Consider the following 115,343-nt stretch of genomic DNA (forward strand, 5'->3'; position numbering starts at 1 on the left):
CGAGGCTGAGCGCGTCCGGGGTGCGGGCGCTCCAGGTCGTCCCGTCGGCACCGTGCGCGTCGACGAAGGAGCCGGCCACCATGCTGACGAGGACGCCGCCGGCGACGGCGGCGTCCAGGGCGAGGGGGTGGTCCCTCAGCCAGTCCCTCGTACGCTCCAGGGTGCTCATCCGGTCCACGGTACGGGGCGCTGCGGGACGGGGGACCTGTCGGTACGGCACCACTGTGGGCGCGGCCCGGCTCCCGGCCCGGGCACGGACCGCCCCCGGCGTCCCACGGGACGCCGGAGACACGCGGGCAGGGGTCAGCCGGGGATCAGGCCGTCGTCGCGGAGCATCTCGCGGACCTCTTCGAGGGTGGCGTCCGGAGACGGGAGGATGAGCTCCGACGGCTCCAGCGAGTCGTCGGGGAGCGGGGTTCCCGCGGCGCGCACCGCGTCCAGGAGGGCGGCCAGAGTGCGGCGGAAGCCGGACTCGTCACCCCTCTCCATCTCGGTGAGCAGTTCGTCGTCCAGCTTGTTCAGGGTGGTGAGGCGGCCGTCGTCCAGCCTCACCTGCCCCTCCCCCATGATCCGTACGATCATGTCGCCTCCTCAGGCATGGGCCCGCCAGGTCACTGCTTGTCGAAGCGCGGAGTGTCCTGCTGCTGCGAGGGCTGGGACTGGCCCTTGCCGCCCTCGATCGCCTGCTGCTGCGACGAGGAACCGCCGGCCAGCTCGGCCTTCATGCGCTGCAGCTCGAGCTCCACGTCCGAGCCGCCGGAGATCCGGTCCAGCTCGCTCTGGATGTCGTCCTTCGCCAGCCCGGACTGGTCGTCCAAGGCACCGGAGGCGAGCAGCTCGTCGATCGCGCCGGCCCGCGCCTGGAGCTGCGCGGTCTTGTCCTCGGCGCGCTGGATGGCGAGCCCCACGTCGCCCATCTCCTCGGAGATGCCGGAGAAGGCCTCGCCGATCCGGGTCTGTGCCTGGGCCGCCGTGTACGTCGCCTTGATCGTCTCCTTCTTCGTACGGAAGGCGTCGACCTTGGCCTGAAGGCGCTGTGCCGCGAGGGTGAGCTTCTCCTCCTCGCCCTGCAGGGTCTGGTGCTGCGTCTCCAGGTCGGTGACCTGCTGCTGGAGCGCGGCGCGGCGCGAGAGCGCCTCACGGGCGAGGTCCTCGCGGCCGAGGGCGAGGGCCTTGCGGCCCTGGTCCTCCAGCTTGGTGGACTGGTTCTGGAGCTGGTTGAGCTGCAGTTCCAGCCGCTTGCGGCTGGTCGCCACGTCGGCGACACCGCGCCGGACCTTCTGGAGCAGCTCGAGCTGCTTCTGGTAGGAGTAATCGAGGGTCTCGCGCGGGTCCTCGGCCCGGTCAAGGGCCTTGTTCGCCTTCGCGCGGAAGATCATCCCCATACGCTTCATGACACCGCTCATGGGCTTCGCGCGCCCCCTTCTGACGGACTCCAGCTCCAGGTACTGCAACAGGACCCACAGTACGGGCCCTGCATCCATTACCGCACTGTTCGGGGACGGATGCGCTCATCCCCAAGGACGACTGCGCCCGCCCCCGCTCCGGCGTGAGGAGTAGGTGGCACCCGGGGGGAACCCCGGAACGACGTCCCCTCTGTCCAGCACAGACGCACGGTGTTGCCGGATCGTTCCCCACTCGATCGACGTCCATGCTCGCGGACCCCGTACCCTTGGGTTTTGTGTTCCGTAGCCGTGCGAAGGAAGAGAAGGCCCCCGCCGACAAGGCGCCGGTGACCGACTCCAAAGTGACCCGTGACCCTCAGGCCCCCAAGGGCCGCCCCACGCCCAAGCGCAGTGAGGCCCAGACCCAGCGCCGCAGCGTCGCCCAGACGCCGACGACGCGCAAGGAGGCCGCGAAGCGCCAGCGCGACGACCGCCGTACGGCGATGGAGCGGCAGCGCCAGGCCCTCGCCAACGGGGACGAGCGGTATCTGCCCGTGCGCGACAAGGGCAAGGTGCGCCGGTTCGCGCGCGACTACGTGGACTCGCGGCTGTGCGTCGCCGAGCTCTTCCTGCCGCTGGCCGTGATCATCCTCATGCTGAGCGTGGTGCCGGTCGCCATCCTGAAGAACGTGGCGCTGCTGCTCTGGCTGGTCGTCATCGTGATGATCGTGGTCGACTCGTTCGTCCTCGCGTTCCGCCTGAGGAAGCAGCTCAACGAGCGCTTCCCGGACGAGAACACGAAGGGCGCCGTCCGCTACGCGCTGATGCGCACGCTCCAGATGCGTCGACTCCGGCTGCCGAAGCCGCAGGTCAAGCGCGGAGAGCGGCCCTGAGCACTACGTCGTTCTCCGGGGGCGCGGCGGATGCCTGGCTGAGCAGGCTGGGCGGGCTGCGGGATGTCGTACGACAGGAACTGGTGGCCCGGCAGCTCGATGAGCAGATAACCGGGCGGTATCCGGTGGGACAGCGCCTGCGGGTGCTGGACGTCGGGGCGGGCCAGGGCACACAGGCCCTGCGCCTCGCGCGGGCCGGCCACCAGGTGACGGGTCTCGAACGGGACGCCACGATGATGTCCGTGGCCCGTGAGGCGCTGGCCGCCGAGCCCGAGGGCATCCGCGGCCGGGTGCGCCTCATCGAGGGCGACGGGCACGAGACCGGTGTGCACTTCCTGCCGGGCAGCTTCGACGTCGTGCTGTGCCACGGCGTCCTGATGTACGTCGAGGAGCCGGACGCCCTGCTGGCCGGGCTGGCGCGGATGCTGGCCCCGGGCGGACTGCTCTCGCTGCTGGTGCGCAACGCGGACGCGCTGGCCATGCGGCCGGGGATCGGCGGGGACTGGCCGACGGCCCTGGCCTCGTTCGACACGACCGCGTACACGAACCGGCTCGGTCTCGACGTCCGCGCGGACCGTCTCGCCACGCTGACCGGCACGCTCGCCGGGATCGGGGCCCCGCTGCACGCCTGGTACGGGGTGCGCGTCTTCACGGACACGGCGGCCGACGGCGCCCCGGTGCCGCCGGACGCGGAGGCGATGCTGGCCGCGGAGGAGCGGGCCGGCCGGACGGACCCCTACCGCCAGGTGGCGGCCCTCCTGCATCTGTGCGGAGTACGGGGCTGAGCGTGCCCCCGCCGCCGGTGTCGCCCGCACGGGTGCCGCGGTGGGCGGCGGCGGGTTGCCGGGGTGTGGCCCCGGCAACCCCTACCGGCCTACTCCGGTTCGGCGTGCAGGCTCATCGGGCCGTAGATCTGCGTGCTGTCCTCGAAGAGGAACACCTGGTCGGCGCCGCCCGCCAGGAGGTCCTTCCAGACCTCACCGATCCAGGACTCGGCGTCGCCCTGGGTGGTGAACTCCTCCGGCTGCACCGCGGGTTGGACCTCTGTCCCGTCGGACTTCTCGAACCGCCACGTCCATGCCGCCATGTACGCCTCCAAGGTGTGAGCACACTGCACAGCGGAAGCCGGACAAGATCCGCCTCCCGTCCGAAGCCTAGCCGGACGCGCAAGACGTCCGGGGACACGGAAAAATCGGCGGCGTGGAACTGACTCTGCTCGGCACCGGTGCCCCCGCGGGCCTGCCCCGCCCCGACTGTCCCTGCGCCGCCTGCGCGAGCGCGCTCGGCGAGGAGGCGCGGGCGGCGACGGCGCTGCTCGTGGACGGCACGCTGCTGCTCGACCTCACGCCCGGCGCCGCGTTCGCGGCGGCCCGCGCCGGGCACTCGCTGGGCGGCGTACGGCAGGTGCTGCTCTCCCATCCGCACGACGGGCCCGCCGTGGAGGTGCCGGCCGGGCTGCCGCAGCCCGGCCGGGTGCCCGACGGACGGGAGTTGGCGCTGCTGACGGGTCACCGGGTGCGGGCGGTGCCGATGGACGCGCCCGGTACGGGCTACGCGGTGACCGGCCCGGCCGGACAGCGGCTGCTGTACCTGCCGCCGGGCGCGGCACCGGCGGGTCTGGACGAGAACGGCGAGGCGTACCACATGGTGCTCCTGGACGTCGTGGGGCGGCCCGACGCGCTGGCGAAGCTGCGCGCGGCCGGCGCGGTCGACCCGACGACGGACGTCGTCGCGGTGCACCTCGACCACGACGTGCCCCCGGGGGCGGAGCTGCGCAGGCGGCTCGCCGCGGCGGGCGCGCGGGCCGTGCCCGACGGGACGACGCTGGACGTCGGCGTCTACGAGGACGTGCCCGACGTGCCGCGCAGGACCCTGGTGCTCGGCGGGGCGCGGTCGGGCAAGTCGGTGGAGGCGGAACGGCGGATGGAGGCCTTCGCCGACGTCCTGTACGTCGCCACGGGAGGGACGCGCGGCGGGGACTCCGAGTGGGCGCATCGGGTGCGGCTCCACCGGGAGCGGCGGCCCGGCTCCTGGCAGACCGTCGAGACCTGCGATCTGGTGCCTCTCCTCGCCGAGGACGGCCCGCCGCTGCTGGTCGACTGTCTCTCGCTGTGGCTGACGGACGCCATGGACGCGGTGGACGCCTGGGACGACGCCGAGTGGTCGGGGGGCGGTGAGCGCGCCCTGCGCGCCCGCGTGGAGGAGCTCGTCGCGGCGGTCCGCCGCACCCGCCGCACGCTCGTCGCCGTCTCCAACGAGGTCGGCTCGGGCATCGTGCCAGCCACCGCCTCCGGCCGCCGCTACCGCGACGAACTCGGCCGTCTGAACGCGGCCTTCGCCGGGGAGTGCGAGCACGTGCTGCTGGTGGTGGCGGGGCAGGCCCTGACCCTGCGGGGCTGACGGAGGACGAGGGCGGTCCGGGCCTCGGGGCTGGTCGTCGGGGGGATTCGGGCCGGGGCACGGGGGCGGAACGGGTCGGGGCGGAACGGGTCGGGGCGCGGGCAGCGGTCCAGGTCAGGTCTCGGGCGACGGTCCGGGCCGGGGCACCGGCGGCGGATCGGGCCGGGGCACGGGCGGCGGTCCGGGCCTCGGGGCTCCTCGTCGGTGGCGGATCCGGCCGGATCACCGGCGGGGAGTCGGGCCGGGGCGCCGGCGGCGGTTCAGTCCTCCTTGCGGGCGATGACGCGGTACGCGTTCGAGAAGCGGGTGCGGCGCAGCAGGGGGGCCAGCAGCCGGTCCAGCGCGCCGGCCGAGGCGAGGAGCGGGGCGGACGCCCGGCCCAGGGCCCGGCGCGTGGTCCGCTGGAGGGGCGTCGGCGGTGCCGGGCGCCAGGGGGCGTCGGGGCCGGGGAGGGCACGCCCGAGCGCCAGGGCGAGGGCGCCCGAGAGGTCGTGGGGGACGTGCGGCTCGCGCCGGTCCGTGGCGACGACCACGCAGCCGAGGGCCTCCAGTTCGCCGAGCAGGTTGGGCAGCGGCACGAGGTGCAGATGGCGCGGCTGGCCGTACTCGGGCCACCACTTGCCGAGCAGCGCGCCGAACGCGCAGTCGGGGTCGGGCACTTCGATCAGGAGGTGGCCGCCGGGTCTCAACACCTCGAGCGCGGCCCGCAGTTCCTCACGCGGTTCGGGGGTGTGCTCCAGGTGGTGGAGCATGCTCACGACGTCGTAGCGGGCCCGCAGCCGCTCGGCGATCCGCGGGTCGGTGAGCCGTCCGACGTGCGCCTCCTCCACCCGTCCCGCCGCCCGCGCCCGCTCCACGCGCCGGGTCGGGTCGAGGCCGTCGAAGGAGGTGTACGGGTGGATCTCCCTGGCGGCCGCCGGGAAATGGCCGTGCCCGGTGCCGATGTCGAGCCAGCTCTCCGGTTCCGTGAAGGGCAGGAGGGCGCGGGCGGCCGCGAGGTGACGGCGGGCTGCGCCGCGGGCGCCGGACGGCCGTCCGGCCAGGCCGTCGTGTGCGTCCTCGCGCGCCTCGCGCCGGTAGAAGGCCAGGCCCTCCGCGGTCAGGCGGGGGTTCTGGAAGGCGTGGGCGCAGTCCCCGCACACGTCGACGACGAACGTTCCCGGCTTGCGCTGGCGCAGATCCGGTGTGCGCACTCGGGTGTGCAGGCGGTTCGAGCCGCACCACGGGCAGTCGGCGCGGCGTGGTTCGTGGAACCGGGCCGTGCCCTGGGCGAGTTCGGCCGCGTAGGCGGCACGGCGTTCGGAGACCGGCTGCGGGGTGGGGGGCATGGACGCTCCTGTCGGGGACGAGCCGTACGACAATCCGATACAAACGGTACGTATGCGATGGTGATCCGGAGCGCAACGACGTGGCGCGGACACGTTCGATCAGTGCCGGTACTGTTCGGCGAATGAGCTCGCTTAATCTCGACGACTTCACCGATCTGATCGAGCGTCCCGACGGAGGCGTGCGCCGTGACGCCGAGGCGTACCGGGAGCGCAGGACCGTGCCGCCCGGGGCGCTGGGCCGTCTCGACGACCTGGGTGAATGGCTGGCGGCGGCGCAGTCCGCGGTGCCGGTGCGGCCGATCGAGCACCCGCGCGCCGTGCTGTTCGCCGGCGACCACGGGGTCGCCGCCCTCGGTGTGTCGGCGCGCCCCGCGGGCGAGGCCGGCCGGCTGGTGCGGGCGGTCCTGGAGGGCGGGAGCCCCGCGTCGGTGCTGGCCCGGGGGCTGGGCGTGCCCGTGCGCGTGATCGACATGTCGCTGGACTCGGACCCCGAGGGGCTGCCCGACGAGGTCGTACGGCACCGGGTCCGGCGCGGTTCGGGGCGGATCGACGTCGAGGACGCGATGACGCCGGAGGAGGCCGAGGCCGCGTTCCGGGCCGGCATGGCCGTCGCCGACGAGGAGGCGGACTCCGGTACGGATCTGGTGGTGCTCGGCGACCTCAGCGTGGGCGGGACCACGGCGGCGGCCGTCCTGGTCGCGGCGCTGTGCGGGACCGACGCGTCCGTCGTCACCGGGCGGGGCGGGCAGGCCATCGACGACCTCGCGTGGATGCGCAAGTGCGCCGCGGTGCGTGACGCGCTGCGGCGGGCGCGGCCTGTGCTCGGCGACCAGCTTCAGCTTCTCGCCACGGTGGGCGGGCCCGATCTGGCGGCGATGACCGGGTTCCTGCTGCAGAGCGCGGTGCGCAAGATGCCGGTGATCCTGGACGGTGTGGTGTCGGCGGCGTGCGCGCTGGTCGGTCAGCGGGTCGCCTTCCGGGCGCCGGACTGGTGGCTGGCGGGGCAGCGGAGCGGGGAGCCGGCGCAGGCCAAGGCCTTGGACCGGATGGCTCTCGAGCCGTTGCTCGATCATGGGGTGACCGTGGGTGAGGGGGTCGGGGCGCTGCTGGCGTTGCCGTTGGTCCGGGCCGCGGCGAGTCTTGCGGCGGAGTTGCCGGAGGCCGCTGTTCCGGCGGCGGAGGAGACCCCGGACGCGCCTTCCGAGTCCGGGGCGGACGCCGGGCCCGAGTCCGGGCCCGCCCCGAGCCTCGGCTCCGACGCCGACGCGTAGGCCCGGTCCGCCGGGCCGCACGCAGGCTTCTTTTCGCCCCCTCCGCCCCTACCCGTCCCGTACCCGGGGCTCCGCCCCGGACCCCGCTCCTCAAACGCCGGAGGGGCTGAATTCACCGCGGCTCCCCCAGGGACTCAATGACCTCTTAGTGCTCTTCTTGCCCCATATCATCCCGTTTTATGGGAGATGCCGGGATTGCCGTTGCCGTCGCTGTTGAGCAGGAGCGGGCTGCGGGCCGCCGGAGTGACGGGGAGCGGCGGTCCACGGCCGGGTCCCGGCGGGCCGCCGCCCTCGCCGTCTGGTACCTGCGCGCGGTCACGTTCATCAACTTTCTGAGCGCCGCCTGGGTCTCCCTCGGACAGGACGTGCGGCGGCACAACACCGAGAACTTCTTCACGCCCTATCTGCTGACGGCCGGCTTCGCCTCCGGTGTGTTCACGATGTTCCTCGCCACCACCATGCGGCGGCGCAAGCGGGCCGCGTGGATCCTCAACTCCGTGCTCGGGGGCCTGTTCCTCCTGTTGTTCGGCGTCGCGATGGCGTTCCCGGAGATCCGCCAGTACGCGCAGAACTGGGTCTCGCTCGCGCTGACCGCGGCGTTCGTGGGCTGCCTGGCCGCCGGCCGCCGGGAGTTCTACGCCAAGGGCGACCGGTCCAACCCCAAGCTCGCGGCGGCCGTCGCGATCGGCGGGCTCCTGGTCACCTCGCTGCTCGCCACGCTGCTGGTCACCGTCACCAACGACGCTCACGACGCGCACCGTTCGACCTTCCTGGACCGCTGGCGCTACGGCACCCTGCGGCTCGTCTCGGTCGCCGCCGACGACTCCCACTACCCCGGGATCGCCACCCCGAACTGGGTCAACGTCGGCATCAACGTGCTCAGCACCCTGCTGGTCCTCGCCGTCCTCTACGCCGCGTTCCGCTCCCGCCGCGCCGTCGACCCGCTCACCGAGGACGACGAGAAACGGCTGCGGGCGCTGCTGGAGCGCAACGGCGACCGGGACTCGCTGGGCTACTTCTCGCTGCGCCGGGAGAAGAGCGTGGTCTGGTCGCCCACCGGCAAGGCGGCCGTCGCGTACCGGGTGGTGGGCGGGGTCTCGCTGGCGAGCGGTGACCCCATCGGGGACCCCGAGGCATGGCCCGGCGCCATCGAGCCCTGGCTGGCCGAGGCCCGGGAGCACGGCTGGATCCCGGCGGTGATGGGCGCGAGCGAGGAGGCGGGCACCGTCTACTCCCGGCACGGCCTGGACGCCCTGGAGCTGGGCGACGAAGCCCTCGTCGAGACGGCCGAGTTCACCCTGGAGGGGCGGGCGATGCGAACCGTCCGGCAGGCCTACAACCGGGTCGGGCGGGCCGGGTACCGGGTGCGCATCCGGCGGCACGAGGACATCCCGGCCGCCGAGATGGCGTATCTGCTCCAGCGCGCGGACGACTGGCGCGACGGCGCGACCGAGCGCGGTTTCAGCATGGCGCTGGGACGGCTCGGCGACCCCGCGGACGGGCGCTGCGTGATGCTCGAATGCACGGACGCCGAGGGCGACTTGAGGGCGGTGCTGTCCTTCGTGCCCTGGGGTCCCGGCGGGCTCTCCCTCGATCTGATGCGGCGCGACCGCGACGCGGAGAACGGGCTCATGGAGTTCATGGTGATCGAACTCCTGCGGCGCGCCGGGGAGATCGGGATCACCCAGGTCTCGCTCAACTTCGCGATGTTCCGTTCGGTCTTCGAACGGGGGGCGCGTCTCGGCGCGGGTCCGGTGCTGCGGCTGTGGCGTTCGCTGCTCAGCTTCTTCTCCCGCTGGTGGCAGATCGAGTCGCTGTACCGGGCCAACGCCAAGTACCGGCCCATCTGGGAGCCGCGGTTCCTGCTCTTCGAGAAGAGCGCGGACCTGCTGCGCATCGGGGTCGCGTCCGCGCGCGCCGAGGGGTTCCTGGAGGCGCCGGGTCTGCCGAAGTGGCTGCACCGCAAGCACCTGGAGTCGCACCGATGAGACCGGCGGGAGCCGGCGCGAGGAGAGCCGTGGGGACGACCGGATGAGCGCACTCGCCCGCTGGGCCCGCGCCGAGTGGGGTCTGCTGTACGCGACCGTGCGCCGGGCCCTGCGGGCGAGAGGGTGGCGGGCGGTCCCGATGACCCTCGGCGCGGTGGGCCTGACGGCCGTCCTGCAGTTCGTCCAGAACCAGTCCTGGGGCTACCGGCTGGTGCAGGACACGGGGGCCGTCCGGGCCGAGGACCCGCTGTGGCTCGCGCTGGTCCGCACGCCGCTGTCCCTGTTCGTGCCGGCGCTCGACCTGCCGGTGTGGGGCGCGCTCGCGCAGATCCTGATCGTCTTCGGGATCGCGGAGATCTGTCTGGGCTGGTGGCGCACCCTGGTCCTCGCGTACGTCGCCACGCTGGCCGGGACGCTGTACGCCCGGGTCGGGATCGCGCTCGGACCGCACCGTCCCCTGGGGCTGCCCGGTGCGGACGCGCTGGTCGTGGACACCGGTCCGTCGGCGGCGGTGGTGGGCCTCGCGGTGTTCCTCGGCTGGCGCTACCGGGCGTACGTGACGGCGGGGATCGTGATCGGGGCGATGGTGGCCGAGGTGGTCGTCAAGGACAACCTGGCGGGCAAGGAGCATCTGGCGGCGATCGCCGCGGTGCTGGTGGTGTGCGCTCTGTCCGCCGCGCGTCACCGTCGTTCGGACAGGGATCGGGCGGGAGCGGGGTCGGGTTTGCCGCCGATCCACTCCTGAAGCCTGCGGGCGGGGCCCGCCCAGCGGCGGTCGTGCCGGTACGCGCGCAGCCTGGCCTTCGCACGGGCGCGCGGCCGGTTCCGGTAGAAGCGCTTCGCCCAGGGCGAGGCGGGCTTGGCCAGTCTGATGGCGCCGATGAAGGCGATGAAGGGCACGATCACTCCGAAGATCGCCATGCGGGCCTTGCCCTTGCTCAGGGTGAGCAGCACGAAGAGGAAGTTCAGGACGATGGTCACGATCGCGCTCGCGCGGTCCTGCGCCTCCTGGTCGCTGACGTCGTTGACGCCGAGCGGCGAGAAGCCGCTGAGCATCAGGCCGAGGAGGGCCGCCGTGACCACCACGACCTCCACGCTCTTGCGTCCGTCCTCGGTCCAGTAGACGTCGTCGAGGTGCAGGATCAGCGCGAACTCGTCGAGCACGAGGCCCGTTCCGATGCCGAAGACCACGGCGCTCACGCAGGGCCAGAAGCCGTAGCGGCTTCCGGCGACGGCGCCGAAGCCGCCGATCACGGTGAGCACGACTCCGGGGACCACGTGGTGGATGTGCAGATCACCGGCCTTGACGTTGCCGAAGGGCCCTTTGCCGGCGCGGATCATCCGCACGACGACGCGGGTGACCACGAAGGTCACGACGAACGAGGCCAGCGCCAGGAACAGGGGGAGCTTCCCGGGCTCGACGATGTTCCGATACAACCAATGACCCATATGCGAACTTTATCCAGCACCGCTGTATCCGCCCTCCGGGCGTCCGGGTAGCCTGCGCCGATGCCCAAGACCGCCTCCGGCGCCTCCCTGCCCGACAGCCTCCGCTTCGCCTTCGGCACCCTCACCGCGCTCCCGGTGACGGTGACCCGCTGGGACCGCGACGCGGCGCGCGGCGGCATGCTGTGCGCCCCCCTGGCCGGTCTGGCCGTGGGGGCGGGCGCGGCGCTGGCGGGCGTGGTGCTGCTGGCCATGGGCTCGGGCGCGCTGCTCGCGGCCGTGGCCACCGCCGCCGTACCGGCCGCCCTGACCCGGGGTCTGCACCTCGACGGACTCGCCGACACCGCGGACGGACTGGGCAGCGGAAAGCCGGCCGAGGACGCGCTGCGGATCATGAAGCAGTCGGACATCGGCCCGTTCGGCGTGATCACCCTCGTGTTCGTCCTGCTCGCCCAGGTGGCGGCACTCGCGCAGGCGTACGAGGTCTCGTGGGGCCGGGGTGTCCTCGCGGCCGTCGTCGCGGCGGTCGCCGCCCGCCTCGCCCTCACCCTGGCCGCCCGCACCGGCGTGCCGGCGGCCCGCCCGGGGGGTCTGGGCGCGGCCGTCGCGGGCACCGTGCCGGTGTGGGGCGCGCTGGCGGTGGCGGTGGCCGTGACCGGGGCGGCGGCGGGCGCGGGCGCGCTCGTGGGGACGTACGACATCGTGCGCGCGGCGACGGCGGTGGTGCTGTCCGCCCTGGCCGCCGACCTGCTGCTGCGGCACTGCACCCGGCGCTTCGGCGGTGTCACCGGCGATGTGTTCGGCGCTCTCGCGGAGACGGCGGCGACGGTCGCGCTCGTGGTGCTGTCGCTGGGCTGATCGGCGGGTTCACGGGGTGGGGGCCAGCCCGTGGGGCAGGGTGCCCCAGGGGTGGTCCCCGGTGCCGGGGACGGCGCAGAACAGTCCGGCCCCCCGTTCCCGGGCCAGCGCCTCCGGGTCGGCGCCCTCGGGCGCTCCGTGGACGAGGTGGCACAGGCTCACGCCGGCGCCGGTCCACGGCGGCGGGGGTTTCCTCCGGTAGGTGGCCCAGGTGCCCTCGAAGGTGACCAGGACGTCGGCGACACGGGCGTACGAAGGGTGCGGTGCCGTGCCGTGGTTGAGGACGAGGGTGCCGCCGTGCAGCCCCCGGACCGCGGTCGCCAGCCGCCGGTAGTAGGCGAACTCGCCCTCCGCCGCGGCCGCCTGGTCCAGGAACACGCCGTCGGTGCCGAACCAGTCGCGGTGGCGGGCCAGTTCGTCCTGGACGTCCCCGAGCGGTCTGCGCCCGTACGCCGTGTCGACGTACCCGAGGACCCGGACGTCCGCGGCGCGCAGCCGGGCGGCGACGGCCGCGAACGCCGGGTCGGGGCGGTCGCCGGGGCCGCTGGCCGGGTTGAGCACCACGCCGTACAGCCGGGGTGCGGCGGCGAGGAGGGCGTCCCACTCGGCCGGGCGGACGGCGGGGTGTTCGTAGTACGGGACCAGAAGGGTCTTCACCGGTGGGCCGTCACCTTTCCGAGCCGGGCGCAGACGAGCAGGGTCTGCGCGCCCGCCGCCGCGCCGCAGGTGATCAGGCCCACCCAGTGCGCGTCACCCGGGTGCGTGGCGAGCGCCGCGGTCTGGGCGAGCGCGGCGGCGCACACGACGGCGGCGGTGCCGGTGACGGCGCCGAACGACTGGAGCAGCAGCCCGGTCCACATGACGACCCCCAGCAGGAGCAGTCCGCCGAGCCTGACCGCGTCCGCGGCGGCGGGCGCGTGCGGCCACAGCGCGGAGACGCCGAGGCCGAGCACGAGCAGCGCGGCGAGATAGCCGGCCAGGCACCTCAGGAGCGCGCCGGCGACGGCCCGCCGGAACCTCCTCGCCGAGGTGCTGGAGCGCAGTCCGGCGAGGCTGCCGCTGCGGAAGCGGAAGAGCAGCCACTCGGCGGGGCCCATGCTGAGGGTCAGCGCGACCGCGGCGGGCGCGGCGGCCGCCGCGCGCGCCCCGGTCAGGACGTCGCCGAGCGCGGCGTACAGCACGAGGACGCCGCTGCCGAGCCCGAACAGGGCGTACGCGAGGGTTCCGGCGTGCCGGCCCGGGGCCGACCTGAGGGCGCCCAGCCGTGCGCCGAGGACGGCGAGGCGGCCCGGAGCCGTCGCCCGCTTCCCCGCGGCCGGCCGGCCCGCGGCGGCGGCCCGCGGCGCACCGGCCCGCGCGGACGGCTCGGTGCCGCCCCGCAGGGTGCCGTACGGGACCAGCGCGATCAGTCCCGCGCCCCAGCTCCCCTCCCCCAGTTCCCTCACCGCAGGCGCCACTTCGAGGAGCCCGAGCAGGGCGACCGCCGCGAGGGAGGCGAGGAGGAGGGCCACCCGGGCCGGGTCGGGGACGGGGTGGAACACGGTGAGGGCCGCGCCCGCCGTGATGGGGGCCAGGGCGGCGAGCAGTGTGCGTTCCCGGCCCATGACCAGCAGGACGGTGGCGGCGCCGAGGTAGCCGGACTGCCCGGCGGCGAAGGCGACGGCGCCGCGGCCGGCCGATCCCGCCGCCGCGAAGGCCACCAGGGAGCCGAGCAGGACACCGACCGGGGTGCCGACGAGCAGCGCGCGCCGGGCGGCCGCGCGGTCGCCGAGCCCCATCCAGGTGTACGCGCGGTGGGCGAGCCCCTGGTTCCAGGTCCAGCCGCACAGCGCCCCGGCGAGCATCGGGACGGTTCCGGCCGGGAGTCCGAACGCGCCCCTGGGCCCCGCGAGGAGCGGTGCGGCGAGGACGTAGCCGAGGCCGGGGAGGGCGAAGACGACACCGCGCAGGAGGCAGCCGATCAGACCGGTCACCCAGGGATCGGGGGCCGGCGCGTCCGGTTCGGGATAGCTCCGGTCGACGCGCGCGAACAACTCCTCGGCGAGGGCGAAGGAGTTGGTGACGCCGTACCGTTCGCGGATCTGGTCGTCGGAGAGGCCGTCGGACTCGAGGAGCGCGGCGACTTCGTCGGGATGGACGGCCGCGGTGACGAACTCCTTGAGTTCTGCGGCGAGTTCGTCGATCGGGTCGGGCCGTCCCCAGCTCGCCGGGCGGCGCTGGCTCGGCACCAGGGGACGGGTGGCCTCGTGCGCTCCGGGCTGGGTGCGCAGGGAGCCGCTCACCAGCCGGTCCCGTCCGTGGCGACGGCCTGGTACCAGGGGTCGCGCAGTTCGAGGGTCCAGTCGTCGACGGTCTCCACGGCGGGTTCGTACACCGTGGGCCGTCCGGCCAGTTCCTGGTAGACGGTCCGGAACGCGTCGACGGAGCGGCGCAGCGTGAACCGGTCGATGACCCGCTGGCGGGCCGACTCGCCGAGATCCAGGCGTCGTTCCTCGTCCCGCAGCAGGGCGAGGGCCGCGGCGGCCATCTTCTCCGGCTCGCGCGGCGGGACGACGACGCCGGTGTCGCCGACGGCCTCCCGGACCCCGCCCACGTCGGTGGAGACCGTCGTACGGCCGCAGGACATGGCCTCGATGATCGAGAACGGGAAGCCCTCCGAGATCGAGGACAGCATGACGACGTGGCCGGCCGCGTAGGCGCGCCACACCTCGGTGATGCGGCCCTCGAAGGTCAGCCCGTCGGTGACGCCCAGTTCGGCGGCGAGCTTCTCCAGGCGGGTGCGGTACGCCTCCCCGCCGGGCGGTACGGGTCCGAACAACCGCAGCCGGGTCTCGGGCACTTCGGCGCGCACCATGGCGTACGCGCGCAGGAGGGTCTCCAGGTCCTTGATGGGGTCGATCCGGCCGCACCAGGTGAGGGTGGGCACGGCGGGCTCGGGTCCCGCGTGCGGGAAGGCGTGCGGGTCGACGCCGTTGTAGACCGTACGGATGCGGTCCCCGTCGGCGCCGCCGCGTTCCTCCCAGCGGCGGTTGTACTGGTTGCAGGGGGTGATGAGGTCGGCGGCGCGGTAGCCGAGGGAGTTCAGCTCGCGGTAGAAGCCGAGCATGAACGCCTTGACGGGCCAGCGCTGTCCGGCGCCGCGGTAGCCGAGGTAGCGCTCGCGCAGATAGATGCCGTGCTCGGTGAGCAGGAACGGGACCCCGTCCAGGCGGTGCGCGACGAGGGCGGGCAGCGTGGCGAGGCCGCTGCTGACGGCGTGGGCGACGCAGTCCTCGGGGATCCGGACGCCGAGCGGGCGCAGCGCGTGTTCCAGCAGGTCCGTCGCGGTGAGCGCGTCGTGGACGGTGGGCCCGGCGGCGGCCGTCGGCAGATGCGGCATGGTCCAGATCCACATCAGCGAGCGCAGGGCGGATTCGCCGCGCAGGGCGGCCGAGAGGCGTCCCTCGCGGGCGAGCGCGGCCAGTTCGAACAGCGCGTCGCCGAAGTCCTCGGGCGAGTCGGGGTCGAGGAAGGAGAGCAGGAAGCGTTCGTAGATCTCGGCGAAGCGGCGCTGGGCGCGGCCGATCGGCGGGCGGGCGCGGCCGGGGCGCGGCCCCCAGGTCGGTACGCGGGTGTGGCGGTAGACGTTGGGCGGCAGCTCCCAGGTCACGGGTTCGCGGCCGCTGCCGGTGAGCGAGACGATGTGGAAGTCGACCTCCGGCATGCCCTTGACCAGTTGGTCGCACCAGGTGCTGACCCCGCCGTGGACATGTGGGTAGGTGCCTTCGGTGAGCATGGTGACATGACGGCCGGTGCGCATCATGCGTGGTTCCCCCCTGGGACTGTTTCCTCCGGAGAGCCCCCCGGCTCCCCGTCGCACGGCTCACGAGCGCACCCCGGCCGGTCGGGCCGGGGTGCGCGTCGCGAGCCGCGATGCCGCCGTGCCTAGGCGGGCAGGTTCAGCTTGACCGCGGACTGGAGAAGCTCCGGCTTGGTCCAGTCGTTGCGCGCTCCCGCGTACGCCGTCCCGAACGGGGTGGTGCCGACCAGGAGTTGCTTGGTCGTCCCCTCGGGCACGGTCACCGGGATCTGCGTCCCGGACGGGGCGGTGACGGTGACCTGGTTGCCGATGCGGTAGGCCGTGACCCGCCCGCTCGCCAGGGCGGTCTGCCAGTCGTTACGGCGCTGCAGTTCGGTGCCGATGGCGCTCTGGCGGGGGTTCTGCAGCGGGGCGTTGTCGGCGTAGATCGCCTTGTAGTCGGCGAGCACCTTGTCCAGGACCGGGTAGAGGATGCGCCCCTCGGCCAGGTTGGACTGGTGGACGTAGTGCGGACGCGGGTCGTTGCCGATGGCGTGCCCGAGCGCGGTGCGCGCCTCGGCCGGGACGATGTAGTCGGCGTAGCCGGTGGCCGTGTTCAGCGGGGCCGACAGGCAGGTGGACGTCGCGTTGTTCTCGCACACCCCGCTGCCGCCGGCGGCCTTCGAGGTGTAGATGTAGTTGTACTCGTCGGCCATCTCCTCGGGCGTGCCGGTGTTGTAGTAGATGTTCATCGGGTAGCGGGGGACGGTCATCACGCCGTTGCCGACCGAACGCTGTTCGGGCTCACGGGAGTTGTCGGACCCGGTCCACTTGACGCCGTTGTCGGACATGGCGCGGGCGAGGTTCGGGTTGTCGACGGGCTGCTGGGGCAGCGTCTTGAGGCCCGAGTGCTCGCCGGTCACCAGCTCGGTGCGGTCGGTGGACAGGCCGTGGGAGGCCGCCCACCTGTTGTTGTCCGCGATCTGCGCCGAGATGTCGGAGCGGCTCACGTACTGCGTGGTGCCGTTGGTGTTCTTCGCGCAGGTCCAGGGGACGGTCGTGGTGTCCTGGACGCAGCCGAGGAACAGGTGCGTGTAGGTGTGGTTCATCCAGCGGAACTTGGCCTTGTCGGCGAGCAGTCGGTCCGTGAGGGCGTCGGTGCCGCCGTTCTCGGACTTCCACTCCTCGCCCGCGCCGGCGTTGAAGACCATGTCCAGCGTGAATCCGTGGTCGGCCTCCCACTGGGCGGCGTAGGCGGCGTCGGCCGCCGTCATCCGGATCGGCGTGGTGGTGTCCTCGCCGTCGCCGCCCGCGCAGTCGATGTCGCCGGGCGTGCAGTCGCGCTCGGAGTCCCAGCGGGCGTCGGGCGCGAAGACGTCGTCGACGTGGACGGAGAAGTAGTTCCTGGCCTGCCCGAGGTGCACTCCCTGGGTGAGCCATTCGACGATCCCGCGCGCCAGGACCTTGAACTGCTTCTGGTACTGGTTGTACGCGAAGGTCACCACGAGTTCGCGGCGGCCGTCGTGCTCGTACTGCCCGAGCATCGAACCGCCGCTGGGCGCGTTCAGGTAGCTGGTGAACCCGTCCCTCGGGTGGGCCGCGTAGCCGTAGGTCTCCTGTACGGCCGGGTCGTTGTCCTCGAAGGTCAGGGGTCCGTCGAGGTAGCGGAACGGGCCGGTCGTGCCCGCCGCGGTGATCTGCGTGGTCCGGCCGTCCAGCACTCCGGACCAGCCGCCGTTCTGGTCGGTGTAGTCGAGACCGACCTCGGGGTGGGCCCACGTGTAGGCGTCGACCTGCGGGATGCCGAACGTCTTCTCGTAGGTCTCCAGGGCGGTCTGTTCGGCCGAACCGGCGCCGAAGGGCGCCTCGTTCGGCAGGACGACGCCCTGGTACTTGGCGCGCGGGGCGCCGTTCACGGTGTCGCTCAGGAACGTCGCGTTGATGGTCGGGCGGTTCGCGTCGCCCAGGTTGACCGTGGTGTACGGGACACCCTCGTTCTTCAGTTCCGTGGTGATGGCTCCGACCTGGCCCGCGCCGTTGTCCACGACCAGGACCTTGAGGTCGATCCGCGGCGTGGCCGCCGCGGCCGCGCCGGGTGCCCCCATGCCCAGCGCCAGGAGTCCGGCGGCCCCCAGGACGGCAGCCGTCCCTCTCCACCGTTGCAGACTCTGTGCCATATGTAGCTTTCTCCCCCTCGAGCATCCCCCACGGGTGGAAACCATGGGGAATCTGTGGAAATCGTGCAAAGCAGTGGGCGGCGTGCCCACTGAACACGATGAGTGTGTCTCAGGTCACCGGGAGTGAGGGGCGGGAATCCGGCAGGGCGCCACCTGTGGGTGAACGTCCGCAGGAATGAGCGAAACCCGGCCCCGAGCGTAGGCTCGTCCCGGGTACTGGCCCGGCCCTTCGGGGGCCCCGGCAAGGACCGCCCCCGAGGCCGGATCTAGGGTCAGCCGTCGGGCCCGGTCGACCCACCCCTTCTCGGCCACAACGAACTTTCAATGGAAGCGGAGATCTCACCACCGTGACTGCTCTCACTCTCAGCACCGCCGCAGCGTCCGGTCTGCGGGCCGACGCGATCGTCGTCGGTGTCGCGAAGGGCCCCAAGGGCCCGGTCGTCGCACCGGGCGCCGAGGCCGTGGACAAGGCGTACGACGGCGGGCTCGCCGGAATCCTGGAGACCCTCGGCGCCTCCGGCTCCGAGGGCGAGGTGACCAAGCTGCCCGCGCCGTCCGGATTCAAGGCCCCCGTCGTGGTGGCCGTCGGCCTGGGAGCGGTCCCCGAGGACGAGGCCGGCTACGACGCCGAGGCGCTGCGCCGCGCGGCCGGTGTCGCCGCCCGCGCGCTCGCCGGCGCCAAGAAGGCCGCCTTCGCGCTGCCGGTCTCGGACGCCGCCGACGCCGGTGCCGTCGCCGAGGGCGCCCGCCTGGGCGCCTACGGCTTCGACGCCTACAAGGAGACGGGCCGCACCGAGGCCGCCAAGGGCCGCAAGGGTCCGCTCGGCGAGGCGACCGTCCTCGGCGGCAAGCCCCGCGACGCGGCGTACAAGGCGGCCCTCGCGCGCGCCACCGCCGTGACCGAGGAGCTCAACCGCGCCCGCGACCTCGTCAACACCCCGCCGAACGACCTCAACCCGGAGTCCTTCGCCGCCGTCGCCACCGCGGCCGGCAAGGAGCACGGCATCAAGGTGCAGGTGTTCGACGAGAAGGCCCTGGTCAAGGGCGGCTTCGGCGGCATCCTCGGCGTCGGCTCCGGCTCGGCCGCCGGCCCCCGCCTGGTGAAGCTGTCGTACACCTCCTCGAAGGCCGACAAGCACCTCGCCTTCGTCGGCAAGGGCATCACCTACGACTCGGGCGGCATCTCGCTGAAGCCCGCCGGGCACAACGAGACGATGAAGTGCGACATGGCCGGCGCCGCCGCGGTCTTCGCCGCCGTGGTCACCGCCGCGCGTCTGGGCCTGGAGGTCAACGTCACCGGCTGGCTCGCGCTCGCCGAGAACATGCCGTCCGGCTCCGCCACCCGTCCGGGTGACGTGCTGCGCATGTACAGCGGCAAGACCGTCGAGGTCCTGAACACCGACGCCGAGGGCCGGCTGGTCCTGGCGGACGCGCTGTGGAAGGCCTCCGAGGAGAAGCCGGACGCGATCGTCGACGTGGCGACGCTGACCGGCGCGATGGTGCTGGCGCTCGGCAACCGCACCTTCGGCGTGATGGCCAACGACGACGCGTTCCGTGCCGCGATCGTCGAGGCCGCCGAGGAGGTCGGCGAGGAGTCCTGGCCGATGCCGCTGCCCGAGCACCTGCGCAAGGGCATGGACTCCCCCACCGCCGACATCGCCAACATGGGCGAGCGCATGGGCGGCGGCCTGGTCGCCGGTCTGTTCCTGCGCGAGTTCGTGGGCGAGGGCATCACCTGGGCGCACCTGGACATCGCGGGCCCCGCGTTCAACGAAGCCGGTCCGTTCGGCTACACCCCCAAGGGCGGCACCGGTTCCGCGGTCCGCACCCTGGTCCGTCTCGCCGAGCTGACGGCGGCCGGCGACCTGGGCTGAGCCCCCGTACGCCACACCGGCCCCGGGCGTCACCGCGCCCGGGGCCGCTCGTACGGCCCAACCGGGGTTTCGCCCTCGACGAAATCCGCAGGTTCACCCGGCTCCGCACCCCGTCGACGTGATGGATCAGACGTCCCACACACCGGCCCGGCGTCTCGCTCGCCCTCGACAAGTGCGAAGATGGGTTCTCGGCAGGACAGGGCCCCCACCACAGGGCCGTAGAAAGAGCGGCCGGACACCAGCCGACCGACCGGTCAACCACCCGTAAGGGACAAAGGTGCCCGGCGTAACGGCGCACATGCATGGAGGACGTGACGTGGCGAACGACGCCAGCACCGTTTTCGACCTAGTGATCCTCGGCGGCGGTAGCGGCGGTTACGCCGCGGCGCTGCGCGGAGCGCAGTTGGGCCTGGACGTCGCCCTGATCGAGAAGGACAAGGTCGGCGGTACCTGCCTGCACCGTGGGTGCATCCCCACGAAGGCCCTGCTGCACGCGGGCGAGATCGCCGACCAGGCCCGCGAGAGCGCGCAGTTCGGCGTCAAGGCCACCTTCGAGGGCATCGACGTACCCGCCGTCCACAAGTACAAGGACGGGGTCATCTCGGGCCTGTACAAGGGTCTGCAGGGTCTCATCGCGTCCCGCAAGGTGACGTACATCGAGGGTGAGGGCCGCCTGTCCTCCCCGACCTCCGTCGACGTGAACGGCCGGCGGATCCAGGGCCGTCACGTGCTCCTCGCGACCGGCTCCGTGCCGAAGTCGCTGCCGGGCCTGGAGATCGACGGCAACCGCATCATCTCCTCGGACCACGCGCTCGTCCTGGACCGTGTGCCGCAGTCCGCGATCATCCTGGGCGGCGGCGTCATCGGCGTCGAGTTCGCCTCGGCGTGGAAGTCCTTCGGTGCCGAGGTGACGGTCATCGAGGGCCTCAAGCACCTCGTCCCGGTCGAGGACGAGAACTCCTCCAAGCTTCTTGAGCGCGCGTTCCGCAAGCGCGGCATCAAGTTCAACCTGGGCACCTTCTTCTCGAAGGCCGAGTACACCCAGAACGGTGTCAAGGTCACCCTCGCCGACGGCAAGGAGTTCGAGGCCGAGGTCCTGCTCGTCGCCGTCGGCCGCGGCCCGGTCTCGGCCGGTCTCGGCTACGAGGAGCAGGGCGTCGCGATGGACCGCGGCTACGTCCTGGTCGACGAGTACATGCGGACGAACGTCCCCACCATCTCCGCCGTCGGCGACCTCGTCCCGACGCTCCAGCTCGCGCACGTCGGCTTCGCCGAGGGCATGCTGGTCGCGGAGCGGCTGGCCGGTCTCAAGACCGTCCCGATCGACTACGACGGCGTCCCGCGCGTGACGTACTGCCACCCCGAGGTCGCCTCCGTGGGCATCACCGAGGCCAAGGCCAAGGAGATCTACGGTGCGGACAAGGTCGTCGCCCTGAAGTACAGCCTCGCGGGCAACGGCAAGAGCAAGATCCTCAACACCTCGGGCGAGATCAAGCTCGTCCAGGTGAAGGACGGTGCCGTGGTCGGCGTCCACATGGTCGGCGACCGCATGGGCGAGCAGGTCGGCGAAGCCCAGCTCATCTACAACTGGGAAGCGCTGCCCGCCGAGGTCGCCCAGCTCATCCACGCCCACCCGACGCAGAACGAGGCGCTCGGCGAGGCCCACCTCGCGCTCGCGGGCAAGCCGCTGCACGCGCACGACTGACCGGCCCGGCCGGGGGTTCCCCCCGGCCACCGGCCGTTCCAGTCACCGCGTCGAGCAGGGCTCGACGACGACCACAGACTTCCGCACTTCCCCGAGCCCTCGATCCCGGTCGGGCAGGGGAGACCCCAATAAGGAGCAACAGAAACCATGCCGGTTTCCGTAACCCTTCCGGCACTCGGTGAGAGCGTCACCGAGGGCACTGTCACCCGCTGGCTGAAGGCCGAGGGCGAGCGCGTCGAGGCCGACGAGCCGCTGCTGGAGGTGTCGACGGACAAGGTCGACACCGAGATCCCCTCCCCCGCCGCCGGCATCCTCGCGTCCATCAAGGTCGCCGAGGACGAGACCGTCGAGGTCGGCGCCGAGCTCGCCGTCATCGACGACGGCACGGGCGCGCCCGCCGCCGCCCCGGCTCCCGCCGCCGCCGAGGCCCCGGCCGCTCCGGCCGCCCCCGCCCCGGTCGCCGAGGCTCCCGCGGCCCCGGCCGCTCCCGCCCCCGCCCCGGCCGCCGCTCCCGCCGGTGGCGCCTCCGGCACCGACGTCGTGCTGCCCGCACTGGGCGAGTCGGTCACCGAGGGCACCGTCACCCGCTGGCTGAAGGCCGTCGGCGAGGAGGTCGCGGAGGACGAGCCGCTGCTCGAGGTCTCCACGGACAAGGTCGACACCGAGATCCCCGCGCCGGTCGCCGGCGTGCTGCTGGAGATCGTGGTCGGCGAGGACGAGACCGCTGAGGTCGGCGCGAAGCTGGCCGTCATCGGCGCTCCCGGCGCGGCTCCGGCCGCCGCCGCCCCCGCCGCCCCGGCTCCGGCCCCGGCTGCTCCGGCCGCCCCGGCCGCCGCCGCCCCGGCTCCGGTCCAGCCGGCCGCTCCGGCCGCGCCCGCCGCTCCGGCTCCGGCCCCCGCGCCGGTGGCCGCGCCCGCCCCCGTCACCCCGGCCCCGGCGCCCGCCGCGACCAGCGGTGACGACGGCGCGTACGTGACCCCGCTGGTGCGCAAGCTCGCCGCCGAGAACGGCGTCGACCTGGCCACCGTCAAGGGCACCGGCGTCGGCGGTCGTATCCGCAAGCAGGACGTCGTCGCCGCCGCCGAGGCCGCCAAGGCCACGGCCGCCGCGCAGGCTCCGGCCGCTGCGGCCGCCCCGGCCGCCGCCGCCAAGAAGGCGCCGGTCCTCGAGGTCTCCCCGCTGCGCGGCCAGACCGTCAAGATGACCCGCATCCGCAAGGTCATCGGCGACAACATGGTGAAGGCCCTGCACGAGCAGGCGCAGCTCTCCTCGGTCGTCGAGGTCGACATCACCCGCCTGATGAAGCTCCGCGCGCAGGCCAAGGACTCCTTCGCCGCGCGCGAGGGTGTCAAGCTCTCCCCGATGCCGTTCTTCGTGAAGGCGGCGGCCCAGGCGCTGAAGGCCCACCCGGTCATCAACGCCCGGATCAACGAGGCCGAGGGCACGATCACCTACTTCGACGCCGAGAACATCGGTATCGCGGTGGACTCGGAGAAGGGCCTGATGACCCCGGTCATCAAGGGCGCGGGCGACCTGAACATCGCCGGCATCTCGAAGGCCACCGCCGACCTGGCGGGCAAGGTCCGGGCGAACAAGATCACTCCGGACGAGCTGTCCGGCGCGACCTTCACCATCTCCAACACCGGCTCGCGCGGCGCGCTCTTCGACACGATCATCGTGCCGCCGAACCAGGTCGCGATCCTGGGCATCGGCGCCACGGTCAAGCGTCCGGCCGTCATCGAGACGGAAGAGGGCACCGTCATCGGCGTCCGCGACATGACCTACCTGACGCTCTCCTACGACCACCGTCTGGTGGACGGCGCCGACGCCGCCCGTTACCTGACCGCGGTCAAGGCGATCCTGGAGGCGGGCGAGTTCGAGGTCGAGCTCGGCCTGTAACCCGCACCGCCAGCGCGCGGAAAGCTGACACGGCACCCCCGTCCGGACCTCCGGGCGGGGGTGCCGTGTTTGCGAGACACCCGGGTTCCCGGCCGCCGATCTTCCGCCGCGCCCCGAGTTGCACGATCACATCGACGGTACGAATCCGGACTTCACCCGGTACGGACCCGTACGGACGGGAACACTCTGACAGCGTGTAAGTCTCGTCTCACCTGCGGGAAAGCGCCACCATGCGCCCCTCACCGACCGGGCCCCGGCCTTATTGTCTAAAGGTCAAGCCCCGGGTCCCGCCCGCCACCCGACCACCGCCCCTCATCGGGGCACTCCGTGCCACGGCATCGGGTCTGCCCCTCCCAAAGGAGCCTTCATGACCGCGCCCGTCGTCCACTCGCTGCGCGAACAGATCCGCGAGCACATCGTGGAGGGGATCGTCAGCGGGCGCTGGAAGCCGGGCGAGCGGATCGTGGAGCGGCGGATCGCCACCGAGCTGGAGGTCAGCCAGACCCCGGTCCGCGAGGCGCTGCGCGAGCTGGAGTCGCTGCGGCTGATCGAGTCGGCGCCGAACAAGGGCGTCCGGGTGCGCAATCTGACCGCCGCCGACCTGGAGGAGAGCTACCCCGTACGAGCCGGTCTGGAGGCCATCGCGGCGGAGCTGGCGGCGGAGAGGCTGGCGGAGGACTGCTCGGCCCTCGAACCGCACGTGGCGGCCCTGTACGAGGCCGACCGGCTGGCCGACGGGACCGGCCAGGTCCGGCACACCGTGGGCTTCCACCGCGAGCTGGTCCGGGCGGCGGGCAACTCCGTCCTCCTGCACACCTGGGAGGGCCTGGGCATCGAGGTCTTCACGGCCCTGTCCATCCGCTGGCTCGGGACCGTGCAGCAGTCGTACGCCGAGGAGCACGAGGCCCTCGTGGACGCCTTCCGGCGGCGCGACCCGCTGATCGCCGACCTCGTGAAGGCCCACGTCCTCGGCTGCGCACCGCGTCCCTGAGGGCTGCGCCGACGCCGTCGGCGCAGGGGAGCACACCCCCGCTCAACCGTGCTCCCACCTGCGAAAACCCTCGATTTTCGAGGCACCCGGTGCCTGGCGGCAAGGCACCCCGTGCCGACTTTCCGATCTGAAGAGGATTTCCCCCCGATTCCTTTGATCGATCATCGATCAGGGGGTTACAGTCCTCGACGGGCTCCCACAAGAGCCCGTCGCCCTGTCCTGCCATAGACCAAGGGCACACCCCGAAAACCCCTTGCCGATGAGGGAACCCCCCTCCGCATCCGGAAGGCGGCGCAATGACCGACCCCACCGCAATCCAGCCGAGCGAGCTCGACCAGCTCCCGGACCGCGACCCCGAGGAGACCGCCGAATGGCAGGCCTCCCTGGACGCCGTCACCCAGGCGGCCGGGCCGCACCGTGCCGCGTACCTGATGCGCCGCACGCTGGAGCGCGCCGAGGGCAACGGTCTCGCGCTGCCCAAGCTGCTTGAGACCGACTACGTCAACACCATCCCCACCGCCGCCGAGCCCTCCGTGGACGGCGACGAGGCGATGGAGGCCCGGATCACCGCGTGGAACCGCTGGAACGCGGCCGCGATGGTGACCCGGGGCGCGAAGCACGGCGTCGGCGGCCACATCGCCACCTTCGCCTCCGCGGCCTGGCTCTACGAGACCGGCTTCAACCACTTCTTCAAGGGCAAGGAGGGTGACGGGTCCGGCGACCAGCTCTACATCCAGGGCCACGCCTCCCCCGGCATCTACGCCCGCGCCTTCCTCGACGGCCGGCTGACCGAGCAGCACCTGGACAACTTCCGCCAGGAGTCCGGCGGCAGCGGCCTCCCGTCGTACCCGCACCCGCGCCGGCTGCCCTGGCTGTGGGAGTTCCCGACCGTCTCCATGGGCCTCGGCCCGCTGTCGGCGATCTACCAGGCCCGCTTCAACCGCTACCTCACCAACCGCGGCATCAAGGACGTCTCCGCGTCGCACGTGTGGGCGTTCCTCGGTGACGGCGAGATGGACGAGCCGGAGTCGACGGCGGCACTCGCGCTGGCCTCCCGCGAGGGTCTGGACAACCTGACCTTCGTCATCAACTGCAACCTCCAGCGCCTCGACGGCCCGGTCCGCGCGAACTTCAAGATCGTGCAGGAGCTGGAGGCGCAGTTCCGCGGCGCCGGCTGGAACGTCGTGAAGTCGCTGTGGGGCTCGGCCTGGGACGAGCTGTTCCAGCTCGACACCACGGGCGCGCTGGTCCGCCGGCTGCGCCAGGTGCCCGACGCCCAGGTGCAGACGTACCAGACCCGCGACGCCGCCTACATCCGCCAGGACTTCTTCGGCTCCGACCCGGCGCTCGCCGAGATGGCGAAGCTGCTGAGCGACGACAAGATCCTGGAGTGCTTCCACCTGTCCCGCGGCGGCCACGAGTCCCGCAAGGTGTACGCGGCCTACCGCGCCGCCCTCGCGCACAAGGGCGCGCCGACGGTGATCCTGGCCCAGACGGTCAAGGGCCACACCCTCGGCCCGGGCTTCGCGTCGAAGAACGCCAACCACCAGATGAAGAAGCTGTCCACGGACGAGTTCAAGCAGATGCGTGATCTGCTCGAACTGCCCATCTCCGACAGCCAGTTCGTCGACGGCGTGGTGCCCTACGGCCACCCGGGCGCCGACTCCCCCGAGGTCCGCTACCTCCAGGAGCGCCGCGCGGCCCTCGGCGGCCCGGCCCCGGCCCGCCGCACGCACGCGCTGGCCCCGCTGCCGGCCCCCGCCGACAAGGCGTTCGCCTCCTTCGACAAGGGCTCCGGCTCGCAGAACGTGGCGACGACCATGGCGTTCGTCCGTCTCGTCAAGGACCTGGTCCGCGACAAGGAGACCGGCCGCCGCTGGGTGCCGATCGTCCCGGACGAGGCCCGCACCTTCGGCATGGAGTCGCTCTTCCCGTCGCTGGGCATCTACTCGCCCAAGGGGCAGACGTACGAGCCCGTCGACCGCGACCAGCTCATGTACTACAAGGAGGCCAAGGACGGCCAGATCCTCAACGAGGGGATCACCGAGGCCGGTTCCATGGCGGACTTCATCGCCGCGTCCACCGCGTACTCCACGCACGGTGAGGCGATGATCCCCTTCTACATCTTCTACTCGATGTTCGGCTGGCAGCGCACGGCCGACCAGATGTGGCAGCTCGGCGACCAGCTCGGCCGCGGCTTCCTCGTCGGCGCGACGGCCGGCCGGACCACCCTGACCGGTGAGGGCCTCCAGCACGCCGACGGCCACTCCCCCGTCATCGCGGCGACGAACCCGGCGGCGCTGTCCTACGACCCGGCGTTCGCGTACGAGATCGCGACGATCGTCAAGGACGGTCTGCGCCGGATGTACGGCGAGAGCGCCCCGGGCGAGGACCCGGACGTCTTCTACTACCTGACCGTCTACAACGAGCCGATGCCGCAGCCCGCCAAGCCGGCCGGCCTCGGTATCGACGAGGGCATCGTCAAGGGCCTGTACCGCTTCAACACGGCGGAGTCGGCGGGCCTGAACGTGGCGGCGGCGAACGCCCCGCGCATCCAGCTCCTCGGTTCCGGCACGGCGATCCACTGGACGCTTGAGGCGCAGAAGCTGCTCGCCGAGGAGTGGGGTGTGGCCGCCGACGTGTGGTCCGCGACCTCCTGGACCGAGCTGCGCCGCGACGCGCTGGAGGCCGACGCGGCCCTGCTGCGCGGCGAGGAGCGGGTGCCGTTCGTCCGCCAGGCGCTCCAGGGCGCCGAGGGCCCGGTGCTCGCGGTCTCCGACTACATGCGCCAGGTCCCGGACCAGATCGCGCAGTGGGTCGAGCAGGACTGGTCCTCGCTCGGTGCCGACGGCTTCGGTCTCTCCGACACCCGTGCGGCGGCCCGCCGCCACTTCGGCGTGGACGCGCAGTCGATCGTCGTCGCCGCGCTGGCGCAGCTCGCCCGCCGCGGCGAGGTCAAGGCGTCGGCCGTGAAGGAGGCCCGGGAGCGCTACGGCCTGTAGTGCCTGGGGAGTGACAAAGGGAAGGGGTACGGCGGTCGCCGTACCCCTTCCCGGCTTTCCGGCCGGCTCTCCCGGCTGTCGGCGGTGCCCGGCATCATGAATCCATGCGTGCCGCTCGTCTGATCAAGATGGTGCTGCTGCTCCAGACCCGCGCGTCGATGACCGCCGCCGAGCTGGCGCGGGAGCTGGAGGTGTCCGAGCGCACGGTCGCCCGGGACGCGCAGGCGCTGTCGGAGGCGGGGATCCCGGTCTACGCCGACCGGGGCCGGGCCGGGGGCTACCGCCTGATCGGCGGGTACCGCACCCGGCTGACGGGGCTCGCGCGCGGCGAGGCGGAGGCGCTGTTCCTGAGCGGGGTGCCGGGGGCGCTGCGCGACATGGGTCTCGAGGACTCGGCGTCGGCGGCCCGGCTGAAGGTGTCGGCGGCGCTGCTGCCCTCGCTGCGGGACGCCTCGCGGTCGGCGGCGCAGCGGTTCCATCTGGACGCGCCCGCCTGGTTCAGCGAGCCGCTCACACCGGAGCTCCTGCCCGTGCTCGCGGGCGCGGTGTGGGACGACCGCCCGGTCCTCGCGCGCTACCTGCGCGACGGGGCGGAGGTGGAGCGGGCCCTCGAACCGTACGGGCTCGTCCTGAAGGCGGGGCTCTGGTATCTGTGCGCGCGGGTGACCGACGCCGGGGCCTTCCGTGTCTACAGGATCGACCGGTTCACCGCCGTCGAGCCCGGCCCGGAGCGGTTCCGTCGGGACGACGGCTTCGACCTGCCGGAGTTCTGGCGGGAGCGGGCCGAGGAGTTCGCCCGGTCCGTCCTGCGGTCGGAGGTCGTCGTACGGCTGTCCCCGGAGGGCGTGCGGATGCTGCCGTACGCCGTCGATCCGGCGTCGGCGAAGGAGGCGCTCGGTGCCTCGGAGGCCCCCGACGGGCGGGGCTGGGTGACCCTCACCCTGCCGGTCGAGTCCGAGGAGGTCGCCCGGATGCAACTGCGGGGGCTCGGGCCCGAGGTGGAGGTGCTCGCTCCGGCGGCCCTGCGCGAACGCTGCGCCGAGGACGCGGCCGGTGCCGCGGCGCTCTACCGGCCCCCGACCACTTGAAATCCGTAGGAACCCGGCGGTTTTACCTTCGGCATGTGCATGCATAACAATCTGCTCCGCTCCACGTGCGTCCCCTCCGCCCAGGCCCGATGCTTGACCCGTGATGGACGAGACGGAGTTCTGGGAGCTGGTGGACACGACCCGCGAGACGGCCGAGGGAGACCCCGAGGAACAGGCGGATCTGCTCGTCGAGCGGCTCGTCCAGCTTGATCCGGACTCCGTCCTGGACTTCGCCCGGCACTTCGAGTCCCGCTACAACCGCGCGTACCGCTGGGATCTGTGGGGCGCCGCCTGGGTGCTGCTCGACGGAGCGAGCGACGACGCCTTCGACTTCTTCCGGTGCTGGCTGATCGGCCAGGGCCGGGACGTCTTCGAGGGGGCGATGCACGACCCCGACACGCTCGCCGAGCTGCTGGACGACTTCGACGAGGAGATCGACGGCGACGGCGAGGAGCTGGGGTACGCGGCCGACGAGGCGTACGAGCAGCTCACCGGTGCCGTCGCGCCCGCCCTGGGCATCCCGGCCGCGGCCGCCGAGCCCGAGGGCACTCCGCTCGAGTTCGAGAACGAGGCGGTCATCGCGGAGCGCTACCCCAAGCTGTGGGAGCGGTTCAGGGAGGACTGACGGGCCGGCGGGGCCGCGTTGGCCCGGTCCAGCGCGGACGCCGTGACCGCCGCCGGGCCCAGCACGACCGTGGCCACGGCGCACAGCAGCGCCCACGGCCGCCGCGCCCCCGTCACGCGGCCGCCGGACGGCTCCACGGCCCGTGTGTCCTGTCCGCCCCCGGTGCGCCCCGCGTGCGCCCCGCTCCCCGCGCCGCGCGCGGGCCCCGTCCGACTGATCCTCATGATCCCCGCCTCCGGTCAGCACGTGCGACGCCGTGCGGCGCCGTACGTGGACGGTAGGGCGCCCGGCTCTGGGGAGTCTGTGAGCCGGCGGGGGTGTGCCTGTGACCGGCGGCGCCGGGCGCTCAGCGGCCCTGGATGCGCGCCGCGAGGTCGCGGATGTCGGGGATGCGGGCGCTGAGGGCGGCGCCCGGGCAGCTCGTCATGAAGGCCGCGTCGTGGCCGGAGACGGTGGCGAGCACGGCGGCGGTGCTGGCGGCGTAGCGGCTGAGGCTGTTGCTGGAGACGAGACGGACCGTGCCGCGGGGGTCCACGCCGCTGAGCCCGAGCTTCCAGGCGACCACACGGGCGATCGCGTCGGTCATCGCCTTGGGCACCTGCGATCCCGCCGTGAAGGTGCCGATCGCGGCGATCCCGGCGGTGCGGTGGTTGAAGCCCTGGGTGTGCGCCCCGGTGACGGGCCGGTCGACCCCGCCCGCGCGGCCCTCGTAGATCGTGCCGCACCGGTCGACGAGGAAGTTGTAGCCGATGTCGTCCCAGTCCTTGGCGCCGGTCTGGCCCGCGTACACGTCACGGATGATGCGGGGCACGTCGGCGCAGTCGTAGCCGTTGGGCGAGTCGGTGTGATGGATGAAGACCGCCACGACCCGGTCGTCGTAGCGGGGCGGCGGCTGTTTTCGCGTGCTCGCGGTGTCCAGCCACGCCGTGCGCGGCACGATGGGCGGTCTGGCGACGGGGCGGGGGACGGTGATCCGGGCCGCGACCGGGGGCGGGGTGGTGGCGCGGGACGCCGTGCGGTCCACCCCGGCCGCGCACATCACCAGCGCCAGGACCGCGAGCAGGCCGGGCACGCAGCCGAGGGCGACGAGGGCCGGTTTCGGGAGCCCGAACGGCGCACGCCGGCGCACGCCGGAGGGCACGGGCGCACGCGGGGCCCGCGCCGTCCTGCCGGTGCGCCTCTCGCGGGCCCGGGGCCCCGGGCGTACGTGCCGCCCGTGCCGGGACACCCGCTCCCCGCTCCGTATTCGAAGCCCCCGCGGATTCCGGAAGACACGCATGGAGCCACCCTGACCCGGATCCGCGCGGCCCGCGATGTGTGGTGTGCCACCTGGTGGAACCATCGTGCGTGTCCGGGACGTTTTTACAGGTCCACGGGTGTGTGGCCGTTCGCGCGGGCACCGAACGCGCGTGGCTGATCACTGGGCCCGCCCGGCGCGTACTAAGGGGCCCTAGAGAAAGGCGGCTCCGTGGACGTTCTCGACCTCCTGCTGGCGCTGGTCATCCTGGTCTACGCGGCCTCCGGGTACCGCCGTGGCCTGGTGGCCGGCTGTGTCTCGCTGGCCGGCTTCGTGGGCGGCGCCGTCATCGGCGTATGGGTGCTGCCGTGGATCATGGAGCTGGTCACGGCGGGGACACCGGCGGCGACGGTCACGGCGGTGCTCACGGTGCTGGTCCCGGGCGTCGTGGGCCACGAGCTAGCCGGGCGGCTGGCGCTGAAGCTGCGCCGCGAGCTGGACCAGGGGCCGCTGCGGGTGGCCGACGGCATCGGCGGAGCCGCGGCGAACACCGTCGCCGTGCTGCTGGTGGCCTGGGTGGCGGCGAGCGTCCTGGGCGCGTCCTCCTCGACGGTGGTGACGCAGTCGATCCGCAACTCGGCGCTGCTGGGCGCCGTCCAGAACTCGATGCCGGAGACCACTCCGGCCTGGTTCTCGCGCGCGACCTCGGCCCTCACGGAGGCGGGCTTCCCGCAGGTCTTCAACCCGTTCGAGAACGAACCGACGGCCGGGGTCGCCAAGCCCTCCGGCGACAGCGTCACGCCCTCCGCGACGAACGCGGCCAAGCTGAGCACCGTGAAGGTCGAGGGCGCGTCGGGCAACCAGGGCCGGGAGGGCAGCGGCTTCGTCTACGCCGCCCACCGCGTGATGACCAACGCGCACGTGGTGGCCGGCATCGACCGGCCGACCGTGCGGGTCGGCGGGGTCGGCCGCCCCTACCAGGCGCGGGTGGTGCTCTTCGACCCGCAGAAGGACGTCGCCGTGCTGTACGTGCCGGCGCTGCAGGCGCCCGTCCTCCACTTCGACGGGGTCGCCTCGCGCGGCGACTCGGCGGTGGTCGCGGGCTACCCGCAGGACGGCGGTCTCGACCTCCAGGCGGCCACCGTCGCGAGCCGCATCAACGCGACGGGCCAGAACATCTACAACACCGGCACGGTCACCCGTGAGATCTACTCGATCCGCTCGACCGTCCGGCCCGGCAACTCCGGCGGCCCGCTCCTGACGACGGACGGCAAGGTGTACGGCGTCGTCTTCGCCCGCTCGACCTCGGACGCCGAGACCGGTTACGTCCTGACGGCCCACGAGGTCGCGAGCGACGCCCGCAAGGCGGCCCACGCCACGGCCCGCGTGGACACCGGCGACCTCGTCACGTCCTGATCCGGGGCCCGTATCCGGCCGGGTCCGCGGGCCGCTCCCGGCGTACGCTCTCCGCGTGAGCAGCCAGCCGCCCCGGGCACCCGCACCGTCGCTGACCGAGCGCCGCAAGGCGGCCACCCGGCTGGACATCGCGCGCGCGGCGGCCGAGCTGTTCACCGAGCGCGGTCCGGACGGCACCACGGCGGAGGACATCGCCCGCCGGGCCGGGGTGGGGCCGCGCACCTTCTACCGCTACTTCCGCGACAAGCGGGACGCCGTGGGCCCGCTGCTCGCGGCGGGCGGCGAGCACTGGCGTGCCCTGCTCGCGGCGACGGAGCCGGGCACGGCCCTGCCGACGGCGCTGGAGCGGGCGATCCGGCAGGCGCTGGCCGCCCCCGACGCCCACGCGGCGGAGCGGCTGGAGCAGACCCGCGCGCTGCTGCGGGCGGCCACCGGCGATCCCGCGCTGCGCTCGGTGTGGTACCGGGTGAACCAGGAGTCCGAGGAGCGGTTGATCCCGGTGACGGCCCGGATCGCGGGCAGCGGCGCGGACCCGCTGGAGCCCCGGCTGGCCGCCGCCGCGGCCACGGCCGCGATCCGGATCGCGCTGGAGACCTGGGCGGCCACGGACGCGCCGGCCGAGGGACCGGGTTCACCCGCCGAACTGGCCGTCCGCTGTCTGCGTCACCTCATGGCCGGCCCGCGTCCGTCGCACACCGGCGGGCGGGAACCGCCGGGGCCGTCGGTGCCGCCCGCGGACGGCGGGTACCCGTCGAGACGGTGAGAGCCCGTCAGAGCGGGCGTCCCATCAGGACGTCGTCCACGTAGGCGCCATCCAGCAGGAACTCCCCGGGCAGGACACCCTCGACGACGAAGCCCTCGGAGGCGTACAACGCGCGCGCCGGGGTGTTGTGGCCGAGCACGCGCAGGGTGATGCGCCGGGCCCCCTGGCGGCGGGCCTCCTCGCACGCCGTCCGCAGCAGCGCGCGGCCCACACCGGCGCCGCGGGCCTCGTCGGCGACGGCCAGTCCGAGGATCTGCCGGACATGCGCGTTGCAGGCCAGCGGGGTCGGGAAACCCAGCCGCAGATACCCCACGACACGGCCGTCGAGCTCGGCGACGACATGGTCCCGGGGACCGAACCGCTCGCTGTAGAAGGGCTCGTACGGCGGCCGGGGGCGCGGCATGACGGCATGCAGCGTGGACCAGGTGTCACGGTCGATCCGGCCGAGCGCGTCCTCGTCGTCCAGGGTGGCGGTGCGTATCCGCGGAGCTGACATACCGGTCACTGTACGGCCGCCGCGCTGCGGTCCTTTCCGTGAAGTCCGCGGCGGCGCGGGCAGGATGGACCCATGAGCGACTCACCGCTGTCACCGGGTTCCCGCATCGCGATCGCCGGCGCGTCCGGTCTGATCGGTTCCGCGCTGGCGCGCTCCCTGAGCGCCGAGGGGCACGAGGTGGTCCGGCTCGTGCGCCGCGAGCCGCGTTCGCCCGACGAGATCCGCTGGGATCCGCAGCGGCAGCGGATCGACGCGGTGGGGCTCATCGGCTGTGCGGCGGTGGTCAATCTGGCGGGGGCCCCGGTCGCGGGGCGGCCGTGGACCCGTACGTACAAGCGGATGATCCGGGACAGCCGGGTGCTCGGGACGGTGACGCTCGCGGAGGCGGTCGCCTCGCTCGACGAACCCCCGCGGGTCTTCGTCAACGGGAGCGCGATCGGGTTCTACGGCGACACGGGCGACCGCGCGGTGGACGAGTCGGCGCCGCCCGGGGACGGTTTCCTGTCGTCCGTCTGTGTGGAGTGGGAGGAGGCGACCGCTCCCGCCCAGGAGGCCGGGGTGCGCACGGTGATCCCGAGGACCGGGCTCGTGGTGGCCCGTGAGGGCGGGGCCTGGGCCAGGCTGATTCCGCTGTTCAAGGCGGGGGCCGGGGGGCGGATGGGGAACGGGCGCCAGTACTGGAGCTACATCGCGCTGCACGACGAGGTGGCCGCGATCCGGCATCTCATCGACACGGAGTCGCTGTCCGGGCCGGTGAACCTGACCGCCCCCGACCCGCTCACCAACGGCGAGATCACCGAGGCCATGGGGCGCGTCCTGCACCGCCCGACCCTGCTGACGGCCCCCGCCCCGCTCCTGCGGCTCGCCCTCGGCGACATGGCCGAGGACGTACTGGGCAGCCAGCGCGTCCTGCCCACCCGCCTCCTGGAGTCGGGCTTCACCTTCGCGTTCCCGTCGATCGACGCGACACTGCGAGCCGCACTGGGCTGAGGGGCGCGACTCCGGGGGCCGGAGACTTGGGGCATGCCCCGGGACGGGGCCCGGCTCGGGGTCCCGAGGGTCGGCCTCCGGACCGGGGGCGGTCTCCAGGCGGGGCGTCGGCTTTGAGTGCTCCGGCACGGCTCGGCGGCCCAAGTTGCCGGCTTGGGCGCCGGGTGTCGCCGGTTCGGACGAAATCGCCCGAGGGGGCCGGGGCGGTTCCGGTGGGGTCGTCGCACCCGACGGGCGGGCACATGCACCCCCCATGCCCCCGTGCACGGCCGCCGCGCGGCTTCCCCCGGGCGGCCGAACCTCGCACCCTCGATCCGAACTCGGGCATTCCAGAAGCGTGTTGGGGGCATGACGTCCCCACCGGCCGCGCAACCTCGAGGAGGGGCACGTGCTAGAGCCCGCACGCCACGCCGCGCACACGGCGGAGATCACGCAAGACGTCGACGTCGTCGTCGTGGGAGCCGGTGTCGCCGGCCTCGCGGCCGCACGGCATCTGACCGGGGCGGGGCTGAGGACCGCCGTCCTGGAGGCCGCCCCCCATGTGGGCGGGCGCATGTCCACGGAGAAGGTGGACGGCTTCCGGCTCGACCGGCTCGGCCGGCTCCTGTCCACCTCGTACCCGGAACTGCGCCACACCCCGGGCCTGGGCGGCCTCGTCCTGTGCCCGTTCCCGCCCGGCGTGCTGCTGCACAGCGACGGCCACCGCCATCACACCGGCACGCCCAGCGCTCCCCGGAGCGCGAGGGGCGCACTCACCACCGCACGCGCCCTCGCGAGCGCCCCCCGGCTCCCGCTGCCCCGGCCCGCACGCGGCACCACCCGCCCCGGACCGCTCGGCAGCCCCCTCGATCAGGCCCGCCTCGGCGGGGCCCTCGCGCGGCTAGCCGCCACCACGCCGGAGCGCCTGCTCGCCCGCCCCGACCTCACCGCGGCGAAGGCGCTGACCGCCCGGGGGCTTCCGGCCCGTACCGTCGAAACCTTTCTGCGCCCCCTCCTCGCGGCCCTGCTGTGCGACCCGGACCTGCGGACGTCGAGCCGTCTCGCCGACCTCGCGCTGCACTCCTTCGCGACGGGCCGGCTGTGCCTTCCCGAAGGCGGCGCGGACGCGCTCCCGGAGCTGCTCGCCGCCGGCCTTCCGCCCGGCACCGTGCACACGGGCGTCCAGGTCACCGCCGTGTCGACGACCCGGGTCACGACGAAGGACCACGGCGAACTCCGCTGCCGGGCCATCCTGCTGGCGACCGGGGCGCGCGCTGCCGCCGGGTTCCTGCCCGGGTTGCACGTGCCCGCCTTCCATCCGGTGACCGTCCTGCACCACACCACGGACGAACCGCCGCTCACCGGACCCGCGTTGCTCCTGGACGCCGACCGGAGCGGGCCGGTGGCGCACACGGCGGTCGTCAGCCAGGTCGACCCGACCCGGGCGCCCGCGGGCCGCGCCCTGATCTCCTCGACCGTGCTCGGCACCCCGCCCGCCGCGGCCCATCTGGACGCGACGGTCCGCGCCCAGCTCGCCCGTCTCTACGGCACGTCGACGAGCCGCTGGGAACTGCTGGCGGTCCATCACGAGCCGGAGGCGGTCCCGGCGATGCCGCCGCCGCACGACCCGCGCCGCCCCGTACGGCTGCTCGCGGGCCTGTACGTGTGCGGCGACCACCGGGACACCAGCACGGTGCAGGGCGCGCTGCACTCCGCCCGGCGGGCCGCCCACGCCCTCCTGACGGACCTGGACGTCCACGCCCCCGCCCCCTCGGCCGAACCCCTGGAACCCGCCGCGGCCTGACCCACCCCTCGCGCCCCGGACCGGAACCCCACGACTCCGGCACCGGTCCGGCGAGTCCGGCCCGGAGTCCCGCACGTCCGGCACCGGGTCCCGCAACTCCGGCACGGGGCTCCGGAGTTCCGGGACCACGGCCCCGGCGAGCACCCCGCCCCGGTGGGGCGACCCCGGCCCCGGTGGGCCGGTCCGCGGGTGCCGGGGGCGGGCTCCCGCCCCCGGCGCGCGTGTCGGGCTTCCCGGTCTCCGGTTCCCCAGGCCGGAGACCGGGGACGGTCCGGCGGCACGGGGCCCGGCCCGCCCGTCCGGGCCCGCAGGCGACGCCGCGGCCCCGCCGGACAGTCCTCCTCAGCTCAGCGCGGCCACCTTGTCGCGGTAACCGCGGACGGGGGCGGCGTCCTTGTACGGTTCGAGCCGTTTCTCGAAGTCCCGTACGTACTCGACGGCCCGCGCCGACCGCATCTCGGCCGCCTGCCCCGCGGCCTCCGCGCCGAGCAGACAGGCCTGGTCGAGCTCCCCGAGCCCGAGCCGCGCCGAGGCGAGCACCACGCGGCAGAACAGCCGGCTGCGCGCGTAGCCGGGCGCCCGCAGTTGCAGCGAGCGCTCGGCGTGCTGCGCCGCCGCCCGGAACTGCTGAAGGTCCCGGTGGCAGTGCCCGAACTCGTCGGCGAGCTGCGCCTCGTCGAAGTACCGGGCCCAGTGCGGGACCTCGTCGCCGGTGCGGGACGCCTCCAGCGCGCGCTCGGCCCGCACCAGGGAGGCCGTGCAGGCCCGCACCTCGCCGAGCACCCCGTGCCCGCGCGCCTCGACGGCGTGCAGCAGCGCCTGCACGACGTGCGGCCCCCCGGCACCGAGACCCTGCTGCGCGACCCGCGCGAGCTGCACGGCCTCGCGTCCGTGCCCGAGGTAGACGGCCTGCCGGCTCATCGTGATGAGCACGTACGAGCCGTACACCCGGTCGCCCGCGGCCTGCGCCAGCCGCAGCGCCTGGACGAAGTACCGCTGCGCGAGTCCGTGCGCGCCGATGTCGTACGACGTCCAGCCGGCGAGCCGGGTGAGGTCGGCGGCGGCGGCGAACAGGTGGCGGCCGGTCTGCTCGCCGTACGCGCCGCGAAGCATCGGCTCGGCCTCGTGCTCCAGATAGCGGACCAGTGCCTGGCGGGCGTGGCCGCCGCCGTAGGCGTGGTCGAGGGCGCGGAAGAGTTCCCCGACCGAGCGGAGCGCGGCGATGTCCCCGCCGCTGACCCGCTGGCCGGGGCCGCGCTCGGTCCGGCCGCGCCGGGAGGCGGGTCCGCCCTGCTCGGGCGGCACCGTGACCTTGGGCGAGGCCGGGCGGCCCTGGGCGGGGATGCGGGCGGGCTGCTCGCCGCGGGCGACCCGGTCGTCGGCCCGGCCGATCAGCCAGTCCCGGCTGGGCACGACGAGCCCGGCCGGGGTGAAGGCGATCTTGCGGAGTTCGGCGTGGCTCCCGGAGTCCTTGCGCCACAGGCCGCTGACGATGTCGACGGCCTCCTCGGGGGTCGCCGCGAATTCGAGCCCCGCGTACACGGGGGCGCAGGCGTCGAGCCCGAGGTCCTGCGCGCTCAGGCGCCGGCCGAGGCGGCGGGTGAACACCTCGGCGATGAGCGCGGGGGTGGTCCCGCGGGGATGCTGGCCCCGCAGCCACCGGGTCACCGAGGTCTTGTCGTATCTCAGGTCCAGTCCGTGTTCGAGTCCGAGCTGGTCCACGCGGCGGGCGAGACCTGCGTTGGAGAACCCCGCTTCTGCGATGAGCGCGGCGAGCTGTCGATTGGGCGTGCGCTGCGCGGGTCGTTCCGTCATCTGCGGTGCGGTCTCCTGCCTTCGGGTCTCCAGAGGCGTCTCGGGGCGGCGCGAGAACGTGCTCGCGCCTCCCCGAGGCCCCCCTGTGCCCGGATTGCCTGTGAGCAGCCCTTATGGCCTCGTGAACGGCGCGAATGTAGCGGAGCGTGAGCACGTCATCGCACACATCGACATTCATTCATCCGATCGTGTGAGGATTAGCCGTCGAGCTGACGCGGATCGGACGGACGTACAGTGGCGTGGGCGCGCCACGGACCTGACGAAAGGTTCCTCCGCGTGCCCCGCACGGGGATCACCACGTGCCCGAGGAAGCTTCGAGGGAGGCGCTTGCCGTGAGTGAGTTGCGGTTCGTCCGCATGGGATTCGGTGCCGAGGCCGTCGAGTACCAGGAGGCGTGGGACGAGCAGCGCCGCGTGCACGCCGCCCGGTTCCTGGACGAGATCCCCGACACCTGCCTGCTCCTGGAGCACCCCCCGGTGTACACCGCGGGCCGGCGCACGGCGGACAACGAGCGGCCCCTGGACGGCACCCCCGTCATCGACGTGGACCGCGGCGGCAAGATCACCTGGCACGGTCCCGGCCAGCTCGTCGGCTACCCCATCCAGAAACTCCCGCGTCCCGTGGACGTCGTAGCCCACGTACGCCGTCTGGAAGAGGCGCTCATCCGCACCTGCGCCGAGTTCGGTCTGGAGACGAGCCGGGTCGAGGGCCGCAGCGGCGTCTGGGTCCTCGGTGACGCCAAGGACCCCGCCCAGGGGGCCTCCGCCCTCGGCGGCCTCTCCCTCGACTTCGACCCCCGGCTCCAGGACGAGGAGTTCGACCCGCGGCTCAACGGCCCGGAGTACGCCCCGTCCAACGCCGGCCAGCGCCGCGAGGACCGCAAGATCGCCGCGATCGGCATCCGCGTCGCCAAGGGTGTCACCATGCACGGCTTCGCGCTGAACGTGAACCCGGACAACGCCTGGTTCGACAAGATCATCCCGTGCGGCATCCGTGACGCCGGCGTCGCCTCCCTCGCGAACGAGCTGGGCCGCGACGTGACCATCGCCGAGGTCCTGCCGGTGGCCGAGAAGCACCTCAGGGACGTCCTGGCGAACGCGGACCTGAAGCCGCGCGTCGTGGAGCACACTCCGGCCTGAGCCCCGCGCGCCCCGTGGGGGCGCGCACACGTCCCCCGCGCCGCACGGCCGAACGCCTCCGGGAATGCACCCCCGCTCCCGAAGGTTGCCCACCTCGGGGGCCGAGCACCACACGGGCGTACCCTGGTGTACGCCGAAGAATCGAAGCTACAGGGAGCCGATGTGTCCGCAGTCGCACCCGACGGACGCAAGATGCTGCGCCTGGAGGTCCGGAACAGCCAGACCCCCATCGAGCGCAAGCCCGAGTGGATCAAGACCCGGGCGAAAATGGGCCCCGAGTACACGAAGATGCAGGGCCTCGTGAAGAGCGAGGGCCTGCACACGGTCTGCCAGGAGGCGGGCTGCCCCAACATCTACGAATGCTGGGAAGACCGCGAGGCCACCTTCCTCATCGGCGGTGACCAGTGCACGCGGCGCTGCGACTTCTGCCAGATCGACACCGGCAAGCCGGAGGCCCTGGACCGCGACGAGCCGCGCCGTGTCGGTGAGTCCGTCGTCACGATGGACCTGAACTACGCCACGATCACCGGCGTCGCCCGCGACGACCTGGAGGACGGCGGCGCCTGGCTGTACGCGGAGACCGTCCGCCAGATCCACGCGCAGACGGCGGGCCGCGAGGCCGGACGCACCAAGGTCGAACTGCTCGCCCCGGACTTCAACGCCGAGCCCGAGCAACTCGCCGAGGTGTTCTCCTCGCGCCCCGAGGTCTTCGCCCACAACGTCGAGACGGTCCCGCGGATCTTCAAGCGGATCCGTCCGGGCTTCCGCTACGAGCGCTCGCTCAAGGTCATCACCGAGGCCCGTGACTACGGTCTGGTCACGAAATCGAACCTGATCCTCGGCATGGGCGAGACCCGCGAGGAGGTCAGCGAGGCGCTCCAGCAGCTCCACGAGGCCGGCTGCGAGCTGATCACGATCACGCAGTACCTGCGCCCCTCCGTGCGCCACCACCCCGTGGAGCGCTGGGTCAAGCCGCAGGAGTTCGTGGAGCTCAAGGAGGAGGCCGAGGAGATCGGCTTCTCCGGCGTCATGTCGGGCCCGCTGGTCCGCTCCTCGTACCGGGCCGGCCGGCTGTATCAGATGGCCGTCGAGAAGCGGGGCGCGTACGTCGCCTCCCAGGCGGTCTGATCCCCCGAACGGCACACGTTGCGAAAGGAAAGCGGTGGCACCGAGTGCCACCGCTTTCGTGTGAATCCGCGCACAGGCAACTCGCCCTTCACAACGGCCCGTTCACACCCCCTCACGGCATCCCCGCAGTTGAACGCCGCATCAGGAAGGGGGCCGGAAAAGGACCCGCGGTATCAAGGTTTCATTGGTGTTTGACCGCTCGGTCACGTACTGGTAACACCAATCAGTGACTCTGGTTCCACGTCACACCCGTCCCCGTCCGAGCCGTCGATCCCTAGGGGGGATCTCCATCATGCAGGCCGCGCCCGTACGCGCCACCGCGATTCCGTCGTTCACCGATGCACTGCGTGCCGTCGAGTCGTTGCTCATGAGCAGTGGGCAGCGCACCGCCCGCCGCAACGCCTGGACCTCCGTCCTGGAGGACCGTCGCCGAGCCAAGGACCGGGTCGAGGCGCAGCGCGTGCTGGAATCCGTCGTCCATTCCTGACCGGCGCCGCCCGGCACCGGTCGTTCCCGCCACGGCAGCCGCCTCGCCGCTGCCGCGACCCCGCTCGCCCGGTACTGCCGTCGTCGGCGCTTCGCGGGCCACGTAGACTCGTGGGCATGGCGAGGAAGGAACCCGCAGCGGACGCTGCGAACCCCGGGCGACTCAAGCAGATCGCTCAGACGTACAAAATGACCCGCAAGGCCGATTCCAAGATCGGTCTTGTACTCGCGGCTGTCGGAATTCTCACCCTCGGTGTTTTCCTCGCGATCGGCTTCTTGATCGGCCACCCGGTCTATCTCGGGATTCTCGGGCTTCTGCTCGCCTTCCTCGCGACGGCGATCGTCTTCGGGCGCAGGGCCGAGCGGGCCGCCTTCGGGCAGATGGAGGGCCAGCCGGGCGCGGCCGCGGCGGTGCTCGACAACATCGGCCGGGGCTGGACCACGACTCCGGCGGTCGCGATGAACCGCAGCCAGGACGTGGTGCACCGCGCGGTCGGCAAGGCCGGCATCGTGCTGGTCGCCGAGGGCAACCCGAACCGGGTGAAGACCCTGCTGGCCGCCGAGAAGCGGAAGATGGCGCGGATCGTCGCGGACGTCCCGGTGCACGACATTCTCGTGGGCACCGGCGAGGGCCAGGTCGAGCTGAAGAAGCTCCGCACGACCATGCTGAAGCTGCCGCGTGTGCTCGCCGGGCCCCAGGTCACGGCGACCAACGACCGGCTGCGCGCGATGGGCGACCTGATGAGCAACATGCCGCTGCCGAAGGGTCCGATGCCCAAGGGCATGCGGATGCCGCGGGGCGGTCCCAAGCGGTGACGCTCGCGCCGGCTTGACCAGTTCTACGGCGGTGGGGGGGGGGGGGGGGGGCCCGCCCCCCCCCCCCCCCCCGCAGCCGGGGCGGCGGGGGCGCGGGGCCCCCGCCCGGAGATCTCCGGGCACCCCACCGCCGTTTCCATGCCGTTCCGTCGGGCGCGGTACCGCCCCCGTTGCCACACGGCCCGCGTCGCGACGACCACCTTGCCCGCCGGGACACCGGACCGGGGGCCGAGTCCGCTGCGGTCGGAGTTGCCATGGCCAGGGCCACCTCGACCGGCCGGGACAGGGCCCCTCACGTGGCCGCCGGGCCGCTGACGCATGCCGATACCGTGCGGGCCGCCGCCTTCGGCCGCCGGACCCTTCACAGAGCCTCCGGGGCAGCGGGCCCACGCCATTTCCGTCGCCGGCCGGCTTGGCCCGCTGGGCCCTCAGCGGGCCGCCGGGGCAGGGGGCCCGTGCCATTGCCGTCGCCGGCCGCCCCGGGTCACCGAGCCCTCACCCGAGCCGCCGAGGCGGCGGGGCCGTGCATGGTGTGTGCCGTCCGTGGGAGCGGGGTGGGTCAGGTGCGGACTTCGATCGTGCGGGCGAGGCGGTCGTGGAGGCCCCGGCCGTCGCGGTCCCAGATCAGGGCCGGGACGGCCACGCACAGCAGCGCGGTGCGCAGCACGGCGCGCAGCGGGTTCAGCCGGCCGCCGCCCTCGGGCACGACGCGCAGACCCAGCAGCCGCTTGCCCGGAGTGAAGCCGACGGTACCGACCGTCAGGACGCCGAGGGCGAAGAAGACGAGCAGGGCCCAGTTCCCCGTAGCCTGGTCATAGCCGTCGGTGAGCAGCCCGTATGCGATCAGGAGGCACAGGCCCCAGTCGACGGCGAGGGCGCCCAGACGGCGCCCCGGGCGGGCGATCGAGCCCGGTCCGTGCTCCGGCAGACCGAGCTGTTCGCCCCGGTATCCGAAGTCGACTCCGGCTTCCTCCGCCGCCGCGCGGGGGCCGGAGAGCCACGATCCGATTGCTTGCCTGTTGTCCACCCGTCCAAGGTACTGTGCCCGTTTTGCCATACGGACAGGAGGGGCCCGCCCGGCCGAGGTCGGTTAACTTGGGCGAAACAAATGGGTCACGCTGGAGAAATCCCCCGTCCCTATGGTCGGCCCCAGCGTGTGCCACCGCACTGGCCGCACGAACGAACTACCACCCCGGTCCACAGTGGGCGGGAGTAGGAGGAGCTGGATGTTCCAGAACGCCGACGAGGCCAAGAAGTTCATCGCGGACGAGGACGTCAAGTTCGTCGATGTCCGTTTCTGCGACCTGCCGGGTGTGATGCAGCACTTCACGATCCCGGCCGAGGCCTTCGACCCGGCGGAGGAGCTCGCGTTCGACGGCTCCTCCATCCGCGGCTTCCAGGCCATCCACGAGTCCGACATGGCGCTCCGCGCCGACCTGTCCACCGCGCGCGTCGACCCCTTCCGCCGCGACAAGACGGTCAACATCAACTTCTTCATCCACGACCCGATCACGGGCGAGCAGTACTCCCGTGACCCGCGCAACGTGGCCAAGAAGGCCGAGGCCTACCTCGCGTCGACCGGTATCGCCGACACGGCGTACTTCGGTCCCGAGGCCGAGTTCTACGTCTTCGACAGCGTGCGCTTCAAGACCGCCGAGAACGAGTCGTTCTACCACATCGACTCCGAGGCCGGCGCCTGGAACACCGGTGCCATCGAGGACAACCGCGGTTACAAGGTCCGCTACAAGGGCGGCTACTTCCCGACCCCGCCGGTCGACCACTTCGCCGACCTGCGTGCCGAGATCTCCCTGGAGCTGGCCAACTCCGGCCTCCAGGTCGAGCGCCAGCACCACGAGGTGGGCACCGCCGGCCAGGCCGAGATCAACTACAAGTTCAACACGCTGCTCGCCGCAGCCGACGACCTCCAGCTCTTCAAGTACATCGTGAAGAACGTCGCCTGGCGCAACGGCAAGACCGCGACCTTCATGCCGAAGCCGATCTTCGGTGACAACGGCTCGGGCATGCACGTCCACCAGTCGCTGTGGAGCAACGGTTCCCCGCTGTTCTACGACGAGGCCGGCTACGCGGGCCTGTCGGACACCGCCCGCTACTACATCGGCGGCATCCTCAAGCACGCCCCGTCGCTGCTCGCCTTCACCAACCCGACGGTGAACTCGTACCACCGCCTGGTCCCCGGCTTCGAGGCCCCGGTCAACCTGGTGTACTCGCAGCGCAACCGCTCCGCGGCCATGCGTATCCCGATCACGGGCTCCAACCCGAAGGCCAAGCGCGTCGAGTTCCGCGCGCCCGACTCCTCCGGCAACCCGTACCTCGCGTTCGCGGCGCTGCTGATGGCCGGTCTGGACGGCGTCAAGAACAAGATCGAGCCGGCCGAGCCGATCGACAAGGACCTGTACGAGCTGGCTCCCGAGGAGCACGCGAACGTCGCCCAGGTCCCGACCTCGCTCCCGGCCGTCCTCGACTCGCTGGAGCGCGACCACGAGTTCCTGCTCGCGGGCGACGTCTTCACGTCCGACCTGATCGAGACGTGGATCGACTACAAGCGCACGAACGAGATCGCGCCGCTCCAGCTCCGTCCGCACCCGCACGAGTTCGAGCTGTACTTCGACGTGTAAGCCCGTCGGTCCCGCCGCGTACGTCTCGGCCGCGTCCTTCCTCCGGGAGGGGCGCGGCCGACGTGTTTCCCCCGCGCGCGACGGGCGCCGGCGGCGGGCGCGGGACCGCCCCTCCCCGGGGGAAGTTCTTTGCCCGCCGCAGGGCCTATCGGCACCGGTTCATGGGGAACCGCGGGCGCACAATGGAGAGCGGGACGAGTGCCCGACTGCGGGGTGGTGCGAGATGCGGAGCCGATTCCGGAACGACCGGGAGCTGACCGTGCGCATGACGGTCACGCTCTTCCTGCTCGGATTGCTGTACGTGGCCTTCGTCGCCGCGTTGATCGTGTTGCTGAAGTCGTGGGTGCTGGTCGTCGTGATCGCGGCCGGGCTCCTGATCGCGCAGTACTGGTTCTCGGACCGGATCGCGCTGTACGCCATGCACGGGCGGATCGTGGAGCGGGAGGAGTATCCCCAGCTCCACGGCGTCGTCGACCGGCTGTGTGCCGTGGCCGACATGCCCAAGCCGCTCGTGGCCGTCTCGGACATCGACATGCCGAACGCGTTCGCCACGGGGCGCAACGCCGACCACGCCGTGCTGTGCGTGACCACCGGGCTGCTGCGCCGCCTGGAGCCCGACGAGCTGGAGGGCGTCCTCGCGCACGAGCTGTCGCACGTCGCGCACAAGGACGTCGCCGTGATCACCGTGGCGTCCTTCCTCGGGGTTCTCGCCGGGCTGATCGTGCGGTTCGCGTTCTACTCGCAGCTCTTCGGCGGGCGGGGCCGCAAGGACCAGAACACCCTCGCGATCTTCATGGCGGTGATGGCGGTGTCCGCGGCCGTGTACGCGATCAGTTTCATGCTGATCAGGGCGCTCTCCCGGTACCGCGAACTGGCCGCCGACCGTTCCGCGGCCCTGCTCACCGGCCGCCCCTCGGCGCTGGCGTCCGCGCTGACCAAGGTGACCGGGGACATCGGCCGGATCCCGACGAAGGACCTGCGGACCGCGCAGGCCTTCAACGCCTTCTACTTCACCCCCGCGCTCGGCGCCCAGCCGGGCATCGCCAACCTGTTCTCGACCCACCCGAGCCTGGAGCAGCGGCTCGCGCAACTGGCTCGTATCTCCGCCGAGCTGGGCGAGCCCGCGGTGCCGGACGCGAGCGCCCCGGCTCCCGGAGAGGTTCTCTGACCGCATGGGGTTCCTGGACATCCTGCTGGGCCGCAGCAAGCCCACCGCACCCGACCTCGACCGGCTCTTCGGACTGCCGTCGGCGGCCGTGACCCTCCAGGCCGCGGCCGGGTTCACCCCGACCGGGACGGGGGCGGTGTGCTTCGCGTCCGTGGAGGGCGCCGCCTTCGCCGAGGCGCACCGGGAGGTGCGGGAGCTGCTGGACGCGGACACCGGGCGGACGGGCTCCCCGGTGGAGATCGGCCGGGACGAGTACGGCTACTCGTGGCTGGTCTCCCGGCGCGCCCCCGACGACCTGCCGGCGCTGGTGAGCGATCTCCACGCGGTCAACAGCTCGCTGGAGGGCACCGGCTTCGGTCCTCAGCTCCTGTGTTCCGTGGTGACCTTCGAGGACGCCGGGAAGCGGCGGCTCGGCCTGGTCTACCTCTACAAACGCGGGACCTTCTATCCCTTCGCGCCGCTCGCCGGCGAGGGCGAGCGGCGCGACAACGCGCTCGAACTCCAGGTCAAGGCCGCCCTGGCCGACGACCTGCGCATCGAGCAGGACCTCGCCCGCTGGTTCCCGATCTGGGGCGCGCCGGGCCTGTGACGCCCCGGCCGAAGGCGCCCGGCGCCGGCCGCTCATCCGGATTTCTCCCGACTGCACCCCATCCCATATCCCTATAAAGTCGTACGGAATCGACACAAGGGGTGCCCTCATGAGCAATCTGTTCGTCGTCGCCTACAACGATGTCGCCACCGCGAGCCAGGTGCGCGACAAGCTGTTCGAGCTGTCGAAGCAGCATCTCGTCGAGCTGGAGGACGCGGTCGTCGTCGAGCGGAGCGAGGACGGCCGGATCAAGCTGCACCAGGCGGTCAGCCACACGGCCGTCGGCGCGGCGGGCGGCGCGCTGTGGGGCGGTGTCATCGGGCTGCTCTTCCTGGCGCCGCTGCTCGGCGCGGCGGTGGGCGCGGCGGCCGGTGCCGCCGGGGGCGCCGTCACGGACACCGGCATCAACGACAAGTTCATGAAGGATCTCAGCCAGAATCTGCGGCCGGGCGCGGCCGCGCTGTTCGTCCTCGTCAAGCAGGCCGCCGGGGACAAGGTGATCCCGCAGATCGCCGAGTTCGGCGGCCAGTTGGTGCAGACCTCGCTGAGCCAGGAGCAGGAGGACCACCTGCGCAAGGCGGTCGCGGCGGCCCAGGCGAAGTCGGCCGCACCCGCCACGGACACGGCCGCCGCACCCGCCACGGGCACGGCCGCCGCCCCCGGCGCGGGCCCGGCTGCCGCCACCGCCGCGGGCTCGGCTCCCGCCCCCGGCGCGGGTGCGGCGGGCGCTCCGGCCGCGGCCGGCACCGGCGAGCCGGACGCGAACGGCGCTCCCGCCGCTTCCTGAGCGACACGGCCCCTCCCGCCGACCGGTCACCCCCGGAGGGGAGTTGTCCGGCCCCTCCCGCCTCGGGTGCCGTGCGGTCGGCGTGCGTAAATGGGCGGATGCTCTCCCCTTTCACGCATGACCACGACGGTGAACGACTGAGCTGCGTCGGCAGCCACGGCGACGGCACCAGCGACGGCGCGGCGACCGCCGTCCTGCTGCACGGCGCGGGCAACGGCAGCAAGGAACGGCTGCTCCCGCTGCTCGGCGACTTCGCGGCCCGCGGCTGCGCGGGACTCGCGTTCGACTTCTCCGGACACGGCGAAAGCACCGGCACACTGGGCGAGTTGAGCCTCAGGCGGCGTTTCGAGCAGGCCGTGTCGGTGATCGACGCGACGGTTCCCGCGGACGCCCCGCTGGTCCTGGTCGGGTTCAGCATGAGCGGCCAGACGGCAGCCGATCTCGCCCGGCACTACGGGGGACGCGTGGTGGCGCTCGTGCTGTGCGCGCCCGCCGTGTACGCCGCCGAGGCCTGGCCGCTTCCGTTCGCGGACGCGGAGAGCGGGAGCGCCCCGGGGCAGGACGGCCCGGAGGCACCGAGCCGCTTCAGCCGGATCATCCGCACCCCGGAGAGCTGGCGGCAGGCTCCCGCGTTCGACGTGCTGCGGGCCTACGAGGGACGGGCGGTGCTCGCCGTACCGGCCACGGACGCGGTCGTCCCGCCCGCCGTCACGCGGGCCGTCGCCGACGCGCTCGCCGCTCGCGCCGACTTCACCCGCTTCGAACTGCCCGACGCCGATCACTTCCTGGGTCTCTGGTTCCGCGACCACGCCGAGGACCGGCGCCGGCTCGTGGACCTCGCGCTCACCGGGCTCGGCGCCCCGGCGGCGGCCGACGCCTGACCGGCCGCGCGGCCCGTGCGGCCCGTGCGGCCGGGCCGACGCCTACCGGCCGAGCCGCGCGGCTCACACCCCGGGGGCCGCCGGGACCACGCCCGCGATGACCGCCGCGCCCAGTGCCGCGTGGTCGCTGGCGTTGCGGTCCGTGTAGCGCAGCGCGAAGTCCGCGACGGCACGCTCGAAGGTGTCGGCGCCGCCGAGGTAGGCGGCGATCGCGACACGGTCGCCGGAGCGGGCGTGCGCGCGGGCCAGGGCCGTGCCGCACAGCCGGGCGTAGGAGCGCAGTTCGGCCGGGCTCATGCCGGCGATGTCCGCGGGCCCCTTCGTGTCGTGGAGCTGGCGCCAGTAGAAGGCGCGTCCCTCGGGGCCGGTCGTCCAGCCGAGGAAGGCGTCGCCGGCGGCCTGCATGAGCCGCTGGCCCGCGACGACCCGGCGCCCGGGATGGACGTACGGGCCGCTGGGCAGATGTTCCTCCAGCACGGACCGTCCGGCCTGCTTGATCTGGAGGAACAGCGGGTCGTCGGCGTCACGCCCGGCGAGCAGCACGATGAAGCAGCGGGTGCCGACGCTGCCCACGCCGACGGTCTTGCGGGCCGCGTCGACGAACCGGTAGCGGTCGAGGAGCAGCCGGCGTTCCTCGGGGAGCGTGGAGCGGTAGTCGCTGAAGATCTTGCGGAGCGAGGCCATGTCCATGGCTCCGGCCGGCTCCAGCAGGGGCGGGTCGTGGACGATGCGGCGGCGTCCGCCGACGGTCTCGGTGAGTTTGCCGAGCGCCTGCAGGCTGGTGCGGCGGCGGGCCCGGGTGAGGGTGGCCTCCGCACGCCGGCGGCGGCGTCCCGAGCGGACCAGCGGCAGCAGCAGATCGGCGTCGATGTGCTGGTACCAGACGGTCAGTTCGCCCTGCCGGGCCAGTCGCCGTACGGCCTCGCGGTACTGCCCGGCGGCGGCCCGCGCCGCGCCGAAGACGTGCTCCTCCTTGTGCCCGTTCTCCCGGGCCGCGACCGCGACACTGGCCGCGAGCCGTTTGACGTCCCACTCGAAGGGGCCGGGGAAGGTCTCGTCGAAGTCCTTGAGGTCGAAGAGCAAGGGGCGTTCCGGGGCGGCGTACAGCCCGAAGTTCAGCAGGTGGGCGTCCCCGCAGAGCTGGACGGTGAGCCCGGTGTGGGGCTGGGCGGCCAGGTCGGCCGCCATGACGGCGGCGCCCCCGCGCAGGAACGCCAGCGGTGAGGCCGCCATCCGGGCGTAGCGGATCGGCAGCAGTTCCGGGAGCCGCTCCCTGCCCTGGGCCTGGAGGAGGCCGACGGGGTCGGGGCGGTCGGCGGCGGGGATCCAGGTGCCGTGCGCGGACCGGGGCACCCGTTTGCGGGCCGCCCGGCCCAGGGCGGCCCGGTCCGCGGTGGTGGCCGTGACGCTGTTGCGGAGCACGCGGTCAGTGCCTCACGGCGCGGGCGACGTCGGTCTTGACGTCGCCGGTGAGGGAGCGGTTGCTGCGGGCGGTGGCGTCCTTGGAGGCGCTCGCCGCCACGTCGTTCACGCTCACGACGGTCGTGTCGAGGAGGTTGCCGCTCTGGTCGCGGAAGTCGACCTGGACGACGTACGACTTCGCCGAGGAGGTGGGGTTGGTGGCCGTCACCTTGACGGTGGCGCGTCCGTCGGAGTCGGGGCTCGCGGTCCCGTCGATCTTCACCTCGTCCTTGGCGTCCACGCCGCCCTTGAACTCGTCGAACTTCCGGCCGGCCTCCGCGGTCGCGGAGGCGAGCGCGTCACCGGCCTCGGTGGCGGCGGAGGCGGCCTCGGAGACGGCGGACGCGGCCCGGGAAGCGGCGGACGCGGCCTTGGAGGCGGTTCCGGAGGGGCTGCTGTCGTCGGAGCAGGCGGTCAGTTGCGCGGCCAGGGCCGCCACCACGGACCCGGCCAGGATCAGCCGGACCGGTCCTCGTATGCGGTCCCTGCGCTGCATCGTCTCTCCCCACGTGGTCCTGGTTCGCCTCCGGATCCCGCTTCCTCGCGGTGGCCCCAGTCAAGGCCGCGGGCAGGTCCGCCGCATGCCCGGCTGCGTCCAACGGGTGAACCCCGTCCCGTGGCGGGCGGGCGTTCGGCAGGATGAGGAGCGCGGAGTACGGAGCACGGAGCGACCGGACGGAGACGACGTGACGGGGAAGCCGCGGCACATCGGGGTGGCGGAACGGCGGGCACGGCTCGGGCTGCGGCAGCGGCTAGCGGGCACGGCACGGGGCACGACCCCCGAGGAGGTGGCGGACTCCCTGGTCGCGCTGCACGGCACCGACCCGGCGACGGTGTATCTGGCGGTGGGCGCGCGGCTCGCGGACGCCCGGGAGACGGTGGCGCGGGTGGAGCGGTCGCTGTACGAGGACCGTTCACTCGTACGGATGCACGGCATGCGGCACACCGTGTTCGTGTTCCCCAGCGCCCTGGCGGCCGTCGTGCACGCCTCGACGGGGCTGGACATCGCCGCGAAGGCCCGGGCCGGACTGGTCAAGGACATGGCCACCGGAAGCGGCGGGCGGCTGACCGAGGAGTGGCTCGACGAGGTCGAGGCGTCCGCGCTCGCCGCGCTGGCCCGGCGCGGACAGGCCACCGTGAACGAACTCACCGGGGACGAGCCGCGGTTGAAGGAGCAGTTCGCCTACGCGGCCGGGAAGAGCTACGAGGGGGTGCACACCGTGTCGTCCCGTCTGATGCGGGTGCTGGGGGTCGAGGGCCGGGTGGTGCGGGGGCGGCCGCTCGGGTCCTGGACGTCGAGCCAGTTCCGCTGGGCGATCGCGCCGCCGCATCCCGCGCTCCCGCCCGCCGAGGCCCGCTCCGAGCTGCTGGGCCGCTGGCTCAGGGCGTGCGGGCCCGCCACCGAGGCGGACCTGAAGTGGTGGACGGGGTGGAAGGTCACCGACGTACGGCGGGCGCTGGCCGCGAGCGGGGCGGTCGCCGTGTCGCTCGACGACGGGCTCACGGGGTATGTGGCGGCGGGCGACGAGGGCCCGGTCGACGAGCCGGGGGCGCCGTGGGCCGCCCTCCTGCCCGCTCTCGACCCGGCGCCCATGAGCCGGGCGGAGCGGGACTGGTTCCTCGAACCGTCCCTGCGGCCGGCCCTGTTCGACCGCAGCGGCAATGTCGGGCCGACGGTGTGGTGGGACGGGCGGGTGGTCGGCGGGTGGGCGCAGCGGCCCGACGGTGAGATCGTCTGGCGGCTGACGGCCGGCGAGGGCGTCGGCCGCGAGGCCCGGGACGCGATCGCGGCGGAGGCCGAGCGCCTCCAGGCATGGGTGGGCGGCACCCGGATCACACCCCGCTTCCGGACACCCCTGGAACGGGAGCTGTCGGCGGAGTGAGCCGGGCACCGGCGCCTCGACCACACGGGCGCCGGGCTCGGGACCGGTGCCGGAATCGGGACCGGTGCCGGGTGCCCGTGAAGCGGGGTGGGCACCCGGCACCCTCAGCGGCGCGCTCGGACGCTCAGCGCGCGTACCTCATCAGGGCACGCACCATGTGGCACGTGGTGTCCGACGGCGGGTGCACGCCGATGAGCAGCGCTGTGCTGCGGATCTTCTCGTCACGGGCCTGGTTCGGCACGTAGACGCCGGAGTCGAGCAGGGCTATGGCGAGTCGCATCGCCTTGAGCCGGCGGTTGTGCGTGACGTACCAGTCGCGGGGGCGCCCCGGCGGGAGCGGACGCTTCTCCACGGGCTCGTACGGCAGCTCCATCGGGACCGCCGTCCTGGATGTGGACTGAGTGGGCAGCGGCTTCAGTGCGGCAGCGGGCACAGGCATCCTCCTGTCGCGGTCAGGGCGCCGTCCGGACCCCCCGGCGACACCCTCGAACACTGCTTCTATTCTACCGCCGCGCACTGACAATCGCCGCTGGCCACAGGGCCTTTGGGGGTGCCGTGACAGCAGTGTCCGAGGGGGTCTGCCGTACCGTGTGCGGCATGGAGATCTGGATCAATCCGGCCTGTTCGAAGTGCCGCAGCGCGATCAGCCTGCTCGACGCCGAGGGCGCCGAGTACACCGTCCGCCGCTATCTGGAGGACGTGCCCTCCGAGGACGAGATCCGAGGCGTCCTCGATCGTCTCGGCCTCGAACCCTGGGACATCACGCGGACCGGCGAGGCCGAGGCGAAGGAGCTGGGGCTCAAGGACTGGGCGCGGGAGACCGGTTCACGGGACCGGTGGATCAAGGCGCTGTCCGAGCATCCGAAGCTCATCCAGCGGCCGATCATCACCGCGGACGACGGGACGGCGCTGGTGGGCCGCACGGAGGAGGCGGTACGGGAGGCCCTGTCCCGCTAGCCGGGCCGCCCGCCCCGGTCGGCGGGCCCCCGCCCGACGGGGCGACCCTCGTCCGCCCGGCCGGGCCGCCCTCCCCAACTCCCGTGTGATCCACGTTACTTAAGTGAATGCCGTAACCGTTGAGTAACTGCGTTCGGCATCTCGTACATAGCGACGTAACGCTCCCCCACTCTCTGGAGGCGCGCATGTCGCGTAGGAGAACTCTCAGCACCAAGAAGAAGATCGCCCTGCTGGTCAGCGCGGCGACCGTGGCCGGCGGCGGGGCCTTCGCCCTGGCCGCCACCTCGAACGCGGCCTCCGTGCAGACCGCTCAGTCCTCGGTGGCATGCCAGGGCCTGGCCACCGCGCTCGGCAACAACCAGAATTTCATCGCGGACCAGAAGGCCCACCCCGACTCTCAGTCGGCGGCCAGGATCGCGAACCGTGAAGCGGTCATCGCGCAGATCAAGGTTCAGCAGCAGGCGTCCGGCTGCGCTGTCGGGGAATCGGCTCAGGGCTCCCAGACCGGCCAGCAGAACGCTCAGCAGCCCGCCCAGTCCGCGCCGGCCCAGGCCGCCACCAAGCCCCCGGCGCAGAGCGCCCCCGCGAACAACGCGGGCGCCGGCGCCGCCACCGGCCAGCAGGTCTGCAACGGTTCGACCGTCACGCTCTCCGGCGAGGGCGGCGCACCGGCCGCGTCCAGCAACCAGTTCCCGGCCGGGACGAAGCTGAAGGTGACCAACCTGGACAACAACAAGTCCACGACCGTTCAGGTCACCTCGGTCTCCGGCAGTTGTGTCCTGCTGAACAACGCGGCCTTCGAACAGGTCCGGGAGCCGGGCAAGTTCCTGATCCGCCGGGCCCGCATCGAGAAGGTGGGATAACGGGCAGATCCCTCCGAAAGCCCTGTCGTCGCCGACCCGTCCACGGGCCGGGGGCGGCGGGGCTTTCGCATGGGCGGACGGCCCTTCACGGAGCCACGCGACATCCGCCTCGTACGGACAACTCGCCCTGAAACCGGGCGGATCACACCTGACCGCTCTCACCCGGATCGCATACGAGCGGCCCCCCGCGGGGCCTCCGGCACCACGGCGAGGGGGCCGTCCGGACAATCGCGGTCGCGAACGATCACAAGCGGACAGCCGCGGCGGAACGGGTCGTGTGAGACCGGGCACATACGCCCCAGGTAACACGGGGTTCACATTCGGGCAATGCTCGGGAAATCGCTGGTTGACAGGCTTTCGGCCATCCCCGGCGGCGCCCCAGTGCCGCAGCGCCGCCGCACCCGCAAGTGCGATCAAGACCCACCCCGAAGGATGTGGCCCGTGAGCTTCAAGGCTGAGTACATCTGGATCGACGGCACCGAGCCGACGGCCAAGCTCCGTTCCAAGACGAAGATCCTGGCCGACGACGCCAAGGGTGCGGAACTGCCGATCTGGGGCTTCGACGGCTCCTCCACGAACCAGGCCGAGGGGCACTCCTCGGACCGCGTACTCAAGCCCGTGGCCAGCTACCCGGACCCGATCCGCGGCGGCGACGACATCCTCGTCCTGTGCGAGGTCCTGAACATCGACATGACGCCGCACGAGTCCAACACCCGTGCCGCGCTGGCCGAGGTCGCGGAGAAGTTCGCCGCGCAGGAGTCGATCTTCGGCATCGAGCAGGAGTACACCTTCTTCAAGGGCGCCCGTCCGCTCGGCTTCCCCGAGGGCGGCTTCCCGGCCGCGCAGGGCGGCTACTACTGCGGTGTCGGCGCGGACGAGATCTTCGGCCGTGACGTCGTCGAAGCGCACCTGGACAACTGCCTCAAGGCGGGCCTCGGCATCTCCGGCATCAACGCCGAGGTCATGCCCGGTCAGTGGGAGTTCCAGGTCGGCCCGCTGTCGCCGCTGGAGGTCTCGGACCAGCTCTGGGTCGCCCGCTGGCTGCTCTACCGCACCGCCGAGGACTTCGACATCTCCGCGACGCTGGACCCGAAGCCGGTGAAGGGCGACTGGAACGGCGCGGGCGCGCACACCAACTTCTCCACGAAGGCGATGCGCGAGGGCTACGACGCGATCATCACCGCGTGCGAGTCGCTCGGTGAGGGTTCCAAGCCGATGGACCACGTCAAGAACTACGGCGCCGGCATCGACGACCGTCTGACGGGCCTGCACGAGACCGCCCCGTGGAACGAGTACAGCTACGGCGTCTCCGACCGCGGCGCCTCGGTCCGCATCCCGTGGCAGGTCGAGAAGGACGGCAAGGGCTACATCGAGGACCGCCGTCCAAACGCGAACGTCGACCCGTACGTCGTGACGCGCCTCATCGTCGACACCTGCTGCACCGCCCTGGAGAAGGCCGGCCAGATCTGATCCCGCCCGGTTTCCGAGGGGGCGCCCACCGTCACGGTGGGCGCCCCCTCGCGTTCCCGTCGGGGGCCCGCCCGACACCCGCCCGACGCCCGCCCGACCGACCCGGTCCGCCCGGCGTCGGCTTCGCGCCAAGAAGGCGTCCGAGCAGTGAGAGGAGGCTCCTGTTGCGGTCCTGTGTCTGCTTCAATGGGTTCATGGCCAACTTCCAGAAGTGCGTAGCGACGGGTCGCCATGACCTCGAGCCCTTCTGGCCCTCCCGTCAGCACCACGACTTCGACCGGGTGTGTTGTCGCGCGACGAACGCGCCGGCCCTCTAAAGCCGTACACCCCGGCCTTCGGCCAGCGCGCACGACGTACGTCCTCGACGGCTCCGACCACGAACTCGCGGTCGTCGAACCTCCCGACGAACTTCTCGCGCGAAAGAGCTGACCTCTCATGGCGACCACTCGTTCCCTCTCCTCCGTCGCAACCCCTCCCGCCCCTTCGGCCTCCCCGGCACGGCACCGACTGCGCGCCGTCGACCGGGACGAGGACTGGGGCCTTCCCCGCCCGGACGAACCCGCGAGCCCGGGGTACGACGGGGCCACCTTCCTCCCGCCGGGCGCCACCTGGCTGCCCGCTCCGCAGAACGCCCTGCCCGTGCTGCCGGGACAGCCGCCGATGATCGGCTACCTGGTCCTCGTGCCGGCGGACCAGCAGCCCCTGCTGCCGCTCGCCGTGACGGGCCGGGCCGGGCACCCGGCCGCCCCCGGCGCCCCGGCCGACACCGCGGGCGAGGGCCTCGTGGACCCGCTGGTGCGCGTCGACACGGTGCAGCGCACCGCCGAGGTCGACGGACGCGTACTGGACCTGACCTACCTGGAGTTCGAGCTGCTCTCGCATCTCGTCCGCCATCCGCACCGGGTGCACACCCGCGACCAACTGGTCTCCACGGTCTGGGGCTACGGACACGTCGGCGACGGACGGACCGTCGACGTCCATGTCGCCCGGCTGCGCCGCAAGCTCGGCGCCCAGCACCGCCAGGCCATCCAGACGGTGCGCCGGGTGGGGTACAAGTACACCCCGCCGACGGGCCGTTGATCCACAGGTCCACGGAACGGCCCGGCCCCGCACGTCTTCTGTCAGCAGATTCGCGTGCCGCGGGGCGGGCCGTGCGGGCAGAGTCGTCCGTATGACACGCAGACTTCTGATGCTGGGCGGTACGGAGTTCGTGGGGCGCGCGGTCGTGGAGGCCGCGCTCGCGCGCGGATGGGAGGTCACCGTCTTCCACCGCGGACGGCACGAACCCCCGCCCGGAACGCGGTCGCTGCTGGGCGACCGCACCGCGCCGGACGGGCTCGCGGCACTCGCCGGGACCACGGACACGTGGGACGCCGTCGTCGACACCTGGTCGGCGGCGCCGCGGGCGGTCCGGGACGCGGCCCGTCTGCTGGCCGGGCGGGCGGCCCGGTACGTGTACGTGTCGAGCTGCTCGGTGTACGCGTGGCCCCGCGCCGCCGGGTACGCCGAGGACGCGCCGCTCGTGGAGGGCGCCTCGGCCGACGCGGACGCGACCGACTACGCCCGGGACAAGCGGGGCGGGGAACTGGCCGCCGTCGAGGCCTTCGGCGCCGCGCGTTCGCTGCTCGTCCGGTGCGGACTGATCCTCGGGCCCTACGAGAACGTCGGGCGGCTGCCGTGGTGGCTGAACCGCATCGCGGCGGGGGGTCCGGTGCTCGCCCCCGGGCCGCGCGACCTGCCGATCCAGTACGTCGACGTCCGGGACCTGGCGGAGTGGACCCTGGACGCCGTGGAGGCGGAACTCGACGGGGCGTACAACCTGGTGAGCGCCCCAGGGCACAGCACCATGGGGGCGCTGCTCGACGCGTGCCTCCGGGTGACCGGGGCGCGGGCCGAGCTCCGCTGGACGGACCCCGAGACCGTGCTCGGCGCCGGGATCGAGCCGTGGACGCAGCTTCCGGTGTGGGTGCCGCCGAGGAGCGAGCTGCACACCTCGGTGTACTCGGGCGATGTCTCACGCGCCCTGCGGACGGGGCTGCGGTGCCGGCCCGTCGAGAAGACGGTCGAGGACACCTGGGGCTGGCTCCGGTCACTCGGCGGTACCGCGCCCCAACGCGCCGACCGGCCGGGGGTGGGACTGGATCCCGCGGTGGAGGCGAAGGTCCTCGAAAGCTGAATGCCGGCAATTCCCGGCCGTCCGTTCCGGCCCCACCGCACCGACGGGTGCGGTGGGGCCGGAACAGTCGGAACGGTCCCGAACTCGACTTTCCACCAGGGCAGTTGGAGTCCGCCGGCCACACCGGGCGACGACCGGCAGTAGCCCTCCCGAAACCCCCGGCTACTGAATACGAGTCAAGAAATCACTCTCAAACCTGAATTCCGAGATCAACTCCCGGAAATTCGCGGGCTTCTGGGACCATTGTGACCGAATTGGCCTCACGACTTTCCAAGATTTCTTCGAGACCCCTGAACACCTCCCGCACCTCCTGCGTATGGAATGGAGCCGCTTCACTCCTGTCGGGCGCCTCGCTGCCCCGCAAGGAAGTCAGAGGAGTTCCATGGGACGCAACATTCGAAAACGCCGTTCGCCGCTGGCCGTTCGCGCCATCGCCGCGTCGGCAGCGCTCGCGATCGGCGGGGGTGGGCTGGTCTGGGCGAATTTCTACGCCTCGGCGCACGAGAGCAACTCGGGCCGGAACACCACCAAGGCCGCGCCCGCGCAGGTCGCCACCATCCAGTGTCCGGACGTCGGCCAGAAGCTGTCCAACGTCCCGAACCAGGCACGGGGTCAGGTCGACGGGGAGCTGGCGACACTCGACCAGCAGATCACCGCCGCCTACCAGCGTCTCGCGACCACCCGTGACGCGCAGGCCAGGGACGCGAGCTTCGTCCAGAACTCCATCCTCACGCCGCTGAAGCAGAACCGTTCGGTGATCATCGACCGGATCAAGCTGGAGATCAACCGCGTCGGCGGCAAGGCTCCGGGCTGGCTCGACGGGCTCTCCACCTGCACGGGACAGCCCGCGAGCGGGCAGACCAACGGCGGGCAGAACAACGGCGGCGCCACGGCGGCCCCGTCCGCCGGCGCGAGCGCCAGTGCCGGTGCCGGTGCCGGCGCGGGTGCGGGTGCGGGTGCCGGTGCCGGTGCCTCCGCGAGTGCGAGCGCCCCCGCCGCAGGCGGCGGTGCGCAGGCGGGCAACGGCGGACAGGCCGGCAACGGCCCGGTCGCGGCCGACTTCGTCGACATCACGAAGGTCCAGCCGAACGTCGCCCGCAAGGCCCGGACGCAGGCGGCCGGTTCGGCCGGTACGTTCACGACGTCCTGCGGTGTCAACGCGAACAAGAAGTTCAACACGGACAACGTGATCGTGGCTCCCGGTGTCACCAACGGTGCGCACCACCTGCACGACTACGTCGGCAACCAGTCGAACGACGCCTTCGCCACCAACGACACCTTCGCGGCGGCCCAGACGTCCTGCGCCAACCAGGGCGACAAGTCGTCGTACTACTGGCCGGTCGTGCGTATCCAGAACGGCACGCAGGACTTCGACCAGAACAACCTGGGCGGCGGCAAGGAACTCAACGTCGGCCAGATCCAGCAGGTGAAGCAGGCGCAGATCAAGTTCGTCGGCAACCCGGCGAGCAAGGTCGTCGCGATGCCGAAGTTCCTGCGCATCATCACCGGTGACGCGAAGACCACGACCAACGGTCTCGCGAACGCCAACGCGCACTGGAGCTGCACCGGCTTCGAGAACAAGGTGCAGCTCACCCAGCAGTACCCGATCTGCCCCCGCGGCAGCACCGTGGTGCGCACCTTCGCCTTCCAGAGCTGCTGGGACGGCGTGAACGCGGACAGCGCCAACCACCGTACGCACGTGGCCTTCGCCGACGCCCAGGGCAACTGCGCCAACGGCTTCAAGGCGATCCCGCAGCTCACGATGCGCCTGGTCTACGGCTTCCGGGCCCCGACCCTCACCAACGGGCAGATCAAGAACGCCTACGCGGTGGACGGTTTCCCGGAGCAGCTCCACAAGGCCGCCACCGACCACGACGACTTCATCAACGTCTTCGACGAGAACCTGATGAACAAGATGGTCACCTGCATCAACAACGGTCAGCGTTGCAAGTAACACCCTGAAGCGAAGGCCGGTGACGGGATCTCCCGTCACCGGCCTTCCGCCGTGTGGGCCCGGATCCCGGCCGGTCGGCCGCCGGGACGGCCGGGCCGGGATCCCGTGGTCAGCCGCTGTGGTGACCGGAGTGACCGGCCCCGTGCTGGGTCCCCTGCTCCAGGGTTCCGCCGAGATGGCCGCGCAAGGTCGTGACCATCTTCTGGTCCCCGACCGCCACCCACTTGGCGCCCACGAGGTACGAGCCGCCGTAGTCCTTGGCCCCGTCGAGCCACTCGCGCTGGCCGCGGTCGGTGGCGAAGGTCGCCAGGATGAACTTGCCGGTGCTGATCTTGCAGACACCCTGGCGGATCTCGTCCGCGTCGGTCTGGATGCTCGGCTTGCACTTCACCTCGGCGGCCAGCTCCTCCAGACTGCCGGTCGCCGTGGCCGGGACGGTCTCCTTCGCGGCACCGTCCTTGCCGTCCGATCCGCCGCCGCAGCCGGTCAGGGCCAGCAGGGCGGCCGCGGCCGCCCCGGCCAGAAGCTTCCCGCGTGTCAACCTCATACGTTCCTCCGGTACCTGTCGGCGTTCACGCCGAGAAGAGCCCCGGCGAGGGCTCTGTCTTCGATACGGCTGCGGGCGCTCCCCTGCTCAATGCGCCCCGGCGCGGGCGGGAACCCGGTACCGCCGGGGACACGGCTGTGCGAGGGTGGCACCCGTGAACGAAGACTGGGAAGAGCGTACGGCGGCGGCCTGGGCCCGCTTCGACGACTACGAGGAAGAGCGGGCGGCGGACTTCCGGGCGGTGATCGACGCGCTGGTCGCCGAACTGCCCGAGGGCAGCCCTCTGGGCCCCTTCGAGCAGGCCTGTTCCTGGGACTCGACGGGCCACTCGGACAAGGCCGTCCCTCTGTACCGGGAGGCACTCGCCCGCGGCCTGAGCGGGTACAAGGGCCGCCGGGCGAAGATCCAGCTCTCCAGTTCACTGCGGAACATCGGACAGGCGGACGAGGGCGTCAAGCTGCTCACTCCCGAACTGGTCGCCCCCTCGGACGAGTTGGACGACGCGGTACGGGCCACGCTGGCGCTCTGCCTCGCCGACCTCGGCCGCGAACGCGAGGGCCTGGCCCTGGTGATCGGCGCACTGGCCCCCCATCTGCCGCGCTACCAGCGGTCGATGGCGAACTACGCCCGCCTTCTCGTGGAACCCGGGGAGTCCGCGGACTGAGTCCCGGACGGCTCCGCGAAGCCCCGCCGGTCCCGCGGAGGAGCCCGGCCGCCCGCCGGGGCCGGTGACCATCCGCCCATTCGCTCGTTCTGCTGAACGTGCAGTCACAGGATGTAGCCCCGCGCCCCGCACCCTCCTCCGGAGCGGTCGTCGACGTCGAGCAGGCCGAGGCCGCGCTCGTCGAGCACTACCCGCGGCTGGTCCGGCTCGCCTATCTGATGCTCCCGCCGAGCCTCGGCCGCAACCGGCGCGTGCTGACCGCGCACGCCCTCACCCAGCGCGCGCTGCCCCGGGGCCGGGCGGCGGGCGACGCCTCGGTGATCCCCGCCCAGCAGAGCGGCGGCGGCCGTGACGGCGACCCCGGCTACGCCTTCGTACGCCTCCAGGTGGTGCGGACGGCGCTGGAGGCCGGGCTGCCGCTCAAGCGGTGGGCGTGGCCCAAGCGGGCCCAGCTTCCGCCGTTCCTCCCCCAGGTGTGGGGCCTGCGGCTCTTCCCGCGCTCGGGCGGCGCCGACGAACTGGCCCTGGACCAGCGGCTGTCCGCGCTCTCGGGGCCGGCCCGGGCCGCGTACGTGCTGCGCGGGCTGGAGCGGCTGGCCGACCCGCGGCTGCGCCAGGTGCTGACGGCCGCGGGGGTCGAGGACCCGGCCGCGGCGCTGAAGGAGGCCTCGGCCGTCGAGGCGCGCGACGCGCTGCTCGACTCCCCCGAGTTCGACCCCTGCTCGCTGCAGGCCCGGCCCACCGATCTGATGCGGCGCCGGCAGCACATGAAGGCCGCCCTCGCCGCCACCGCCGCCGTGGCCGTGTGCGGCGCGCTGCTCGCGCTGCCCGGCGACGGCTGGGGCCCGGACGGCGCCGCGGCCCCCTCCTACGCCCAGAACCCGGCCGCCGAGGCCGCGCTCGACCCGGCCAAGGTGCAGCGGGTGGCGGCCGCGGCCTGGGAGTCCTCCGCGCGCACCGACTTCTCCGTCTGGCCCGCGCGCGGCGGTCTCGTCGACGACTCCGCGCTGCTGCGCCGCGCGCTCGCCGTCTGGGCCAGGCCCGGCGAGTCCGTCCAGGTCTCGGCGACACCCGGCACCCCCTCCGGGGCCCCGCCCGGACCGCCCCAACTGCTGTACGCGGGCGAGGTCGACCAGGCCCGCGTGGTGCTCCTCTACGACGGTCTGCGCGTCGTGCGCTACGCGGAGCCGAAGGACGGGACGGGCGGCGCGGCCCTCGACTTCGCGCGGGTCGACGGGGCGAAGGGGGCGGAGGCGAGCGCGGTCGTGCTGGGCCGGGCCGACGGCAACGTCCGCTATCTGACGGCCCCCTGGGTGACCAAGGCCGCCGAGCGCGACCTGCTGAAGCCCTCCGCCGGGGCGATGGACCTCACGCTGTCCGCCGACGGCTCCACCTCCCCGCTGGCCGGACCGCCGGCGACCGGCGCGTGCACGTCGTGGAACGTGCTCCAGGTGCAGGACGCCTCGGGCACCCGGCTGCTGTCCGACCTCGGCGAGCTGGTCCCGGCCCATCTCACGGCGGGCCGGCCGGCCGCGCCCCGGGAGGCGGCGGGAGCGGAGAGCCTGCGGGAGTGGGCGCCCTTCGCGTGCTCGCTGGCCTCGGCGCGCTCGCAGGGCGTGCGGACCGTGAACGCCTGGGAGTACGCGCGCCAGCCGCTGCCGGACGGGAGCGGATCGGGCGACTGGGTGTGCACGCGCGCCGACACCTGGCGGGGCGGCGGCACCCGGGTGATGGCCCAGTTCCGCACCCCGGGCGGACCGTACGGGGCGGTCGCCGCGCAGGCCGCGAACTCCCCCGCCTGCGGCTCCCGCGATCCGCACGTGCTCGCCGGTGTGCTGTGGAAGTCGGGCGCGGGGGTGTGGTATCTCCTCGCGGCCGGCGGCAAGGGCACGGCCTCGGTGGAGGCGACGGGCGGGGTGCGCGGCTCGGCGGCGGGGCCCCTGCTCACCGTACGGACGACGCAGGGGGCGCGGGCCGAGCTGAAGGGAACCCTGACGGACGGCCGGGGCATCACCGGGCTGCGCTGAAGGCCCGTACCGCACAATGGGCCGGACACCCGGCGCGGACTGCTGACACCGACGTAAACAAGTGGGCGCACAGGGCTTCTCCGAGCGCCTACCCGTCAGTACATTGACGCCATGTCTAACACGCAGGCCCGGCAGCCCCGGCCGGTCGAGTCCGAGCGGACGGCCCTCACGGCACGGAAGGTGTCGTTCTCGTGGGAGGACACACCGCTGCACTGGGTGCCCGACGAGCCGTTCGCCACGCACACGATGAACGTGCTGCACCTGCTGCTGCCGGCCGGCGAGCGCTGGTTCGTGCACGTGTACCGGCAGGTCCTGCCGCTCATCCGGGACGAGCGGCTGCGCGAGGACGTCATCGGGTTCATCGGGCAGGAGGCCACGCACTCGCAGGCGCACGACGAGGTGCTGCCCCACCTGGCGGAACTCGGGCTCGACCCGACGCCGTACACCGCGCAGGTCGACTGGCTCTTCGAGAAGCTGCTCGGCGACCGGACGCTGCCCCCGGGCCGGGCGCGCCGCTGGTGGCTGCTGGAGCGCGTCGCCCTGATCGCCGCGATCGAGCACTACACCGCCTTCCTCGGCGACTGGATCCTGAACGCGGGAGAACTGGACCGGCGCGGGGCCGATCCGGTCATGCTGGATCTGATGCGCTGGCACGGCGCGGAGGAGGTCGAGCACCGCTCGGTGGCGTTCGACCTGTTCCAGCACCTCGACGGCAGCTATCGCAGACGCGCGCGGACCTGGGCGACCGCCTTCACCGCGCTCGTCTTCCTGTGGCAGCGCGGCGCCCGTTTCTTCATGGAGAACGATCCGACCCTCGTGAACGGCAGGGCGAGCTTCAAGGACTTCTACGTCAGCGGCAAGCGGGGCGTGCTGCCGCCGACCGGGGACCTGCTCAGGTCCGTCCCGCGCTACCTCAGCCGCACCTACCACCCCTCGCAGGAGGGCTCCACCGAGCAGGCCATCGCCTATCTCGCCTCCTCCCCGGCCGCCACGGCCGCCGAGAAGAACACGGGTGCCGCGTGATGCCCAGGCTGCGGACCGTCGTCGCCGTCGCCGGCGCGGCCGTGCTCGTACGACGCGCGATGCGCCGCCGGATCGAGGCGTCACCGCTGTGGCCGCTGCCCGCCCTGGAAGAACCCCTCTCCGGCCGGCCCCGCACCCGGGCCCTGCGACTGCGGGTCGCCCGGCACGAGCTCGTCGCCGACGGTGTCGTCCTGACGCGCCTGGAGGGAGCCGGCCTGCCACCCCTGCCGCCCTGGCGGCCGGGAGCCCACCTCGACCTGGTGCTGCCCTCCGGGCTCGTCCGGCAGTACTCCCTGTGCGGGGATCCCGAGGACCGTTCGGCGTACACCGTCGCGACCCGGCTCGTCGAGGACGGGCGGGGCGGCTCGCGCGAGGTGCACGAGGACCTCCGTGAGGGCATGCGGGTCGAGGTGCGCGGGCCCCGCAACCGCTTCCCGCTCGTGGCGGCACCGGCGTACGTCTTCGTCGTGGGCGGGATCGGGATCACCCCGGTGCTGCCGATGCTGCGGTCCCTCCCGGAGGGCACCGACTGGCGGCTGCTGTACGGCGGCCGGACCCGGGCCTCGATGCCGTTCCTGGAGGAGATCGAGAAGCTGGACGGCTCTAAGGTCACCGTCGTCGCCGAGGACGAGGACGGACTGCCGGACCTGGACGCGCTGTTCGCGGATCTCGTCCCGGGCACGGCGGTCTACTGCTGCGGGCCCGACGGACTCATGGCGGCGGTCGCGGCCCGGATCCCGGACGGCGCGGAACTGCACCTGGAGCGGTTCACCGCCCGCGCGCCCGACGGCGGCGACGGCGCCTTCGAGGTCGAACTGCGGCGCAGCGGACGCACGGTGACCGTGCCCGCCGGCACGACGGTCCTCGCCGCGGTCCGCGCGGAGCTGCCCGGCACGCTCTACTCCTGTGAGCAGGGGTTCTGCGGAACCTGCCGGCAGCGCGTCCTGGAAGGGGAGATCGAGCACCGCGACGAACTGCTGACGGACGCGGAGCGTGACGACTCGATGCTCATCTGCGTCTCGCGGACACGAGGTGGGCGAATCGTGCTGGACATGTGAACATCCGCCGCCCGTACCGGCCCGATCAGGGCCGGACGCGATCGGTAAAGTGTCCGCATGACAACCGGGGTACGCCGCAGGATGGGTGTCGAGGAGCGACGGCAGCAGTTGATCGGCGTCGCCCTCGAACTGTTCAGCCGACGCTCGCCCGACGAGGTCTCGATCGACGAGATAGCCTCGGCCGCGGGCATCTCGCGGCCGCTGGTGTACCACTACTTCCCGGGCAAACTCAGCCTGTACGAAGCGGCGTTGCAGCGCGCCGCGGACGATCTCGCGGGCCGGTTCGTGGAGAGCCGCGAGGGTCCGCTGGGCACGCGGCTGCTGCGGGTGATGCGCCGCTTCTTCGACTTCGTGGACGACCACGGGCCCGGTTTCGCCGCGTTGATGCGGGGCGGCCCGGCCGTCGGCTCGTCGACCACCAACGCCCTCATCGACGCCGTACGGCAGGCGGCCTACCTCCAGATCCTGTCGCATCTGGACGTCGAGGAACCGCCGGCCCGGCTGGAGCTGGTGATCCGGTCCTGGATCTCGCTGGTCGAGTCGACGGCGCTGATCTGGCTGGACGGACGGCGGATTCCGCGCGGCGAGCTGGAGGTGCAGCTCGTGCACGACTTCGCGGCCCTGGCGGCGGTCAGCGCCGCCTACGACCCCGAGGTCGCCGCGCTGCTGCGCGGGGGGCTCAAGGACGAACCGGGCGACGGGCCGTTCACCGACCTCGTCGTCCGGCTGCTCGCGCTCGCCTCGCCGCCCGAGGCGTAGGAAGGCCCCCGGAGGCGCGGCGCGCGGGAGCGGGTCCTACGCCTCGAACTTCCGGTAGGACGGGTCGAGATCGCGCACCTCGACGGACACGTGCAGCGTGACCCCGTCCACGGGCTCGATGTGCTTGCGGAGCAGTTCCAGCGTGGCCTCGGTCAGCCTCGCCTTGGTCTCGTCGCTGCGGCCGGCCAGCAGGGCGATGCCGACATGGACGATGGCGGGACCTCCCGTGCCCGTGGCCACCACGTCTCCCACGACCTCGTCCTCGGTCCGCAGGGTGCGCAGCTTGCACGCCTCCAGCCGCGCGGCCGCGATCTCGACGATCACGGGGTGCAGCGCGAGCGCGAACGCGCTCCAGTCGACGTGGTCGAGGGCCGGGGAGGTCTCGACGGTGATCTGCGGCATGGGCACTCCTGTTCCGGTGAAAGGTCCCGGTCACCCTAGCCGCAGCACCGGCACGACGACGGGGGCGGCCCCGGACGCCCCGTCGTGCTCAGGGTGTCCGGGGCCGCCCCCGCCGGGTCAGGCCCAGGTCACGGGGTCCGGGTGAACACCGCCACCGTGCGGGCCGGGACGGTGAAGGAGCCCGTGTCCTTCGCGTAGGACGAGGACTTGACGACCGGGTCCGCGCCCTGCGCCTGCACCGGGTGCAGCGCGTACGCCGAACCGGCCAGCGAGCCGACGGTCTGCTTCTGCTTCTCCGGGGTCGCGTTGAAGACGATCACGAGGTCGCCGAGGCGCGCCGTGATCACTCCGGGGGTCTCGTCCTTGCCCGACAGCGGGAAGGAGAGCTGCGACTGCACCTGGGCGGCCGTGGAGAGCGAGAAGACCTTCTCGCCCGTGCGGATCCGCTGCAGGTCCTGGAAGGCGGCCGAGGTGCCGTCGATCTGCTCGCAGCCGACCTTGACGGAGGTCAGCAGCGGCTTGGCGAACGGCCACTTCGAGGTGTTGTCGGCGGCCATCGGCAGCCCGCGCCCGAATCCGTTGCCGTCCTGGCAGTTCCAGTGGATGGCGTTGAACCAGTCACCGCTGTCGAAGGAGTTGCGGTCCAGGGACTTGGAGCGCAGCAGGTCGGAGCCGGCCTGGGAGAGGGACGGACCCTGCGAGAGGGTGGCCGTCGCCATCGCGAGGACCTGCATCCGGGCCCGGTCGGCGGCGCTCGTCGACGCGGGCAGCTTGTACGTCAGCGCGTCGTACAGCGACTCGTTGTCGTGGGCGTCGGCGTAGGCGAGCGCGTCGCCGGGGGCCGCCGCGTAGCCCGCGGGCTGGCCGTTGTAGTCGATCTCGGAGCCCTTGACCTCCTTGCCGTCGGTGTCGGTGAAGCGGTACGCCGCCAGGTTGCCGGTCAGGCCGACCTTGATGAGGTCCTGGTAGTGCAGCAGGCGGGCCTTCTGCTCGGCCGGGGTGCCGTTGGCGGTGGAGGAGTTGGGGTCGGTGTACAGGCCCGAGCCGAAGCCCTGGACCCCGGGGTCGGAGTCGAAGGGGCTGCCGCCGCGGACGGCGTCACGGGCACGGTCGGAGAAGGTCGCGATGCCCGTGCCGGCCATGTTCTTCTGGGTGGCCTGGACGAACCGGGCGTCGTCGGCGACCTCGCCGAAGTTCCAGCCCTCGCCGTACAGGATGATCTTCTTGCCGTCGACGCCGTCCTTCGCGGGGGTCAGCCCGTCGAGGGCCTTCCTGACCGCGAGGATGTTGGCCTTGGGCTGGTGTCCCATGAGGTCGAAGCGGAAGCCGTCGACCTTGTACTCCTTGGCCCAGGTGACGATCGAGTCGACGACCAGCTTGCCCATCATGGCGTTCTCGGTCGCCGTGTTGGAGCAGCAGGTGGAGTTGGCGACGCTGCCGTCGGCGAGGAGCCGCTGGTAGTAGCCGGGGACGATCTTGTCCAGGACGCTGGTGTCGGCCTGGCCGCTCGCGGCGGTGTGGTTGTAGACCACGTCCATGACGACCCTGAGGCCGTCCTCGTTGAGCGACTTGACCATCTTGCGGAACTCGACCGTGCGGCCGGTGCCGTCGGGGTCGGTGGCGTAGGAGCCCTCGGGGACCGTGTAGTGGTACGGGTCGTAGCCCCAGTTGTAGGCGTCCTTGGCGGCGGTCTTCGCCACGCACTCCTGCTGCTTCTCGGAGTCGGCGGCGTAGGAGGCCAGGTCGCAGTCGGTGCTCTGCTGGTCCGCCTTCTTCTCGGGGATGGTGGCGATGTCGAACGCGGGCAGCAGGTGCACGTACGAGGTGCCGGACCTGGCCAGCGCCTTCAGGTGCCTGGAGCCGTCGCTGTTCTTGTCCGTGAAGGCGAGGTAGGTGCCCTGGTCCTTCGCGGGGACGGTCTTGTCCGCCACCGAGAAGTCACGGACGTGCAGTTCCTGGATCTGCGCGTCCTTCAGCGGTACGGCCTTGGGCTTCTTGAGCGAGGACCAGCCCGAGGGGGCGAGGGACCTGGCGTCGAGGTCGACGACCAGGCTGCGCTCCGAGTCGGCGGTCAGGGCCACCGAGTACGGGTCGGTCACCTTGTTGGTGACGATCTTCCGGACGGTCGGCGCCCACACCTTCACGACGTAGCGGTAGGGCTTGCCCGTCCAGGACTTCTTTCCGGTGACGGACCAGACGCCGGTGGCGCCGTCGCGCTTCATCGCGACGGTGGAGCCGCCGAGGTCGAGACTCACCGACTGGGCGGTCGGGGCCCACACCGAGAGGGTGGGGACGCCCTGGTGGAAGACCGGTCCGAGGTTCGCCTTCGTCGCGGGGTACAGGTCGTCGAGGGCGCCGGCGATCTGCACGCCGGTCGCCGCGAGCACGGCGCCGTTCGCGGCCCGCTGCGAGGCGACGAGCTGACCGCCGAGCGCGGAGCGCACCCGGTCGCGGTCGCGCGGGTCCACCGACCAGGCGGTGTACGCCTTCAGGTGCGGGTACTTGGCCTTCTGGGCGTCGGTGAGGGTGGTCTTCCCCAGCCGCAGCCAGCGCTCGTCGTCGCTGGTCAGCCCGCCGTCCTTGACGGCGATCGAGCCGTCGTGGGAGGAGAGGAGCTGCGTGGAGACGGCGGCGTCGGAGCCGTTCCAGGCGACGGTGTACCGGTCGATCCAGATCGCCTTGGACGTGGTCAGGTCGAGCGCGGCCGCGCTGCCCTTGGGCTGCGGCAGCAGGTACTTCTCCTGGCCGTTCAGCAGCCACACCTCGTGGCCGTTCGCCGTCAGGTCCAGCGACTGGTCGGTGGGCAGGTCCTTGTCGTCGCCCTTGTGCAGGATGTAGCTGAGGCTGCCGGCGCCCTCGGCGAGCGGCACCTCGAACACGGCACCGTAGGCGTCGGTCCGCACCGGCTCCAGGGGCTTCGTCCAGTCCGTGGGCGTCGCCGCTCCGGTCCAGGTGTGCAGACCCCAGCCGGCGTAGTCGCCGTCGGCGCGGTGGTAGTGAATGACCGCCTTGGTCTTGTCCTGGGCGGGCAGGTCGGGCTGCTCGGTCAGGACGGTGTCCTTGCCCTGTTCGACCCAGACCTCGCCGGTCTTGGTGACGTCGATCGTGCGGTCGCTCGCGACGTCCTTGTTGCCGTCCTTGTCGATGACGAGGAAGCCGACGCTGGAGGCTCCGGGCTTCAGCTTGACGTAGGCGAAGGCGCCGTAGGCGTCGCGGCCGACGAAGTCGTGCCCGGCGGGCCAGGTCGTGCCCTCGCCGTCGGCGATGTCGCCCCAGGCGTACAGGCGCCAGTCGGTGTAGTCGCCGTCGGTGCGCTTGTAGTGGACGACCGCGTAGTCGCGCGAGGAGGCCGCCGGGACCTCCGGGGCGGGCGCGGTGCCGGTGGTGGACTCGGCCGTCGCGCTCGCCGTGCGTCCGGCCGAGTCGACGACGACGGCCTTGTAGCGCAGGGCGGTTCCGGCCGGTACGTCCTTGCCGATGGCCTGGGTGACCTTGTAGGGGGCGTGGTCGGCGGAGCCGAGCGTGTGCCACGTGCCGTTGCCCACCTGGGCGGCGAAGACGACCCGGTCGAGCTGTCCGCCGGTGACGTCCGCCGACAGTTCGACGGTGCCGGTGGCGCCCGCGGCGGGGGCCTTCAGGGTCAGCGTGGGCCTGGTCGCGGGGGCGGCGAGCCGGCCGGCGGCCTTGAAGACGATCGCCGCTCCGGCCGGGACCGTGACGGTGACCTTCTTGTCCGCGTCGCTCTTCACCGAAGCCGAGGTTCCGTATACGGCCCGGAAGTCCATGTTCGCCGAACCGGTCGCGAACGTGGCCGCCTTGGCCTCGTCGGCGTTGTTCACGGCGACGACGTACTCGGTGCCGGTCTTCGCGTCGGTGCGGGAGAAGGCGTAGACGCCGGCGCCGTCCGCGGCGTACCGCTCGGTCTGGACTCCGTCGGCGAGGGCCGGGTTGTCCTTGCGCAGCTTGGAGAGGGCGCTGATCGTCTTGTAGAGCGGGGCGCCGGTGTCGTAGGCGTCGCTCGCGTGGGTGCGGTCGGTGCCGATCTCGTCGTCGTCGAGGTAGTCGGCGACCTTGGAGGCGAACATCGTCTGCCGGGCGTCCTTGTCACCGCCGGCGCCGGTGAAGCCCTGCTCGTCGCCGTAGTAGACGACGGGGTTGCCGCGGCTGAGGAACATCAGCTCGTTGGCGAGCCGGTCCTTCTTCAGCAGTTCGGCGTCGGTCGCCTTGGGGTTGTCCTGGTCCAGGAAGTACCCGATGCGGCCCATGTCGTGGTTGCCGAGGAAGGTGACCTGCTCGTAGGCGTTCGCCTTGTCGGTCGTGTACTTGTAGTCGTCCGCGAACAGGGACGAGAGCTTCTGCGCGCTGCCGCCCTGCGAGGCGTAGGAGCGGGCCGCGTCCTGGAACGGGAAGTCGAGCGTGGCGTCGAGACGGCCCTGGGTGACGTACGGGGAGGTGATCGACGTGTCGGCGGAGTAGACCTCGCCGAACATGAAGAAGTTCTTGCGCCCGTGCCGGGCCGCGTACGCGTCGAGGGCGGTCGCCCACTGCGTCCAGAACTCCATGTTCACGTGCTTGACGGTGTCGATCCGGAAGCCGTCGATACCGAAGTCCTCGACCCACTTCTCGTAGATCTTCTCCATGCCGCTGACGACCTCGGGACGCTCGGTCCACAGGTCGTCGAGGCCGGAGAAGTCGCCGTAGGTGGTGGACTCGCCGGCGTAGGTGGAGTCACCGCGGTTGGAGTACATGGTCGTGTCGTTGAGCCACGACGGGACCTTGGCGTTCTTCTTCGCGGCCGGGACCGTCGGCGTGCGGGGGAAGGAGTCGGCGTCCACCGACGGGAACTTCCTGGTGCCGTCCGCGTAGTCCGCGTCGTCGAAGGGCCGGCCGTCCTTGGTCAGGTACGGGAAGGCGCCCTTGGAGAGGTAGCTGTAGGACTTCTCCTCGTAGTCGACGACGTCGGCGGTGTGGTTGGTGATGACGTCGAAGAAGACCTTCATGCCCTTGGCGTGGGCCTTGGAGATCAGGGTCTCCAGGTCCTTGTTGGTGCCGAAGTGCGGGTCGACCTTGGTGAAGTCGGTGATCCAGTAGCCGTGGTAGCCGGCCGAGGCGTCCTTGCCGGTGCCCTGGACGGGCTGGTTCTTGAAGATCGGCGCCATCCAGATGGCGGTGGTGCCGAGGTCCTTGATGTAGTCGAGCCGCTTCGTCAGGCCCTTGAGGTCGCCGCCCTGGTAGAAGCCCTTGTCGGTGGGGTCGTAGCCGGTCGACAGCCGGGAGCCGGTCAGTCCGCCCTTGTCGTTGGAGGTGTCGCCGTTGGCGAAACGGTCCGGCATGACGAAGTAGAACTGGTCACGGGTGGAGTCGTGCCGGGACGGCGTCGCGGCGAGCTTCGCGTCCGACGGCGGTGCGGGCGGGGTCTGGGCCCGCGCCACAAGGGGTTGCGCAAGCGATACGGCCAGTGCGGCGGCGAGGACGGCTGCACGCAGCCTGGGGCGGCTGGTGCGGCCCGCCGGCCCTCTCGGTATCAGGTCCACAGTCGTGAACTCCTAGCGATTACGGCGTACTCGGGTCCGACCCCGCGCAGCGTTTCGGCCACGATGCCGAACGCCCGCGTGACCGTATCGCTCACGCAAGGTTTACAGCAAGAGTCTTGCAACATGCGGAAAGGCTTTTCAGCAGCTCGACTTGCCCGCATAGATCGCGAGTGCCGTGTTGGCGCCCAGCGTCGCCGTGAACTGGCCCGAACTGTTCACGGTGATGCTCGTGTTGTTCTGGACGTTGCAGTAGGCTCCCGCGGCCAGGGAGGTGCTGTACGTCCGGCTCAGCGAGGAGGTCTCGTGGTTGATGGCCACGAAGCCCTTGCCGCCCCGGCCGAAAGCGATCGCATCGTTGCCGTTGTCCCACCAGTTGGAAAGCGCTTGTCCCCGGGTGGCGTTACGGAAGGCGACCATCGACTTGATCTCGGGCCAGGCGTGCTGGCACTTCCAGCCGTCCTGCCAGCAGGCGTTGACCGTACCGCCGTTGGGCGGGCCGGCGTCCGCGTTCGACCACTCGTAGCCGGAGTTGATGTCGGGGGCGCCGTAGGGGTAGGCGAGCATGAAGACGTTGGCGAGGGTGTAGTTCGCCCCGTCCTTGTAGTTGAGCGTGGATCCATTGCGCTCGGTGTCGTGGTTGTCGACGAAGACGGCCGCGACGGAGCTGTTCATGTAGCCCCAGCCCTCGCCGTAGTTCTTCAGGTAGGCGAGGTTCTCGTTGTTGAAGACCCGCTTGAGGTCGTAGGCGTAGCGGAACTCCTGTACGTCGCCGTTGCCGGTGTACTCGGTGGGCTGCACGGCCTCGCCCGCGCCGTAGATGGCCTCCTGCTTCCAGTAGACGGACGGGTTGCTCAGCCGGGACTTGATGTTGGCGAGGTCGGCGGCAGGCATGTGCTTGGCCGCGTCGATCCGGAAGCCGTCGACGCCGTAGCCGAGCAGGGAGTTCATGTAGCCGGCGATGGCCGACCGGACGTACTCCTCGCCCGTGTCCAGGTCGGCGAGACCGACGAGTTCGCAGTTCTGGACGTTGGCCCGGTTGGTGTAGTCGCTGATGGTGGAGGTGCAGTCGTCCATGTCGGCGGACGAGTAGAGGCCCGGGTAGTTGTACTTCGTGTACGAAGAACCTCCCGTGCCGGTACCGGAACCGGCGGCCATGTGGTTGATCACCGTGTCCGCCACGACCTTCACACCGGCCGCGTGGCAGGTGCTGATCATGTTCTTGAAGGCGGTGGCGTCGCCGAGCCGGCCGGCGATCCGGTAGCTGACGGGCTGGTACGAGGTCCACCACTGCGAGCCCTGTATGTGCTCGGCGGGCGGGGACACCTGGACGTAGCCGTATCCGGCGGGGCCCAGCGTGTTGGTGCATTCCTTGGCGACCGAGTCGAATTTCCACTCGAACATGACGGCGGTGACGTCCTTGGTGCCGGGCGGCGAGGCCGCCGCCGTACCGGGGGGAACGGCCACTGTGACCGCCAGGCCCGCCACGAGGGCGAACGAGGCCGCGAGCTTCTTCCGTGCCATGTGTGTGTACTCCTGCACTTCGTCGTGCGGGTGGGGGGATCGGAACGTACCGCTTGCAATCATGTTTCAGCAAGATGTCGAAAGAACTTCCAACTCCCTTATTGACGCGCCCCCTTGGGCGGTCCCACGCTCCACACGGGTCAGCTCCGCGTCCCCGCGGCCGCGCTGACCGATCCGGAGAGGAGCCGCATCCCCGATGGTTTTACGGCGAAGAAGGGTTTCCCGGCTGCTGGCGACCGTCGCGCTGGCGCTCGGCGGGCTGGCCGCACTGCCCGCCCAGCCGGCAGCGGCGGCGGACACGGGCGTCCCCAACGGCGACGTGATCGCCAACCTGTGGGAATGGAACTGGAAGTCGGTCGCGTCCGAGTGTACGAACGTGCTCGACCCGGCCGGCTACGGGGCGGTCCAAGTGGCGCCGCCCGCCGAGTCGTTGAAGCAGTCGAACTACTACTGGTGGGACGTCTACCAGCCCTACTCCTACAACCTCGACAGCCGTTTCGGTACGGCCGCCGCCTTCAAGGCCATGGTCGACACGTGTCACGCGGCCGGCATCAAGGTCTACACCGACGCGGTGATCAACCACACCGCCGGCCAGACCGGCACCGGGTACAACGGCACGGTCGTCTCGAACAAGTACGACACCCCTGACTACGACCCGGCCGACAGCGACGACTGCACCACGACGATCACCGACTGGACCAACCGCCATCAGGTCCAGCACTGCGAACTGCTCGGCATGCCGGACCTGGACACGGCCGAGAGCAATGTCCGCGCGAAGATCACCGGTTTCCTCAACCAGCAGATCGACCTGGGCGTCGACGGATTCCGGGTCGACGCCGCCAAGCACATCGAGGCCGCCGACATGAAGGCCATCGTCGCCGGGCTGCACACCACGACCTCGGGCTCGGCACCGTACATCACCCAGGAGGTCTATCCCGGCACCCCGCCCTCCATCGACGAGTACTACGGCAGCGGTGACGTCCTCGACTTCGCCTTCGCCTCCCAGATCAAGGCGCAGTTCCAGGGCGACATCGCCAACCTCGCCGGTTTCGGCAGCAGTTGGGGGCTGGTCGCGGAGGCGAACTCCACCACCCTGGTCACCAACCACGACACCGAGCGCAACGGCTACTCGCTGAGCTACAAGGACGGCGCGACCGCCGTGCTCGCCAACGTCTACCAGCTCGCCCGCGGTTACGGCCGGCCGTCGGTGTACGCGGGCTGGACCTTCGGCCAGAGCGACCAGGCCCCGCCGAACTCGGGCGGCGGTCTCGTCACCGACACGAACTGCGCCTCCGGTTGGTACTGCCTCGACCGTGACACCGCGGTCTCCGGCATGATCGGCTGGCACAACGCGGCCGCCGGGTACGCCGTCGCCGACTGGCAGTCCCCCGCGGCCAACGTGATCGGCTTCGGCCGGGGCGGCGCCGGTTTCGTCGCCATCAACAACAGTTCGGCCGCGAACACCCACACCTACACGACCGGTCTCGCGGACGGCACCTACCCGAACGTCATCGACGGCGGCGCCGGCTCGGTCACGGTGACCGGCGGCAGGGCCTCGCTGACCGTCCCCGCCAAGGGCGCCGTCGCGTTCTACGACCCGGACTACGTCTGCACCGTCAACTGCGGCGGCGGTGCCGGCACCGATCCGGGCACGGGCTCGGTGACGGCGACCTTCGGCGCGTACGCGTCGACCACCTCCGGCACGGACGTGTACGTGGTCGGTTCGGCCGCGGCTCTCGGCGGCTGGAACCCGGCGAGCGCGGTGAAGCTGTCCTCGTCCGGCTACCCGGTCTGGAAGGCGGACGTCGCGGTCCCGGCGAACAGCACGATCACGTACAAGTACATCAAGAAGGACGCCTCGGGGAACGTCACCTGGGAGTCCAACGCCAACCGGACCCTGACCACCGGCACGGCGGCGGTGACCGCGCAGAACTCCTGGAACGTGGCCGACGCGGACGCGACGGACCTGACCTTCGGGGTGACCGCGACCACCGTCTACGGCACGAACGTGTACGTGGTCGGTTCGATCCCCGCGCTCGGCTCCTGGAACACCGCCGACGCGATCCCGCTGTCCGCGGCCTCCTACCCGTACTGGGGCCGCCTGGCGATCGTGCCCAAGTCGACCTCGTTCACGTACAAGTACATCAAGAAGGACGCCTCGGGCGCCGTGACCTGGGAGTCGGGGGACAACCGCGCCTACACCACGGGCTCGGGCGCCGGGTACTCCGTGAGCGACACCTGGAGGTAGCGGCTTCGGAAACGAGAGACCCGCGCGGGTCAGGTCACGCGTGGGTCAGACGGCCCACCAGACGGTGGTGTCGGCGGGCAGTGTCGCCTGGCCGTCCTGCGACACGGTCACCTCGCCGCTGGCGACGAGCACCCGGCCGTGGGCGGGGACGGTCACGGCCTTGGAGCCGGTGTTCGCGGTGCACACGAAGTCACCGCGCCGGAAGGCGAGGACGCCCTCCGGGGCGGTCAGCCACGTGACGCTGTCGCCCGCGCCGAGGTCGGCGCGCTCGCGCCGCACGGCCAGCGCGTCGCGGTACAGCTCCAGGGTGGAGCCCGTGACGCCGCTCTGCGCCTCGACGCTCAGCTCGGCCCACTCGGCCGGCTGCGGCAGCCAGCTTCCGCCGTCGCCGAAGCCGTACGACGGGCCGGTGCGGGTCCACGGGATCGGCACCCGGCAGCCGTCGCGGAAGCCGTCCTGTCCGGCGCCCCGGAAGAAGGCCGGGTCCTGGCGCGCCTCGTCCGGCAGGTCGACGACGTCGGGCAGGCCGAGCTCCTCGCCCTGGTACACGTAGGCGGAGCCGGGCAGCGCCAGCATCAGCAGGCTCGCGGCGCGGGCCCGGCGCAGACCGAGCTCGCGGTCGCCCGCGGTGCGGATCTGGGTGCCGAGGCCGGCCTCGTTGGCGAAGCGGGTGGCGTGCCGGGTGACGTCGTGGTTGGAGAGCACCCAGGTGGAGGGCGCGCCCACGGGACGCATCGCGTCGAGGGTGCGGTCGATCACCGAGCGCAGTTCCTCGGCCTCCCAGTGGGAGCCCAGGTACTGGAAGTTGAAGGCCTGGTGCAGCTCGTCGGGGCGCACGTAGTTGGCGGTGCGCTCGACGGTGGGCGTCCACGCCTCGGCGACGAAGATGCGCTCGCCCGAGTACTCGTCGAGGATAGTGCGCCACTGGCGGTAGATGTCGTGCACGCCGTCCTGGTCGAAGAACGGCATGACATCGTTGCCCAGCAGTTTGAGCTGGTCGTGGCCGCCGAGGTCGGGCAGGCCCTCCGCCTTGACCATGCCGTGCGCGACGTCGATACGGAAGCCGTCGACGCCCATGTCCAGCCAGAACCGCAGGATCGAGCGGAACTCGTCGCCCACGGCCGGGTGTTCCCAGTTGAAGTCGGGCTGCTCGGGCGCGAAGAGGTGCAGGTACCACTCGCCGGCGGTGCCGTCGGGCTCGGTGACGCGGGTCCAGGCCGGGCCGCCGAAGATGGACTCCCAGTCGTTGGGCGGCAGTTCGCCGTCCTCGCCCTTGCCGGGGCGGAAGTGGTAGCGGTCGCGCAGGGAGGAGCCGGGGCCCTCGCGCAGCGCGCGCTTGAACCACTCGTGCTGGTCGGAGGAGTGGTTGGGCACGAGGTCGACGATGATCCGGAGGCCCAGGCCGTGGGCGTCGCGGATCAGGGCGTCGGCGTCGAGCAGGTTGCCGAACATGGGGTCGACGGCCCGGTAGTCCGCCACGTCGTAGCCGGCGTCGGCCTGCGGCGAGGCGTAGAAGGGGCTGAGCCACACGGCGTCGACGCCGAGGTCGCGCAGGTACGGGAGTCGGGAACGTACGCCCTCCAGGTCGCCCATGCCGTCGCCGTTGCTGTCGGCGAAGCTGCGCGGATAGACCTGGTAGATCACCGCGTCGCGCCACCAGTCGCGATGCGCGGCGACGGTGGCGAGAACGGAGTTCGGGGCCTGGTCGGCGGAGTGCTGGCTCATGGCGTCCTTGATGCGATGAGGGTCCCCGCTTCCGGGCGCTGCCGGGGGTGGGGAGGAAATCGGGTGTGGGGGCAGGACCCCTGCTCGCGCGAGGCCGGGAGCACGGGGCGGGAGGCGTCGGGGCGGGGGGATGAGGCGGCCGCGGTACTGGCGGGGTCGGATGGGCACCGCGGCCGCCACCCGCGCGCGCTGAGCGCGCGGGAGTCTGGGCGTTTCGGGGGCGTCCTCGCGGATCAGCCCTTCGTGCCGCCCGCGGTGAGTCCGGTCACCAGGTTCTTCTGCACGAGGTAGAAGAAGGCGGAGACGGGTATCGCGACCAGCACGGCGGTGGCCGCCATGAGGTTGCGCTGCGCGTCGTGCTCGCTGACGAAGCTCTGGAGGCCGACGGCGAAGGTGTACTTCGAGTCGTCCAGCATGAACGTCGAGGCGAAGGCGACCTCACCGAACGCGGTGATGAAGTTGTAGAACGCGGCCACCGCGAGACCCGGCTTGGCGAGCGGCAGGATCAGCCGGAAGAAGGTGCCGAAGGGGCTCAGTCCGTCGACCCGGCCGGCCTCGTCGATCTCGAACGGGATGGTGTCGAAGTAGCCCTTGAGCAGCCAGGCGCTGTAGGGCACCGCCGTCGAGCAGTAGACGAGGATCAGGCCGAAGTAGCTGTCGATGAGCTGCAGGTCCGAGAGGATCTGGTACATCGGCACGATCAGCACGGCGATCGGGAACATCTGGGTGACCAGCAGGACCCACATGAACTTCTTGTAGCCGGGGAAGCGCATGCGCGAGACCGCGTAGCCGGTGGTGGCCGCGACCATCACGCCGATGACCGTGGTGCCGAGCGACACGATGAGCGAACTCTTCATCCACTCGAAGAAGTTCGTGTGCTGGAGCACGAAGGTGTAGTTGTCGAACGTCATCGTGTCCCAGATGCGTCCGGGGTGCAGGTAGTCGTCCTTGTCCGGGCCGAGGGACAGGTAGACGAGCCAGGCGATCGGGAACAGCGCGACCAGGCTCGCGACGGTCAGGATGCCGTGGGAGGCGAGCGAGCCGGCGAGGCTGCGCCGGCCGCGCCCGCGCGCGGGGCGGGGCGGCTCGGCGGACCCGGTGGCCTGGTCGGCCGGAGGCGTCTGCAGTGTGGTGGTGCTCATGGAGACTCCCGCCTCAGATCGCGAGCTGCTGGTCATTGCGGTTCAGCCAGCGGCGGTAGAAGGAGGTGAAGACGATCAGGATGGCCAGCAGCAGCATGCCGTAGGCCGCCGACTGGGCGAAGTCACGCGGCTGCTGTCCGAAGCCGAGGTAGTACGCCCAGGTGACGAGGATCTGCGCGTCCGGCGCGGTGCTGCCGAAGAGCAGGAAGATCACGGCGAACTGGTTGAAGGTCCAGATGATGCCGAGGAGTACGACGGTGGAGCTGACCGACCTGAGGCCCGGCAGGGTCACGAAGCGGAACTGCTGCCACTTGTTGGCGCCGTCCATCTCGGCTGCCTCGTACAGCGTCGCGTCGATGGACTGCAGTCCGCCGAGCAGCGAGACCATCATGAACGGCACACCGCACCAGGTGTTGACCATGATGGCGGCGAAGCGCTGCCAGAAGGTGTCCTCCAGCCAGGAGGGTGCCGGCAGGTGCAGCGCGTCGAGCATGGAGTTGATGATGCCGCCGTCGGCGAGCATGAAGCGCCAGCCGAAGACGGTGACGAAGGTCGGCACGGCCCAGGGCAGCACCAGGATCAGCCGGTAGACCGTACGGCCGCGCAGCTTCTGGTTGAGCAGCAGCGCGAGGCCCAGGCCGACGCAGTAGTGCAGGGCGACGCAGATGACGGTCCAGGCGATGGTCCAGATGAAGTGCGACCAGAAGCGGTCGTACGACGTCGGACCCCACAGGATGTCCTTGTAGTTGTCCAGCCCGATGAACTTGTAGGTGGCGTCGATGTGGTTGACGCCGATCGTGCGGGCCGAGTTGAGGCTGTTGGCGTCCGTGAGCGTCAGGTAGAGGCCCCGAACCAGCGGATAGAGCACCAATCCGCCGAGTACGACGACGACCGGGGCGATCATCGCGTACGCGTACCAGTACTTCTGGTACGAGTGCTTGAGACGCTGCATCCGGCCGGGACGCGGTGCTCGGTCACCGCGGCGCTTGCCGGTCGCGCGGTCGATGGCGACTGTCATGGTTCGACACCTTCTGCAAGATCAGGATTTGGGCGCACACAGCCGGTGGCCGCCGGGTCCGTCCCCCGGTCTCTCGGGGGTCCCCCCGTCCCGACCGAGGTCGGGACGGGGCGGGTCCGGCGGCCACACGGGCTCACTTGCTGAAGTCCGGCACCAGCTTGGCGATGGCCAGCTCGACGTTGCTCAGACCCTTGTCCAGGGACTCCTTGCCACCCGCGATCTTGGGCAGCTCGGTGTCGAGCGGGCCCCACAGCGAGCTGTACTCCGGCAGCGCCGGGCGCGGCTGGGCGGCGGAGAGGACCGTGCCGTAGCCGGCGATGCCCGGGTCGGCCTTGACGGCGTCGGTGTAGGCGTCGTCACGCGTCGGCAGCGTGGAGTTCTTCAGCGCGATGGCGGCCTGGGACTTCGCCGACGTCATGAAGTTGACGAACTTCAGCGAGGCGGCCTGGTGGGCCTTGTCCGAACCGGCGTAGACCGAGAGGTTGTGACCGCCGGTCGGGGCGCCCGCCTTGCCGGTGGAGCCGGCCGGGACGGTGGCGATGCCGAGGTTCGCCTTGTCCGAGAACGCCGAACCCTTGTAGAAGTTCGTGATCTCCCACGGGCCCTGGACGATCGCGGCGACCTTGCCGTTCACGAACGCGTCCTGGATGTGGGCGTAGGCGTCCGCGGTGGTGTCGGCCTTGTGCAGGCCCTTGCCGGAGAAGAGGCCCAGCCAGGTGCCGTACGCCTTCTTCGCGGCGTCGGAGTTCACCGTGATCTTCTTGGCGGAGGCGTCGACGGTGTCGGTGCCCTCGCCGTAGAGGAAGTTCTGCGCGTAGTAGGCCTGGGTCGAGCCCCAGTAGCCGTCGACGCCGGTCTTCGCCTTGATGGTGGCGGCGTCCTTCTTCAGGTCGCTCCACGTCTTGGGCGCCTCGGTGATGCCGGCCTTCTGGAAGAGCGCCTTGTTGTAGACGAGCGCCAGGGTGTCCGTGACGAGCGGTACACCGTAGGTCTTGCCGTCGTACTTGGCCTGCTCGATCAGGTTGGACTTGAACTTGGCCTGGTCCTTCAGGGCCTCGGTGCCGTCGAGGGGCAGGAAGTAGCCCTTCTTCGCGAAGGCCGGGGTCCAGCCGACCTCGGAGCGCAGGATGTCCGGGGCGCCGGAGGCACCGGCGGCCGTGTCGAACTTGTTCTGCGCCTGGTCGAAGGGCACGTTGACGTACTTGACCTTGATGTTCTTGTTGGCGGCCTCGAACTCCTTGACCAAGGCCTTGTACGTCGGCGCCTCATTGGTGGCGTTGGACGTGTCCCACCACGTGATGGTGACCGGCCCGCCGGCCTTGTCGCTGCTGTCACTGCCGCTGCCGCCGCAGGCCGTCGCCGCGAGGGCGAAAGACGCCACCAGCGCACTGGCCGCTATGCCACGCCGCATGAGTTCTCCTTGAGGGTGAAAGCCCGAGTAGGTGGGGAACCGGTCCCGCCCGGTCCCCTTGCCGACTTGCCGACTGCGCCGTTGCGTCCGCCGGGCGACTGGAACGTAACAGCGATGTAAGCGGCGCGAAAGGTCTTGCAGCAAAAAAGTGAAAGACCTAACGACAGTTATGCGGCCGTGACCTGGTGGCGACCGTCCCGAAACCCCACTACCAGGCCGCTCAGCAGACATACGGACGTCTGTGCAAGACTCTGCAAGCTCTTGCCACGGATGTCGCATACAGGGATCATCGGCCGTCAGTGCCTTGCAGGAGCCACCCCTTCCCGCGCGGCGCACGCACGGGACACCGAGCCGACCAGAACACGAGGGAGCGCGATGACGCAGCAGCCCGGAGCGGGCCGAGCAACCGCCCGCACACGGCGTCTGGTTGGTGGGCAGGGTGAGATGCGACCGGTACAGTCCAATCCTGTGACCACACGGCTTGCCGACATCGCAGCCCAGGCGGGGGTCAGTGAGGCGACGGTCAGTCGCGTCCTGAACGGGAAGCCGGGCGTCGCCGCGACCACACGCCAGTCCGTCCTGGCCGCGCTCGACGTGCTGGGCTACGAGCGCCCGGTGCGCCTGCGGCAGCGCAGCGAGGGCCTGGTGGGCCTCATAACCCCCGAGCTGGAGAACCCGATATTCCCTGCCCTCGCGCAGGTGATCGGGCAGGCCCTGACGCGCCAGGGCTACACCCCGGTGCTCGCGACCCAGACCCCGGGCGGCTCCACCGAGGACGAGCTGACCGAGATGCTGGTCGACCGCGGGGTCGCCGGCATCATCTTCGTCTCCGGTCTGCACGCCGACACCTCGGCCGACATGCAGCGCTACGAGCAACTGCGGGGCCGCGGTGTCCCGTTCGTCCTGGTCGACGGCTTCTCGCCCAAGGTGCAGGCGCCTTTCATCTCCCCGGACGACCGCGCCGCGATGGCTCTCGCGGTCACCCACCTCGCCTCGCTCGGGCACACCAACATCGGACTCGCCCTCGGCCCCAAGCGGTTCGTGCCGGTGCAGCGCAAGATCGAGGGCTTCGTGCGCTCGATGCAGGAGCAGTTCGACCTGAACCCCGCGGACGTCGAGGAGCGACTGGTCCAGCACTCGCTGTACACGCTGGAGGGCGGCCAGGCCGCCGCGAACGCCCTCATGGACCGCCACTGCACGGCGATCGTCTGCGCCAGCGACATGATGGCCCTCGGCGCGATACGGGCGGCGCGCCAGCGCGGCCTGGAGGTGCCCACGGACATCTCGGTCGTGGGATTCGACGACTCCCCGCTGATCGCCTTCACCGACCCGCCGCTCACGACAGTCCGCAAGCCGGTGCCGGCCATGGGCCAGGCCGCGGTGCGCACGCTGCTGGAGGAGATCGGCGGGACGCCCGCGCCGCACAGCGAGTTCGTGTTCATGCCGGAACTCGTGGTGCGCGGTTCGACCGCTTCCGCCCCCGGGGACCGGAATCGTCCCTGAGCAGGACGCCACATCGCCCCCGAGAAGGATGACAAAGGGGGCGAAGCACTCCCACGGGCGTAGAAAATGCGGCCAGGACCCGACCAGAGCATCATCGGTGAGGGAAGGCTTTTCTGGCAGACTCTGTGCCTATGGGTGATTCGACCGTGACGACACTGGAAGGCCGGGATCAGGCCACTCCACAGCCCGTCGCGGAGGAGAACGCGGGGAACAGACTCCTGCGCCGTATGCGGAGCCCGCGTCGCCCCCGCCTCTGGTTCGAAGTCCTGCTCATCGCCGTGAGTTACTGGACGTACTCACTGATCCGCAACGCCGTGCCGGAGCAGAGACGCGAGGCGCTCCGCAACGCCGACTGGATCTGGCGGATGGAGCACCACCTCGGCATCGCCGTCGAGGAGTCGGTCAACCACGCCGTGAACTCGGTCGGGTGGCTGATCATCGGGATGAACTACTACTACGCGACCCTGCACTTCGTGGTGACGCTGAGTGTCCTGGTCTGGCTGTACCGCTGTCATCCCGGCCGCTACGCGGCGGCCCGTCTCGCGCTTCTCTCCACCACGGTGGTGGCCCTCGTCGGCTACTACTTCTTCCCGCTCGCGCCACCCCGTCTGATGACCGGCAGCACCTTCGTCGACACGGTCACGGTCCACGAGACCTGGGGCTCGATGGCTTCCGGCGACCTGAAACACATGTCCAACCAGTACGCCGCGATGCCGTCCATGCACATCGGCTGGTCCCTGTGGTGCGGGCTGACCGTCTTCGCACTGGCCAAGGCCCCCTGGGCGCGCATCCTCGGCGTCCTCTACCCGGCGGCCACCCTCGTGGTCATCGTCGCCACCGCCAACCACTTCTGGCTGGACGCGGTGGGCGGCCTGCTCTGCCTCGCCTTCGGCTTCCTGGTCACGCGCCTGTGGTACGGCGCTCTGCCGTACGCGCTGCCGCAGTGGGTCCCGGGGACACGCGGGGCACCGGTCCTGCGGACGACGCAGTGAACACCACCCGCCCCGCCGACGGGCGACCATGCGGCGGTCACGTTCAGTGACCGCCGGGGGCCGCCCCGTAGAACAGTTCGTCCACCACGGCCCGGGCCCGCCGGGTGGTGCGCCGGTAGTCGTCGAGCATGTCCCCGACGTGCCCCGGGTCGTATCCGAGATAGCGGCCCACGGCGGCCAGCTCCCGCCCGTCCGAGGGGAAGGTGTCGCCGGCCCGGCCCCGGACGAGCATCACGGCGTTGCGCACCCGGGTGGCCAGCACCCAGGCCTCGTCCAGCGTCGCGGCGTCCTCCGTCGACAGCAGTCCCGCCGCGCTCGCCGCGGCCAGCGCCTGGCGGGTCCGGGTCGTCCTGAGGCCCGGCTCGGCCCAGCCGTGCCGGAGCTGGATGAGCTGGACCGTCCACTCCACGTCGGAGAGACCCCCGCGCCCCAGCTTGGTGTGCAGGGTCGGATCGGCGCCGCGCGGCATCCGCTCCGACTCCATCCGGGCCTTCAGCCGCCGGATCTCCCGTACGGCCTCCTCGCCCAGGCCCTCCGCCGGATACCGGAGCGGGGCGACGAGCTCGACGAACCGGCTCCCCAGGTCCGGGTCCCCGGCCACGACCTCCGCCCGCAGCAGCGCCTGCGACTCCCACACGAGCGACCAGCGCCGGTAGTAGGCCTCGTACGACTTCAGGGTGCGCACCAGCGGCCCGGACTTCCCCTCGGGCCGCAGATCCGCGTCGATCAGCAGCGGCGGATCCGCGCTGGGGAGCTGGAGCAGCCGCCGCATCTCGGACACGACGGCGTTCGCGGCGCGCGCCGCCTCCTGCTCGTCCACGCCCTCGCGGGGCTCGTGCACGAAGAGCACGTCCGCGTCGGAGCCGTAGCCGAGCTCGTGGCCGCCGAAGCGGCCCATCCCGATGACCGCGAACCGGGTGGGGAGCGTGTCGCCCCAGCCGTCGCGCACGACGGCCCGCAGGGTGCCCGCGAGCGTCGCCGCCGTCAGGTCCGAGACCGCGCCGCCGACGAGATCGACCAGCGCCCCCTGGTCGGCGACGGCCGGCGTCTCCTCGGTCCCGTAGCTGGCGACGATGTCCGTCGCGGCGATGCGGAACAGCTCCCGGCGCCGGACCCCACGGGCGACGGTCACGGCCTGCTCGCCGCCGTCGGCCCGGCGCACCGCGGCGAGGATCTCCTGTTCGAGCTGGGCCCGGCCGCGCGGCTCCAGGCCGCCGCTCTCCCCGTCGCCCAGCAGGGCCACCGCCTCGGGCGCGCGCATCAGCAGGTCGGGGGCGAGCCGGCCCGCCGACAGCACCCGCGCGAGGTTCTCGGCGGCGGCGCCCTCGTCCCTCAGCAGCCGCAGGTACCAAGGGGTCTTGCCCAGTGCGTCGGACACCTTGCGGAAGTTCAGCAGACCGGCGTCGGGGTCCGCGGAGTCTGCGAACCAGCCCAGCAGCACGGGGAGCAGGGTCCGTTGGATGGCGGCCTTGCGGCTGACCCCGGAGGCCAGCGCCTCCAGATGGCGCATGGCGGACGCCGGATCGGCGTATCCGAGGGCGACGAGCCGCTCCCTGGCCGCGTCCGGGCTCAGCCTGGCCTCGCCCGGGGCCAGTTGGGCGACCGCGTCGAGCAACGGCCGGTAGAACAGCTTCTCGTGCAGCCGCCGGACCATGGCCGCGTGCCGCTTCCACTCCCGGTTCAATTCCTTGACCGGGTCGACGCGCAGCCCGAGCGACCGTCCGATCCGGCGCAGATCGGCCTCGTCCGTCGGCACCAGATGGGTGCGCCGCAGCCGGAAGAGCTGGATGCGGTGCTCCATCGACCGCAGGAAGCGGTAGGCGTCGTCGAGCTGTACGGCGTCGGCGCGCCCCACGTATCCGCCCGCGGCGAGCGCCTTCAGGGCGTCCAGGGTGGTGCCGCTGCGCACGGTCGTGTCGGCCCGGCCGTGCACCAACTGCAGGAGCTGTACGGCGAACTCGACGTCCCGCAGACCGCCGGGGCCGAGCTTCAGCTCCCGTTCGATCTCGGCGGCCGGGATGTTCTCCACGACCCGGCGCCGCATCTTCTGCACATCGGCGACGAAGTTCTCCCGCTCGGCGGCGTGCCACACGAGCGGGGCCAGCGTGGCGACGTACTCCGCGCCCAGCTCCAGGTCCCCGGCGACCGGGCGGGCCTTGAGCAGGGCCTGGAACTCCCAGGTCTTGGCCCACCGCTGGTAGTAGGCGAGATGGCTGCTGAGCGTGCGCACCAGGGGGCCGTTGCGTCCCTCGGGGCGCAGATTGGCGTCGACCGGCCAGATGCTGCCCTCGACGGTCGTCTCCGAGCAGATCCGCATCATGTGCGAGGCGAGCCGGGTGGCCGCCTGCACGGCCTTCCCCTCGTCGGCGCCCTCGGCGGCCTCTCCGACGAAGATCACGTCGACGTCGGACACGTAGTTCAGCTCGTGTCCCCCGCACTTGCCCATCGCGACGACGGCGAGCCGGCACAGCGCGGCGTCCTCGGGCGCGGCGGCGGCGGCGATGGCGAGCGCGGCGCGCAGGGTCGCGGTGGCGAGGTCGGCGAGTTCGGCGGCGGTCTGGGCGAGGTCGGTGGTGCCGCACACGTCGCGCGCGGCGATGGACAGCAGGCAGCGGCGGTAGGCGACGCGCAGCGAGACGGGGTCCGCGGCGCCCGCGAGTCCCCGCTCGAACTCCTCGACCCCGGGATGCAGGTCCCGCGCCTCGTAGGTGACGAGGGCCTGCCAGTCGTGCGGGTGCCGGGCGAGGTGGTCGCCGAGCGCGGCGGAGGCTCCGAGCACCCCGAGCAGGCGGTCCCGCAGCGGCTTGGCGGCGATCAGCGTGTCGAGGAGTTCCCGCTGGGCCGGCGGGCCGTCCTGGGCCTCGACGAGGCGGACGAGTCCGAGCAGCGCGAGGTCGGGGTCGGCGGTGGCGCCCAGCGCGTCCAGGAGCACCGGGTCGGACCGCACGGGTGCCAGTTCGGGCCCCTCCAGGAGCCCCTCGGCCGCCGACGGATCGGTGAAGCCGTGCCGCAGCAGCCGCGTGAAGGTACTGCTCCTGCGCCCCGGCGCCGTCATCCCGGCCTCCTGTCGGATCTCACCGCACGGATCATCGGATCAAGGTCGTGCGAAGCGAGCCTAACCCCGGTCTCCAGGGTGGCGCCCCGCACCGGTCTGGGCTTCTGTGGACAGAGCCATGAGCCGTACGACAAGGGAGTCAAGCCATGGACATGACCCTCGAAGTGATCCTGCTGCCGGTGTCCGACGTGGACCGGGCCAAGGAGTTCTACCGGGACAAGGTCGGCTTCCATGTCGACCTGGACGGGGAGGTGATGGAGGGGGTGCGGATCGTGCAGCTGACACCGCCCGGGTCCGGGTGTTCGATCGCGCTCGTGGACGGGCTCGAGGTCCCGACGGGCACGCCGCGGCCGGGGACGTACCACGGGATGCAGTTGTGCGTGCAGGACGCCGCGGCGGCGTACGAGGAGCTGACCGCCCGCGGCCTCGAGGTCAGCGAGCCGGTCGCGTTCGCTCCGCGGGACGGGGCCACCTTCATGTATTTCAAGGACCCGGACGGAAACGGCTGGGCGATCCAGGAGTACCGCCGCCGGGCGAAGGAGCCCTTGCACCATGTGCTGGGCCAACTGGCCCGTGATCACTGACGGCAGCAGTTCATCCGATCTTCACCCCTCCGGTTGAGGGGCGTGGGTCGGGGGAATGTTGGCGTGCGCATGCTCTGTCCGCACCGCCACCGTCGTATCTCCCCCCACCGGAGGTCTGAAGTGTCCGGCAGAAACGTGTACACCCGCAGCCGTGCCGTCGTGGCATCCGCCCTCGCCTTCACCGCGGCCGCGGTCGGGCTGTGGACGGGCTTCGCCGGCTCGGCTCCCGCGCACGCCGCGGCCGCGGTCCCGACCCCGGACCACGTCGTCGTCGTGGTCTTCGAGAACCACGCGTACAGCCAGGTGATCGGCTCCTCCAACGCCCCGTACATCAACTCGCTCAAGACCGGCGGGGCCAACCTCTCCCAGTCGTACGCCGAGACGCACCCGAGCCAGCCCAACTACTTCGCCCTGTTCTCCGGCTCCACCCAGGGCATCACGGACGACAGCTGCTACACCCCCGGCTTCTCCTCCGCCCCGAACCTCGCCTCCGAGCTGATCGCCGCGGGCAAGACCTGGGGCAGCTACAACGAGACGCTGCCCAGCCAGGGTTCGACCACGTGCAGCAGCGGGAACTACGCCCGCAAGCACAACCCCTGGTTCGGCTTCAGCAACGTCCCGACGTCCAGCGCCAAGACCTTCACCCAGTTCCCGACGGACTACACGACGCTTCCGCAGGTCTCCTTCGTGGTCCCGAACCTGTGCAGCGACATGCACGACTGCTCGGTGTCCACCGGTGACACCTGGCTGAAGAACAAGCTGGGCGCGTACGCCACCTGGGCCAAGACCCACAACAGCCTGCTCGTCGTCACCTTCGACGAGGACAACCGGCTCGCCGGCAACAAGATCCCGACCGTGCTGTACGGCCAGCAGGTGACCGCCGGTTCCTCGTCCTCCACCACGTACAACCACTACGACCTGCTGCGCACGCTGGAGGACATGCACGGCCTCTCGCACGCCGGCAACGCCGCCTCCGCCAAGGACATCACGGGCATCTGGACGTCCTGACATGTACCTTGCGGACAGCCGCGCCGGTGCACCGGAGACAGCGGCGGCGTCCGCGGAGAGCGCCGCCCGGCCCCGCGCCGGGCGGCGCCTCACCGCGGTCGGGCCCACGGTGCTGGCGCTCGGCACGGTCAGCCTGATCACCGACGTCTCCTCGGAGATGGTGACGGCCGTGCTCCCCCTGTACCTGGTGGCGGGCCTCGGCCTGTCCCCGCTCGGCTTCGGGCTCCTCGACGGGATCTACAACGGCTTCTCGGCCCTGGTCCGCCTGGCCGGAGGACATCTCGCCGACCGGGGCGGCGGCCGCCACAAGTGGGTGGCGGGCGCCGGATACGCCCTGTCGGCCGTCTGCAAACCGCTGCTCCTGGTGGCCCAGACCCTGACCCCCATCGGCCTGGTCCTCGCCGCCGACCGCACCGGCAAGGGCCTGCGCACCGCGCCGCGCGACGCCCTGATCTCCCTGTCGAGCAGCCCCGAGACCCGCGGCCGCGCCTTCGGCGTCCATCGCGCGATGGACACGGCGGGCGCCCTGCTCGGCCCGCTCGTCGCGTTCCTGATCCTCCGGGCGACCGTCGACGGCTACGACGCGGTGTTCACGGTGAGCTTCTGCGTGGCCGTGGTGGGGGTCCTGGTCCTGGTGCTGTTCGTACCGGGCGGCCCGTCCACGCGGGCCGCGTCCGCGGCGGGGAGGCCGGCCGCGGAGACCACGCCCATGGCCGGGGCACCGGCCGCGGAGACCACGTCCACGGCTGGGACACCGGCCGGGTGGGACCTGTCCGTGGGGGAGACACCGGCCGCGCGGGCCGCGTCCGCGGCGGGGAGGTCGGCCGCGGAGGCCAAGCCCACGGCTTGGACACCGGCCGGGCGGGACCTTTCCGTGCGGGAGACACCGGCCGCGCGGGCCGCGTCCGTGCCACCGACGCCACCCGGGCGGGGGGCGTCCGTCGCGCAGCCACCTGCCGAGCCCGGCGCCGCCTTGGCCGGCGCCGCCTTGGCCGCCCCCGCCATCACCGCCTCCTCCCCCGCCGAGCGGGCCGCGCCCCGTCCCACCCTGCGCGCCGCGCTCGCGCTGCTGCGCCGGCGGGAGCTGCGCGGCATCGCGCTGTGTGCGCTCCTGCTCGGGCTCGCCACGGTCAGCGACTCGTTCATGTTCCTGCTGCTCCAGCGCAGACTCGGGGTGCCGGACCGCTGGTTCGCGCTGCTGCCCGTCGGCACCGCCGCCGCGTTCCTGCTGCTGGCCGTACCGCTGGGCCGACTCGCGGACCGGGCCGGCCGGTGGCGGGTGTTCCTGGCCGGCCACGGCGCCCTGCTCCTCGCATACGGCCTGCTGCTGACGTCCTGGCACGGTACGGCGCTGCCGTTCGCCGTCCTGTTCCTGCACGGCGGCTTCTACGCGGCGACGGACGGCGTGCTCATGGCCGCGGCCTCCGACAGCGTGCCCGAGGAACTGCGGTCGTCCGGGCTCGCCCTGGTCCAGACGGGTCAGGCACTGGCTCGCTTCGTCTGTTCGCTCGCCTTCGGCGCGGCCTGGACGGCGTGGGGGGACCGTACGGCGCTCATGGCGTCCGCCGTGGCACTGGCCCTGTGCGCGCTGTTCTCCCTGAGCCTGCGCCCCGTCCGCCGCACCTCTCCGGAAGGCCGCCTCGCATGACGCTGCGCAACCGCATCCTGGTCCTGGTCTCGGCCCTGCTCGTCCTCGCGGGCGTCGCGACGGCCTCCGTGCTGCACGCCTCGGCCCGCGCGGACCGCCGCGACCGGGCACAGCCGGGCGGCCCGCGGATCACGGCGGGGCCGGTCTCCCTGACCGACTCCCGGCGCCTGGTGTTCCGGAACATGGCGTGGGGCCCGCACCGCGACGAGCTGACGTCCGTCCCGGCGTCCGACCCGTCGGGGCCGCGCGTCGCGTCCAAGGTCAAGTGCCTGCGCTTCTACGCCGCCTCGGGCACCGGGGTGTGCCTCCAGGCGGCGCACGGCGCGGTCCAGGACACCTACCGGGCGGTGATCCTCGACGCCTCGCTGCGCGAGAGGGCCCGCTACGACGTGCCCGGCATCCCGTCCCGGGCCCGCGTCTCGCCCAGCGGCCGGTACGCCGCCTGGACGGCGTTCGTGGGCGGCGACTCGTACGCGGGCACGAACTTCTCCACCCGGGCCGCGATCGTCGACACCCGTACGGGGAGGCTGACGCCGTCCCTGGAGGAGTACCGGGTGGTGAGGGACGGCAGGACCTACCGGTCGGCCGACGTCAACTTCTGGGGCGTCACCTTCACGGCCGACGACCGCGGGTTCTACGCCACGATGGCCACGCACGGCACGACCTACCTCGTCCGCGGCGACCTGGCCGCCCGCACCGTCACCACCCTGCACACGAACGTCGAGTGCCCGTCCCTCTCCCCCGACGGCACCCGGGTCGCCTTCAAGAAGCGCGTCAAGGGCCTTCCCAAGGACGCCCCCTGGCATCTGTACGTCCTCGATCTGGGCACCGGGCACGAGACGGCGCTCGCCGAGTCCCGCAGCGTCGACGACCAGGTCGTCTGGCGCGACGATCACACCCTCGTCTACGCGCTCCCCGGCGACTACGGCGCCGACCTGTGGACGCTGCCGTCCGACGGCACGGGAAAGCCGCGACGCGTCAGCACCGCGGCCGTGTCACCCGCGTACGTGGGCTAGGGACTCCCCCCGGCCGGCAGGGAGCGTCAGGACCCGGCGCCGGCGCGGCGACGGCGGACGGCCAGCACCAGGCCGCCGCCGAGGACGGCCGTGGCCGCCGCCGCGGCGGCGAGGACCGGGGTGCCGTCGGAGCCGGTGCTCGCCAGGCTGCCGTCGACGTCACCGGTGGTGGAGCCGGCCGACGTGGAGCCCGTACCGCTCGTGCCGCCCGTGCCGCTCGTACCGCCGGAGCCGCCGGAGCCGCCGGTGGACTGGCCCTCGTGGTCGTTGCCGCCGGTGGAGGTTCCCGGGGAGGTGGCGGAGGGCGTCGGGGAGGGGTCCTCCTCGTTGTCGGTGGGGATGGCGACGTGGATCTTGGCCGTGTCGTTGGCGGCGTTCTTGTCGAAGTCCGGGTGGATGTCGTACACGGACGTCACCTTCACCGAGCCGTCGGTGGTCTTCGTGCCCTTCGCGACGTCCAGCATGAACGTGTACGTGAGGGTCTGGCCGACCTCGATGGTGTGGTCGTCGGGCGTGCAGACGTAGACGGCACGGCCCGGCGTCCCTCCGGGCGCGTTCGGGCCGTCGATCCCGAACGGCGAGCAGTCGTCGGGGACCTGGCTCGCGGTGGTCCCCTTCGGGATCCGCACCATGAGAGCCGGCTGGTCGTCGCTCGTCTGGACCCGGACCCAGCCGGGGCCGTCGTTGCGGAGCCCCACGTTGATGGACTGCTGCCCGCCCGCGAGGGCCTCGGTGTCCTCGCCGAGCGCGACGAGGTCGGCCGAGCTGTCGGCGGTCAGATCGAGCCGCCGGTAGCTCTCGCTGAATCCCTCGCCCGGAAGCGCGCCCGTGGCCGAGGTGCCGTACTCGACCTCCTCCATCAGCGCCTTGGGCAGCGCCTTGAACCGTACGGGCGTCTCGACCGAGGCGCCGGGCGCGATGACGGTGTCGAGCTCGCAGACGGCCTGCCTGACCTGGTCGGCGATGGTCGAGTAGGTGCAGCCCTGCACCTGTTCGGGGAAGTCGAGCCCGCGGGTCAGCCGGACCCGGAAGGTGAAGCCGTCCGCCGCCGCGGTGCCCTTGTTCGTGATGACGACGTTCTTGTCGTACACCTCGCCCGGCTTGGGCGACGCGGTCGCCAGGGTCGACATCTCCAAGGAGGCCTCGCCCGGATCGGCGTACGCCGGGGCCGCGACGACCGCGGGAACGGCCGCGACGAACGCGGCGGCGGCCACGAAGGCCGCCGGCTTGCGAAGCTGCGAGGTGCGGATGCGCTGGCGCACGGTGGGATCTCCTAGGACAACCGGACGGACAAAGACCGGAGCTTCTCCGTCCGGCCACGTCCTGGACACCTGAAGGGCGCCGAGGGTTGTACGGCGGTTCGACAGAGGACGGCGTGGCTGGAGCCGCGAGAGGTCGCGTTTTCGGGGGCGGACGGCCCACAGACGGCCCAGAGGTGGTGAGGACAGCCGCGGGGCCCACGGTCGATGACCGTGGGCCCCGCGTGCTGGACGGTAGAAATTACCTCTGACCTGCGCTTACAGCACCGGCAGGTTCTTCCGCAGCTCGAACGCCGTGACCTCGCTGCGGTACTCCTCCCACTCCGCCTTCTTGTTGCGCAGGAAGAAGTCGAAGACGTGCTCGCCGAGGGTCTCGGCGACGAGTTCGCTGCGTTGCATCAGGGCCAGGGCCTCGCCCAGGTTCTGCGGGAGGGGCTCGATGCCCATGGCGCGGCGTTCGCCGTCGGAGAGGGCCCAGACGTCGTCGTCGGCGCCCGGCGGGAGTTCGTAGCCCTCCTCGATGCCCTTCAGGCCCGCGGCCAGGAGCAGCGCGTAGGCGAGGTACGGGTTCGCGCCCGAGTCGATCGAGCGGACCTCGACCCGTGCCGAGCCGGTCTTGCCGGGCTTGTACATCGGGACGCGGACGAGGGCGGAGCGGTTGTTGTGGCCCCAGCAGATGTACGAGGGGGCCTCGCCGCCGGCGCCCGCGGTGCGCTCCGAGCCGCCCCAGATGCGCTTGTAGGAGTTGACCCACTGGTTGGTGACGGCGGCGATCTCCGCGGAGTGCCGGAGCAGGCCCGCGATGAAGGAGCGGCCGACCTTGGAGAGCTGGTACTCGGCGCCGGACTCGTAGAACGCGTTGCGGTCGCCCTCGAAGAGGGAGAGGTGGGTGTGCATGCCGCTGCCCGGGTACTCCGAGAACGGCTTCGGCATGAAGGTGGCCTGGACACCCTGCTCCAGCGCGACCTGCTTCATGATCAGCCGGAAGGTCATGATGTTGTCGGCCGTGGAGAGCGCGTCGGCGTAGCGCAGGTCGATCTCCTGCTGGCCGGGGGCGCCCTCGTGGTGGCTGAACTCGACCGAGATGCCCATCGACTCCAGCATCGTGATGGCCTGGCGACGGAAGTCCTGGCCGACGTTCTGCGGGGTGTGGTCGAAGTAGCCGGAGTTGTCGGCCGGGGTGGGCCGCGAGCCGTCCAGCGGGCGGTCCTTCAGCAGGAAGAACTCGATCTCGGGGTGGGTGTAGAAGGTGAAGCCCAGGTCCGAGGTCTTGGCGAGGGCGCGCTTGAGGACGTAGCGCGGGTCCGCGAAGGACGGGGAGCCCTCCGGCATGAGGATGTCGCAGAACATCCGGGCCGTGCCGGGGGCCTCGGCGCGCCAGGGCAGCACCTGGAAGGTGGACGGGTCGGGCTTGGCGATCATGTCGGACTCGTACACGCGGGCGAAGCCCTCGATGGCCGAGCCGTCGAAGCCGATGCCCTCGTCGAAGGCCTGTTCCAGCTCGGCCGGGGCCACGGCCACCGACTTCAGGAAGCCGAGTACGTCCGTGAACCACAGACGTACGAACCGGATGTCACGCTCCTCCAGCGTCCGGAGCACGAACTCCTGCTGCTTGTCCATCTTCCGCTTCCCCATCCTTGCTGGTCAGGCCGCCTGCTCCCACGCCTCGAAGACGATCGGCGCACCTGAGCATCCCACCACAACACCATTTCATGCGCGTTGCGGACCATGATCGGCCGGGCGACCTCGGCCTGAACGCCTCGCGTACGGCAGGTGTCCTGCTCTGTCGCACATACTGCCTGCTCACACCCCCACCCGTAAGGCCCGGCCGGTACCCACCCCTCCCCGGCGCTTTAATTTGCATCTCAGATGCAAGTTTTATTAGTGTGCGATCCATGCGGAGCGGCGCAACCCACCGCTCCCGCCCCGGCTTTGAGGAGTCCTGATGCTGTCCGAACAATCCGCCGTCACCGTGCGCGCGACCCTCCCCGTCGTCGGCGCCGCCATAGGCGAGATCACCGAGCGCTTCTACGGCGGGCTGTTCAGCGCCCACCCCGAACTGCTCCGCGACCTGTTCAACCGCGGCAACCAGGCCGCCGGCACTCAGCGTCAGGCCCTGGCCGGATCCATCGCCGCCTTCGCCACCCATCTGGTCGAGCACCCCGACGAGCGGCCCGACGCGATGCTGAGCCGCATCGCCCACAAGCACGCCTCCCTGGGCGTCGCGCCCGAGCAGTACAAGGTCGTGCACGAGCACCTCTTCGCCGCCATCGTCGAGGTCCTCGGCGACGCGGTCACCGCCGAGGTCGCCGCCGCCTGGGACGAGGTCTACTGGCTCATGGCGAACGCCCTCATCGCCATCGAGAAGCGCCTGTACGACGAGAACGCGGACGACGGCTCCCTGCACCCCTGGGTGGTCACCGAACGCGTCGAGGAGACCGACGACGTCGCCACCTTCCGGATCCGCCCGGCCGACGGCGCGCCCCTGCCGGACTTCCGCGCGGGCCAGTACGTCTCCGTCGGCGTCGAACTCCCGGACGGCGCCCGGCAGATCCGCCAGTACAGCCTCTCCAGCGCGCCCGGCTCCCCGGTGCGCCAGATCAGCGTCAAGCGGGTGCGCGCCGACGAGAACGGCGTGACGAGCCCCGAGGGCGAGGTCTCCGGCCATCTGCACGCCCACGTCCGCGAGGGCGACCTCCTTCAGGTCTCCGCGCCGTACGGCGACCTGGTCCTCGACGACACGGACGCCCCGCTGTTCCTCGCCTCGGCGGGCATCGGCGTCACCCCGGTGATCGCCATGCTGGAGCAGCTCGCGATCTCCGGCCACAAGGCCCCCGTCACCGTCGTGCACGCCGACCGCTCCCCCGCCGAGCACGCGCTGCGCGCCGACCACGAGGCGTTCGCGGGCAAGCTCGCCGACGCGGAGACGCACTTCTGGTACGAGCGGCCCGAGCCGGGCCACCCCGCCGAGCGGACCGGTCTGGTCGACCTCTCCGGAGTGACCGTCCGGCCGGGCACGCACGCCTACCTGTGCGGTCCGCTGCCGTTCATGCGGGCGGTACGGACCCAGCTCCTCGCCAAGGGCGTGCCCGCGTCCGACATCCACTACGAGGTGTTCGGCCCGGACCTCTGGCTGGCCCAGCGCTGACCGGATCCGAGGCAGCACGGGGTCGGCACGCCCCGGGACCACAGGCGGTCGACATGGCCCACCGGTCCGGACCGCTACGGCCTTCGGCTGATGCCCAGCAGTACGGGCCCCGTCGGCTCGGCGACGACGTCGGCGATCGTGAGCGGGTCCAGCGAGGCGTAGAAGGCCTCCTGGGCCCGCCGCAGGGCGCCCCGCAGCCGGCACGCCGAGACGAGCGGACAGGGCGTGTCACCCTCGCACTCGACGACGTCGCCCTCCCCCTCGAAGGTGCGCACGATCGCCCCCACGGACTCCCCGCGCCCCTTCTCGGTGAGCGTGAGACCGCCTCCCCTGCCGCGCCGGGCGTCGAGCAGCCCGAGGTGCTGGAGTTCGGCGACCACCTTGGCGGCGTGCGTGTAGGGGACCCGCATGCCGTCCGCGACCTCGCGCGTGGTGGGCGTCGAGCCGTCGGCGACGGCCAGTCGCATCAGGACGCGAAGGGCCAGGTCGGTGGAGCGCAGCAACCGCATACCCGCCAGGGTAGGTAATGCGCATCTCCGGTTCAAATTTTCATTCCGGGCACGTCCGGACCCGCTTCGCCATCGGCAGGACCGGTCGGCCGAGCCGCTTCGCCTCCGGCCGACCCACTTTCCCACCGGCCGACCCCGCCTCCCGGTCGTCCGGCCCCGCTCCGCCGCCCGTCGGCCCGAGCGGGTGCCGCGCACATCCCCCCGCCCGCGCACAGCTCCTCGCCCACGCACAGCTCCCCGCCCGCGTCCACCCCCTTCTTCGGCCAATCCCGTGCAGTCCCTGGGCCATTCCTGTGCCCTCCCTGCCGACGCCGCACGGGGTCCGATTACGATCGGCGCACCCGACCGCCCCATCCTCATAAGGACTCACCATGGGTTCCGCCAAGAACACCAGCACCGGATCGCGCCAGGCCCGTATCGAGGAGCTGCGCCGTGCCGAGCGCGCCCGCGAGCGGCGCAACCGGTTCCTCGTGATCGCGGCGAGCACGGTCGTCGTCGCCGGCCTCGTCGCCGGTGCTGTCGTGCTCGTCCAGTCGCAGTCCGACGACGGCAAGAAGGACACGGCGAGCGACGCGAAGCAGGCGTCGGGGCACTTCGTCACCGGCGCGGACGGGGTGAAGACCTGGAAGGGCACGCTGTCGCGCAACCACGTCACCAAGACCGTGTCGTACGCGATGGAGCCGCCGGTCGGCGGTGACCACAACCAGGTCTGGATGAACTGCAACGGCGACGTCTACGCCAAGGCCGTGAACCCCATGAACGCCGTGCACTCCCTGGAGCACGGCGCGGTGTGGGTGACGTACAACAGCAAGGCGTCCGAGGCCGACGTGAAGGCGCTCGCGGCCAAGGTCAAGAAGACCCCGTACACGCTGATGAGCCCGGTCGAGGACCAGAAGGACCCGATCATGCTGAGCGCCTGGGGCAAGCAGCGCTCGGTGACCGGCGCGAGCGACAAGAACGTCGACGCGTTCCTCTCCGAGTTCGTGCAGGGCAAGCAGACTCCCGAGCCGGGCGCCGCCTGCACCAACGGCCTGTCCCAGTGAGGCACGTCGGGTGGATCGCGGGGGCCGCGGCGGCCGTTCTCGTCGCGGCCGGGGCGATCACGTACGCGGTCGCCGACGGCGGCGGCGACTCCGGGACGCGCACGCCCGCCGCCGACTCGGCGGACGCGGGGTTCGCCCGGGACATGGCGGTCCACCACCAGCAGGCCGTCGAGATGTCCTACATCGTGCGGGACCGCACCAAGGACGTGGAGGTACGGCGTCTCGCGTACGACATCGCACAGACGCAGGCCAATCAGCGGGGCATGCTGCTCGGCTGGCTCGACCTGTGGGAGCTGCCGAAGGTGTCCGCGGACGCGCCGATGACCTGGATGGGCATGGGTGACATGTCCTCCGGCAAGGACGGCTCGCTGATGCCGGGCATGGCGACGAACGCCGAGATGAAGCGGCTCGGCACGCTCAACGGGAAGCAGGCCGAGGTCTTCTACCTCCAGCTCATGACCGACCACCACAAGGGCGGCATCCACATGGCCGAGGGCTGTGTCGCCAAGTGCACGGTCGGCGTGGAGAAGCGGTTGGCGCAGGGCATGGTCGACGCCCAGCAGTCGGAGATCAAGCTGATGGCCGACATGCTGAAGGCCCGCGACGCGAAGGCCCGCGACTAGAGCCCTCCGGGCCAGGGGACGGGCGCACGGACGGGCTCGAGGGCGGGCTCGGGGACGGGAGTTCGGAACGGTCCGGGGACGGGAGTCCGGAACGGTCCGGTGACGGGCGCACCAACCGGGTCCCGGATCAGGTGCGCGGAACGGGTCCGGTGACGGGCGCACCGACCGGGTCCCGGAACAGGCGCGCGGACCGGGTCCGGGGACGGGCACACCGACCGGGTCCGGAACAGGTGCGCGGAACGGGTCCGGGGTGGTGTCCCGGACCCGTCAGGTTCTGCCGGTGCGCTCCGCCGACGTACCGTCAGCCCTTCCAGTCCGTACCGCACTTGAGCGGAACACCGGTGGGGACGAGCCGTTCCATCGAGCCGGGCCGGCCGTGGGTGACGGCGAGCTGGGCCCGGTCCAGATAGCCGATGAAGAGCTGGGTGTGGGCGGGCATGGCCGCCGGGTCGTACACGAAGACCACGGTGCCGTCGTCGCGCCGCTCCCGCTCCACGACCCGCTCGACCCCGGCCCCCGAGCCGTGCCGGTCGACCTGCGTGTGGTCGTCCGGGCCCTTGCAGAACACCCCGGTCTTCACGAGGACGGGGAATCCGGCCTCGCGCAGCGCCTTCTGCAGTCCGGCCGGGTTCTTGAAGTACTGCTCCTTGGTCCAGGTCACGGCGACCTTGCCGTCCGCCCGCTTGGCGACGGTGAACGCGACGGCCTCGGTGTCCGCGCCCGTGGGCGGCGCGGTGGCCGGGTGGCCGTAGCCGGGTGCGCCGAGCGCGAGGCCCGCGGCCGCGGTCACTCCGACGGCGGCGACGGCCAGCCGCCTGCGCCGCCGGCGGACCGCGCGGCCCTCGGCCACGATCCGTTCGACGGGCACCGTCATCGTGATGTCGTCGAGCGAACCCCGCAGGACGTCGAGGACGTCCCTGTCGTCGTGGGTGGCGTTCATGATCCTGCCTCCGGTGTGTCGAGGGTGACGAGTTGGCCGCGGAGTGTCCCGACGGCCCGTGCGAGATGGGCGGTCACGGTCCCGGGAGCGATCCCGAGCGTCTTCGCCGTGGTCGCCGTGTCGAGGTCGAGGAAGACCCGCAGGGCCACGACCTCCCGCTGTCTGCGCGGCAGTTCGCGCAGCAGGGCCAGCAGGGCGGGATCGATTCCGGCGCCGCCCGACTCGACGGCCGCGGCCTCCCGGCCGTCGTGGTCGCCGTACCCGACCTCGCGACGGTGCCGACGCCACCACGAGACACGGGTGTTGAGCGCGGTCCGGACGATCCACGCGCGGGGCGCGGGATGGCCGCGGACCCGGGGCCAGGCCGCCCAGGCCCGTGCGAACGCCTCGGCCACGAGGTCCTCGGCCAGCGCTCGGTCGCTCACCGCGGCGAGGACCGCCCGCAGGCAGACGTCCCGTCCGCTCCGGTAGAAGTCTTCGAACTCGAGCTGCTTCACACCACTGACACGCCTCGGGGACTCGATCCGCTTACAGAATCCGGGGACCTCTTTACAGAGCCCGGAGGGGGACAGAGGGAAAACCCTCGAATCTGGGCGAGGGTGTGCGGCAAACCGACCCAAATGATCGCCAATTGCCGCCACTTGGTCTTTCCTTGGGTTGTTCATTCCCCTGGCATGAACGGTTCACCGTAAGAGTGGCCCCCATCTGTGATCCATTCCTCACGCTCCGGCAGGACGTGGGGCTTTTCGCGCGGATCACCGCAACCACTACATGCGACGAATCGCATCGCAGGGGGTTCTATGAGATCCAACCGCGCCACCGCGCGCGCCGGAGTGAGCCTGGCGGCGACCCTGCCCCTGCTCGCCGGCGCGCTGGCGCTCGGCATACCCGCGGCGTCCGCCGCGGACGGCCCGAGCCGAGTCACGCTCGCGGGCACCAAGCCCGCGTGGGCCACGGCCCACGCGGACAAGGGAGCGGCTTCCGACGCCTCCCAGGTCTCGGCCCGGGTGTACCTCGCCGGACGGGACGCCAAGGGCCTGGCGGCATACGCCAGGGCCGTGTCCGACCCGCACTCGGCTTCGTACGGGAAGTACCTCAGCGCCAAGAAGGCGCAGACGCGTTTCGGTGCCACCAAGGCCCAGGTCACCGCGGTGACCACCTGGCTGAAGTCGGCGGGCCTGAAGGTCACCGGAACGACGCAGCACTACGTCTCCGTCACCGGTGACGTCGCCGCCGCCGAGAAGGCGTTCGGCACCCAGCTCCACAACTACACCAAGGGCAAGAAGGTCTACCGGGCGCCGTCGAAGACGGCTTCCGCGCCCGCCGCCCTGAACGGCGCCGTCCTGACCGTCACCGGCCTGGACAACGCCCCGCACAAGGCGCAGCACGCCGATCAACTGCCTCCTCCGGACGCGGTGTTCAAGAACTCCGGGCCGTTCTCCTCGTACTACGGCTCGAAGACCGCGAGCACCCTGCCGGACGCGTACGGAACGAAGATCCCGTACGCCGTCCAGGGCTACACCGGCAAGCAGCTCCGCGCCGCGTACGGGGCGGGCAAGCGCACCGGCAAGAACGTGCGCGTCGCCATCACGGACGCGTACGCCTCCCCGACCATCGCCTTCGACGCGGCCACCTACGCCGCCAAGCACGGCGACGCCGCGTACTCCAGCGGTCAGCTCCGTCAGGTGCTGCCCAAGAAGTACACGAAGACCGAGGAGTGCGGGGCGGCCGGCTGGTACGGCGAGGAGACCCTCGACGTCGAGGCCGTGCACGCGGTCGCGCCGGGCGCGAGCATCACGTACGTGGGTGCCGGTTCCTGCTACGACGACGATCTGCTCGACTCGCTCAACAAGATCGTCGACGGGCACCTGGCCGACATCGTCTCCAACTCGTGGGGCGACATCGAGGCCAACCAGACCCCGGACCTGGCCGCGGCCTACGACCAGACGTTCCAGTTCGGCGCGGTCGAGGGCATCGGCTTCTACTTCTCCTCCGGCGACAACGGCGACGAGGTCGCCAACACCGGTACGAAGCAGGTCGACACCCCGGCCAACTCGGCGTGGGTGACGGCGGTCGGCGGTACCTCGCTGGCGGTCGGCAAGAACGACACGTACCTGTTCGAGACCGGCTGGGGCACCGAGAAGGCCACGCTGTCCGCGGACGGCAAGAGCTGGACCGGGTTCCCGGGCGCGTTCACCTCGGGTGCGGGCGGTGGCACCAGCAAGACCGTGGCGCAGCCCTACTACCAGAAGGGCGTCGTCCCGAACGCGCTGGCCAAGGCCAACAACGCGGCGGGCAACCGGGTCGTCCCGGACATCTCGGCGATCGCCGACCCCAACACCGGATTCAAGGTCGGCCAGACGCAGACCTTCCCGGACGGGACCGAGCAGTACAGCGAGTACCGCATCGGCGGCACCTCGCTGGCCGCTCCGGTGATCGCGGCGGTCCAGGCGCTCGCCCAGGAGGCGCGCGGCGGCAAGGCGATCGGTTTCGCCAACCCGTCGATCTACGCCAAGGCCGGTTCGAAGGCGTACCACGACGTGACCGACACGCCCGGCGGCAAGCAGTACGCCGTGGCCCGTGTCGACTTCGTCAACGGCTTCGACGCGGCCGACGGTGTGGCCACCTCGGTCCGCAGCCTCGGCCAGGACAGCTCGCTGAAGGCCGTGAAGGGCTACGACGACGTCACCGGTGTGGGTTCGCCCGCCCCGGGCTACGTCGAGTCGTTCAGCCGTCGCTGACCGGCGTTCACCGACGACGCGCCCGTCTCTCCCCGGGAGAGGCGGGCGCGTCGCTCGTTCCCGGGGCCGCCCCGGACACCCCTCGCCCCCCATCGCGTCGCTCTGACGATTACACTGACCGCGTGCCTCATCTGAACTTCCGGTCCCTTTACCAGCACGGCTTCGCGCGCGTCGCCGCCTGCACGGGTCACACCGTCATCGCGGACCCGCACGCCAACGCCGAGGCGGTCCTGCGCCAGGCGCGCGCGTGCGCCGACGAGGGCGTCGCCGTCGCCGTCTTCCCCGAGATGGGCCTGTGCGGCTACTCGATCGAGGACCTGCTGATGCAGGACGCGCTGCTCGACCAGGTCGAGGAGGCGCTCCGGGCGGTGGTCGCGGGTTCGGCGCAGCTCCTGCCGGTCCTGGTCGTCGGCGCCCCGCTGCGCCACCGCAACAGGATCTACAACTGCGCGGTCGTCGTGCACCGCGGCCGGGTCCTCGGTGTCGTGCCCAAGTCGTACCCGCCGAACTACCGCGAGTTCTACGAGCGCCGGCAGATCGCCGCGGGCGACGACGAGCGCGGCGGCACCATCCGGGTGGGCGGCGAGTCCGTGCCGTTCGGGGTGGACCTGCTGTTCGCCGCCGAGGACGTACCGGGTCTGGTGCTGCACGCGGAGATCTGCGAGGACATGTGGGTGCCGGTGCCGCCGAGCGCCGAGGCTGCCCTGGCGGGTGCCACCGTCCTGGCGAACCTCTCCGGCAGCCCGATCACCGTCGGCCGGGCCGAGGACCGCAAGCTGATGTGCCGTTCGGCGTCCTCGCGCTGCATCGCCGCGTACGTCTACGCGGCGGCCGGACTGGGCGAGTCGACCACCGACCTGTCCTGGGACGGCCAGACGATGATCTACGAGAACGGGGCGCTGCTGGCCGAGTCCGACCGCTTCCCGCTCGACGACCAGTTCGCCGTCGCGGACGTCGACCTCGACCTGCTGCGCCAGGAGCGGCTGCGGACCGGCAGTTTCGACGACAACCGGCGCACCCACACCACCCGCACCGCCGACTTCCGGACCCTGTCGTTCCGGCTCGACCCGCCGTCCGGCGACCTGGGCCTGCGCCGCCGTGTCGAGCGCTTCCCGTTCGTGCCGGCGGACCCCGAGCGGCTGGCCCAGGACTGCTACGAGGCCTACAACATCCAGGTCGCGGGCCTCCAGCAGCGGCTCGCGGCGATCGGTGGCCCGAAGGTGGTCATCGGGGTGTCCGGCGGTCTCGACTCGACGCACGCGCTGATCGTCGCCGCGCACGCGATGGACCGGGCGGGCCGCCCGCGCGGCGACATCCTCGCCTTCACGCTGCCCGGCTTCGCCACCAGCGACCACACCAAGGGCAACGCGCACGAGCTGATGCGCTCCCTCGGGGTCACCGCCGCCGAACTGGACATCACCCCGACCGCCCGGCTGATGCTGAAGGAGATGGGCCACCCCTTCGCCTCCGGCGAGCCGGTGTACGACGTCACCTTCGAGAACGTGCAGGCCGGGCTGCGCACCGACTACCTGTTCCGGCTCGCCAACCAGCGCGACGGCATCGTGCTCGGCACCGGCGACCTCTCGGAGCTGGCGCTCGGCTGGTCCACGTACGGCGTGGGCGACCAGATGAGCCACTACAACGTCAACTCGGGTGTCCCGAAGACGCTGATCCAGCATCTGATCCGCTGGGTCATCGGCACCGGACAGTTCGGCGAGGACACCGGCCGGACGCTCGCCGCGATCCTCGACACGGAGATCAGCCCCGAGCTCGTGCCGGGCGAGGAGATGCAGTCCACCGAGTCGAAGATCGGCCCGTACGCCCTGCACGACTTCACCCTCTTCCACGTGCTGCGCTACGGCTTCAGGCCGTCGAAGATCGCCTTCCTGGCCTGGCACGCGTGGCACGACCCGGACGCGGGTGCCTGGCCGCCCGGCTTCCCCGCGGCCGAGCGCCGCGCGTACGACCTGCCCGAGATCCGGCGCTGGCTCGAGGTGTTCTGCCGCCGCTTCTTCGGGTTCGCGCAGTTCAAGCGCTCGGCCATGCCGAACGGGCCGAAGGTCTCGGCCGGTGGTTCGCTCTCGCCGCGCGGCGACTGGCGCGCACCGTCCGACAGTTCGTCCCGTACGTGGCTCCGCGACCTGGCCCGCTTCGACACCCCGGACCCCGAAGACCGGCCGGAGGCCTAGGAGACGTCAGGGGGCTGGATTTCCCGGACCCCGAAGACCGGCCGGAGGCACGGGACTTGCCGAACTACGGGCCGCCCGGACATCGAAGTCCTTCCGGGGACCCGGGACCTCCCGAGAGCCCGGCACTTCCCGGAGGCCAGGGACTTCCCGGAACTCGAAGATCTGCCGGAGGCAGGGGACTTGCCGGAAGTCCGAACTCCCCCGAGGGGCCTCCCCTTCCGGGTCCCGGGGCCTCCCCGGGACCCGGGGGTCGTGCTCAGTGGTGCAGGGCCTCCTGCCGGTCGGGCACGTGTGTGGCGATCACTCGCGCGGGCCCGGCCGGCCGCTTCGCGCGGCGCCGGTCGACCGCGTACGCCGCGCCCGCCACCCCGATCCCCAGGACCGCGAGCCCGGCTCCGGCGGTCGCCGGTGCCGTCGCGCCGAAGCCCGCCGCCAGGGCGAGCCCGCCGATCCACGCGCCGCCCGCGTTGGCGAGGTTGAAGGCGGCCTGGTTGGCGGAGGACGCGAGGGAGGGCGCGGCGGCGGCCTTCTCCATGACCATGAGCTGGAGGGGCGAGCCGGTGACGAAGGCGGCCGTGCCGAGCAGCACCACCGCCAGGGCCGCGCTCCACTCGGTGCGCATCAGCAGCGGGAAGGCGGCGAGCACGGCGACCAGCGAGGCGAGGCCGCCGAAGAGGGTGCGGCGCATCGCGTGGTCGGCGAGCCGCCCGCCGAGCAGGTTGCCGGCCGTGGCGCCGACCCCGAACAGCGCCAGCAGCGGTGTGACGCTGCCCTCGGCGTATCCGGCGGCGTCGGTGAGCATCGGCGTGATGTAGCTGTACGCGGAGAACAGGGCCGCGAAGCCGGTGACCGTGGTGCCCAGCGCGAGCCAGACGGGCAGCGGGCGCAGGGCGGTGAGTTCGCCGCGCAGACCGCCGCCCGAGGTGTGGCCGGGCGTCCGCGGGATCAGCAGGTACAGCGAGGCGATGGCGGCCAGGCCGATCGCGCTCACACCGAGGAACGTGGCCCGCCAGCCCAGGTGCTGCCCCACGAGGGTGGCGGCGGGGACTCCGGCGACGTTCGCGACGGTCAGGCCGAGGAACATCAGCGAGACGGAGCGGGCCTTGCGCTCGGGGGCGACCAGCCCGGTGGCGACGACGGCGCCGACGCCGAAGAACGCGCCGTGCGGCAGACCGCTGAGGAATCGGGCGGCGAGCAGCCAGTTCTCGTCGGGGGCGAGCGCGGAGAGCGCGTTGCCCGCGACGAAGAGACCCATCAGGGCGATGAGGACCGTGCGGCGCGGCATCCGGGCGGTGGCCGCGGCGAGCAGCGGGGCGCCGATGACGACGCCGAGCGCGTAGGCGGAGACCAGGTGTCCGGCGGCCGGGATGGAGATGCCCAGGTCGCCCGCGACGTCGGGCAGCAGGCCCATCATGGCGAACTCGGTGGTGCCGATGCCGAAGGCGCCCACGGCGAGGGCGAGCAGGGCCAGTGGCATGAGATGCCTTTCGAAGGAGCTGGGGCGGAGCGGGACGCGTACGGGCGCGGCGGTCTGCGGGAGGTCGCGCGGGTACGGGCGCGTCCGCGCACGGCGATGTGCGCGGACGGTCGGTGGAGCACCGGCTATTAAGTTTAGCCGGTGAACAAAGTCTGCCGGGCCCAGTGTTCCAGGAGGTTGAAAGGCGATTCCGGGCGGGTTAAGAGGCCGTGGCGTCCATCTTGACGCGGGCCGCGATCGGGAGGTGGTCGCTGCCGGTCTCGGGCAGGGTCCAGGAGCTGACCGGTTCGACGCCCTTGACCATGATCTGGTCGATCCGGGCCATCGGGAACGAGGCCGGCCAGCTGAACCCGAAGCCGCTGCCCGCCGCACCCTGCGTGGACCGCATCTGCGAGGTGACGGCGTTCAACGCCCGGTCGTTCATCGTGCCGTTGAGGTCACCGAGCAGGACGACCTGCTGCAGCGAGTCGTCGGCGATGGCCTCGCCCAGGGCGTTGGCGCTCTTGTCGCGCTGCCGGGCGGTGAACCCGGCCTTCATCTTCACCCGCACCGAGGGCATGTGGGCCACGTACACCGCGACCCGGCCGGCCGGCGCCGTCACGGTCGCCCGCATGGCGCGCGTCCAGCCCAGCTTGATGTCCACGGGCCGCACGTCGGTGAGCGGGTACTTGCTCCACAGCCCGACGGTGCCCTGCACCGAGTGGTACTTGTACGTGGACGCGAGCGCCTCCTCGTACACCGGCACCGCCGACGCCGTCAGCTCCTCCAGGGCGAGCACGTCGGCGCCGGAGGCGGCCACGTCCCGGGCGGTGCCGGACGGGTCCGGGTTGTCGGCGTTGACGTTGTGGGTGGCGACCGTCAGATCGCCGCCCGCGCCGGTCTTGTCGGTGAGCAGTCCGCCGAAGAGGTTCAGCCAGACCGCGCCGGTCAGCACCACGGCGATCAGGGCCACGGCGGACTTCCGCACGAAGGCGAGGACCAGCAGGACCGGGATGAACACCCCGAGCCACGGCAGGAACGTCTCTGTGAGACTGCCGAGGTTGCCGATCCGGTTCGGGATCCGCGCGTGCGTCAGCATCACCAGGGCGAGCAGCAGCGCGAGGGCGGCGAGGATCAGCCCGCGCCGCCAGATGCCGCGGTCGCCGCGCCAGCCGTCGAGCAGGCGCCGGAGCCGGGAGTCTCTGCGTTCCGGCCCCCGGCCGTCGCTGCCCGTCTCCGTCATATACGCCTGCGCCATACCGTCGCCTCACAAAATGCCGTGCGCACCGTCTGCCCCTCGACTAAGACCCTAGGGGATGTCCGGTGTGGTTCTCGCCGTCCGGGACGGCCGTACAGGCAAGGGGACGTAGAAGTCGGTGCCCGGAGTTCCGCATCCTGGCACGACGTGCGGCCTCTGTGACGAAACGCGCACATTCACCCCGTCAGAAACCGTTCTTGTCACGGCCGGGCGGGGCGCAGGCCCTCCAGCAGCGTGTCGACGATCCGCTCGGCGAGGTCCTCCGGGAGTTCGGTGTCCGGGCGCATGACGGAGCGGACGAGCATGGGGCCGACGAACATGTCGTTGAGGAGCTCGATGTCGACGTCGTCGCGCAGTTCGCCGTTCTGCTGTCCGCGCCGCAGCACCTCGAAGCCCATCTGGCGGCGCGGCGCTATGACCGTGGCCTCGTACGCGGCCCACAGCTTGGGGCTGGACTTCATCTGCGCGTAGACGTTGTGCAGGATCGCCGAGGAGCGGCTGACCAGACCGCGCCGGCGCAGCGACTCCAGCAGCACGACGAGGTCGTCGCGCATGGAGACGCCGTCGAGTTCGGGGTCGGCGGGCTCGGCACCGCGCAGGACGTCGACGAAGAGTTCCTCCTTGCCGCTCCAGCGGCGGTAGATCGTCGCCTTGCCGACGCCCGCGGTGCGTGCCAGCCGCTCGATGGAGATGTCCGCGAGCGGGACGCCGTCCTCCAGGAGCTTCATCACGCCCTCGATGATGGCGCGTTCCACCGCCTCGCTGCGGGGACGTCCCCGACCGGGGCACACCTGCCTGTCTCGGCTGTCCGCGAGGCTCACGTCGAACTCCGTTCCCATCGTTGACCAGGTGTCATTCTCCCCCGTTCACGGCGGTGGCGGGCCCGCGGCGCGAGGTGCCCGCCGTGGGCACCCGGGTCGGGGGTGCCCACGGTCGCGTACGCCGGTGTCAGTCCTGTCCGAGGTCGGCCGTCACCAGCTCGGCCTCGTCGCCGCTCTCCTGCGGGGCCGCGGGGCGGCCGGGCAGGAACAGCGCGACGACCACCGCGCCGATGACCGCGACACCCGCGCCGCACAGGGCGGTGACGTGCATCGCGTGCAGGAACGCGTCGTTCGCGGGGGTGACGAGGGCCTTGCCCTGCGGGCCGAGCTTGGCTGCGACACCGAGGGTGGCCTCGATGGACTCGCCCGCGGTGTGCCGCAGCGGGGCCGGGACGAGGGAGAGCTTGTCCTCGATGCCGTTGCGGTAGGCGGTGGAGAGGACGGAGCCGAGGACCGCGATGCCGAGGGCGCCGCCGACCTGGCGGAAGGTGTTGCTCAGCGCGGACGCGGAGCCGGCCTTCTCGCGCGGCAGGGCCTGCATGATGACGACGCTGGTCGGGGTCATGATGTGCGCCATGCCGGTGCCCATCAGGAAGAAGATGACCTCGAGGAGCCAGATCGGGGTGTCGGCCTCCAGCGTGGCGAACGCGGCGAGCATCGCGGCGATGATCACCAGGCCGGCCGTGCAGGTGGCGCGGTTGCCGAAGCGGTCGACGACGAGCCGGGCGCGCGGGGCGAAGATGATCTGCGCCACGGCGAGCGGGAGCATCAGCAGACCGGTCTGCAGCGGCGAGTAGCCGCGCACGCTCTGGGTGTAGAAGACGGAGAAGAAGGTCACGCCCATGAGCGCGAAGAAGACGAGCGCGATGGCCGAGATCGCGGCCGAGAAGACCTTGTTCTTGAAGTACGTGACGTCGATGGACGGGTGGTCGCTGCGCTTCTCGAACACCACGAAGCCGACGAGGACGGCGAGACCGGCGCCGATGGTCGCGAGGACCTGCGGGTCGGTGAAGTCGGCGAGCTGGCCGCCCTTGATGATGCCGTAGACGAGCAGGACCAGGCCGATGATCGAGAGGACCACGCCGACCGGGTCCAGACGGCCCGGGTTCGGGTCGCGGGAGTCGGGGACCAGCCAGATCATCAGGCCGATCGCGAGGATCACGATGGGCACGTTGATCAGGAAGACCGAGCCCCACCAGAAGTGGTCGAGGAGCACGCCGCCGGTGATCGGGCCGATCGCGATGGCGAGGCCGACGCCGCCGGCCCAGATGCCGATGGCCTTGGGCTGCTCGTCGCGTTCGAAGACGTTCATCAGGACGGCGAGCGTGGCGGGCATCACGAAGGCGGCGCCGAGGCCCATCAGTGCACGGAACACGATGAGCTGGACCGGCGAGCCGGACTCGGCGGCCAGCGCGGAACCGATGCCGAAGACGGCGAGACCGGCGAGCAGCACCTTCTTGCGGCCGAGCCGGTCGCCGAGGAGGCCCGCGGTGAACAGGAGACCGGCGAAGACGAGCGTGTAGGCGTTGATGGCCCACTCCAGCTCACCCTGGGTGGCTCCGAGGCCGGTGGGCGCCGGGGTCGAGATCGTCTTGATCGCGACGTTCAGGATGGAGTTGTCGAGCACCACGATCAGCAGGCTCAGCATGAGCGCGCCGAGGATCGCCCAGCGGCGCCGGTGCACCGCCTCGGGTACTCGTCGTTCGAGCGGAGGAGCGGAAGTTGTCATGACGACCACATTAGAGTCATTTCGATACGGCACCGTCTCGTATCGGAAATGCTTTACGCAGACCTTACGAAGGGACCTAGGCCTTCGGACGGAGACGGGCGCTGCGGGCCTTCGGGCGGACGGGGCCGGCGGATGAGCAAGGGCCGGCGGACGGACGGGGCCGGCGGACGGACAGGTACCGGCGGACGGGCGGAAGCGCGACGCGGAGTGGCTTGGCATGGAGGGGCGTGGCATGGAGGGGCGCGGCGTGGCGTGAACGACACCGCGTCCGGCGGGCCCGGTCTAGCCGCGCGTAGCACGAGGTGCCACCATGGAGGTGATCCGGGGACGCCGTCAGGGTGCCTCGAGATGACATAAGGAGCCGTTGCGATGACGCAGCTTTCGGCTGCCCAGAAGCAGCCTGCGGAGGGTGTCCTCAAGGCCACCGGCAGCAAGGCGCTGTACGGGGGCAAGAGCACCCGCCGTATCACGGTGCGCGACATCACCGCCGCCAAGGAGCGCGGCGAGAAGTGGCCCATGCTCACCGCCTACGACGCGATGACCGCGTCCGTCTTCGACGAGGCCGGCATCCCGGTCATGCTCGTCGGCGACTCGGCCGGCAACTGCCACCTGGGCTACGAGACGACCGTCCCGGTGACCCTGGACGAGATGACCATGCTGTCCGCCGCGGTCGTCCGCGGCACCAGCCGGGCCCTGATCGTCGGCGACCTGCCCTTCGGTTCCTACCAGGAAGGCCCGGTGCAGGCGCTGCGCTCGGCGACCCGCCTGGTCAAGGAGGCCGGGGTGGGCGCGGTGAAGCTGGAGGGCGGCGAGCGCTCGCACCGCCAGATCGAGCTGCTGGTGGAGTCCGGCATCCCGGTGATGGCGCACATCGGCCTGACCCCGCAGTCCGTGAACGCCATGGGCTACCGCGTCCAGGGCCGGGGCGAGGAGGCCGCGCACCAGCTTCTGCGGGACGCCAAGGCGGTCCAGGACGCGGGCGCCTTCGCCGTCGTCCTCGAACTGGTCCCGGCGGAGCTCGCCGGCGAGGTCACGCGCACCCTGCACATCCCGACGGTCGGCATCGGCGCGGGCCCCGAGACCGACGCCCAGGTCCTGGTGTGGACCGACATGCTCGGTCTGACCGGCGGCAAGGTGCCGAAGTTCGTCAAGCAGTACGCCGACCTGCGCGCCGTCATGGGCGACGCGGCGAAGGCGTTCGCCGAGGACGTCGTCGGCGGGAACTTCCCGCTGGAGGAGCACTCCGTCCACTGACACCCCGGGTTCCGGGGCTCTGAGCCACTGCGGCACCGTAGACAACCCGCCGATCTTCCCCCGTCGGCGGGTTGTCGCCGTTCTCGCGTCCTGCCCGCGGGTTGTCGCCGTTCTCGCGTCCTGTCGGCGGGAGGCCCCCGCACCCCGCCTCCAGCCTCGTCCGCCCCGCCCGTCCTGCCGGTTCCGTCCGTCCGGTCCGTCCTGTAGGCGGGTTGTCGGCGTTGTTCGCGTTCTTGTCGGCCGACTGTCGACGACCTATCGGTAACGCTCGGATTCTGTAGGCGGCCTGTCGGTCGTTTGTCGGTGGCGGCTGGCACCTTGATGGACATGACGCGAATCGACAACACGCCCCGGCAAGCTGCGACCGGCCGCAGCGCCGTCACCGTACGGGGGCTGGTCAAGCACTACGGCGAGACCAAGGCGCTGGACGGGGTCGACCTGGAAGTGCGCGAGGGCACCGTCCTCGGCGTACTGGGACCCAACGGCGCCGGCAAGACCACCCTCGTCCGCTGCCTGTCCACCCTCATCACCCCCGACGCCGGCACGGCCACGGTCGCCGGCTTCGACGTGCTGAAGCAGCCCCGGCAGCTCCGCCGGGTGATCGGCCTCACCGGCCAGTACGCCTCCGTCGACGAGAAGCTCCCCGGCTGGGAGAACCTCTACATGATCGGGCGGCTGCTCGACCTGCCCCGCAAGGAGGCCCGCCGGCGCGCCGACGAGCTCCTGGAGCGCTTCTCCCTCACCGAGGCCGCCAAGCGCCCGGCGTCGACGTACTCCGGCGGTATGCGCCGCCGGCTCGACCTCGCCGCCTCCATGATCGGCAGCCCGGCCGTGCTGTATCTGGACGAGCCGACGACCGGCCTCGACCCGCGCACCCGCAACGAGGTGTGGCAGGAGGTCAAGCGCATGGTCGCCGACGGCGTCACCGTGCTGCTCACCACCCAGTACATGGAGGAGGCCGAGCAGCTCGCCTCCGAGCTGACGGTCATCGACCGCGGCAAGGTCATCGCCAGCGGCCGGATCGACGAGCTGAAGGCCCGCGTCGGCGGCCGGACGCTGCGGATCCGCCCGGTGGACCCGCTGCAACTGCGCCCGCTGGCCGCGATGTTCGACGAGATGGGGCTCACCGGCCTCGCCACGACGATCGTGGACGCCGAGACCGGCAGCGTCCTGGTCCCGATCCTGAGCGACGAGCAGCTCACCGCCGTCGTCGGCGCGGTCACCGCGCGCGGCATCACCATCGCCTCCATCTCCACCGAACTGCCCAGTCTGGACGAGGTGTTCCTCTCCCTCACCGGCCACAAGGCCAGTGCCCCGCAGGACGAGACCCCCGCCCGCGCCTACGAGGAGGTCTCCGCATGAGTACCGCCACCGTCGAAGCCCCCCTCACCATCGAGGCCGACCCCCGCATCTCGCTCCGCGCGCACGCCCGCCACACCGGCGCGCTGATCCGCCGCAATCTGCTGTGGATCCGCCAGGACCCGGAGTCGATGTTCGACGCGATCCTGTTCCCGGTCATCTTCACGCTGCTGTTCGTCTACGTCTTCGGCGGCTCCATCGGGCAGTCGCTCGGCGGCGGACAGGAGGCGTACGTCCAGTACGTCGTGCCCGGCCTGATGGCCATGATGGGCATGAACATGGCCCAGGGAGTGGGCACGGGCTTCAACACCGACTTCAACTCCGGTGTGATGGACCGGTTCCGGTCCCTGCCGATCGGGCGCGGCTCGGTGCTGTTCGCCAAGATCGCGGTCGAGGTGATGCGGATGCTGATCGCGACCGCGATCCTCATGATCGTCGGTGTCCTGGTCGGCTTCCACATCACCAACTGGCCCGGTCTGTTCGCCTCGGTGGGCCTGTCGGCCATCTTCGGTTCGGCCCTCATGTGGGTGTTCCTCACCCTCGGCGTGATCATGAAGAGCGCGCAGTCCGTGCAGGCGATGGGCTTCCTGGTGCTGATGCCGCTCCAGTTCGGCTCGTCGATCTTCGCGCCGACCAAGTCGATGCCGGGCTGGCTGCAGAACTTCACCGAGTACAACCCGCTGTCCTCCCTCGCGGACGCGGCACGCGGGCTGATGGTGGGCGGTCCGGTCGCGCACGGCCTGTGGGTGACGCTCGCCTGGTCGCTGGCCCTCACCCTGGTGATGGCGCCCGTCGCCATCCACAAGTTCCGCACCAAGAGCTGACGTCCGGGCACGGACCCGGCCCCGCCGACCGGGGCCGGGGAGCGCCGGTTCGCGTCCGCGCCTCAGACGAGGGCGGTGGCCTCCTCCAGGGAGAGGCCACCGCCCTCCGCGTGCGCCGCCTCGAACGCCGCGTCGCCGAGCAGGGCCCGCGCGCCCGACTCGGCCTGCTCACGCGTCTCCACCTCCATGGGACCGGGAACGTGGCCCGGCAGCAGCAGGGCGTCCGCGGCGCCGAGGAGACGGGCCGCGTCCGTCGCGCGACCGCCGCCGTCCAGACCGTTCAGGGCGATGGCGGCCGTGGTCAGATGGGCGGAGGGCATGTGCGGGGCGATCATCCGCGACAGCCGGTCCACGGCGTTCAGCGCCCGGCGCACCTTGTCCAGGGCGCTCTCGCACCGCCCGTCGATCGCGTCCAGCCAGGCCTCCACCCCGAGCATGAACCCGTCGAACAGGACGAAGGAGGCGGCCCCGAAGTCCTGGCGGAGCAGCCGTATCTGCTCGCGCGCCTCGTCGGTCCTGCCGGTGCGGCCGAGCCAGGTCGCGAGGAAGAGATGGGCCGCCGGCATGGCCTCGTTGTGGGCGCCGTGCCCGGTCGCGAGGACGCCGCGGATCATCCGCTCGCCGCGCTCGGCCTCCCCCAGCTCCATGTACATGCTGCCGAGCCGGACGCTGAGCACCGCCGTCTGGGCGCGTGCGCCGAGCCGCTCGGCGTACTCCGCTGCCTCCGCGTAGTCCGCCGCGGCGGCCCGGAAGTCGCCCTTGCGCTCATGGGCCTCCCCGCGCGCGGAGAGCGATTCGGCGGCGCCCCACGCGTCCCCGAGGCGTCCGAAGAGCTCCAGGGCCTCGTCGGCGTCCACGGTGGCGTCGCCGGCCATGTCGGCGCGGTTGGCGAGGATGTTGGCGCGCATCTGCAGGGAGGTGGCCAGCTCCCAGTCGTAGCCGAGTTCGCGGCAGGTGCTGACCGTCTTGTTGATCACCTCGGTGAACCGCTCCATCGTGCCGGTGAGCAGCACGGCGTAGAACCAGAGGTAGCCGGGGGTACGGCAGGTCTGCGGCATGCCCGGCTCGTACGTCATGCTGATCGCGCGGAGCTTCTCCTGGGCCTGCGGGGTCTGCCAGGCGCCCATGTCCATGTCCATGTAGGCGAGATGGACGAGGTGGACACCGCGCCGGGCCTCCTGGAGGACCTCCTCGCGCATGGGCGGCGGGAAGTCCGTGCAGCGCTCGTACAGCGGGGTGGCCGGCCGCACGGGCGGGGCGAAGGGGTCGGGTCCGAGGGTCATGACCTCCATGGACCAGGCCCGGGCGTCGACGCGCTGGTCGCGGATCTGCCAGTACCAGGCCAGCGAGTGGACCATGCACAGCGCCTCCTGCTCGTCGCGCTCGGCGACGGCGTGCCGCAGGGCGGTGCGCAGGTTCTCGTACTCGCGCTCGATGCGGTCGATCGCGGCGCGCTGGCCCGGGCCGCGCAGCAACGGGTCGGTGGTGCGGGCGAGTTCGCGGTAGTACGTGAGGTGGGCGCGCTCCGTGGCCTCGCGGGCGCCGGACTCGTCGAGGCGTTCGCGCGCGTACTCGGCGACCGTCTCCAGCAGCCGGTAGCGCATCTCGGTGTCCCCCTCGCCCGAAGGGGCCGCGACGACCAGGGACTTGTCGACGAGCGAGCCGAGGACGTCCAGCGCGGCCGGACCGCAGACGGACTCGGCGGCGGCCAGGTCGCAGCCGCCCGCGAACACCGACAGCCGTCCGAGGGTGTCCCGTTCGGCCTCGTCGAGCAGATCCCAGGACCAGTCGACGACGGCGCGCAGGGTCTGCTGGCGGGGCAGCACCGTACGGCTGCCCGAGGTCAGCAGCCGGAACCGGTCGTCGAGCCGGTCGGCGATCTGGCGCGGGGTGAGCATCCGCAGCCGGGCGGCGGCGAGTTCGATGGCCAGTGGGAGGCCGTCGAGACGCCGGCAGATCTCGGCCGCCGCCTCGGGGTCGTCCTCGACGCGGAAGCCGGGCCGGGCGGCTGCTCCCCGGTCGGCGAGCAGCCGCAGCGCGGAGGGCTCCGGCAGCGGGTCCACCGGGCGCAGCAACTCCCCCGGCACGCCGAGGGGTTCACGGCTGGTGGCCAGGACGGTCACGCCGGGGCAGCGTTCGAGCAGGGCCTCGGCGAGGTGTGCGGCGGCGTCGACGACGTGTTCGCAGTTGTCGAGGACGATCAGCATCCGGCGTTTGGCGCAGTGTTCGGCGAGCCGGGTGAGCGGGTCGTCGTGCCGGTCGGCCACGGCGCGCATCTCCTCGGCACCGGCGCCGCGCAGGACGGTCTCGCGGGCGCCGACGGCGGTCAGGACGGCCTCGGGGACGGCCTTCGGGTCGTCCACCGGCGCCAGCTCGGCCAACCACACGCCGTCCCGCGGCGCGGGTGCCAGGGCCTCGGCCGCCTCCTGCGACAGCCGGGTCTTGCCCGCCCCGCCGGGCCCGAGCAGGGTCACGAGCCGGGCCGTGGAGAGGTCGCCCCGGATGGCATCGATGTCTTTCTCCCGCCCCACGAAGGACGTGAGCCGGGCCCGGAGGTTGCCGGGCGGCGGCGGGACGACGGGGCGGACGTGCGGGTCCGACGCCGGGTCCGGGGCCCGCCCGGCCCGGTCCCCGGAGGGGCGGGGGACTTCCGGTACCGGGTGTCCGGCGGGACCGGTGCCCGGGGCGCCGGGGCGGGCGAACGCGCCGGAACCGCGGCCCACGGGCGGCGCGGGCGCGGTGGCGGGGTCGGCGGCCGGGGAGTGGGAGCCATGGGCTGACGCGGAGGCCGCGGCCGAGGTTCCGGAGGCCAGAACTCCGGCACCGGAACGCCCACCGTGCCCGCCTGCCCCACCGGTCTTGGCCCTACCGCCGGTCTCGACCCTCCCGCCGGACCCGGACCGTTCCCGAGACCCGGAACCCGCCCGAGGACCAAGACCGTCCCAGGCCTCAGGCCCGTTCACGGTCCCGGAACCCTCGAAGGACCCGAAGGCGCTCCGGGCCACGGAACCGTGGGCTCCGGGACGGTCCCCGGGGCCGTTCAGCAGCTCGCTGTGCAGGGAGCGCAGTTCGGGGCCCGGGTCCGAGCCCAGACGGTCGGCGAGGAGGGTGCGTACGGATTCGTAGGCGGCGAGGGCCTCGGCGGGCCGGCCCGCGTCGCGCAGCGCCCGCAGCCGCAGGACGTGCAGCGGCTCGTCGAGCGGGTGCAGATCGCAGAGGGCGGTGAGCTCGGGCAGGGCCTGCTCGGCGTCGCCGAGGGCCAGGGCCGCGGCGAGCCGGGCGCGCCGGACGTCGAGCCGGCGGGTCTCCCAGCGGGCCGACTCGGCCGTGCGGTCCGGAAGGTCGGCGAGGGCGGGGCCGTGCCACAGTGCCAGGGCGTCGTCCAGGGCGGCGGCGGCCTTGGCCGGATCGCCGTCGGCGAGGGCACGGGTTCCCTCGCCCGCCAGCCGCTCGAAACGGTGCAGGTCGACGTCCTCGGCCACCGCCGCCAGCCGGTAGCCGCCCTCGACCGACTCGACCGCGCCCGCGCCGAGCGCCCTGCGCAGCCGCCCGACGAGCGCCTGCAGCGCGCCGGGGGCGTCGGCGGGCGGGTCGCCGTCCCAGACCTCGTCGACCAGGACGGCCGCGGAGACGGTCCGTCCGGGCCGCAGGGCGAGCACGGTGAGCAGGGCGCGCAGCCGCGCCCCGCCGACCGGGACGGGCGTGCCGTCGGGGCGGAGTGCCTGGGTGGTGCCGAGGATGCGATAGCGCACGGGGTCCATTGTCTCTGGTCATGTCAGGTGCGGGGGGCGGGTACGGGGAGTTCGGGCGGGACTCCGCCCCGGGCCCCGGTCGAACCGCTCGGGACCGCTGCCCCCGTTCCCCCACCCTCCCCGGAACCGATAGCCGATGGCGAGACGTTTTCCGTGTGAGCCCGGTACGGTCGGGCAGGCCCGAGTACACCCGTCGTCAGCCCAGCCAGTCCAGGGAGCCCCATGACCACCGCCGCGACCCGCCGCAGCGACCGGAGGATCAGCCCCGTCTTCGTCGGGATCGCGGCCGTCATGGGGGTGACCGGCTGGGCGACGTGGACCGGGTTCGCCGAGCAGCCCGGTGTGGCCGTGTTCCTGTTCGTGACGGCGGCCTGGGTCGTCTCGCTGTGCCTGCACGAGTACGCGCACGCCCGCACCGCCCTGCACAGCGGTGACATCTCGATCGGCGCCAAGGGCTATCTGACCCTGAACCCGCTGAAGTACACCCACGCCCTGCTGAGCATCGTGCTGCCCGTGATCTTCGTGATCATGGGCGGGATCGGTCTGCCGGGCGGGGCGGTCTTCATCGAGCGGGGCCGCATCCACGGCCGCTGGAAGCACAGTCTGGTCTCCGCCGCGGGCCCGCTGACGAACGTGCTGTTCGCCGTCGTGTGCACGGCGCCGTTCTGGCTGCACGCCCTGGACGGCGTCCCGGACGCCTTCCGCTACGCGCTGGCGTTCCTGGCGCTGCTCCAGGTCACGGCGGCGATCCTGAACTTCCTGCCGGTCCCGGGCCTGGACGGCTACGGCGTGATCGAGCCCTGGCTGTCGTACGGCGTCCGCCGTCAGGTCGAGCCCTTCGCGCCGTTCGGACTGCTCGCGGTGTTCGCGCTGCTGTGGATCCCCTCGGTGAACCGGGAGTTCTTCCACCTGATCGACACGATCCTGGGCGGCCTCGGCATCGACGGCCGCGACAGCGACTGCGGACAGTGGCTCTACCGCTTCTGGGAGCCGAACAACGACATCTGCCTGAAGTCGTGACCGGGCGGGCCGGGACCGCCGTCCCCGCCGGTCGCTACGCCCTGCCGCGCCGCGCGTAGTACCAGGTCATGTTCGAGGACAGGCCCGCCAGCAGCACCCATACGATGCCCAGCCAGCTTCCCTGGACGAACGAGACGACGGCCGCGGCCACGGAGAGGACACAGACGGCGAGGGCGTAGAGAGCGAGGCGGGGCATGGGGTCGGCTCCTGTCGGGGGGACACTGCTTCGCATCAGTGTCCCCCACGCACCCCGCACGTCCGCCACCCACGCCCCGTACGTCGGTGGCCCGCGCCCGGTACGTCGGTCGACGGCGCCCCGTGCGTCCGGTCACCCGCACCCGCACGTCCGTGACCGCGGCCCGTGTGTCCCGCGCGGCCTATACGTCCGTGACCCGCAGGCCGGCGTGTGCCTTGTAGCGGCGGTTCACCGAGATCAGGTTGGCGACCAGGGCCTCCACCTGGTGCGCGTTGCGCAGCCGGCCGGAGAACACGCCCCGCATGCCGGGGATGCGGCCCGCGAGGGCCTGGACGATCTCGACGTCCGCCCGCTCCTCGCCGAGGACCATCACGTCGGTGTCGATCTCCTCGATCTCCGGGTCGGCGAGCAGCACGGCGGAGAGGTGGTGGAAGGCCGCGGTGACCCGGGAGCCCGGCAGCAGGGCGGCGGCCTGTTCGGCGGCACTGCCCTCCTCCGGCTTCAGCGCGTAGGCGCCCTGCTTGTCGAAGCCGAGCGGGTTGACGCAGTCGACGACGAGCTTTCCGGCCAGCTCCTCGCGCAGCGATTCGAGGGTCTTGCCGTGACCCTCCCACGGCACGGCGACGATCACGATGTCGCTGCGCCGCGCGGTCTCCGCGTTGTCGGCGCCCTCCACACCGTTGCCGAGTTCGTCGGCGGCGGCCTGCGCGCGGTCGGCGGCGCGCGAGCCGATGA

General features: G+C 71.9%; 93 protein-coding genes and 1 pseudogene (2 of these 94 cut by a window edge). 55 read left to right on the forward strand and 39 right to left on the reverse strand.

Features of this window, described 5'->3' with window-relative positions:
* The 3 genes from ACFRIC_RS07865 to ACFRIC_RS07875 form a co-directional block, all read right to left on the reverse strand.
* Positions 1-169, reverse strand: the beginning of a protein-coding gene (locus ACFRIC_RS07865; RefSeq protein ID WP_382781111.1) for a sensor histidine kinase. 1,127 nt of this gene lie to the left of the window's left edge; the window shows 169 of its 1,296 coding nt (coding positions 1-169); its start codon is at positions 167-169; its stop codon lies off the left edge, out of view.
* A gap of 134 nt (positions 170-303) precedes the next feature.
* Positions 304-582: a hypothetical protein gene (locus ACFRIC_RS07870; protein WP_382781114.1), complete on the reverse strand. Its 279-nt coding sequence runs from the start codon at positions 580-582 to the stop codon at positions 304-306.
* A 29-nt stretch (positions 583-611) separates the two neighbouring features.
* Positions 612-1,406 carry a PspA/IM30 family protein gene (locus ACFRIC_RS07875; protein WP_382782721.1) on the reverse strand — a complete coding sequence of 265 codons (795 nt, stop codon included), beginning with the start codon at positions 1,404-1,406 and terminating at the stop codon, positions 612-614.
* Between the two features lie 245 nt (positions 1,407-1,651).
* On the opposite strand from ACFRIC_RS07875, the gene ACFRIC_RS07880 reads away from it, so the two are divergent.
* Both ACFRIC_RS07880 and ACFRIC_RS07885 read left to right on the forward strand, forming a co-directional pair.
* A complete protein-coding gene (locus ACFRIC_RS07880) occupies positions 1,652-2,278 on the forward strand; it encodes a DUF3043 domain-containing protein (protein WP_382781117.1) in 627 nt (208 codons plus the stop codon).
* A gap of 83 nt (positions 2,279-2,361) precedes the next feature.
* On the forward strand, positions 2,362-3,063 hold the full coding sequence (locus tag ACFRIC_RS07885) for a class I SAM-dependent methyltransferase (RefSeq protein WP_382781120.1): 702 nt from the start codon (positions 2,362-2,364) through the stop codon (positions 3,061-3,063).
* 89 nt (positions 3,064-3,152) lie between these two features.
* On the opposite strand, the gene ACFRIC_RS07890 is transcribed toward ACFRIC_RS07885, so the two are convergent.
* Positions 3,153-3,365 (reverse strand): hypothetical protein, encoded by a 213-nt coding sequence (locus ACFRIC_RS07890; protein WP_261706966.1) that lies wholly within the window; start codon positions 3,363-3,365, stop codon positions 3,153-3,155.
* 113 nt (positions 3,366-3,478) lie between these two features.
* On the opposite strand from ACFRIC_RS07890, the gene ACFRIC_RS07895 reads away from it, so the two are divergent.
* Positions 3,479-4,678 carry a bifunctional adenosylcobinamide kinase/adenosylcobinamide-phosphate guanylyltransferase gene (locus ACFRIC_RS07895; RefSeq protein WP_382781123.1) on the forward strand — a complete coding sequence of 400 codons (1,200 nt, stop codon included), beginning with the start codon at positions 3,479-3,481 and terminating at the stop codon, positions 4,676-4,678.
* Between the two features lie 260 nt (positions 4,679-4,938).
* On the opposite strand, the gene ACFRIC_RS07900 is transcribed toward ACFRIC_RS07895, so the two are convergent.
* Positions 4,939-6,006, reverse strand: coding sequence for a class I SAM-dependent methyltransferase (locus ACFRIC_RS07900; protein ID WP_382781125.1), 1,068 nt, complete (start codon positions 6,004-6,006; stop codon positions 4,939-4,941).
* A 122-nt stretch (positions 6,007-6,128) separates the two neighbouring features.
* On the opposite strand from ACFRIC_RS07900, the gene cobT reads away from it, so the two are divergent.
* The 3 genes from cobT to ACFRIC_RS07915 all read left to right on the forward strand — a co-directional run bounded on the left by cobT (position 6,129) and on the right by ACFRIC_RS07915 (position 10,010).
* Positions 6,129-7,277, forward strand: a complete 1,149-nt coding sequence (cobT, locus tag ACFRIC_RS07905; RefSeq protein WP_382781128.1) for a nicotinate-nucleotide--dimethylbenzimidazole phosphoribosyltransferase — start codon at positions 6,129-6,131, stop codon at positions 7,275-7,277.
* A gap of 179 nt (positions 7,278-7,456) precedes the next feature.
* Positions 7,457-9,265, forward strand: a complete 1,809-nt coding sequence (locus ACFRIC_RS07910; RefSeq protein ID WP_382781131.1) for a phosphatidylglycerol lysyltransferase domain-containing protein — start codon at positions 7,457-7,459, stop codon at positions 9,263-9,265.
* Positions 9,266-9,308: 43 nt separating this feature from the next.
* Complete coding sequence (locus ACFRIC_RS07915; protein ID WP_382781134.1) at positions 9,309-10,010, forward strand: hypothetical protein; 702 nt, start codon at positions 9,309-9,311, stop codon at positions 10,008-10,010.
* Here the strand turns inward: ACFRIC_RS07915 and ACFRIC_RS07920 are convergent.
* Positions 9,947-10,714 carry a hypothetical protein gene (locus ACFRIC_RS07920; protein WP_382781136.1) on the reverse strand — a complete coding sequence of 256 codons (768 nt, stop codon included), beginning with the start codon at positions 10,712-10,714 and terminating at the stop codon, positions 9,947-9,949. The genes ACFRIC_RS07915 and ACFRIC_RS07920 overlap by 64 nt on opposite strands.
* Before the next feature lie 60 nt (positions 10,715-10,774).
* Here ACFRIC_RS07920 and ACFRIC_RS07925 point away from each other — a divergent pair, with 60 nt between their 5' ends.
* Complete coding sequence (locus tag ACFRIC_RS07925; RefSeq protein WP_382781139.1) at positions 10,775-11,569, forward strand: adenosylcobinamide-GDP ribazoletransferase; 795 nt, start codon at positions 10,775-10,777, stop codon at positions 11,567-11,569.
* A 9-nt stretch (positions 11,570-11,578) separates the two neighbouring features.
* On the opposite strand, the gene ACFRIC_RS07930 is transcribed toward ACFRIC_RS07925, so the two are convergent.
* The 4 genes from ACFRIC_RS07930 to ACFRIC_RS07945 form a co-directional block, all read right to left on the reverse strand.
* On the reverse strand, positions 11,579-12,226 hold the full coding sequence (locus ACFRIC_RS07930; RefSeq protein ID WP_382781142.1) for a spherulation-specific family 4 protein: 648 nt from the start codon (positions 12,224-12,226) through the stop codon (positions 11,579-11,581).
* On the reverse strand, positions 12,223-13,851 hold the full coding sequence (locus ACFRIC_RS07935) for a hypothetical protein (protein ID WP_382781145.1): 1,629 nt from the start codon (positions 13,849-13,851) through the stop codon (positions 12,223-12,225). The genes ACFRIC_RS07930 and ACFRIC_RS07935 overlap by 4 nt, the downstream gene beginning before the upstream one ends.
* On the reverse strand, positions 13,848-15,371 hold the full coding sequence (gene pelF / locus ACFRIC_RS07940) for a GT4 family glycosyltransferase PelF (protein WP_382781146.1): 1,524 nt from the start codon (positions 15,369-15,371) through the stop codon (positions 13,848-13,850). The genes ACFRIC_RS07935 and pelF overlap by 4 nt, the downstream gene beginning before the upstream one ends.
* A gap of 122 nt (positions 15,372-15,493) precedes the next feature.
* Positions 15,494-17,524, reverse strand: a complete 2,031-nt coding sequence (locus ACFRIC_RS07945; protein WP_382781149.1) for a hypothetical protein — start codon at positions 17,522-17,524, stop codon at positions 15,494-15,496.
* Between the two features lie 347 nt (positions 17,525-17,871).
* On the opposite strand from ACFRIC_RS07945, the gene ACFRIC_RS07950 reads away from it, so the two are divergent.
* The 7 genes from ACFRIC_RS07950 to ACFRIC_RS07980 all read left to right on the forward strand — a co-directional run bounded on the left by ACFRIC_RS07950 (position 17,872) and on the right by ACFRIC_RS07980 (position 28,708).
* Positions 17,872-19,398, forward strand: a complete 1,527-nt coding sequence (locus tag ACFRIC_RS07950; RefSeq protein ID WP_382781152.1) for a leucyl aminopeptidase — start codon at positions 17,872-17,874, stop codon at positions 19,396-19,398.
* Positions 19,399-19,714: 316 nt separating this feature from the next.
* Positions 19,715-21,103: a dihydrolipoyl dehydrogenase gene (gene lpdA, locus ACFRIC_RS07955; protein ID WP_382781155.1), complete on the forward strand. Its 1,389-nt coding sequence runs from the start codon at positions 19,715-19,717 to the stop codon at positions 21,101-21,103.
* A 147-nt stretch (positions 21,104-21,250) separates the two neighbouring features.
* Positions 21,251-23,002, forward strand: a complete 1,752-nt coding sequence (sucB, locus tag ACFRIC_RS07960) for a 2-oxoglutarate dehydrogenase, E2 component, dihydrolipoamide succinyltransferase (RefSeq protein WP_382781159.1) — start codon at positions 21,251-21,253, stop codon at positions 23,000-23,002.
* A gap of 367 nt (positions 23,003-23,369) precedes the next feature.
* Positions 23,370-23,993, forward strand: a complete 624-nt coding sequence (locus tag ACFRIC_RS07965; protein ID WP_356466332.1) for a GntR family transcriptional regulator — start codon at positions 23,370-23,372, stop codon at positions 23,991-23,993.
* A gap of 296 nt (positions 23,994-24,289) precedes the next feature.
* Positions 24,290-26,995, forward strand: coding sequence for a pyruvate dehydrogenase (acetyl-transferring), homodimeric type (gene aceE / locus ACFRIC_RS07970; protein WP_382781162.1), 2,706 nt, complete (start codon positions 24,290-24,292; stop codon positions 26,993-26,995).
* A gap of 104 nt (positions 26,996-27,099) precedes the next feature.
* The gene (locus ACFRIC_RS07975) at positions 27,100-28,083 is read left to right on the forward strand and encodes a helix-turn-helix transcriptional regulator (RefSeq protein ID WP_382781165.1); all 984 of its coding nucleotides are present in this window, start codon (positions 27,100-27,102) and stop codon (positions 28,081-28,083) included.
* Positions 28,084-28,186: 103 nt separating this feature from the next.
* Positions 28,187-28,708, forward strand: coding sequence for a DUF4240 domain-containing protein (locus ACFRIC_RS07980; protein WP_382782724.1), 522 nt, complete (start codon positions 28,187-28,189; stop codon positions 28,706-28,708).
* Here ACFRIC_RS07980 and ACFRIC_RS07985 read toward each other — a convergent pair.
* Entirely contained in the window at positions 28,672-28,932 is a 261-nt protein-coding gene (locus tag ACFRIC_RS07985; RefSeq protein ID WP_382782785.1) for a hypothetical protein, read from the reverse strand. The genes ACFRIC_RS07980 and ACFRIC_RS07985 overlap by 37 nt on opposite strands.
* A 122-nt stretch (positions 28,933-29,054) precedes the next feature.
* A complete protein-coding gene (locus ACFRIC_RS07990) occupies positions 29,055-29,747 on the reverse strand; it encodes a peptidoglycan recognition protein (protein WP_382782727.1) in 693 nt (230 codons plus the stop codon).
* A gap of 429 nt (positions 29,748-30,176) precedes the next feature.
* Here ACFRIC_RS07990 and ACFRIC_RS07995 point away from each other — a divergent pair, with 429 nt between their 5' ends.
* Together ACFRIC_RS07995 and ACFRIC_RS08000 are read left to right on the forward strand one after the other, a co-directional pair.
* Positions 30,177-31,361: a MarP family serine protease gene (locus ACFRIC_RS07995; RefSeq protein ID WP_382781168.1), complete on the forward strand. Its 1,185-nt coding sequence runs from the start codon at positions 30,177-30,179 to the stop codon at positions 31,359-31,361.
* A gap of 55 nt (positions 31,362-31,416) precedes the next feature.
* The gene (locus ACFRIC_RS08000) at positions 31,417-32,124 is read left to right on the forward strand and encodes a TetR/AcrR family transcriptional regulator (RefSeq protein ID WP_382781171.1); all 708 of its coding nucleotides are present in this window, start codon (positions 31,417-31,419) and stop codon (positions 32,122-32,124) included.
* Positions 32,125-32,131: 7 nt separating this feature from the next.
* On the opposite strand, the gene ACFRIC_RS08005 is transcribed toward ACFRIC_RS08000, so the two are convergent.
* Positions 32,132-32,620 (reverse strand): GNAT family N-acetyltransferase, encoded by a 489-nt coding sequence (locus ACFRIC_RS08005; protein WP_382781174.1) that lies wholly within the window; start codon positions 32,618-32,620, stop codon positions 32,132-32,134.
* Between the two features lie 72 nt (positions 32,621-32,692).
* Here ACFRIC_RS08005 and ACFRIC_RS08010 point away from each other — a divergent pair, with 72 nt between their 5' ends.
* Entirely contained in the window at positions 32,693-33,610 is a 918-nt protein-coding gene (locus tag ACFRIC_RS08010) for a TIGR01777 family oxidoreductase (protein ID WP_382781177.1), read from the forward strand.
* 388 nt (positions 33,611-33,998) lie between these two features.
* Complete coding sequence (locus ACFRIC_RS08015; RefSeq protein WP_382781180.1) at positions 33,999-35,393, forward strand: NAD(P)/FAD-dependent oxidoreductase; 1,395 nt, start codon at positions 33,999-34,001, stop codon at positions 35,391-35,393.
* A gap of 342 nt (positions 35,394-35,735) precedes the next feature.
* On the opposite strand, the gene ACFRIC_RS08020 is transcribed toward ACFRIC_RS08015, so the two are convergent.
* Positions 35,736-37,208, reverse strand: coding sequence for a regulator (locus ACFRIC_RS08020; protein WP_382781183.1), 1,473 nt, complete (start codon positions 37,206-37,208; stop codon positions 35,736-35,738).
* A 332-nt stretch (positions 37,209-37,540) separates the two neighbouring features.
* Between ACFRIC_RS08020 and lipB the strand changes: the two genes are divergently transcribed.
* From lipB to ACFRIC_RS08040, 4 genes are all read left to right on the forward strand, one after another.
* A complete protein-coding gene (lipB, locus tag ACFRIC_RS08025; protein WP_382781186.1) occupies positions 37,541-38,347 on the forward strand; it encodes a lipoyl(octanoyl) transferase LipB in 807 nt (268 codons plus the stop codon).
* Between the two features lie 162 nt (positions 38,348-38,509).
* Positions 38,510-39,475 (forward strand): lipoyl synthase, encoded by a 966-nt coding sequence (gene lipA / locus ACFRIC_RS08030; protein WP_103553050.1) that lies wholly within the window; start codon positions 38,510-38,512, stop codon positions 39,473-39,475.
* A gap of 292 nt (positions 39,476-39,767) precedes the next feature.
* Positions 39,768-39,962, forward strand: a complete 195-nt coding sequence (locus ACFRIC_RS08035) for a hypothetical protein (protein ID WP_365492415.1) — start codon at positions 39,768-39,770, stop codon at positions 39,960-39,962.
* 116 nt (positions 39,963-40,078) lie between these two features.
* Positions 40,079-40,777 (forward strand): DUF4191 domain-containing protein, encoded by a 699-nt coding sequence (locus ACFRIC_RS08040; RefSeq protein ID WP_382781191.1) that lies wholly within the window; start codon positions 40,079-40,081, stop codon positions 40,775-40,777.
* A 559-nt stretch (positions 40,778-41,336) separates the two neighbouring features.
* On the opposite strand, the gene ACFRIC_RS08045 is transcribed toward ACFRIC_RS08040, so the two are convergent.
* Positions 41,337-41,804 (reverse strand): RDD family protein, encoded by a 468-nt coding sequence (locus tag ACFRIC_RS08045; protein WP_382781193.1) that lies wholly within the window; start codon positions 41,802-41,804, stop codon positions 41,337-41,339.
* A 199-nt stretch (positions 41,805-42,003) separates the two neighbouring features.
* On the opposite strand from ACFRIC_RS08045, the gene glnA (ACFRIC_RS08050) reads away from it, so the two are divergent.
* The 5 genes and pseudogenes from glnA (ACFRIC_RS08050) to ACFRIC_RS08070 form a co-directional block, all read left to right on the forward strand.
* A complete protein-coding gene (glnA, locus tag ACFRIC_RS08050; RefSeq protein WP_382781196.1) occupies positions 42,004-43,413 on the forward strand; it encodes a type I glutamate--ammonia ligase in 1,410 nt (469 codons plus the stop codon).
* Positions 43,414-43,636: 223 nt separating this feature from the next.
* A complete protein-coding gene (htpX, locus tag ACFRIC_RS08055; protein ID WP_382781199.1) occupies positions 43,637-44,581 on the forward strand; it encodes a zinc metalloprotease HtpX in 945 nt (314 codons plus the stop codon).
* Between the two features lie 4 nt (positions 44,582-44,585).
* Positions 44,586-45,170, forward strand: coding sequence for a hypothetical protein (locus ACFRIC_RS08060; protein WP_382781202.1), 585 nt, complete (start codon positions 44,586-44,588; stop codon positions 45,168-45,170).
* Between the two features lie 109 nt (positions 45,171-45,279).
* Positions 45,280-45,957, forward strand: coding sequence for a DUF1269 domain-containing protein (locus ACFRIC_RS08065; RefSeq protein ID WP_382781205.1), 678 nt, complete (start codon positions 45,280-45,282; stop codon positions 45,955-45,957).
* A 98-nt stretch (positions 45,958-46,055) separates the two neighbouring features.
* Positions 46,056-46,814 (forward strand): annotated as a pseudogene (locus ACFRIC_RS08070) (alpha/beta hydrolase); the annotation flags it as partial.
* Positions 46,815-46,901: 87 nt separating this feature from the next.
* Here the strand turns inward: ACFRIC_RS08070 and ACFRIC_RS08075 are convergent.
* Together ACFRIC_RS08075 and ACFRIC_RS08080 are read right to left on the reverse strand one after the other, a co-directional pair.
* Entirely contained in the window at positions 46,902-48,260 is a 1,359-nt protein-coding gene (locus ACFRIC_RS08075; RefSeq protein WP_382781208.1) for a DUF2252 domain-containing protein, read from the reverse strand.
* Positions 48,261-48,264: 4 nt separating this feature from the next.
* On the reverse strand, positions 48,265-48,795 hold the full coding sequence (locus tag ACFRIC_RS08080; RefSeq protein WP_382781211.1) for a hypothetical protein: 531 nt from the start codon (positions 48,793-48,795) through the stop codon (positions 48,265-48,267).
* A 190-nt stretch (positions 48,796-48,985) separates the two neighbouring features.
* Between ACFRIC_RS08080 and ACFRIC_RS08085 the strand changes: the two genes are divergently transcribed.
* Positions 48,986-50,182 (forward strand): winged helix DNA-binding domain-containing protein, encoded by a 1,197-nt coding sequence (locus tag ACFRIC_RS08085; RefSeq protein ID WP_382781214.1) that lies wholly within the window; start codon positions 48,986-48,988, stop codon positions 50,180-50,182.
* Between the two features lie 124 nt (positions 50,183-50,306).
* Here ACFRIC_RS08085 and ACFRIC_RS08090 read toward each other — a convergent pair whose 3' ends face one another.
* A complete protein-coding gene (locus ACFRIC_RS08090) occupies positions 50,307-50,615 on the reverse strand; it encodes a hypothetical protein (protein ID WP_382781217.1) in 309 nt (102 codons plus the stop codon).
* Positions 50,616-50,779: 164 nt separating this feature from the next.
* Here ACFRIC_RS08090 and ACFRIC_RS08095 point away from each other — a divergent pair, with 164 nt between their 5' ends.
* The 6 genes from ACFRIC_RS08095 (at position 50,780) to ACFRIC_RS08120 (ending at position 57,602) form a co-directional block, all read left to right on the forward strand.
* Positions 50,780-51,139 (forward strand): arsenate reductase family protein, encoded by a 360-nt coding sequence (locus ACFRIC_RS08095; RefSeq protein WP_382781219.1) that lies wholly within the window; start codon positions 50,780-50,782, stop codon positions 51,137-51,139.
* A 185-nt stretch (positions 51,140-51,324) separates the two neighbouring features.
* The gene (locus ACFRIC_RS08100; protein ID WP_382781222.1) at positions 51,325-52,002 is read left to right on the forward strand and encodes a hypothetical protein; all 678 of its coding nucleotides are present in this window, start codon (positions 51,325-51,327) and stop codon (positions 52,000-52,002) included.
* A gap of 441 nt (positions 52,003-52,443) precedes the next feature.
* Positions 52,444-53,472: a glutamine synthetase gene (gene glnII / locus ACFRIC_RS08105; RefSeq protein ID WP_382781225.1), complete on the forward strand. Its 1,029-nt coding sequence runs from the start codon at positions 52,444-52,446 to the stop codon at positions 53,470-53,472.
* Between the two features lie 435 nt (positions 53,473-53,907).
* Entirely contained in the window at positions 53,908-54,552 is a 645-nt protein-coding gene (locus ACFRIC_RS08110) for a winged helix-turn-helix domain-containing protein (RefSeq protein WP_382781228.1), read from the forward strand.
* 91 nt (positions 54,553-54,643) lie between these two features.
* Complete coding sequence (locus ACFRIC_RS08115) at positions 54,644-55,648, forward strand: NAD-dependent epimerase/dehydratase family protein (RefSeq protein ID WP_382781231.1); 1,005 nt, start codon at positions 54,644-54,646, stop codon at positions 55,646-55,648.
* A gap of 382 nt (positions 55,649-56,030) precedes the next feature.
* Positions 56,031-57,602, forward strand: coding sequence for a DUF1996 domain-containing protein (locus ACFRIC_RS08120; protein WP_382781234.1), 1,572 nt, complete (start codon positions 56,031-56,033; stop codon positions 57,600-57,602).
* Positions 57,603-57,711: 109 nt separating this feature from the next.
* Here the strand turns inward: ACFRIC_RS08120 and ACFRIC_RS08125 are convergent, their stop codons facing one another.
* The gene (locus ACFRIC_RS08125; protein ID WP_382781237.1) at positions 57,712-58,149 is read right to left on the reverse strand and encodes a hypothetical protein; all 438 of its coding nucleotides are present in this window, start codon (positions 58,147-58,149) and stop codon (positions 57,712-57,714) included.
* A gap of 154 nt (positions 58,150-58,303) precedes the next feature.
* On the opposite strand from ACFRIC_RS08125, the gene ACFRIC_RS08130 reads away from it, so the two are divergent.
* The 5 genes from ACFRIC_RS08130 to ACFRIC_RS08150 all read left to right on the forward strand — a co-directional run bounded on the left by ACFRIC_RS08130 (position 58,304) and on the right by ACFRIC_RS08150 (position 63,680).
* A complete protein-coding gene (locus ACFRIC_RS08130) occupies positions 58,304-58,813 on the forward strand; it encodes a tetratricopeptide repeat protein (protein WP_382781239.1) in 510 nt (169 codons plus the stop codon).
* A gap of 98 nt (positions 58,814-58,911) precedes the next feature.
* The gene (locus ACFRIC_RS08135; protein WP_382781243.1) at positions 58,912-60,840 is read left to right on the forward strand and encodes a hypothetical protein; all 1,929 of its coding nucleotides are present in this window, start codon (positions 58,912-58,914) and stop codon (positions 60,838-60,840) included.
* 111 nt (positions 60,841-60,951) lie between these two features.
* Positions 60,952-61,863, forward strand: coding sequence for a metal-dependent hydrolase (locus ACFRIC_RS08140; RefSeq protein WP_382781246.1), 912 nt, complete (start codon positions 60,952-60,954; stop codon positions 61,861-61,863).
* Positions 61,863-62,921: a PDR/VanB family oxidoreductase gene (locus tag ACFRIC_RS08145; RefSeq protein ID WP_382781249.1), complete on the forward strand. Its 1,059-nt coding sequence runs from the start codon at positions 61,863-61,865 to the stop codon at positions 62,919-62,921. The genes ACFRIC_RS08140 and ACFRIC_RS08145 overlap by 1 nt, the downstream gene beginning before the upstream one ends.
* A gap of 57 nt (positions 62,922-62,978) precedes the next feature.
* Positions 62,979-63,680 (forward strand): TetR/AcrR family transcriptional regulator, encoded by a 702-nt coding sequence (locus ACFRIC_RS08150; protein ID WP_382781252.1) that lies wholly within the window; start codon positions 62,979-62,981, stop codon positions 63,678-63,680.
* Between the two features lie 36 nt (positions 63,681-63,716).
* Here the strand turns inward: ACFRIC_RS08150 and ACFRIC_RS08155 are convergent, their stop codons facing one another.
* The 3 genes from ACFRIC_RS08155 to ACFRIC_RS08165 form a co-directional block, all read right to left on the reverse strand.
* Positions 63,717-64,082 carry a 5-carboxymethyl-2-hydroxymuconate Delta-isomerase gene (locus ACFRIC_RS08155; protein WP_382781255.1) on the reverse strand — a complete coding sequence of 122 codons (366 nt, stop codon included), beginning with the start codon at positions 64,080-64,082 and terminating at the stop codon, positions 63,717-63,719.
* A gap of 128 nt (positions 64,083-64,210) precedes the next feature.
* The gene (gene pulA / locus ACFRIC_RS08160; protein WP_382782729.1) at positions 64,211-69,610 is read right to left on the reverse strand and encodes a pullulanase-type alpha-1,6-glucosidase; all 5,400 of its coding nucleotides are present in this window, start codon (positions 69,608-69,610) and stop codon (positions 64,211-64,213) included.
* 144 nt (positions 69,611-69,754) lie between these two features.
* On the reverse strand, positions 69,755-71,137 hold the full coding sequence (locus ACFRIC_RS08165; protein WP_382781258.1) for an alpha-amylase family protein: 1,383 nt from the start codon (positions 71,135-71,137) through the stop codon (positions 69,755-69,757).
* 196 nt (positions 71,138-71,333) lie between these two features.
* Between ACFRIC_RS08165 and ACFRIC_RS08170 the strand changes: the two genes are divergently transcribed.
* Entirely contained in the window at positions 71,334-73,385 is a 2,052-nt protein-coding gene (locus ACFRIC_RS08170; RefSeq protein WP_382781260.1) for a carbohydrate-binding module family 20 domain-containing protein, read from the forward strand.
* A gap of 45 nt (positions 73,386-73,430) precedes the next feature.
* Here the strand turns inward: ACFRIC_RS08170 and ACFRIC_RS08175 are convergent, their stop codons facing one another.
* The 4 genes from ACFRIC_RS08175 to ACFRIC_RS08190 all read right to left on the reverse strand — a co-directional run bounded on the left by ACFRIC_RS08175 (position 73,431) and on the right by ACFRIC_RS08190 (position 78,681).
* Positions 73,431-75,110, reverse strand: a complete 1,680-nt coding sequence (locus tag ACFRIC_RS08175; RefSeq protein WP_382781263.1) for a glycoside hydrolase family 13 protein — start codon at positions 75,108-75,110, stop codon at positions 73,431-73,433.
* Positions 75,111-75,343: 233 nt separating this feature from the next.
* The gene (locus ACFRIC_RS08180; protein WP_382781266.1) at positions 75,344-76,252 is read right to left on the reverse strand and encodes a sugar ABC transporter permease; all 909 of its coding nucleotides are present in this window, start codon (positions 76,250-76,252) and stop codon (positions 75,344-75,346) included.
* A gap of 13 nt (positions 76,253-76,265) precedes the next feature.
* Positions 76,266-77,270, reverse strand: a complete 1,005-nt coding sequence (locus ACFRIC_RS08185) for a carbohydrate ABC transporter permease (protein WP_382781269.1) — start codon at positions 77,268-77,270, stop codon at positions 76,266-76,268.
* 133 nt (positions 77,271-77,403) lie between these two features.
* The gene (locus tag ACFRIC_RS08190; protein ID WP_382781273.1) at positions 77,404-78,681 is read right to left on the reverse strand and encodes an extracellular solute-binding protein; all 1,278 of its coding nucleotides are present in this window, start codon (positions 78,679-78,681) and stop codon (positions 77,404-77,406) included.
* Positions 78,682-79,149: 468 nt separating this feature from the next.
* On the opposite strand from ACFRIC_RS08190, the gene ACFRIC_RS08195 reads away from it, so the two are divergent.
* Entirely contained in the window at positions 79,150-80,184 is a 1,035-nt protein-coding gene (locus ACFRIC_RS08195; protein WP_382781276.1) for a LacI family DNA-binding transcriptional regulator, read from the forward strand.
* 131 nt (positions 80,185-80,315) lie between these two features.
* Entirely contained in the window at positions 80,316-81,176 is an 861-nt protein-coding gene (locus ACFRIC_RS08200; RefSeq protein ID WP_382781278.1) for a phosphatase PAP2 family protein, read from the forward strand.
* Positions 81,177-81,219: 43 nt separating this feature from the next.
* Here ACFRIC_RS08200 and ACFRIC_RS08205 read toward each other — a convergent pair whose 3' ends face one another.
* Positions 81,220-84,231, reverse strand: a complete 3,012-nt coding sequence (locus tag ACFRIC_RS08205; protein WP_382781281.1) for a bifunctional [glutamine synthetase] adenylyltransferase/[glutamine synthetase]-adenylyl-L-tyrosine phosphorylase — start codon at positions 84,229-84,231, stop codon at positions 81,220-81,222.
* Between the two features lie 146 nt (positions 84,232-84,377).
* Here ACFRIC_RS08205 and ACFRIC_RS08210 point away from each other — a divergent pair, with 146 nt between their 5' ends.
* From ACFRIC_RS08210 to ACFRIC_RS08225, 4 genes are all read left to right on the forward strand, one after another.
* Positions 84,378-84,815, forward strand: a complete 438-nt coding sequence (locus ACFRIC_RS08210; RefSeq protein WP_382781284.1) for a VOC family protein — start codon at positions 84,378-84,380, stop codon at positions 84,813-84,815.
* Between the two features lie 120 nt (positions 84,816-84,935).
* Positions 84,936-85,823: an alkaline phosphatase family protein gene (locus tag ACFRIC_RS08215; RefSeq protein ID WP_382781287.1), complete on the forward strand. Its 888-nt coding sequence runs from the start codon at positions 84,936-84,938 to the stop codon at positions 85,821-85,823.
* A gap of 1 nt (position 85,824) precedes the next feature.
* On the forward strand, positions 85,825-87,471 hold the full coding sequence (locus tag ACFRIC_RS08220) for an MFS transporter (RefSeq protein WP_382781290.1): 1,647 nt from the start codon (positions 85,825-85,827) through the stop codon (positions 87,469-87,471).
* Positions 87,468-88,487 carry a TolB family protein gene (locus ACFRIC_RS08225; RefSeq protein WP_382781293.1) on the forward strand — a complete coding sequence of 340 codons (1,020 nt, stop codon included), beginning with the start codon at positions 87,468-87,470 and terminating at the stop codon, positions 88,485-88,487. The genes ACFRIC_RS08220 and ACFRIC_RS08225 overlap by 4 nt, the downstream gene beginning before the upstream one ends.
* A 26-nt stretch (positions 88,488-88,513) precedes the next feature.
* Here the strand turns inward: ACFRIC_RS08225 and ACFRIC_RS08230 are convergent, their stop codons facing one another.
* Both ACFRIC_RS08230 and glnA (ACFRIC_RS08235) read right to left on the reverse strand, forming a co-directional pair.
* Positions 88,514-89,749, reverse strand: coding sequence for an LPXTG cell wall anchor domain-containing protein (locus ACFRIC_RS08230; protein WP_382781295.1), 1,236 nt, complete (start codon positions 89,747-89,749; stop codon positions 88,514-88,516).
* Between the two features lie 255 nt (positions 89,750-90,004).
* A complete protein-coding gene (gene glnA / locus ACFRIC_RS08235; protein ID WP_382781299.1) occupies positions 90,005-91,366 on the reverse strand; it encodes a type I glutamate--ammonia ligase in 1,362 nt (453 codons plus the stop codon).
* A 325-nt stretch (positions 91,367-91,691) separates the two neighbouring features.
* On the opposite strand from glnA (ACFRIC_RS08235), the gene ACFRIC_RS08240 reads away from it, so the two are divergent.
* Positions 91,692-92,894, forward strand: coding sequence for a globin domain-containing protein (locus ACFRIC_RS08240; RefSeq protein WP_382781302.1), 1,203 nt, complete (start codon positions 91,692-91,694; stop codon positions 92,892-92,894).
* Between the two features lie 74 nt (positions 92,895-92,968).
* On the opposite strand, the gene ACFRIC_RS08245 is transcribed toward ACFRIC_RS08240, so the two are convergent.
* Positions 92,969-93,403 (reverse strand): RrF2 family transcriptional regulator, encoded by a 435-nt coding sequence (locus ACFRIC_RS08245; protein WP_382781304.1) that lies wholly within the window; start codon positions 93,401-93,403, stop codon positions 92,969-92,971.
* A 371-nt stretch (positions 93,404-93,774) separates the two neighbouring features.
* Here ACFRIC_RS08245 and ACFRIC_RS08250 point away from each other — a divergent pair, with 371 nt between their 5' ends.
* Together ACFRIC_RS08250 and ACFRIC_RS08255 are read left to right on the forward strand one after the other, a co-directional pair.
* Positions 93,775-94,446, forward strand: coding sequence for a DUF3105 domain-containing protein (locus tag ACFRIC_RS08250; RefSeq protein WP_382781306.1), 672 nt, complete (start codon positions 93,775-93,777; stop codon positions 94,444-94,446).
* Complete coding sequence (locus tag ACFRIC_RS08255; RefSeq protein ID WP_382781308.1) at positions 94,443-95,069, forward strand: DUF305 domain-containing protein; 627 nt, start codon at positions 94,443-94,445, stop codon at positions 95,067-95,069. The genes ACFRIC_RS08250 and ACFRIC_RS08255 overlap by 4 nt, the downstream gene beginning before the upstream one ends.
* 301 nt (positions 95,070-95,370) lie before the next feature.
* On the opposite strand, the gene ACFRIC_RS08260 is transcribed toward ACFRIC_RS08255, so the two are convergent.
* A complete protein-coding gene (locus tag ACFRIC_RS08260; RefSeq protein ID WP_382781311.1) occupies positions 95,371-96,009 on the reverse strand; it encodes a hypothetical protein in 639 nt (212 codons plus the stop codon).
* Positions 96,006-96,506 carry a sigma-70 family RNA polymerase sigma factor gene (locus ACFRIC_RS08265; RefSeq protein ID WP_382781313.1) on the reverse strand — a complete coding sequence of 167 codons (501 nt, stop codon included), beginning with the start codon at positions 96,504-96,506 and terminating at the stop codon, positions 96,006-96,008. The genes ACFRIC_RS08260 and ACFRIC_RS08265 overlap by 4 nt, the downstream gene beginning before the upstream one ends.
* Before the next feature lie 303 nt (positions 96,507-96,809).
* On the opposite strand from ACFRIC_RS08265, the gene ACFRIC_RS08270 reads away from it, so the two are divergent.
* Together ACFRIC_RS08270 and ACFRIC_RS08275 are read left to right on the forward strand one after the other, a co-directional pair.
* A complete protein-coding gene (locus tag ACFRIC_RS08270; protein ID WP_382781316.1) occupies positions 96,810-98,750 on the forward strand; it encodes a protease pro-enzyme activation domain-containing protein in 1,941 nt (646 codons plus the stop codon).
* A gap of 131 nt (positions 98,751-98,881) precedes the next feature.
* On the forward strand, positions 98,882-100,939 hold the full coding sequence (locus ACFRIC_RS08275) for an NAD(+) synthase (protein ID WP_382782732.1): 2,058 nt from the start codon (positions 98,882-98,884) through the stop codon (positions 100,937-100,939).
* 256 nt (positions 100,940-101,195) lie between these two features.
* On the opposite strand, the gene ACFRIC_RS08280 is transcribed toward ACFRIC_RS08275, so the two are convergent.
* The 4 genes from ACFRIC_RS08280 to ACFRIC_RS08295 form a co-directional block, all read right to left on the reverse strand.
* On the reverse strand, positions 101,196-102,416 hold the full coding sequence (locus ACFRIC_RS08280) for an MFS transporter (protein ID WP_382781319.1): 1,221 nt from the start codon (positions 102,414-102,416) through the stop codon (positions 101,196-101,198).
* Between the two features lie 199 nt (positions 102,417-102,615).
* The gene (locus tag ACFRIC_RS08285; protein WP_382781321.1) at positions 102,616-103,653 is read right to left on the reverse strand and encodes an endonuclease/exonuclease/phosphatase family protein; all 1,038 of its coding nucleotides are present in this window, start codon (positions 103,651-103,653) and stop codon (positions 102,616-102,618) included.
* A gap of 200 nt (positions 103,654-103,853) precedes the next feature.
* On the reverse strand, positions 103,854-104,474 hold the full coding sequence (locus tag ACFRIC_RS08290) for a TetR/AcrR family transcriptional regulator (protein WP_382781324.1): 621 nt from the start codon (positions 104,472-104,474) through the stop codon (positions 103,854-103,856).
* A gap of 127 nt (positions 104,475-104,601) precedes the next feature.
* On the reverse strand, positions 104,602-106,203 hold the full coding sequence (locus tag ACFRIC_RS08295) for an MFS transporter (protein ID WP_382781327.1): 1,602 nt from the start codon (positions 106,201-106,203) through the stop codon (positions 104,602-104,604).
* A 369-nt stretch (positions 106,204-106,572) separates the two neighbouring features.
* Here ACFRIC_RS08295 and panB point away from each other — a divergent pair, with 369 nt between their 5' ends.
* From panB to ACFRIC_RS08310, 3 genes are all read left to right on the forward strand, one after another.
* Positions 106,573-107,457: a 3-methyl-2-oxobutanoate hydroxymethyltransferase gene (panB, locus tag ACFRIC_RS08300; RefSeq protein WP_382781329.1), complete on the forward strand. Its 885-nt coding sequence runs from the start codon at positions 106,573-106,575 to the stop codon at positions 107,455-107,457.
* Positions 107,458-107,784: 327 nt separating this feature from the next.
* Positions 107,785-108,819 (forward strand): ATP-binding cassette domain-containing protein, encoded by a 1,035-nt coding sequence (locus tag ACFRIC_RS08305; RefSeq protein WP_382781332.1) that lies wholly within the window; start codon positions 107,785-107,787, stop codon positions 108,817-108,819.
* Complete coding sequence (locus ACFRIC_RS08310; protein ID WP_382781335.1) at positions 108,816-109,640, forward strand: ABC transporter permease; 825 nt, start codon at positions 108,816-108,818, stop codon at positions 109,638-109,640. Before ACFRIC_RS08305 ends, ACFRIC_RS08310 begins: the two co-directional genes overlap by 4 nt.
* Positions 109,641-109,702: 62 nt before the next feature.
* Here the strand turns inward: ACFRIC_RS08310 and ACFRIC_RS08315 are convergent, their stop codons facing one another.
* The gene (locus ACFRIC_RS08315) at positions 109,703-113,401 is read right to left on the reverse strand and encodes a BTAD domain-containing putative transcriptional regulator (protein ID WP_382781338.1); all 3,699 of its coding nucleotides are present in this window, start codon (positions 113,399-113,401) and stop codon (positions 109,703-109,705) included.
* A gap of 213 nt (positions 113,402-113,614) precedes the next feature.
* On the opposite strand from ACFRIC_RS08315, the gene ACFRIC_RS08320 reads away from it, so the two are divergent.
* On the forward strand, positions 113,615-114,412 hold the full coding sequence (locus tag ACFRIC_RS08320; protein ID WP_382781341.1) for a site-2 protease family protein: 798 nt from the start codon (positions 113,615-113,617) through the stop codon (positions 114,410-114,412).
* Between the two features lie 34 nt (positions 114,413-114,446).
* On the opposite strand, the gene ACFRIC_RS08325 is transcribed toward ACFRIC_RS08320, so the two are convergent.
* Both ACFRIC_RS08325 and npdG read right to left on the reverse strand, forming a co-directional pair.
* A complete protein-coding gene (locus tag ACFRIC_RS08325; RefSeq protein ID WP_167455616.1) occupies positions 114,447-114,608 on the reverse strand; it encodes a hypothetical protein in 162 nt (53 codons plus the stop codon).
* A gap of 181 nt (positions 114,609-114,789) precedes the next feature.
* A protein-coding gene (npdG, locus tag ACFRIC_RS08330; protein ID WP_355762364.1) for an NADPH-dependent F420 reductase crosses the window boundary here: on the reverse strand, positions 114,790-115,343 show its 3' portion. It continues 151 nt past the right edge of the window; 554 of the gene's 705 nt are visible here — the last part of the coding sequence; the start codon falls outside the window, past its right edge — the gene reads right to left on this strand; the stop codon is at positions 114,790-114,792.

Origin of the sequence: Streptomyces sp. NPDC056738 (genome assembly GCF_042790435.1) — a bacterium.
Taxonomy (GTDB): domain Bacteria; phylum Actinomycetota; class Actinomycetes; order Streptomycetales; family Streptomycetaceae; genus Streptomyces.

Bases quoted from the DNA above. Each gene is read 5' to 3' on its own strand.
- ACFRIC_RS07870 (WP_382781114.1), bottom strand. From the start codon at position 582: ATGATCGTACGGATCATGGGGGAGGGGCAGGTGAGGCTGGACGACGGC.
- ACFRIC_RS07875 (WP_382782721.1), bottom strand. From the start codon at position 1,406: ATGAGCGGTGTCATGAAGCGTATGGGGATGATCTTCCGCGCGAAGGCG.
- ACFRIC_RS07880 (WP_382781117.1), top strand. From the start codon at position 1,652: ATGCTCGCGGACCCCGTACCCTTGGGTTTTGTGTTCCGTAGCCGTGCG.
- ACFRIC_RS07890 (WP_261706966.1), bottom strand. From the start codon at position 3,365: ATGGCGGCATGGACGTGGCGGTTCGAGAAGTCCGACGGGACAGAGGTC.
- ACFRIC_RS07900 (WP_382781125.1), bottom strand. From the start codon at position 6,006: ATGCCCCCCACCCCGCAGCCGGTCTCCGAACGCCGTGCCGCCTACGCG.
- cobT (WP_382781128.1), top strand. From the start codon at position 6,129: ATGAGCTCGCTTAATCTCGACGACTTCACCGATCTGATCGAGCGTCCC.
- ACFRIC_RS07910 (WP_382781131.1), top strand. From the start codon at position 7,457: ATGGGAGATGCCGGGATTGCCGTTGCCGTCGCTGTTGAGCAGGAGCGG.
- ACFRIC_RS07915 (WP_382781134.1), top strand. From the start codon at position 9,309: ATGAGCGCACTCGCCCGCTGGGCCCGCGCCGAGTGGGGTCTGCTGTAC.
- ACFRIC_RS07920 (WP_382781136.1), bottom strand. From the start codon at position 10,714: ATGGGTCATTGGTTGTATCGGAACATCGTCGAGCCCGGGAAGCTCCCC.
- ACFRIC_RS07925 (WP_382781139.1), top strand. From the start codon at position 10,775: ATGCCCAAGACCGCCTCCGGCGCCTCCCTGCCCGACAGCCTCCGCTTC.
- pelF (WP_382781146.1), bottom strand. From the start codon at position 15,371: ATGATGCGCACCGGCCGTCATGTCACCATGCTCACCGAAGGCACCTAC.
- ACFRIC_RS07945 (WP_382781149.1), bottom strand. From the start codon at position 17,524: ATGGCACAGAGTCTGCAACGGTGGAGAGGGACGGCTGCCGTCCTGGGG.
- sucB (WP_382781159.1), top strand. From the start codon at position 21,251: ATGCCGGTTTCCGTAACCCTTCCGGCACTCGGTGAGAGCGTCACCGAG.
- ACFRIC_RS07965 (WP_356466332.1), top strand. From the start codon at position 23,370: ATGACCGCGCCCGTCGTCCACTCGCTGCGCGAACAGATCCGCGAGCAC.
- aceE (WP_382781162.1), top strand. From the start codon at position 24,290: ATGACCGACCCCACCGCAATCCAGCCGAGCGAGCTCGACCAGCTCCCG.
- ACFRIC_RS07975 (WP_382781165.1), top strand. From the start codon at position 27,100: ATGCGTGCCGCTCGTCTGATCAAGATGGTGCTGCTGCTCCAGACCCGC.
- ACFRIC_RS07980 (WP_382782724.1), top strand. From the start codon at position 28,187: ATGGACGAGACGGAGTTCTGGGAGCTGGTGGACACGACCCGCGAGACG.
- ACFRIC_RS07985 (WP_382782785.1), bottom strand. From the start codon at position 28,932: ATGAGGATCAGTCGGACGGGGCCCGCGCGCGGCGCGGGGAGCGGGGCG.
- ACFRIC_RS07990 (WP_382782727.1), bottom strand. From the start codon at position 29,747: ATGTGCGCGGCCGGGGTGGACCGCACGGCGTCCCGCGCCACCACCCCG.
- ACFRIC_RS08005 (WP_382781174.1), bottom strand. From the start codon at position 32,620: ATGTCAGCTCCGCGGATACGCACCGCCACCCTGGACGACGAGGACGCG.
- ACFRIC_RS08010 (WP_382781177.1), top strand. From the start codon at position 32,693: ATGAGCGACTCACCGCTGTCACCGGGTTCCCGCATCGCGATCGCCGGC.
- ACFRIC_RS08020 (WP_382781183.1), bottom strand. From the start codon at position 37,208: ATGACGGAACGACCCGCGCAGCGCACGCCCAATCGACAGCTCGCCGCG.
- ACFRIC_RS08035 (WP_365492415.1), top strand. From the start codon at position 39,768: ATGCAGGCCGCGCCCGTACGCGCCACCGCGATTCCGTCGTTCACCGAT.
- ACFRIC_RS08040 (WP_382781191.1), top strand. From the start codon at position 40,079: ATGGCGAGGAAGGAACCCGCAGCGGACGCTGCGAACCCCGGGCGACTC.
- glnA (WP_382781196.1), top strand. From the start codon at position 42,004: ATGTTCCAGAACGCCGACGAGGCCAAGAAGTTCATCGCGGACGAGGAC.
- htpX (WP_382781199.1), top strand. From the start codon at position 43,637: ATGCGGAGCCGATTCCGGAACGACCGGGAGCTGACCGTGCGCATGACG.
- ACFRIC_RS08060 (WP_382781202.1), top strand. From the start codon at position 44,586: ATGGGGTTCCTGGACATCCTGCTGGGCCGCAGCAAGCCCACCGCACCC.
- ACFRIC_RS08065 (WP_382781205.1), top strand. From the start codon at position 45,280: ATGAGCAATCTGTTCGTCGTCGCCTACAACGATGTCGCCACCGCGAGC.
- ACFRIC_RS08080 (WP_382781211.1), bottom strand. From the start codon at position 48,795: ATGCAGCGCAGGGACCGCATACGAGGACCGGTCCGGCTGATCCTGGCC.
- ACFRIC_RS08095 (WP_382781219.1), top strand. From the start codon at position 50,780: ATGGAGATCTGGATCAATCCGGCCTGTTCGAAGTGCCGCAGCGCGATC.
- ACFRIC_RS08100 (WP_382781222.1), top strand. From the start codon at position 51,325: ATGTCGCGTAGGAGAACTCTCAGCACCAAGAAGAAGATCGCCCTGCTG.
- ACFRIC_RS08110 (WP_382781228.1), top strand. From the start codon at position 53,908: ATGGCGACCACTCGTTCCCTCTCCTCCGTCGCAACCCCTCCCGCCCCT.
- ACFRIC_RS08115 (WP_382781231.1), top strand. From the start codon at position 54,644: ATGACACGCAGACTTCTGATGCTGGGCGGTACGGAGTTCGTGGGGCGC.
- ACFRIC_RS08120 (WP_382781234.1), top strand. From the start codon at position 56,031: ATGGGACGCAACATTCGAAAACGCCGTTCGCCGCTGGCCGTTCGCGCC.
- ACFRIC_RS08125 (WP_382781237.1), bottom strand. From the start codon at position 58,149: ATGAGGTTGACACGCGGGAAGCTTCTGGCCGGGGCGGCCGCGGCCGCC.
- ACFRIC_RS08140 (WP_382781246.1), top strand. From the start codon at position 60,952: ATGTCTAACACGCAGGCCCGGCAGCCCCGGCCGGTCGAGTCCGAGCGG.
- ACFRIC_RS08145 (WP_382781249.1), top strand. From the start codon at position 61,863: ATGCCCAGGCTGCGGACCGTCGTCGCCGTCGCCGGCGCGGCCGTGCTC.
- ACFRIC_RS08150 (WP_382781252.1), top strand. From the start codon at position 62,979: ATGACAACCGGGGTACGCCGCAGGATGGGTGTCGAGGAGCGACGGCAG.
- ACFRIC_RS08155 (WP_382781255.1), bottom strand. From the start codon at position 64,082: ATGCCGCAGATCACCGTCGAGACCTCCCCGGCCCTCGACCACGTCGAC.
- ACFRIC_RS08165 (WP_382781258.1), bottom strand. From the start codon at position 71,137: ATGGCACGGAAGAAGCTCGCGGCCTCGTTCGCCCTCGTGGCGGGCCTG.
- ACFRIC_RS08170 (WP_382781260.1), top strand. From the start codon at position 71,334: ATGGTTTTACGGCGAAGAAGGGTTTCCCGGCTGCTGGCGACCGTCGCG.
- ACFRIC_RS08175 (WP_382781263.1), bottom strand. From the start codon at position 75,110: ATGAGCCAGCACTCCGCCGACCAGGCCCCGAACTCCGTTCTCGCCACC.
- ACFRIC_RS08180 (WP_382781266.1), bottom strand. From the start codon at position 76,252: ATGAGCACCACCACACTGCAGACGCCTCCGGCCGACCAGGCCACCGGG.
- ACFRIC_RS08185 (WP_382781269.1), bottom strand. From the start codon at position 77,270: ATGACAGTCGCCATCGACCGCGCGACCGGCAAGCGCCGCGGTGACCGA.
- ACFRIC_RS08190 (WP_382781273.1), bottom strand. From the start codon at position 78,681: ATGCGGCGTGGCATAGCGGCCAGTGCGCTGGTGGCGTCTTTCGCCCTC.
- ACFRIC_RS08200 (WP_382781278.1), top strand. From the start codon at position 80,316: ATGGGTGATTCGACCGTGACGACACTGGAAGGCCGGGATCAGGCCACT.
- ACFRIC_RS08205 (WP_382781281.1), bottom strand. From the start codon at position 84,231: ATGACGGCGCCGGGGCGCAGGAGCAGTACCTTCACGCGGCTGCTGCGG.
- ACFRIC_RS08210 (WP_382781284.1), top strand. From the start codon at position 84,378: ATGGACATGACCCTCGAAGTGATCCTGCTGCCGGTGTCCGACGTGGAC.
- ACFRIC_RS08220 (WP_382781290.1), top strand. From the start codon at position 85,825: ATGTACCTTGCGGACAGCCGCGCCGGTGCACCGGAGACAGCGGCGGCG.
- ACFRIC_RS08225 (WP_382781293.1), top strand. From the start codon at position 87,468: ATGACGCTGCGCAACCGCATCCTGGTCCTGGTCTCGGCCCTGCTCGTC.
- glnA (WP_382781299.1), bottom strand. From the start codon at position 91,366: ATGGACAAGCAGCAGGAGTTCGTGCTCCGGACGCTGGAGGAGCGTGAC.
- ACFRIC_RS08240 (WP_382781302.1), top strand. From the start codon at position 91,692: ATGCTGTCCGAACAATCCGCCGTCACCGTGCGCGCGACCCTCCCCGTC.
- ACFRIC_RS08245 (WP_382781304.1), bottom strand. From the start codon at position 93,403: ATGCGGTTGCTGCGCTCCACCGACCTGGCCCTTCGCGTCCTGATGCGA.
- ACFRIC_RS08250 (WP_382781306.1), top strand. From the start codon at position 93,775: ATGGGTTCCGCCAAGAACACCAGCACCGGATCGCGCCAGGCCCGTATC.
- ACFRIC_RS08260 (WP_382781311.1), bottom strand. From the start codon at position 96,009: ATGAACGCCACCCACGACGACAGGGACGTCCTCGACGTCCTGCGGGGT.
- ACFRIC_RS08270 (WP_382781316.1), top strand. From the start codon at position 96,810: ATGAGATCCAACCGCGCCACCGCGCGCGCCGGAGTGAGCCTGGCGGCG.
- ACFRIC_RS08280 (WP_382781319.1), bottom strand. From the start codon at position 102,416: ATGCCACTGGCCCTGCTCGCCCTCGCCGTGGGCGCCTTCGGCATCGGC.
- ACFRIC_RS08285 (WP_382781321.1), bottom strand. From the start codon at position 103,653: ATGGCGCAGGCGTATATGACGGAGACGGGCAGCGACGGCCGGGGGCCG.
- ACFRIC_RS08295 (WP_382781327.1), bottom strand. From the start codon at position 106,203: ATGACAACTTCCGCTCCTCCGCTCGAACGACGAGTACCCGAGGCGGTG.
- panB (WP_382781329.1), top strand. From the start codon at position 106,573: ATGACGCAGCTTTCGGCTGCCCAGAAGCAGCCTGCGGAGGGTGTCCTC.
- ACFRIC_RS08305 (WP_382781332.1), top strand. From the start codon at position 107,785: ATGACGCGAATCGACAACACGCCCCGGCAAGCTGCGACCGGCCGCAGC.
- ACFRIC_RS08310 (WP_382781335.1), top strand. From the start codon at position 108,816: ATGAGTACCGCCACCGTCGAAGCCCCCCTCACCATCGAGGCCGACCCC.
- ACFRIC_RS08315 (WP_382781338.1), bottom strand. From the start codon at position 113,401: ATGGACCCCGTGCGCTATCGCATCCTCGGCACCACCCAGGCACTCCGC.
- ACFRIC_RS08320 (WP_382781341.1), top strand. From the start codon at position 113,615: ATGACCACCGCCGCGACCCGCCGCAGCGACCGGAGGATCAGCCCCGTC.
- ACFRIC_RS08325 (WP_167455616.1), bottom strand. From the start codon at position 114,608: ATGCCCCGCCTCGCTCTCTACGCCCTCGCCGTCTGTGTCCTCTCCGTG.